This is a genomic window from Pseudovibrio sp. Ad13 (assembly GCF_001623225.1).
GTDB lineage: Bacteria > Pseudomonadota > Alphaproteobacteria > Rhizobiales > Stappiaceae > Pseudovibrio.
On record NZ_LMCC01000017.1, the window covers coordinates 56,309 to 171,651 of the forward strand.

At 51.1% G+C, this 115,343-nt stretch carries 107 protein-coding genes, 5 tRNA genes, 1 pseudogene and 1 riboswitch (1 of these 114 cut by a window edge); of the genes and pseudogenes, 18 read left to right on the forward strand and 95 right to left on the reverse strand.

Translation table 11 applies throughout. The features are described 5' to 3' along the window. A protein-coding gene (locus PsAD13_RS19855) for an HIT family protein (protein ID WP_063289440.1) crosses the window boundary here: on the forward strand, positions 1-113 show its final stretch. The gene continues 325 nt to the left of window position 1, outside the view; 113 of the gene's 438 nt are visible here — the last part of the coding sequence; the start codon falls outside the window, past its left edge; it ends in the stop codon at positions 111-113. 172 nt (positions 114-285) lie between these two features. Here PsAD13_RS19855 and PsAD13_RS19860 read toward each other — a convergent pair whose 3' ends face one another. The 6 genes from PsAD13_RS19860 to PsAD13_RS19890 all read right to left on the reverse strand — a co-directional run bounded on the left by PsAD13_RS19860 (position 286) and on the right by PsAD13_RS19890 (position 6,225). Further along, positions 286-1,080, reverse strand: a complete 795-nt coding sequence (locus tag PsAD13_RS19860) for an N-acetyltransferase (RefSeq protein ID WP_063319271.1) — start codon at positions 1,078-1,080, stop codon at positions 286-288. Between the two features lie 81 nt (positions 1,081-1,161). Continuing rightward, a complete protein-coding gene (locus PsAD13_RS19865) occupies positions 1,162-1,509 on the reverse strand; it encodes an AzlD domain-containing protein (RefSeq protein ID WP_063300649.1) in 348 nt (115 codons plus the stop codon). Continuing rightward, on the reverse strand, positions 1,506-2,270 hold the full coding sequence (locus tag PsAD13_RS19870) for an AzlC family ABC transporter permease (protein ID WP_063319272.1): 765 nt from the start codon (positions 2,268-2,270) through the stop codon (positions 1,506-1,508). Before PsAD13_RS19870 ends, PsAD13_RS19865 begins: the two co-directional genes overlap by 4 nt. A 155-nt stretch (positions 2,271-2,425) precedes the next feature. Beyond that, positions 2,426-4,876 (reverse strand): ATP-dependent Clp protease ATP-binding subunit ClpA, encoded by a 2,451-nt coding sequence (clpA, locus tag PsAD13_RS19875; protein WP_063289444.1) that lies wholly within the window; start codon positions 4,874-4,876, stop codon positions 2,426-2,428. A gap of 12 nt (positions 4,877-4,888) precedes the next feature. Continuing rightward, positions 4,889-5,218: an ATP-dependent Clp protease adapter ClpS gene (clpS, locus tag PsAD13_RS19880; protein ID WP_057463448.1), complete on the reverse strand. Its 330-nt coding sequence runs from the start codon at positions 5,216-5,218 to the stop codon at positions 4,889-4,891. A 674-nt stretch (positions 5,219-5,892) separates the two neighbouring features. After that, entirely contained in the window at positions 5,893-6,225 is a 333-nt protein-coding gene (locus PsAD13_RS19890; RefSeq protein ID WP_057463379.1) for a phasin family protein, read from the reverse strand. Positions 6,226-6,618: 393 nt separating this feature from the next. Here PsAD13_RS19890 and PsAD13_RS19895 point away from each other — a divergent pair, with 393 nt between their 5' ends. Next, on the forward strand, positions 6,619-8,076 hold the full coding sequence (locus PsAD13_RS19895) for a D-alanyl-D-alanine carboxypeptidase (protein WP_063289445.1): 1,458 nt from the start codon (positions 6,619-6,621) through the stop codon (positions 8,074-8,076). Positions 8,077-8,097: 21 nt separating this feature from the next. Here the strand turns inward: PsAD13_RS19895 and PsAD13_RS19900 are convergent, their stop codons facing one another. Next, complete coding sequence (locus tag PsAD13_RS19900; protein ID WP_057463381.1) at positions 8,098-8,829, reverse strand: DnaJ domain-containing protein; 732 nt, start codon at positions 8,827-8,829, stop codon at positions 8,098-8,100. 109 nt (positions 8,830-8,938) lie between these two features. Continuing rightward, positions 8,939-9,661 carry a hypothetical protein gene (locus PsAD13_RS19905; protein WP_063319274.1) on the reverse strand — a complete coding sequence of 241 codons (723 nt, stop codon included), beginning with the start codon at positions 9,659-9,661 and terminating at the stop codon, positions 8,939-8,941. Positions 9,662-9,932: 271 nt separating this feature from the next. On the opposite strand from PsAD13_RS19905, the gene panC reads away from it, so the two are divergent. Beyond that, a complete protein-coding gene (panC, locus tag PsAD13_RS19910) occupies positions 9,933-10,775 on the forward strand; it encodes a pantoate--beta-alanine ligase (RefSeq protein ID WP_063319421.1) in 843 nt (280 codons plus the stop codon). An 80-nt stretch (positions 10,776-10,855) separates the two neighbouring features. Here the strand turns inward: panC and PsAD13_RS19915 are convergent, their stop codons facing one another. Beyond that, positions 10,856-11,227, reverse strand: a complete 372-nt coding sequence (locus PsAD13_RS19915) for a hypothetical protein (protein WP_153040943.1) — start codon at positions 11,225-11,227, stop codon at positions 10,856-10,858. Between the two features lie 84 nt (positions 11,228-11,311). Continuing rightward, complete coding sequence (locus PsAD13_RS19920; RefSeq protein WP_057463384.1) at positions 11,312-11,758, reverse strand: DUF1489 family protein; 447 nt, start codon at positions 11,756-11,758, stop codon at positions 11,312-11,314. Positions 11,759-11,904: 146 nt separating this feature from the next. Here PsAD13_RS19920 and PsAD13_RS19925 point away from each other — a divergent pair, with 146 nt between their 5' ends. The 3 genes from PsAD13_RS19925 (at position 11,905) to PsAD13_RS19940 (ending at position 14,970) form a co-directional block, all read left to right on the forward strand. Next, the gene (locus PsAD13_RS19925) at positions 11,905-12,429 is read left to right on the forward strand and encodes a TetR/AcrR family transcriptional regulator (protein WP_063319276.1); all 525 of its coding nucleotides are present in this window, start codon (positions 11,905-11,907) and stop codon (positions 12,427-12,429) included. After that, entirely contained in the window at positions 12,426-13,517 is a 1,092-nt protein-coding gene (locus tag PsAD13_RS19930) for an alcohol dehydrogenase family protein (protein WP_343228959.1), read from the forward strand. Before PsAD13_RS19925 ends, PsAD13_RS19930 begins: the two co-directional genes overlap by 4 nt. A 736-nt stretch (positions 13,518-14,253) precedes the next feature. Continuing rightward, complete coding sequence (locus PsAD13_RS19940) at positions 14,254-14,970, forward strand: DUF599 family protein (protein WP_057463387.1); 717 nt, start codon at positions 14,254-14,256, stop codon at positions 14,968-14,970. Here the strand turns inward: PsAD13_RS19940 and PsAD13_RS19945 are convergent. After that, the gene (locus tag PsAD13_RS19945; protein WP_193777080.1) at positions 14,895-16,073 is read right to left on the reverse strand and encodes an adenylate/guanylate cyclase domain-containing protein; all 1,179 of its coding nucleotides are present in this window, start codon (positions 16,071-16,073) and stop codon (positions 14,895-14,897) included. The two genes, PsAD13_RS19940 and PsAD13_RS19945, sit on opposite strands and share 76 nt — an antisense overlap. A 379-nt stretch (positions 16,074-16,452) precedes the next feature. Here PsAD13_RS19945 and PsAD13_RS19950 point away from each other — a divergent pair, with 379 nt between their 5' ends. Beyond that, complete coding sequence (locus PsAD13_RS19950; protein WP_063319278.1) at positions 16,453-17,055, forward strand: thiamine phosphate synthase; 603 nt, start codon at positions 16,453-16,455, stop codon at positions 17,053-17,055. A 126-nt stretch (positions 17,056-17,181) separates the two neighbouring features. Here PsAD13_RS19950 and PsAD13_RS19955 read toward each other — a convergent pair whose 3' ends face one another. Next, positions 17,182-17,796 (reverse strand): ATP-dependent Clp protease proteolytic subunit, encoded by a 615-nt coding sequence (locus PsAD13_RS19955; RefSeq protein ID WP_063297898.1) that lies wholly within the window; start codon positions 17,794-17,796, stop codon positions 17,182-17,184. 366 nt (positions 17,797-18,162) lie between these two features. Between PsAD13_RS19955 and PsAD13_RS19960 the strand changes: the two genes are divergently transcribed. Then, positions 18,163-20,244, forward strand: coding sequence for an EAL domain-containing protein (locus PsAD13_RS19960; RefSeq protein ID WP_208980804.1), 2,082 nt, complete (start codon positions 18,163-18,165; stop codon positions 20,242-20,244). On the opposite strand, the gene PsAD13_RS19965 is transcribed toward PsAD13_RS19960, so the two are convergent. The 6 genes from PsAD13_RS19965 to PsAD13_RS19990 all read right to left on the reverse strand — a co-directional run bounded on the left by PsAD13_RS19965 (position 20,236) and on the right by PsAD13_RS19990 (position 24,794). Beyond that, positions 20,236-20,661 carry an ACT domain-containing protein gene (locus tag PsAD13_RS19965; protein WP_063319279.1) on the reverse strand — a complete coding sequence of 142 codons (426 nt, stop codon included), beginning with the start codon at positions 20,659-20,661 and terminating at the stop codon, positions 20,236-20,238. The genes PsAD13_RS19960 and PsAD13_RS19965 overlap by 9 nt on opposite strands. Before the next feature lie 159 nt (positions 20,662-20,820). Next, a complete protein-coding gene (locus PsAD13_RS19970) occupies positions 20,821-21,561 on the reverse strand; it encodes a VCBS domain-containing protein (protein ID WP_063319280.1) in 741 nt (246 codons plus the stop codon). 351 nt (positions 21,562-21,912) lie between these two features. Then, complete coding sequence (locus PsAD13_RS19975; protein ID WP_063319281.1) at positions 21,913-22,338, reverse strand: VOC family protein; 426 nt, start codon at positions 22,336-22,338, stop codon at positions 21,913-21,915. Positions 22,339-22,356: 18 nt separating this feature from the next. Further along, positions 22,357-23,772, reverse strand: a complete 1,416-nt coding sequence (gene mgtE / locus PsAD13_RS19980; protein ID WP_063319282.1) for a magnesium transporter — start codon at positions 23,770-23,772, stop codon at positions 22,357-22,359. A 488-nt stretch (positions 23,773-24,260) separates the two neighbouring features. Beyond that, a tRNA-Leu gene (locus PsAD13_RS19985) sits at positions 24,261-24,347 on the reverse strand. A gap of 180 nt (positions 24,348-24,527) precedes the next feature. After that, positions 24,528-24,794, reverse strand: a complete 267-nt coding sequence (locus tag PsAD13_RS19990) for a FliM/FliN family flagellar motor switch protein (protein ID WP_063289457.1) — start codon at positions 24,792-24,794, stop codon at positions 24,528-24,530. Between the two features lie 143 nt (positions 24,795-24,937). Here PsAD13_RS19990 and lipB point away from each other — a divergent pair, with 143 nt between their 5' ends. Beyond that, a complete protein-coding gene (lipB, locus tag PsAD13_RS19995; RefSeq protein WP_063319283.1) occupies positions 24,938-25,657 on the forward strand; it encodes a lipoyl(octanoyl) transferase LipB in 720 nt (239 codons plus the stop codon). 18 nt (positions 25,658-25,675) lie between these two features. On the opposite strand, the gene PsAD13_RS20000 is transcribed toward lipB, so the two are convergent. Further along, positions 25,676-25,945 carry an acylphosphatase gene (locus PsAD13_RS20000; RefSeq protein ID WP_057463397.1) on the reverse strand — a complete coding sequence of 90 codons (270 nt, stop codon included), beginning with the start codon at positions 25,943-25,945 and terminating at the stop codon, positions 25,676-25,678. Positions 25,946-26,106: 161 nt separating this feature from the next. On the opposite strand from PsAD13_RS20000, the gene PsAD13_RS20005 reads away from it, so the two are divergent. After that, complete coding sequence (locus PsAD13_RS20005; protein WP_057463398.1) at positions 26,107-27,372, forward strand: hypothetical protein; 1,266 nt, start codon at positions 26,107-26,109, stop codon at positions 27,370-27,372. A 45-nt stretch (positions 27,373-27,417) separates the two neighbouring features. Here the strand turns inward: PsAD13_RS20005 and PsAD13_RS20010 are convergent, their stop codons facing one another. From PsAD13_RS20010 to PsAD13_RS20025, 4 genes are all read right to left on the reverse strand, one after another. Continuing rightward, complete coding sequence (locus PsAD13_RS20010; protein ID WP_057463399.1) at positions 27,418-28,317, reverse strand: DMT family transporter; 900 nt, start codon at positions 28,315-28,317, stop codon at positions 27,418-27,420. A gap of 133 nt (positions 28,318-28,450) precedes the next feature. Then, positions 28,451-28,600: riboswitch (FMN riboswitch) on the reverse strand. 133 nt (positions 28,601-28,733) lie between these two features. Continuing rightward, positions 28,734-29,156 (reverse strand): gamma-glutamylcyclotransferase family protein, encoded by a 423-nt coding sequence (locus tag PsAD13_RS20015; protein ID WP_057463400.1) that lies wholly within the window; start codon positions 29,154-29,156, stop codon positions 28,734-28,736. 24 nt (positions 29,157-29,180) lie between these two features. Then, on the reverse strand, positions 29,181-29,837 hold the full coding sequence (locus tag PsAD13_RS20020) for an HAD hydrolase-like protein (RefSeq protein WP_063319284.1): 657 nt from the start codon (positions 29,835-29,837) through the stop codon (positions 29,181-29,183). A gap of 41 nt (positions 29,838-29,878) precedes the next feature. Continuing rightward, on the reverse strand, positions 29,879-31,891 hold the full coding sequence (locus PsAD13_RS20025; protein ID WP_063312020.1) for an acetyl/propionyl/methylcrotonyl-CoA carboxylase subunit alpha: 2,013 nt from the start codon (positions 31,889-31,891) through the stop codon (positions 29,879-29,881). 248 nt (positions 31,892-32,139) lie between these two features. Between PsAD13_RS20025 and folB the strand changes: the two genes are divergently transcribed. The 6 genes from folB to PsAD13_RS20055 all read left to right on the forward strand — a co-directional run bounded on the left by folB (position 32,140) and on the right by PsAD13_RS20055 (position 34,964). After that, the gene (gene folB / locus PsAD13_RS20030) at positions 32,140-32,520 is read left to right on the forward strand and encodes a dihydroneopterin aldolase (protein ID WP_063319285.1); all 381 of its coding nucleotides are present in this window, start codon (positions 32,140-32,142) and stop codon (positions 32,518-32,520) included. 137 nt (positions 32,521-32,657) lie between these two features. Then, positions 32,658-32,960, forward strand: a complete 303-nt coding sequence (locus PsAD13_RS20035; RefSeq protein ID WP_063319423.1) for a hypothetical protein — start codon at positions 32,658-32,660, stop codon at positions 32,958-32,960. 14 nt (positions 32,961-32,974) lie between these two features. Continuing rightward, positions 32,975-33,295, forward strand: coding sequence for a hypothetical protein (locus PsAD13_RS20040; protein ID WP_063289463.1), 321 nt, complete (start codon positions 32,975-32,977; stop codon positions 33,293-33,295). Positions 33,296-33,846: 551 nt separating this feature from the next. Continuing rightward, positions 33,847-34,137: a hypothetical protein gene (locus PsAD13_RS20045; RefSeq protein WP_057463404.1), complete on the forward strand. Its 291-nt coding sequence runs from the start codon at positions 33,847-33,849 to the stop codon at positions 34,135-34,137. Positions 34,138-34,252: 115 nt separating this feature from the next. Next, positions 34,253-34,543, forward strand: coding sequence for a hypothetical protein (locus PsAD13_RS20050; RefSeq protein ID WP_057463405.1), 291 nt, complete (start codon positions 34,253-34,255; stop codon positions 34,541-34,543). Positions 34,544-34,664: 121 nt separating this feature from the next. After that, positions 34,665-34,964 (forward strand): hypothetical protein, encoded by a 300-nt coding sequence (locus PsAD13_RS20055; RefSeq protein ID WP_063292666.1) that lies wholly within the window; start codon positions 34,665-34,667, stop codon positions 34,962-34,964. Positions 34,965-35,063: 99 nt separating this feature from the next. On the opposite strand, the gene PsAD13_RS20060 is transcribed toward PsAD13_RS20055, so the two are convergent. The 56 genes from PsAD13_RS20060 to PsAD13_RS20335 all read right to left on the reverse strand — a co-directional run bounded on the left by PsAD13_RS20060 (position 35,064) and on the right by PsAD13_RS20335 (position 83,736). Continuing rightward, on the reverse strand, positions 35,064-36,596 hold the full coding sequence (locus tag PsAD13_RS20060) for an acyl-CoA carboxylase subunit beta (protein WP_063319286.1): 1,533 nt from the start codon (positions 36,594-36,596) through the stop codon (positions 35,064-35,066). A gap of 174 nt (positions 36,597-36,770) precedes the next feature. Further along, positions 36,771-37,256 carry a bacterioferritin gene (bfr, locus tag PsAD13_RS20065; RefSeq protein ID WP_063297922.1) on the reverse strand — a complete coding sequence of 162 codons (486 nt, stop codon included), beginning with the start codon at positions 37,254-37,256 and terminating at the stop codon, positions 36,771-36,773. Between the two features lie 235 nt (positions 37,257-37,491). Next, positions 37,492-37,977, reverse strand: coding sequence for a bacterioferritin (gene bfr / locus PsAD13_RS20070; protein ID WP_057463409.1), 486 nt, complete (start codon positions 37,975-37,977; stop codon positions 37,492-37,494). A gap of 252 nt (positions 37,978-38,229) precedes the next feature. Further along, positions 38,230-39,024 carry an ATP12 family protein gene (locus tag PsAD13_RS20075; RefSeq protein ID WP_063319287.1) on the reverse strand — a complete coding sequence of 265 codons (795 nt, stop codon included), beginning with the start codon at positions 39,022-39,024 and terminating at the stop codon, positions 38,230-38,232. Then, positions 39,024-39,704: an HAD-IA family hydrolase gene (locus PsAD13_RS20080; RefSeq protein ID WP_063319288.1), complete on the reverse strand. Its 681-nt coding sequence runs from the start codon at positions 39,702-39,704 to the stop codon at positions 39,024-39,026. Before PsAD13_RS20080 ends, PsAD13_RS20075 begins: the two co-directional genes overlap by 1 nt. 28 nt (positions 39,705-39,732) lie before the next feature. Next, complete coding sequence (locus PsAD13_RS20085; RefSeq protein WP_063319289.1) at positions 39,733-40,782, reverse strand: RluA family pseudouridine synthase; 1,050 nt, start codon at positions 40,780-40,782, stop codon at positions 39,733-39,735. 180 nt (positions 40,783-40,962) lie between these two features. Further along, on the reverse strand, positions 40,963-41,343 hold the full coding sequence (gene crcB, locus PsAD13_RS20090; protein ID WP_063289470.1) for a fluoride efflux transporter CrcB: 381 nt from the start codon (positions 41,341-41,343) through the stop codon (positions 40,963-40,965). A 53-nt stretch (positions 41,344-41,396) separates the two neighbouring features. Beyond that, positions 41,397-43,793 (reverse strand): patatin-like protein, encoded by a 2,397-nt coding sequence (locus PsAD13_RS20095; RefSeq protein ID WP_063319290.1) that lies wholly within the window; start codon positions 43,791-43,793, stop codon positions 41,397-41,399. Positions 43,794-44,026: 233 nt separating this feature from the next. After that, positions 44,027-45,337: a replication-associated recombination protein A gene (locus tag PsAD13_RS20100; RefSeq protein WP_063319291.1), complete on the reverse strand. Its 1,311-nt coding sequence runs from the start codon at positions 45,335-45,337 to the stop codon at positions 44,027-44,029. A gap of 55 nt (positions 45,338-45,392) precedes the next feature. Beyond that, positions 45,393-46,838, reverse strand: a complete 1,446-nt coding sequence (locus tag PsAD13_RS20105; protein WP_057463416.1) for a DegQ family serine endoprotease — start codon at positions 46,836-46,838, stop codon at positions 45,393-45,395. A gap of 265 nt (positions 46,839-47,103) precedes the next feature. Continuing rightward, positions 47,104-49,302 (reverse strand): methyl-accepting chemotaxis protein, encoded by a 2,199-nt coding sequence (locus tag PsAD13_RS20110; protein ID WP_063304107.1) that lies wholly within the window; start codon positions 49,300-49,302, stop codon positions 47,104-47,106. Positions 49,303-49,638: 336 nt separating this feature from the next. After that, entirely contained in the window at positions 49,639-50,073 is a 435-nt protein-coding gene (rplQ, locus tag PsAD13_RS20115) for a 50S ribosomal protein L17 (RefSeq protein ID WP_057463418.1), read from the reverse strand. 82 nt (positions 50,074-50,155) lie between these two features. Next, positions 50,156-51,184 (reverse strand): DNA-directed RNA polymerase subunit alpha, encoded by a 1,029-nt coding sequence (locus PsAD13_RS20120; RefSeq protein ID WP_057463419.1) that lies wholly within the window; start codon positions 51,182-51,184, stop codon positions 50,156-50,158. A gap of 74 nt (positions 51,185-51,258) precedes the next feature. Beyond that, positions 51,259-51,648, reverse strand: a complete 390-nt coding sequence (gene rpsK, locus PsAD13_RS20125; RefSeq protein WP_054664941.1) for a 30S ribosomal protein S11 — start codon at positions 51,646-51,648, stop codon at positions 51,259-51,261. Between the two features lie 65 nt (positions 51,649-51,713). After that, positions 51,714-52,082, reverse strand: a complete 369-nt coding sequence (rpsM, locus tag PsAD13_RS20130; RefSeq protein WP_063289475.1) for a 30S ribosomal protein S13 — start codon at positions 52,080-52,082, stop codon at positions 51,714-51,716. Between the two features lie 221 nt (positions 52,083-52,303). Next, positions 52,304-52,876 (reverse strand): adenylate kinase, encoded by a 573-nt coding sequence (locus PsAD13_RS20135; protein ID WP_063300624.1) that lies wholly within the window; start codon positions 52,874-52,876, stop codon positions 52,304-52,306. Beyond that, positions 52,873-54,213, reverse strand: a complete 1,341-nt coding sequence (gene secY, locus PsAD13_RS20140; protein ID WP_063292673.1) for a preprotein translocase subunit SecY — start codon at positions 54,211-54,213, stop codon at positions 52,873-52,875. Before secY ends, PsAD13_RS20135 begins: the two co-directional genes overlap by 4 nt. A 47-nt stretch (positions 54,214-54,260) precedes the next feature. Next, positions 54,261-54,728 carry a 50S ribosomal protein L15 gene (rplO, locus tag PsAD13_RS20145; protein WP_063300623.1) on the reverse strand — a complete coding sequence of 156 codons (468 nt, stop codon included), beginning with the start codon at positions 54,726-54,728 and terminating at the stop codon, positions 54,261-54,263. A gap of 19 nt (positions 54,729-54,747) precedes the next feature. Further along, positions 54,748-54,942 carry a 50S ribosomal protein L30 gene (gene rpmD / locus PsAD13_RS20150; RefSeq protein ID WP_057463423.1) on the reverse strand — a complete coding sequence of 65 codons (195 nt, stop codon included), beginning with the start codon at positions 54,940-54,942 and terminating at the stop codon, positions 54,748-54,750. A gap of 37 nt (positions 54,943-54,979) precedes the next feature. Continuing rightward, positions 54,980-55,543, reverse strand: a complete 564-nt coding sequence (rpsE, locus tag PsAD13_RS20155) for a 30S ribosomal protein S5 (protein ID WP_063292674.1) — start codon at positions 55,541-55,543, stop codon at positions 54,980-54,982. Between the two features lie 41 nt (positions 55,544-55,584). After that, positions 55,585-55,938, reverse strand: a complete 354-nt coding sequence (gene rplR, locus PsAD13_RS20160; RefSeq protein WP_057463424.1) for a 50S ribosomal protein L18 — start codon at positions 55,936-55,938, stop codon at positions 55,585-55,587. 11 nt (positions 55,939-55,949) lie between these two features. Beyond that, positions 55,950-56,483 (reverse strand): 50S ribosomal protein L6, encoded by a 534-nt coding sequence (gene rplF / locus PsAD13_RS20165; protein WP_063297934.1) that lies wholly within the window; start codon positions 56,481-56,483, stop codon positions 55,950-55,952. Positions 56,484-56,527: 44 nt separating this feature from the next. Beyond that, positions 56,528-56,926: a 30S ribosomal protein S8 gene (gene rpsH, locus PsAD13_RS20170; RefSeq protein ID WP_057463426.1), complete on the reverse strand. Its 399-nt coding sequence runs from the start codon at positions 56,924-56,926 to the stop codon at positions 56,528-56,530. A 12-nt stretch (positions 56,927-56,938) separates the two neighbouring features. After that, entirely contained in the window at positions 56,939-57,244 is a 306-nt protein-coding gene (rpsN, locus tag PsAD13_RS20175) for a 30S ribosomal protein S14 (RefSeq protein ID WP_057463427.1), read from the reverse strand. A gap of 33 nt (positions 57,245-57,277) precedes the next feature. Then, entirely contained in the window at positions 57,278-57,835 is a 558-nt protein-coding gene (gene rplE / locus PsAD13_RS20180; protein WP_057463428.1) for a 50S ribosomal protein L5, read from the reverse strand. Next, entirely contained in the window at positions 57,828-58,145 is a 318-nt protein-coding gene (gene rplX / locus PsAD13_RS20185; protein ID WP_057463429.1) for a 50S ribosomal protein L24, read from the reverse strand. The genes rplE and rplX overlap by 8 nt, the downstream gene beginning before the upstream one ends. Next, a complete protein-coding gene (rplN, locus tag PsAD13_RS20190) occupies positions 58,145-58,513 on the reverse strand; it encodes a 50S ribosomal protein L14 (RefSeq protein ID WP_057463430.1) in 369 nt (122 codons plus the stop codon). The genes rplX and rplN overlap by 1 nt, the downstream gene beginning before the upstream one ends. Positions 58,514-58,571: 58 nt before the next feature. Next, positions 58,572-58,814, reverse strand: coding sequence for a 30S ribosomal protein S17 (gene rpsQ / locus PsAD13_RS20195; protein WP_057463454.1), 243 nt, complete (start codon positions 58,812-58,814; stop codon positions 58,572-58,574). 10 nt (positions 58,815-58,824) lie between these two features. Then, positions 58,825-59,025 carry a 50S ribosomal protein L29 gene (gene rpmC / locus PsAD13_RS20200; protein WP_063289479.1) on the reverse strand — a complete coding sequence of 67 codons (201 nt, stop codon included), beginning with the start codon at positions 59,023-59,025 and terminating at the stop codon, positions 58,825-58,827. A gap of 23 nt (positions 59,026-59,048) precedes the next feature. Then, positions 59,049-59,462 carry a 50S ribosomal protein L16 gene (gene rplP, locus PsAD13_RS20205; protein WP_057463432.1) on the reverse strand — a complete coding sequence of 138 codons (414 nt, stop codon included), beginning with the start codon at positions 59,460-59,462 and terminating at the stop codon, positions 59,049-59,051. Between the two features lie 43 nt (positions 59,463-59,505). Further along, positions 59,506-60,222, reverse strand: a complete 717-nt coding sequence (rpsC, locus tag PsAD13_RS20210; protein ID WP_057463433.1) for a 30S ribosomal protein S3 — start codon at positions 60,220-60,222, stop codon at positions 59,506-59,508. Continuing rightward, positions 60,222-60,602 (reverse strand): 50S ribosomal protein L22, encoded by a 381-nt coding sequence (rplV, locus tag PsAD13_RS20215; RefSeq protein ID WP_057463434.1) that lies wholly within the window; start codon positions 60,600-60,602, stop codon positions 60,222-60,224. Before rplV ends, rpsC begins: the two co-directional genes overlap by 1 nt. A gap of 2 nt (positions 60,603-60,604) precedes the next feature. Then, the gene (gene rpsS / locus PsAD13_RS20220) at positions 60,605-60,883 is read right to left on the reverse strand and encodes a 30S ribosomal protein S19 (protein WP_057463435.1); all 279 of its coding nucleotides are present in this window, start codon (positions 60,881-60,883) and stop codon (positions 60,605-60,607) included. A 12-nt stretch (positions 60,884-60,895) separates the two neighbouring features. Further along, a complete protein-coding gene (rplB, locus tag PsAD13_RS20225; RefSeq protein WP_057463436.1) occupies positions 60,896-61,729 on the reverse strand; it encodes a 50S ribosomal protein L2 in 834 nt (277 codons plus the stop codon). A 13-nt stretch (positions 61,730-61,742) separates the two neighbouring features. Continuing rightward, on the reverse strand, positions 61,743-62,036 hold the full coding sequence (locus tag PsAD13_RS20230) for a 50S ribosomal protein L23 (RefSeq protein WP_057463437.1): 294 nt from the start codon (positions 62,034-62,036) through the stop codon (positions 61,743-61,745). Beyond that, positions 62,036-62,653, reverse strand: a complete 618-nt coding sequence (rplD, locus tag PsAD13_RS20235) for a 50S ribosomal protein L4 (protein ID WP_057463438.1) — start codon at positions 62,651-62,653, stop codon at positions 62,036-62,038. The genes PsAD13_RS20230 and rplD overlap by 1 nt, the downstream gene beginning before the upstream one ends. Continuing rightward, positions 62,653-63,369, reverse strand: a complete 717-nt coding sequence (gene rplC / locus PsAD13_RS20240) for a 50S ribosomal protein L3 (RefSeq protein WP_057463439.1) — start codon at positions 63,367-63,369, stop codon at positions 62,653-62,655. Before rplC ends, rplD begins: the two co-directional genes overlap by 1 nt. 21 nt (positions 63,370-63,390) lie before the next feature. Further along, entirely contained in the window at positions 63,391-63,699 is a 309-nt protein-coding gene (rpsJ, locus tag PsAD13_RS20245) for a 30S ribosomal protein S10 (RefSeq protein ID WP_008547405.1), read from the reverse strand. A 69-nt stretch (positions 63,700-63,768) separates the two neighbouring features. Beyond that, positions 63,769-64,944, reverse strand: a complete 1,176-nt coding sequence (tuf, locus tag PsAD13_RS20250) for an elongation factor Tu (RefSeq protein ID WP_063289481.1) — start codon at positions 64,942-64,944, stop codon at positions 63,769-63,771. A 48-nt stretch (positions 64,945-64,992) separates the two neighbouring features. Then, positions 64,993-67,068 (reverse strand): elongation factor G, encoded by a 2,076-nt coding sequence (gene fusA / locus PsAD13_RS20255; RefSeq protein WP_063300622.1) that lies wholly within the window; start codon positions 67,066-67,068, stop codon positions 64,993-64,995. 24 nt (positions 67,069-67,092) lie between these two features. Beyond that, positions 67,093-67,563 carry a 30S ribosomal protein S7 gene (gene rpsG, locus PsAD13_RS20260; protein WP_057464825.1) on the reverse strand — a complete coding sequence of 157 codons (471 nt, stop codon included), beginning with the start codon at positions 67,561-67,563 and terminating at the stop codon, positions 67,093-67,095. Positions 67,564-67,579: 16 nt separating this feature from the next. Further along, positions 67,580-67,951, reverse strand: coding sequence for a 30S ribosomal protein S12 (rpsL, locus tag PsAD13_RS20265; protein WP_057464826.1), 372 nt, complete (start codon positions 67,949-67,951; stop codon positions 67,580-67,582). Positions 67,952-68,531: 580 nt separating this feature from the next. Continuing rightward, entirely contained in the window at positions 68,532-69,296 is a 765-nt protein-coding gene (locus PsAD13_RS20270) for an SDR family oxidoreductase (RefSeq protein ID WP_206599782.1), read from the reverse strand. Between the two features lie 194 nt (positions 69,297-69,490). Continuing rightward, a complete protein-coding gene (locus PsAD13_RS20275) occupies positions 69,491-69,793 on the reverse strand; it encodes a hypothetical protein (RefSeq protein ID WP_057464828.1) in 303 nt (100 codons plus the stop codon). A gap of 222 nt (positions 69,794-70,015) precedes the next feature. Then, complete coding sequence (rpoC, locus tag PsAD13_RS20280) at positions 70,016-74,218, reverse strand: DNA-directed RNA polymerase subunit beta' (RefSeq protein ID WP_063289483.1); 4,203 nt, start codon at positions 74,216-74,218, stop codon at positions 70,016-70,018. Positions 74,219-74,319: 101 nt separating this feature from the next. Next, positions 74,320-78,462, reverse strand: coding sequence for a DNA-directed RNA polymerase subunit beta (gene rpoB / locus PsAD13_RS20285; RefSeq protein ID WP_057464830.1), 4,143 nt, complete (start codon positions 78,460-78,462; stop codon positions 74,320-74,322). Positions 78,463-78,664: 202 nt separating this feature from the next. Beyond that, entirely contained in the window at positions 78,665-79,033 is a 369-nt protein-coding gene (gene rplL / locus PsAD13_RS20290; RefSeq protein ID WP_063319293.1) for a 50S ribosomal protein L7/L12, read from the reverse strand. Positions 79,034-79,093: 60 nt separating this feature from the next. After that, positions 79,094-79,612 carry a 50S ribosomal protein L10 gene (gene rplJ, locus PsAD13_RS20295; protein ID WP_063289485.1) on the reverse strand — a complete coding sequence of 173 codons (519 nt, stop codon included), beginning with the start codon at positions 79,610-79,612 and terminating at the stop codon, positions 79,094-79,096. 341 nt (positions 79,613-79,953) lie between these two features. Continuing rightward, complete coding sequence (gene rplA / locus PsAD13_RS20300; protein ID WP_057464833.1) at positions 79,954-80,649, reverse strand: 50S ribosomal protein L1; 696 nt, start codon at positions 80,647-80,649, stop codon at positions 79,954-79,956. A gap of 6 nt (positions 80,650-80,655) precedes the next feature. After that, on the reverse strand, positions 80,656-81,084 hold the full coding sequence (gene rplK, locus PsAD13_RS20305) for a 50S ribosomal protein L11 (RefSeq protein ID WP_057464834.1): 429 nt from the start codon (positions 81,082-81,084) through the stop codon (positions 80,656-80,658). A gap of 121 nt (positions 81,085-81,205) precedes the next feature. Beyond that, positions 81,206-81,739, reverse strand: coding sequence for a transcription termination/antitermination protein NusG (gene nusG / locus PsAD13_RS20310; protein WP_057464835.1), 534 nt, complete (start codon positions 81,737-81,739; stop codon positions 81,206-81,208). A 39-nt stretch (positions 81,740-81,778) separates the two neighbouring features. After that, positions 81,779-81,970, reverse strand: coding sequence for a preprotein translocase subunit SecE (gene secE / locus PsAD13_RS20315; RefSeq protein WP_057464836.1), 192 nt, complete (start codon positions 81,968-81,970; stop codon positions 81,779-81,781). 119 nt (positions 81,971-82,089) lie between these two features. Continuing rightward, positions 82,090-82,165, reverse strand: a tRNA-Trp gene (locus PsAD13_RS20320). Positions 82,166-82,276: 111 nt separating this feature from the next. Continuing rightward, positions 82,277-83,452: an elongation factor Tu gene (tuf, locus tag PsAD13_RS20325; RefSeq protein WP_063289481.1), complete on the reverse strand. Its 1,176-nt coding sequence runs from the start codon at positions 83,450-83,452 to the stop codon at positions 82,277-82,279. A gap of 106 nt (positions 83,453-83,558) precedes the next feature. Beyond that, a tRNA-Gly gene (locus tag PsAD13_RS20330) sits at positions 83,559-83,632 on the reverse strand. A gap of 19 nt (positions 83,633-83,651) precedes the next feature. Beyond that, a tRNA-Tyr gene (locus PsAD13_RS20335) sits at positions 83,652-83,736 on the reverse strand. Between the two features lie 422 nt (positions 83,737-84,158). Here PsAD13_RS20335 and PsAD13_RS20340 point away from each other — a divergent pair. Continuing rightward, a complete protein-coding gene (locus tag PsAD13_RS20340; protein ID WP_063319294.1) occupies positions 84,159-85,037 on the forward strand; it encodes an RNA methyltransferase in 879 nt (292 codons plus the stop codon). Between the two features lie 220 nt (positions 85,038-85,257). Here the strand turns inward: PsAD13_RS20340 and PsAD13_RS20345 are convergent, their stop codons facing one another. After that, entirely contained in the window at positions 85,258-85,839 is a 582-nt protein-coding gene (locus PsAD13_RS20345; protein WP_153040944.1) for a hypothetical protein, read from the reverse strand. Between the two features lie 121 nt (positions 85,840-85,960). After that, positions 85,961-86,572: a response regulator transcription factor gene (locus PsAD13_RS20350; RefSeq protein ID WP_063319296.1), complete on the reverse strand. Its 612-nt coding sequence runs from the start codon at positions 86,570-86,572 to the stop codon at positions 85,961-85,963. Positions 86,573-87,687: 1,115 nt separating this feature from the next. Between PsAD13_RS20350 and PsAD13_RS20355 the strand changes: the two genes are divergently transcribed. Continuing rightward, positions 87,688-87,763: transfer RNA gene (locus PsAD13_RS20355), tRNA-Thr, on the forward strand. 293 nt (positions 87,764-88,056) lie between these two features. On the opposite strand, the gene PsAD13_RS20360 is transcribed toward PsAD13_RS20355, so the two are convergent. From PsAD13_RS20360 to PsAD13_RS20425, 14 genes and pseudogenes are all read right to left on the reverse strand, one after another. After that, positions 88,057-88,341, reverse strand: a complete 285-nt coding sequence (locus PsAD13_RS20360; protein WP_063319297.1) for a hypothetical protein — start codon at positions 88,339-88,341, stop codon at positions 88,057-88,059. A gap of 50 nt (positions 88,342-88,391) precedes the next feature. Beyond that, on the reverse strand, positions 88,392-88,808 hold the full coding sequence (locus PsAD13_RS20365; RefSeq protein WP_153040945.1) for a hypothetical protein: 417 nt from the start codon (positions 88,806-88,808) through the stop codon (positions 88,392-88,394). Positions 88,809-89,033: 225 nt separating this feature from the next. After that, entirely contained in the window at positions 89,034-89,297 is a 264-nt protein-coding gene (locus tag PsAD13_RS20370; RefSeq protein ID WP_014286557.1) for a hypothetical protein, read from the reverse strand. A gap of 463 nt (positions 89,298-89,760) precedes the next feature. Beyond that, positions 89,761-91,875 (reverse strand): DUF6371 domain-containing protein, encoded by a 2,115-nt coding sequence (locus PsAD13_RS20375; RefSeq protein ID WP_063319299.1) that lies wholly within the window; start codon positions 91,873-91,875, stop codon positions 89,761-89,763. Further along, positions 91,868-92,191 (reverse strand): hypothetical protein, encoded by a 324-nt coding sequence (locus PsAD13_RS20380; RefSeq protein ID WP_063319300.1) that lies wholly within the window; start codon positions 92,189-92,191, stop codon positions 91,868-91,870. The genes PsAD13_RS20375 and PsAD13_RS20380 overlap by 8 nt, the downstream gene beginning before the upstream one ends. Further along, positions 92,188-92,421 (reverse strand): helix-turn-helix domain-containing protein, encoded by a 234-nt coding sequence (locus PsAD13_RS20385; RefSeq protein WP_208986834.1) that lies wholly within the window; start codon positions 92,419-92,421, stop codon positions 92,188-92,190. The genes PsAD13_RS20380 and PsAD13_RS20385 overlap by 4 nt, the downstream gene beginning before the upstream one ends. A 97-nt stretch (positions 92,422-92,518) precedes the next feature. Next, on the reverse strand, positions 92,519-93,199 hold the full coding sequence (locus PsAD13_RS20390) for a hypothetical protein (RefSeq protein WP_153040946.1): 681 nt from the start codon (positions 93,197-93,199) through the stop codon (positions 92,519-92,521). A gap of 566 nt (positions 93,200-93,765) precedes the next feature. Then, positions 93,766-94,521, reverse strand: a complete 756-nt coding sequence (locus tag PsAD13_RS20395) for an HNH endonuclease (RefSeq protein WP_063319302.1) — start codon at positions 94,519-94,521, stop codon at positions 93,766-93,768. Positions 94,522-94,529: 8 nt separating this feature from the next. After that, complete coding sequence (locus PsAD13_RS20400) at positions 94,530-95,609, reverse strand: CBS domain-containing protein (RefSeq protein WP_063319303.1); 1,080 nt, start codon at positions 95,607-95,609, stop codon at positions 94,530-94,532. A gap of 153 nt (positions 95,610-95,762) precedes the next feature. Further along, on the reverse strand, positions 95,763-99,695 hold the full coding sequence (locus PsAD13_RS20405) for an N-6 DNA methylase (protein ID WP_084404788.1): 3,933 nt from the start codon (positions 99,693-99,695) through the stop codon (positions 95,763-95,765). 2 nt (positions 99,696-99,697) lie between these two features. Continuing rightward, a complete protein-coding gene (locus PsAD13_RS20410) occupies positions 99,698-102,436 on the reverse strand; it encodes a DEAD/DEAH box helicase (protein WP_244275199.1) in 2,739 nt (912 codons plus the stop codon). Between the two features lie 34 nt (positions 102,437-102,470). After that, positions 102,471-107,648, reverse strand: coding sequence for a DEAD/DEAH box helicase (locus PsAD13_RS20415; protein WP_063319305.1), 5,178 nt, complete (start codon positions 107,646-107,648; stop codon positions 102,471-102,473). Positions 107,649-108,071: 423 nt separating this feature from the next. Continuing rightward, positions 108,072-109,148 (reverse strand): annotated as a pseudogene (locus tag PsAD13_RS20420) (IS3 family transposase). A gap of 316 nt (positions 109,149-109,464) precedes the next feature. Beyond that, a complete protein-coding gene (locus tag PsAD13_RS20425) occupies positions 109,465-115,014 on the reverse strand; it encodes a DUF3883 domain-containing protein (RefSeq protein ID WP_063319306.1) in 5,550 nt (1,849 codons plus the stop codon). Positions 115,015-115,343: the final 329 nt, after the last annotated feature.

Genomic DNA, 115,343 nt, shown 5'->3' on the forward strand with positions numbered 1-115,343 from the left:
TTCCGCGCACTGAAGGTGTTTCCCTGCGCCCGCACACAGGCGAGATGGAAGACGGCGACAAGCTCAAAGCAAACGCAGAGAAAATCCGCGCAGCTGTTGCAGCTCACTCTTGATCATTTCAAATGAAATAACCTCGCGCACTCACACCAGATTGCGCGAGGAAAATTCGATTCACTTGAAACGACCACCACACCGGCCTGCAATTTTAATTCTGAAATCAACGCACTAGCCCGCACACTTGAATCAGATCCTCAAGGGTTCAAAATTTCGATTCATCTGAAATGATCAAACCAGCTCGATAGACACTTTCTCATTCAATGCCTTTTGCATGATTTTATCGAAGCGTGAATCCATGCAGACACTCAGATCTGTCGTCACAAACTTCCCGCTCCAATACAGCGAGAAAATCGTAGCAGCCGTCGGCGCTGACTGTGCTTTTTCCAGCGTATCAAGATGAACGATCTTGAGCGGCAACCCACGCTTTTGAGCAGTCTCTTTCAGGTTCTGCATCACATGATGATCCGTGAACGGACAGCGATTGGAGTAGTACGCAACCAGCCCCTCCCCCTTTGGCTCAGCTCCTTTTTGAACCGCCTCAGAGAAGCTCACGGAACCAGCCTGTCCATCAACGCCAAGCCGCAACAGCTCAATACCATCCGGCGAGGTATCGCAGACCTCAAAGCCTTGCCGCTTGAACCATTTACCATCTGAGAGAAAAGGCATCTTCTTAGCGCCAGCAATCGTCACCAGACCCGTTGCACCAGCCTGACGCGCCACCTCCATGGCCCTGGCCAACAACGCCTTGCCATGGCCCTGCCCTTTGTACTTGCCAGAAACCCAGAAGCAGTTGATGAGCAGATGTCCGGGAGCAACCACAGGTGCCCAGCCAGCCTCCGCCGGACCAAGTTCAATGAACACCTTTGCGCGCTCATCCAACCGAATAAACTGATAGCCTGAAGAGAACTGTTGGCTCAGCCAGTCCTTCTTCAACTGGTAACCCTGCGCACATTTTTTGTCCGAGATTGCACAGCAGATATGCTCGTCACAAATCGTCTGCTCACTCAATGCAATATAAGTCATCGTCAGCTCCCCAGTCGCTAACTTACGTTAGAGCGAGAAACAATGATCAGCAATGCGTGCGATCAAGCTTAGCAAGATCCGTTAAATCAAAAAGGCCCAGCCACCAATCAGCACAAACTCAGCTGAGATAATCCCGGCCATCAGCCGGTCGTTAAGAAGCTTGTATCCAACAACGCCACTAGCCACCGCAGCAAGACGCAGCCATACAGGCACGTCGCCCAGCACACCTTCGGGAAACAAAACCAATCGCGCGATGATGCCAGCAATCAACGCCGTCGCAACAGCCCGCACCCATGCGAACAAAAGACTGTCCTCTCGCAGCTTGCCGGAGGCAAACACACCAATCCAGCGCCAGCACTCTGTCGCCAGAAAGCCAGCAACAAGGATCATCACATAAGGCCACCACCAGCTGCCATAAACTTCACTCACAGCTCGGCCCTCCGTGTTGCAAACAACCAGCCCACAAAGGCAACTGTGCCACCCACAAATCCGGTCAGCAGCAAATCAGCCCCCGGAAAGAAGTGATAGAAGACAGGCCCAAGAATGAGACCCAAAATGAGCGCGGCCTTATCACCACTCGTACGAGAAGCCTGATACATGGAAAACATGAAGTAGATCGGAGTCAGCAGAACCAGACCAGCTGCAATCGGACCTTCTACCGCTGGAAGTACCATGTAAGACAACGCGGTCGAACACAGCACCACAAAATGCACTGTGGACCCAAACCCGGCAAAGAAGGGCAAACGCGCCGCCCTTGGCATGCTTGGCAGGTTGCGCATGGCAAACACCCACGCCGTCACAGCCACAAAGTGGGACACAATCAGCATGTGCCACGTCTTAGTTCGCTTCCCATCGCGCAGAACAGGCATCAACGCCACGGTCATCGGCATCAAGCGCACAGCGGAAAGAGCCACAGCAATCGCAGCGGGGATCAATCCGGCTCCGGCACTCATAGCGCCCGTCAAAACAACAATGCTCGGCAACGCCCACATAAACAGGCTCATCAAGAGCACTTCAGTGAGCGTGAGCCCGACTTCGCGGGCCAGCGAGGTAAACCCCACAAAGGCCATCATCAAAATAAGTGTCGGGAGGCAAAACGCGCCTTTAGCTCCTTGGCGGAACCAATAGGCACCTCCCTCAAATTCCGAAGGATCCTCTCCTTCGTCAATATCCATGTCTGAACTGGTCATTTAAGAACTCGGAGGCTCGCGAGATAAAAGAGCCTTTGGGGAAGAAGAAACGCAATCTATTGAAGCTGCATAAAGAAGCCTACACAAGACTACGTAGCTCCACCATACAAAAAAGCCGGAGCAGATGCTCCGGCTTTTTCTCAACTATCAGTGCTTTAATCCGCAATCGGAATACCGGGAACATCACCACGCTTGGTGGCATCAGCGCCCCGACCCGTTTTCGGAACAACGGACTTGCCCTTGCCTTTGGCAACCGGCTTTTTCTTGGCAGCCTTCGCCTTAGGTGTCGGACGTTCCTCAACGCTTTCAAGAAGCAGACCTTCAAGATCCTCAGAAACGGAGACCTTAACAGTCCCACCCTTCTGAAGCTTGCCGAACAGAACCTCATCAGCCAGCGGCTTCTTGATGTGCTCCTGAATAACACGGCCCAGCGGACGGGCCCCCATCAGACGGTCGTAGCCTTTCTCAGAAAGCCAGGCCACAGCTTCAGGTGTCAGTTCAAAGGTCACGTTACGCTCCGCAAGCTGAGCTTCCAGCTGCATAACGAACTTCTCAACCACACGATGAATAACGTCACTATCCAGATTTGCGAACGGAATGATCGCATCAAGACGGTTCCGGAACTCCGGAGTGAACATCTTGTTGATCGCATCCATATCATCGCCATCACGGTCGATGCGATTGAAGCCCATAGGAGCTTTCGCCAGATCAGCCGCACCAGCGTTGGTGGTCATGATCAGGATCACATTGCGGAAATCGACAGACTTACCATTGTGGTCCGTCAGCTTACCGTGATCCATAACCTGCAACAAAATGTTGAACAGATCAGGATGAGCCTTCTCGATTTCATCCAGAAGCAGCACACAATGCGGATGCTGATCAACAGCGTCCGTCAGCAAGCCACCCTGATCAAAGCCCACGTAACCTGGAGGTGCACCAATCAGGCGGGAAACCGTATGGCGCTCCATGTACTCGGACATATCAAATCGGGTCAGCTCAACACCCAGTGTCGATGCCAGCTGGCGCGCAACTTCCGTCTTACCAACACCAGTCGGACCAGAGAACAGATAAGAGCCAATTGGCTTATCCGGTTCACGCAGACCGGCACGGGCCAGTTTGATGGACGCAGACAACGCCTCAATCGCCGGGTCCTGACCATAAACAACACGCTTCAGACTATCCTTAAGGTTGGACAGAACCGCTGCATCGTCCTTGGAAACAGACTTCGGAGGAATCCGCGCCATAGTCGCGATGGTTGCTTCAATTTCCTTCAGGCCGATTGTCTTGCGACGTTTGCCCTCTGGCAACAACATTTGCGACGCACCAGACTCATCAATCACATCAATCGCTTTATCCGGAAGCTTCCGGTCAGCAAGGTAGCGAGAGGACAACTCAACTGCTGCCTTGATCGCATCATTGGTGTACTTGATGTTATGGAAGTCCTCAAAGTAAGGCTTCAGCCCTTTCAGGATTTCGATCGCATCTGGAATGGTTGGCTCGTTCACATCCACTTTCTGGAAGCGACGCACCAGCGCACGGTCCTTTTCAAAGAACTGGCGATACTCTTTATATGTGGTGGAACCGATACAACGGATCGTACCGGATGCCAGCGCAGGCTTCAGCAGATTAGATGCATCCATCGCACCACCTGACGTCGCACCCGCACCAATCACGGTGTGGATCTCGTCAATAAACATGATCGCACCCGGATAATCTTCGATTTCCTTGACGACCTGCTTCAGACGTTCCTCAAAATCACCGCGATATCGAGTACCTGCAAGCAGAGACCCCATATCCAGCGCAAAAATCGTCGCGTTTTTCAGTACCTCAGGCACATCACCAACAATGATGCGGCGCGCAAGCCCTTCAGCGATTGCTGTTTTACCAACGCCCGGATCACCCACATAAAGTGGATTGTTCTTGGCACGGCGACACAGGATCTGAATAGTGCGCGAAATTTCCTTCTCACGCCCGATAAGCGGATCAATTTTACCGGAAAACGCTTTGTCATTGAGATTCTGACAATAAGCCTCAAGAGCTTCTGTTTTCCGCTTTGTTTGGTCAGAAGAACCACCAGATGGAGGTTGCGGCATGCTCACATTAGGATCAGCGCCACTATCGGATTCTTCTTCAGCACCACGTACCCGACGTGGTTCAGACAAGCCAGCCCGTTTTGCAATACCATGGGAGATATAATTGACAGCGTCGTACCGTGTCATTTCCTGCTCTTGCAGGAAGTAAGCAGCATGGCTTTCACGCTCAGCAAAAATGGCGACAAGAACGTTGGCACCAGTCACTTCTTCACGCCCGGATGATTGAACATGAATGACAGCACGTTGAATGACACGCTGGAAACCGGCGGTTGGTTTTGAATCATCATCCCCGTCAACAACGAGGTTCTCTAGTTCAGTATCAATATATTCGACAATGCTTTTTCGCAGTTGATCGAGGTCCACATTGCATGCACGCATCACCGCAGCAGCATCCTGATCATCAATCAATGAAAGCAGCAGATGCTCCAGGGTCGCATATTCCTGATGGCGTTCATTAGCAAACGCCAAAGCTTGATGGAGAGCTTTCTCCAGACTGCGAGAAAATGACGGCACAGGCGCCCCCTATTACTTTTTCTCCATTACACATTGCAATGGATGTTGGTGTTTTCGGGCGAAATCCATAACTTGTGTGACCTTTGTCTCGGCCACTTCATAGGTGAAGACTCCACACTCCCCTACGCCATGATGATGGACATGGAGCATAATCTGCGTCGCATCTTCACGATCCTTATGAAAGAACCGCTCCACAACGTGGATCACGAACTCCATCGGCGTAAAATCATCATTGAGCAACAACACGCGATACAAACTGGGCCTTTTTGTTTTTGGCTTAGGTTTGGTAACGGTTATCGTCCCGCCATCATCGTCATTATCCAGGTCGAAATCGCTGCTCATTTGTTCTCTTTGTCCCTCCATGTATAACGCAGAGGACTTTATAGTATTTAAACGTACCCCCTGCGAATTCAAGGGATATGCATTTTCATAGGGCACACCAACAACTCCAGAAAAATCAAACAGCGTTTCATTTTCTGTTTCATTATACACCGTAAGCATAAGATTATCTCCCCTGAGAACACTCATTGCCTGTCGCTGGTCTCTCATTCACACTCTCGCTACAGCATCTGCGCTGTCTTTTCGCTCTGGTTTACAGACTTGCTGGCGCCAACGCCCCGCACCCGGTGGCATCAGCAGCCTCCCGAATGTACCTGCCAGATCAATCAATTGCAGACATTCAGGACACGCGAAGCCTTCTCCTTCATTGTTAGTACTGATTATTCCCCAAGCAAACTGGAAAATGCAAACCAATAAGAAGAGAAAACACTCAGACTATCCGAAGGGTTAAACCCTGCTCCCAACGTAAGATGAGCATATTCGGGCCATTCTGCGGACCCAAACACGCCCGTCAGAATTCAGGATACTGAATCACAATGTTTTGAGAGGGCCTTGAAGAAGAGAGATAGGTTGTCTGAAAATGGAAACAACCAGGGCAATCTATTTAAAACACGCAAAACCAAAAAGCCCGAAGCGCTAACGCACCTCGGGCTTTCAATCTCAATTATGCCAGTAGATTACTTGGCAGCTTTAGACAGCATACCCTCATAGGGCTTGTAAGCGTCCTTAGCGATCTCAGCGTACATTTCGCCGATTTTAGTTGCCTGACCGACCATGCTTTCGTAGCTCACTTTGGCAAAATCTGCCTGAGCTTCCATAGCCTTATCAAGAGACTTCGCGCCAACAACTTTCTCCATTGCTGCGCTGCTCTCTTCCATAGACTTCTTAGAGTAGTCCGCAACCTCAGCAGAGATCGCCTGCATGCCCTTGGAAAACGCGCCGAAGCTTTGCATAGCGACGTCCATGTTATCTTTTCCAAGCTTCTGCATATTCTCAAATCCTGTGACCATGAAAATTACCTCATCAATTGGGCGGCGCCGGTATTTCGATGATTAGGTTTTTGTCTCTTGGGGAGCAAACGCCACATTTCTAAACTTACGCAACGATATTATGCGCTGCACAAATTTTGTCAACTTTTATTTTGCGCTGCAATATCATGAAAAGACAGGGGCGTAGCCACAAACAAAAAACGGATAAAAACAATATTTTTGCAATCTGCCTTATCGTATTTACAGAATTGTAACCGTAATCGCATCATTCTGGGTATGACGCGAACGGGGGGTGTCACCTGCGCCGCATTTTTAGCGGCTGAGGCTTTCTGAACACACCTCCGCTAGCAATGAGAGAATTTATTTAGTACAGAGCGCGTAAACCGCCATTATTGCTCACGGGGCGAAAAGAACATGGGTCTGCGTAATTTTGGGCCATTTGGGCGCCTAAAAAAGGCATTGGGACAAGCTGTCGGCATTCTTGCCGTATCCTTAGCAATCGCTACAGCTCCGTCTGGTGCCCAGGCAAATTCCAAATATGCTGGTATTGTCGTTGATGCAAAAACCGGAAAGGTTTTGTACGCCAACAACGCCAATGCACGACGCTACCCTGCGTCCACCACAAAGATCATGACACTTTATGTGCTCTTTGAGGAACTGGAAGCTGGCCGCGCGACACTAAACACCAAAATGAAGGTCTCCCGCTACGCAGCAGGTCGCCCACCGACAAAGCTTGGCTTGAAGGTTGGCAGCTCTTTGCGCGTTAAGGATGCCATCTATGCACTCGTCACCAAGTCCGCAAACGATGCGTCGACTGTGATTGCAGAGCATATCTCCGGTTCTGAAACAGCCTTTGCGCGCCGCATGACGCAGACCGCCCGTGCAATTGGCATGCGCAACACCACATTCAGAAACCCGCATGGCTTGCCAAATTCCAAGCAGGTGACCACCGCAGCAGACCTTGCTCTGTTGGGCCGCGCGATTCAGGATCGGTTCCCGAAGTATTATAAGTACTTCAACACCCGCTCTTACACATATGCTGGCCGCCGCATGGGCAACCACAACAAGTTGCTCGGCCGTGTCCGTGGTGTTGATGGAATCAAAACCGGTTACACCAACGCCTCCGGCTTCAACCTTGTGACCAACGTTAAACGTGACAATCGCCAGATTGTTGCTGTGGTTCTGGGTGGCCGTACAGGCAAAAGCCGTGATGCACAGATGGTCAAGCTGATCAGCCAGTACCTGCCAAAAGCATCCCGTGGTCGTCGCACCACGCCAATGCTCTACGCAGGAACCACAAAACGCTATCAGTTCCCAAAAGTTGCTCCGGCTGTTCCAGTTGCCAAAGCAGGCACACCAGCTGCAAAGCAGTCGACACTGCTGGCTTATGCCAACGCGACCGGCACAAAACCGAATTCAAAACCATCTGATCCAATCGCAAAAATGCTGGAACATCAGGCCACAGCCCCTGCTCCGGCACCGCGTAAGGACCTTGTTGCCAATTCACTGGCTGCCCCCGCTGTTTCTGCCTCGGCAAAACTGCAGCAGCCAGCGAAAACAGCTGCACCATCTTCCGCTCCAATTCAGCAGAAGATTGCAAGCTTGAAGCCAGAGGACATCGACACCTCCGGCTGGCACATTCAGATTTCTGCGACCGACAGCCAGGATAAAGCAATCAAGATCCTGGAAAATGCGCGCGCTGCGACAGGGGCCACCCTACGTAACAAACGCATTTACACAGAGCCGGTCAAATCTAAGAAACAAACCCTGTACCGCGCGCGGTTCATCGGGTTTGAAACCAAAACAGCAGCCTGGGATGCTTGTGCCAAACTCAAGAAGGCCAAGTACTCCTGCTATGCCGTCTATCAGTAACTCGTATCAGTCACGGTGAGTCTAATGTCTGTTGAGAAGCCGATCCTTCGCCTCGTTGAGTTTGGAAGCCAGGAAAGCAGAACCCCCACTATCGGGGTGCAATCGTTTAATCAGTCTGCGGTGAGCAGCACGGATGTCTTCCACGGAGGCTCCCGGCGCAAGTCCAAGAACCTCGTAGGCCTCCTTCTCAGTCAGAGCGCTCGAGCTAGACGTGTCTCTCTGCCCCGCTGTGGAATCCGCGTGGAAGTCTACACGCCAGTTGGAGAGCCTGCTATCGAGGTAAGCTTCGAGTAGGGCAACGCTGTCGCCGTCCGGCTGCACGTCGCGCCAAAGCTGTTTGAGCTCTGCAACCTGCAAAGAACTCAGCGCGCGGCCAGCAAAGGAACCGGCAAGCACTTTGCCCTCCAGCTTCTTGCTATCATGATCCAGCTCCATATGGAGAAATCTGGAGGAGATGTTGGAAGTCTGACCAGCACTCTTGGAGGCACCACCCAGTCCTCCGAAGGGGAATCCACCGGGAAACTTGAAACTCTGCGCAGACCCCCAACCCAAAAGGGACAGCGCAAAGGCCGCAAGTGGCAGCGCAATAACGTATCTGCCAGTGACGGCAAGAAAAGCGCAAAATGCCAGCAGCAGTCCGCCAATCAGCATTTTCAAAACTTCTTTAAGTTTTGCCGGATTTGACTGCGTCAGCCACTTTGCGAAGAAATAGAGGATGGCAAGCACCAATCCTCCCATGACCAAATAGCCCATTTAGTACCTGACATGTATTAGGCGCATTCCCCAAAAGTGACTCCGGTTTCCGGATCAGAATACGCGTAGACTTAAAGAGCGCGAGCTTGAACCGTGAATGCAGCGTGCTCTAGCTTAGGTGTTCAATCAAGAATTGAGCACCTTTATGCCCCGATTGCTCAAGGCGCTCAAGGGCCTGTCTGCCACCTGCAGAAAATGTTGCAATCGCAGCCAGCAACCCGCGCAAGCTCGCAGCAGATCCCTCATCAAAATTCAGATAGACCCCATTGCTCAAACGAGCAATCTCGCGATACGCCCGCTCTGCCAAGATGTCCTTGCCTTCCTGAAACACAAAAACCGGCACGCCCAACAATCCGAGCTCCCCTGCCTTATCGCAGACCAGATCAGGATTCTCCTCCATACAGTCACCAATATAGACAACCGCCTGCACCCGCTTTTTCCGCGTCTCGGCCAAGGCGTGATCCAGCACCTTACGAATCTGTGTCCGTCCGGCCTGCACGCGAATCTTGCGCATCATTCCGCCCAGCTCTTTGGAATTGCTGACCCAGCGCGAGGATTTACACTCACCATACCCGCGAAAGAACACCAGCTGCACATCAAGCGACCCGACCCGGCCCGCTTCGATGAACATCTCTTCCTGTAGATGACAAGCCTGATCCCACGTGGGCTGCCGACTCATTGTGGCATCCAGCGCAAAGATCAAACGGCCCCGCTCATCCCCGGCAGGCGCTGCAACCGCGTCTTTGGCAGCTTCCAGAAAGTTGGAAAGATCACTCTTGCTGTCTGCAGGACTGTTTAAAGATCCGGATCTTTTGGAGAGCTGGTCTGACATGGGCGTACCTGTATTCACGTCACAAAGGATTACGAAGGCATTTTATTCCAACAACTTAACAATTATTGGGACAGATTGGTTATTTCGCTCGCTAAAGACCAATACCCACTATTGGTGCAATGAGAATAATCACAAAATCTGCTAAAATCAGTTATATCAGTTTCTGCTTGCAATTGGGTTCAACAGTTTCTGGGCAAACCCATTACCAACAACAGATAAAAACGCTGCAAAGCAAAGAAATTAAGGGATGAGGTCCCACATGGAGACGCCTATGAGAAATCTCCCAGACGTATACCGTGGTGTAGACGACCTGCGGGCTGCACTATTACCTCTGAGACGAGAAGGCAAAACAATCGCTCTGGTTCCAACCATGGGGGCGCTGCATGCAGGCCACCTGTCTCTGGTCGAAAAGGCCCGGGAACATGCGGACATCGTGATTGTTTCAATCTTTGTGAATCCAAAGCAGTTCGCGCCGGGCGAAGATTTCGAGAGCTACCCAAGAACGGAAGAGACCGACCTGCAAAAGCTGGCGGGCTACGACGTGTTTGGCGTCTTTGCTCCAAATGCACGGGAAATGTACCCGAACGGCTTTGCCACATCTATTCAGATCGAAGGTCCGGCCCTTGGTCTGGAAACAGATCACAGACCGCACTTCTTCAACGGCGTGGCCACAGTGGTGGCGAAACTGTTGCTGGCTGTTCTGCCAGATGTCGCTGTGTTCGGCGAAAAAGACTATCAGCAGCTGCGCGTCATCAAGCAACTGGCCAGAGACCTGCACCTGCCCACCAAAGTCATCGGCGCTCCAACCGTGCGTGAAGAGGATGGTCTCGCCATGTCTTCCCGCAATGAGTATCTGGATGATAAGGAACGCACGACAGCCAGAACAATTTCTGAAACGCTGCAGACTGCGCGCAATGCACTCCATAACGGTGAAAACTGGATTGAAGTGCGCAAGAAAGCGCTTGTTGTCCTCAAGCTCTCAGGATTTGCGACAGACTACTTCGAACTGCGCCACGGCAAGCATCTGGGCACACCCATCGACGCCAAAGGCGCCCGTATTCTGGTCGCCGCCAAAGTCGGCGAAACCCGTCTGATCGACAATATCGAAGTATAAAACGAATCTCCGGGCAGATGAACGCATTTGCCCGGAACCCTGCTGTGCCTCAGGATTTCACACTGCTCGGCATATGTCCTCTAAAAATACCCGACATAGCTCAGATAAGTACCTATTGCGGTAAAAGCAGTGCCTGTGGCGAGAATTCCCCTCTTCCCCATTTGCTGTGACTTTGTCATGTAATCCGGAATGACAATAAGACTTGCCCCCTTCAGCACGGCAGCAGCTCCAACCAATGTTACGAGAGCGCCGGCCATGCTGGACACGTTGAGATGGTTGGCAAGCACAACCATACCAACCACAAAATGCACAGCACCAGACAGATTGAGCAAGATCGGATTCGCATCTGATTGGGCAGCAATCATCCGCTGGTAAAAACTGCTGGAAATAAAGAAGCCAAGACCTGTCACGAAAAGATACGGCCCGGCAATCGATGCGATAAGCTCGGTCACAGCATAGTTCTCCCGAACAGACAGCCACATGCCGTGTTTATCTCATCCAGCCTTTACAGATGCAAGCCGCAAAAAAGAGACCGCTTAGATCAGGCAAAGCTCCTGCAACTCGCGGCGCATACCCTCTGGCATTTCGGCAAGTTGATCCCCATCCAGCATTGGCCCGCTCACATCCGGCGGTGCATCTGACACTTTCAGATACCGCCAGCCCTGAAAGGCACGGCGCGGCTGCAGCTGTGTCTGGTGGAGGAAAGGCTCCATCACAAGGTCACAGCGCTTCTTGCCGGAATCATCCTTGTGCACGCGGATATCAATCAGTTTCTGGCGAACCTGAACATTGCCTTTGATCACCCAGTACAGCGAACCACCATCCAGCAGCTCGTCAATGCGAGTCGGCACCATACGAGTGGTATGGATCTGCTCGTCACTCAAACCGTGTGACAGCGCCAGAATCTGTCGCTGTTCAATGTAATTCCGCAGCTGGTCAACGCTTTCCACGCCAACACAGAGTTTCACCAGATGTAACGTCATAGCGCTCAAATAGCAGGAAGCTTTGGCTTTTGCCAGTCATAGCAGCCTCCATAGCTAACGCATTGCACAAACATATCGGTGATCGCACAACCGCGCTCTCCATTTTTCAATTTGACTCGGTAGAATGATCGCTCTACCAATTAGTCATGACTGATCTTGAACACTCCATCTGCACAGGCCTGGAAGGCGTCTTCGCAGCACGCGGCTTCACCGCCCCGGGCGTTGCAGAGCTCAAGCGCGGCGCCAATGTAAGCCTGCGCACGCTCTACAAGTACTTCCCCTCTAAAGAACATATGATCATCGGCGCGCTGGAAGTCCGCAATCAGCGTTACCTGTCCTTCCTGAGTGAGGCAGCAATCCAGTCCTCTGATGATCCTCTGGAGGGTATTCTCCACACCATCGAACATTGGATGGCAAACAACGCACCGCACGGCTGCATGGATCAGGCGGCCCTTGCGGCCTATCCCGACAGCGCACTCGTCAGAGAATGCGTCACACGCCACAAGCAGCAAACCAAAGACCAGCTGGCAGCCCTTCTCAACCTTGAGAACAACGCTGGAGAGCTCTTCATGATCCACGAAGGCGTTGTCTCAACCTATCCCCTGCACGGATCCACGGTCTTCACTTGGGCCAAGTCCGCAATTCAATCACTCACTCAGAAAGCAGCATGATGAGCAACCTCCCCACCACAATGACTGCAGTAACGCTCACCGGGCACGGTGGACCGGACATGTTGGAGCTGCACACCGACCTGCCCTTGCCTGCCATCGGCCCTGAGGATGTGCTGATTGAAGTTCTGGCGGCAGGCGTCAACAATACAGACATCAACACACGAAAAGCATGGTACTCGCGCCACGATAATCAGGCAGAAGATGCCACATGGTCCGGCCAGCCGCTCCAGTTCCCCCGCATTCAGGGTATAGACGTGTGCGGACGGGTCGTCGCGGCAGGCGCTAAGGTCGATCAGGCCCTTCTGGGCAAGCGCGTACTGGTAGAGCCATGCCTGCAATATGCCAATGGCAATGAATTGGCGTCACCGTGGTTCATGGGCTCAGAATGCGATGGCGGCTTTGCTGAATTTGTTTCAATCGATCACCGCCACGTCTACCCGATCCAAAGCCAACTGAGTGATCTGGAGCTGGCATCCTTCCCCTGCTCCTACTCAACCGCTGAGAACATGCTGACCCGCGCCAACCTGAAAGCCGGAGAGACCGTTCTGGTGACAGGGGCCTCAGGAGGCGTTGGCTCAGCGGCCCTCCAGCTGGCACGCGCACGCGGCGCAAACGTCATCGCCATCTCCTCCACCTCAAAGGCTCAGATGCTTCAGGAGCTCGGAGCAAGCCGTGTGCTGGATCGCAGTGATGATCTGGTTGAGAGCCTTGGCCCCAACAGCATTGATGTGGTGGTTGATCTGGTCGCCGGTCCGCAATGGCCAGACCTTCTCGCCATTCTCAAGCCTGGGGGACGCTATGCAGTCGCTGGAGCGATGGCTGGCCCTATCGTGGAACTGGATGTGCGTACACTCTACTTGAAAGACCTGAGCTTCTTCGGCTGCACCGTGTTGGAACCTGAAGTCTTCGGGAATCTTGTTGCTCACATTGAATCAGGCGACATACAGCCACTGGTCGCGCAAACCTTCCCGCTTGCTGAAATTGGCAAAGCGCAAGAGGTTTTTGAGCAAAAGAAGTATCTGGGAAAGATTGTGCTGGCAGTTGCAGACAATTGCTCTGGCGAGAAAACCGCACGCAATCTGCCCTAGCGTCCATTGCGTGACAAAAAGCACATTATCGATTTTGAAGATACGCTAGAACCAGCTCAAAGAAAAAGGGATGCAGACGTCACATCTGCATCCCTACCAAAATCCGCGTTTAAGCAGTTATCTTGGGATTAACTGCTGGCACCTGCAAATACATAAAGCAGCGCCATAACGCCGCCGAGGGTTGCGACAGTCCACACAGTGAACCCCCAGCAGGACTTCTGAATTTCGTGATCCATAAAACACCGTTTAATGGTTGATACACGTGCGCCGAGGAGACCCCGTCAGCACAGGGCGCACGGAATATCCCTTCCGTGATCAAAGCGCAACAGCAAAACGGCAAAATTTGGCTTGGCAGACTGCCGCACCTCACTACGTACAAATCACTACTCATTCATCAGTCAGATATACCTACTCCATAAAAACTCATAGCTCCAAAGAGTTAGGGTTCTTTAGAATTGATAAAATTATCGATAACCATAAAAAAATTCACTGAAAATATTTATGCAAAAATTCGTTCAAAACTCGACTTAATTGAGAATTGGCTACCCTATAGGACAACTCAAACTCCATTTTTTGACCATCCTGAGTCTGTTTTCTCGCAATTTTGCCGGGCTCACACAGCCGCATATCATGCGCGCCCTCTAGCCCCTCTCCGCAAATCATGCCAAACATAAGACTGCCCGTTTGCATCAAGACGGGCTCATGTCCGGACTCAGGCTTAAAAACAGAAAGACCAATGCTTCAGATCCCGTTTTCCAACTTCATTGCCATCCTCGTCTTCGTCTCCTCATGGGGCTTGTACAGCTGGTTGGCCTATCGAAGCCCCTGGTCCAAAAACACGCTCTCTCACGCCATGGACGCACACCGTTACCGCTGGATGCGCGCAATGCTCAAACGAGAGGTCCGCATTGCTGACACCAACATCGCGTCCGGCCTGCAGCAAGGCACCGCATTTTTCGCCTCTGCCTCCCTTCTGGCCATCGGCGGCACAGTCACACTGCTCAGCGCGATGGATGAGGTCACCGCCCTCGCCCGCACGCTCGATCTGCCATTTTTGGATGACCCAATACAAAATGAAGCCAAGACCTTCGGTTTGATGATCATTCTGGCGTACGCGTTTTTTAAATTCGGCTGGGCTTACCGCTTGTTCAACTACACAACCATCGTCATGGGCTCTATCCCGGATGATTGTCATGAAGACAATGAAGAGGCTGTTGAAGCATCCCTACGCGCAGCACGGCTGGCAACCCTTGCGGGCCGCCATTTCAGCAGCGGCCAGCAAGCGCTCTTCTTCGCGGTAGGTTATCTGGGATGGTATGCAGGGCCGTTCGTGTTCATCGGAACGACCCTGATGGTGACATTGGTGCTGCTGCGCCGTCAGTTCTTCTCAAAAGCGAGAAAAGCCGTATTGCCGGGTCCAAATACACAAGACCTCGTTAATTCCGGCGCTTGATAAACCTTCACCGGTGTGGGGAAGCCCTTGAGAGGGTATGTCCCCACATAGGTATCCTCACAACAGCTGAGAACTTCTGCAACTGACTGCGAAATCAGCATTTCCTGATTGAGGCGTTTTGAAAGGTCAGCAATCCGTGCGGCCTCATTCACCACAGGTCCAACAACCGTAAAGTCCAGTCGCCGCTGCCCACCAACATTGCCAAAGAACACGCGACCTGAATGCACGCCCATACCAACATGGATGGCAGGCAAATCAGGAAACCCTCGCGCATTCGCAATCGTCAGGTCCGCCATGCTTTCGCGCAGTGCCGACATGGCTTCAAACGCCGCTATTCTGGCGCTTTGATCATCCGTATAGGGAAACACCGCCAGAACTTCATCACCGATAAACTTCAGGATCTCGCCGCCATGTTGCTCAACCCGCGACGTAACAATGCCGAAATACTCGTTAAGCAGCTGCAACAAGGCTTTGTCTGGCAGGTAATTTGAAAACCCGGTGAAGTTGCGAATATCGCAAAACGCTACAATCGCGTTAATATGCTCCCCATCTCCCCGCCGGATCTCACCATTCATCACCCGCCGTCCGGCACGTGTTCCAAGATAGGTATTGAGAATGTTCTCAGAGGCCTGCCGGGAATTAAACAGCTCACAAATCAGCGCCAGAGGAGCAGTGATCTGCTCAAACACGCTGATAAACTCATCCTTGAAACCATCAGCCGCCCGCGAGGCAAAAGCCAGCCCATGGACTTCACCATCCGAGAACACCATGGGGAGTGCAACGTAATCCGTATACCCTTGCTCTTTAAGCTCCTGAATAACCTTGAGCCGGTCATACTCATCATGATGTCCAAACTTATGCCGGATCATATGCCCGGCTTCAGTGGACCGTTTCCAAAGGCTTTGATTGTAGGATTCACTCATCTCAGGTGTGTGCTGGAAATATCGCACACGCGGACCAACGCCCCGCTCCCAGATAAGCCCCTCACCATGATAGTTCGGATCCAGAATAGCGATACCCGTAGAGATCCGGTCCACCTCCACACCAATATTCTGCAAGTGTTCGCCCAATGCCGCGAAGATACGACAGGGACGCCCCAACATTTTTGCGTCCTTGGACAGCCATTCCATTAAATCGCAGAGGGAAAAAGACTCACTACTAGACATTTACACCCCAGAGACGAGCGGAGAAGAAGACCACGTAAAATCACCACACTCGCAAGCAAACACGGTAAAAGTTCCAATATTTCTTATCATTTACTTTTCAACTCAGACATTTACAGGAATCCCTTCAAGAAACTCTCGCCTTTTTTGCTAGACTTTCTCCACAATTCAACACACGCACAACGTGTAAATGCTTCAAATTTTAGAAATTTGTAGCCAACAACCTGATCAACTCCTATTTTTGCCCAAAAATATGAACGCAGCACGCATCTGGTGATTGTCCATCCAATCACAGCGCCCTTAACCGAGAAACCCAGCAATGTTAGATCGCTTTTATCTGATCATCGATGGCACCCAGTGGCTGCCACGTATCCTTCCTCTTGGCGTCAAATGTCTCCAGCTCCGCATCAAAGATAAATCAGAGGATGAAATCCGATCGCAGGTCCGGGAAGCAAAACAGCTTTGCGACAAAGCCGGCGCAGTGCTTATCGTCAACGATCACTGGCAAGCCGCCTACGACGCAAACGTGGGCTATGTGCATTTAGGACAGGAAGACCTGAAAACCGCCGATTTCCGCGCACTCCGTTCCGCAGGAATCTACTACGGTGTTTCCACCCATGATGAAGCCGAGCTGGACACAGCTCTGGCACTAGATCCTGAATATGTGGCCCTTGGTCCAATTTACAATAGCGCAACAAAAGAAATGCACTGGCAACCTCAGGGTCTCGAAACACTCAAAAGATGGCGGGCGCGCACAAGTAAACATCTGGTCGCCATCGGCGGCATCACACTGGACCGCGCTGCCGAAGTCTTCGAAAGCGGCGCCGATTCCATCGCCACCATCTCCGACGTCATCAGCGCCCCCAACCCGGAACACCGCACCACCCAATGGCTCCAAGCCTCCCGAAACTGGCAGCGGTAGAAGCACATCCCATAACGCATCGCCTCTTTATATAAGGAGAGCGAACTTGCTCGTCACTCATCCTGACCCGGGCAGCAAAAAAGGCAGCCAAACGGCTGCCTTTTTCAAATTCCAGCAAGCAAGGTACTAGCCAAGCTCGGAGACGTTGTTGATGACTTTACCAACAAGACCGTACTCGATGCCCTCTTCCGGGCTCATCCAGTAATCACGGTCGGTGTCTTTTTCAATGCGCTCAATCGGCTGACCAGTTGCATCCGCAAAGATCTGGTTCAAACGATCACGCATCTTCAAAATTTCTTTGGCCTGAATTTCGATGTCAGTTGCCATACCGCCGGCACCACCAGATGGTTGGTGAAGCAGGAAACGTGTGTTCTTAGTGCAGGAACGACGTTCTCTAGGCACTGACACATAAATCAGAGCACCAGCGCTCGCGACCCAACCCATACCAAGAATACGAACTTCCGGTTGAATGAACCTGATCATGTCATGGATCATATCACCGGACTCAACGTGTCCACCCGGAGAAGAAACAATAACGGTAATCGGGTCACTGCTAACCTGGGAAAGCGCAAGCAGACGGGAACAGACTTCCTGAGCCATCTCTTGAGTCACAGGTCCTGTAATCAGCACTGTACGCGCATCAAAAAGATGCTTGTCCACCGGGATGGACTTGTCAGGATTCTTTGGCGCGTCTTCATCACCTTCGAGGCGAACTGACGTCGAAGCACAAATGTCCGTCATGCGAATGACATGCTCCCTTATATTAGCTACCGCCCCACGCGGCAGACTGTGATCAAACATAACTAAAAGATACTGCGGCAGACCGCAAACACGCAAAGTCATAGCCTAACAGAAATTCCCTAGGAAAAAGAGGGCGTTCTCCCCTCACTTTTGATAGGCTTTTCGGAAAGCCGCCGTTTCTCCACTTAAAATCAATGCATTATGCACATTTTCAGTTCCTTTGTTCCAACTTAAAGGCAAAGGAATAACGTTTTAATAACCTTGCAACTCACATAATCGGTAAAAATAACGATCTACCTATAGCTGATATAGACATGCAGGGGATGGTGTCTAGTCCTTGGACACAGCACAAAGGGATTTTCGGGTTTGACTGTTTATACTGAAACGCTGGATTCCAACGTCCAATATCATTCGCCTGTCCCGGCGGAAGACCAACGGGCTTTTGCGCGCGTGGACGTTCCCATGTACATTGTTGATGTCAGCCAGACCAAGCTTGTCTGGGCAAATTCTGCGGGCTTGTCCTTCCTGGGCCTCAGCCTGCGCGATTGTATAGACGCCTCCGGAACCTTCCGAATGGACCTGCCTGCGCCGTTCGATGACCTCTCCTATCAGCGCCAGCTTCATTCCTATCTGAGCCGGGTCACGGAAGAAGGCCGCATTACAGAGTGCATCACCGTAATTCCAAACTCCCAGCCGGTCTCTGTGTATTGCTCCATCTCCCCGCAACCATTGATCACAGGAAACCCAGCGCTTTTGGTGCAGGTCATTTCAGAGGTTGGCAACGAGCCTGAGCAAGTCCGCAGCGCACAGGTGCTGCTTTACACCACGTCCATGATCAGCATGTTTGATGAGAACGGCAAACTCATCTTTGAAAACCCCGCAAGCCGCCTCAACCGCCCAGATGGCTGCGAAGACCTGATCAACCGCATGTGCAATCGCCGCGATTTTGATGCGCTGCTGGATGAACTGCGCAAAACGGGCCGAGCGAATCTCGTCGCACTCATGCACTCCTCTCAGGGAGAACGCTGGTTCGACCTCAACGCCCGCAGTGGATACGATCCTTATTCCGGCTCCCGGGCCATCCTGCTCAGCGCCACAGATGTCACCAAACGCCTGAAAGCAGAACATGAAGTCCGCTATCTGGCTCACCACGACACCCTGACAGGATTGGCCAACAGATCCTTTCTTGAGATTGAAGCAGAACGCTATCTGGATGAAACCCGCATCACCGGCAATCCGGGTGCACTCATCTTCATTGATCTTGACCGCTTTAAAACAATCAACGACACCCTCGGCCATCTGGTCGGCGACGACCTGCTCGTCGTCATCGCCAAGCGCCTCAAAGAGGTTGTCGAAGGCATAGGTTTTGTAGCGCGTCTCGGAGGGGATGAGTTCGTGGTCCTCATTGCCAACTTCGCAGATTACGACCTGCTCGACGACATCAGCCGCGAAATCAGAACCGCCCTGTCCAAGCCCTGCAAAGTGCGCGGACATATGCTGCAGGTGACCCCATCCATTGGCGTGTGCACCTATCCCGAACACGGCGTTGATCTGGACACGCTCATGCGTAAAGCCGACCTTGCCATGTATAAGGCAAAGGATCTGGGCCGCGACCGCATCTGCTTCTTTGATGTATCCATGTCCCGCGAAGCGGAAGAGCGGGTCAGTCTGGAAACCGCCCTGCGTCAGGCCCTGCGCAATCACGAGCTCGCCGTCCATTACCAACCGCGAGTCTGCATTGCGACCAACCGCATTGTTGGAGCAGAAGGCCTGCTGCGCTGGCATCATCCAACACGCGGTCTCGTCTCTGCCGCAAGTTTCATTGAGATCGCTGAAGAAGCAGGCATGATTGATGAGATCGGAGACTGGGTCGCCCGCGAAGCCATGCTCCAGCAAAAGCAATGGGCGCTGGCCGGTCACAACATCGCCATCTCAATCAACCTGTCTCCGGCTCAGTTCCGGCGCGGACGCATATCCCAGCGCCTGCACCGCATACTTCTTGAGACGGGCGCCTCAGCCAGCTCAATTCGCCTTGAGATCACCGAAAGCGCTCTTCTCAGTGATGCCAATGAAACGCTAAAAGAACTCAACGCACTCCGAGATCTGGGCTTTACGCTGGAAATTGATGATTTTGGAACCGGTTACTCAAACCTGGGCTATCTCCAGCGGTATCCAGTCACAGCGCTCAAGATCGACCGATCCTTCATCGCAGACACCAAACGCTGGCCAATTGTGCAAATGATTGTGCAGATGGGCCGCCTGCTAAACCTGACACTGGTGGCAGAAGGCATCGAGACACGAGAGCAGCTTCGCCAAATCCAGAAACTGCAGTGCCATGAGTATCAGGGATACCTGTATTCTCCTGCCGTCTCCCCCCACACCTTTGAATGCCTTCTTAAAGGACAGCACACCGTCACCTCCCCGCCAACAGTTGGCGCCTTAGCTTAATGCAGCTTTTGCAGAGCGACTTAGCTCCGTCAAAGCGACCAGTGCCTCCTCAGCCTTTTCTTCTGGTACAAAGATGTGGTCGTGATAATACGCAGCCACAACATTGGCAGAAATGCCCACATCTGCCAACGCGCTGGAAAGAGCTGCCGTAAGTCCCACCGCTTCAAGCGAACTATGAACCGCAAGCGAAATCCGCCGAAAGCACGGCTCAGTATCAACACCAGCCTTGCCTGCATTTTCAATAGATAGAATGGCTGTCAGGCCCTCGTTCTCCCAGAACAACCCGAGCGGTGAGTGCTCAGCCAAACCCCCAACACTGCCATTGGGAAAGCAGCAAAACACGAAGCTCTCTTCAGAAAGAGAAGCTTCCATGGAAGCGAGAAGTTCTTGCAAATCCAGTCCGCCGCGCGATGTCATACCCAATGGCTCCCTCTCTCAACACTCAAAATATCTCTCAATAAGGCCTAGCATATCCCAGTGAACATATAGGGGAACAAGAAAGCACAACTTCCGACAATAAAAAGCCCCACGAAGTGATCCGTCGGGGCTAGTTTGTTTTAGCTTCACATCAATGCCTTACACAAAGGCAAAATCGTCCTCATATAGATTGGAATGGGTAACACCCTCAGCGATAAGCGAGGTGTCAAAACTATCCCGCAATGCACCATCAGAGGCTGTGCTTTCTCCCTGTGTGGTGACTGCTTCGCCCCTACCATTCACGGTCACATTAACTGTTTCTGTAGAGGTCGCCCCAGATTCATCGGTGATCGTATAGGTGAAACTATCGAAACTAAACTCACCCTGATCCAGATCATCAAACTGTCCGTTTGGATCATAGGTAAAGTTGCCATCCTCATTGACAGTCACAGTGCCAAGTGTACCGTCCGTCTCAACGGTAATAGTATGGCTGTCATTGGTATCAGCATCGCTAAAATGAGGTGAGATGACAACAGCACCATCTTCAACGGTACCTGCATACACGGAGGACGCCACCGGTCCGTCATTTTTGCCGGTAATAGTGATACTTACAGTAGAGGTGCCGCTTGCCCCATGTTGGTCGGTGATTGTGTAGGTGAAGCTGGTGGTGGCTGTTTCACCCTCCGCGAGGTAATCAAACTCCGTGCCGGGATCGTATAAAAAAACATCAAACAAACCTTGGTCGGTCAACGTCAACGTCCCTTTCAGACCTTCCGTGTTGAGCGAGGTCGTGTGCGTATCACCCCAATCCTGATCATGAAAGATCGCGCGCCACACACTTGGTTGGTTTTCGTGTCTGGTAAATTCATAAGGGAAAGTAACTGGTGCGTTATTAGCCATACTCTGCACTCCAAGTATACAAAAATTAGAACTACAATCTATGAGTGTAATCTTACCTGAAGCTAACCGCGCCACATCTGTCATTATACATATATCAGAGCAAGTTAGCCGGGTTTGTAAGACCGCGAGCAGGCCCATTATCGTGACTTTACAGATGTGAGCGATCCCACCACCACATGCTCACATCGGAGTTCATCCGGCGATGATCTTAGGTTTTCGGTCTTTGCAGCAATTGCTTACTGAGAAGTCTCGCTAGAGGAAAGTTCTGCAAACTTGAAGACTGGGAGTCATCTGCCAATCCTGAGACTAGAACCACAAAAGGAGGTTACATCACAAAACGCGAGACGTGCTCTAATCCTGATAGTTGGGCCACAGTCCCGGTGTTGCCAGTTCCACCACATTGCCAAACGGGTCATGGAAAAACAGGCTCACACCGCCTTGAGGCCAACGCACCTCACTGCTGAGCGCGACTTTTTTCTCTACAAGATATTCACGCCACTCGATCAGCGCACTTCTGGAGATCGCAAATGCAAAATGAGAAGGTCCGTCAGTGCTGTGCCCCGGCACCATGCCATAAGGGCTTTCAACATCCTCACGGCACACACCGCGCCTGAAGACCAGAAGCATCTGATTGGGGCCAACGTCATACCCATGCATGCGCTCGCCTTCAACAACCCGCCTCAACCCCAAAAACTCACCATAAAAATCATGCGCACTGGCAAAATCATCAACGTAAACGGCAGTTTCGACAATTCCATTAATACCTGGGGCGTCCATTCCTAACCTCCTGATTGGCTAGTATGGCAGACCGAACCACCACGCAGCCAGGAACAAAAATGTAAAGAAGCCAACAACGTCCGTTATGGTGGTCACAAAAACTGAAGAAGCAATGGCAGGATCCGCTCCAATTTTCTCTAAGCCCATAGGAACCAGCAATCCAAACAGACCAGCGCAGATTGAGTTAATCAGAATTGCGCTGCCAATAACCACCCCAAGTTCTGGGTTGAGGAACCATCCCCCCGCGATAGCACCAATCAGGAATCCGAGGCCGACACCGTTGATAAGGCCCACCAACAGCTCACGTCGCAAAACGCGTAGAATGTTACGCCGGTTCAATTCCTGGGTCGCAATTGCGCGCACCGTCACCGCCATGGTCTGCGTACCGGAGTTTCCGCCCATGGACGCCACAATCGGCATCAACACAGCCAAAGCCACCATGCGCTCAATCGTGGCCGTGAAGAGCGATATGACAAAAGCGGCAAAGATTGCGGTAAACACATTCACCGACAACCAGGAGAAACGGGACTTGGCAATCTCAAGCACACTGTCTGAGATCTCCTCATCCCCCACACCAGCCATCGCCAGCATGTCTTCCTCAGCCTCTTCCTGAATGACGTCAACAATGTCATCAACGGTCACAATACCGACCAGACGCTCGGAGACGTCAGTCACCGCCACAGAAACAAGGTTATAGCGTTCAAACAAACGCGCCACATCTTCCTGATCATCGGTGACCAGAACAGAATGACGGGTTTCCTCCATGATCTTGGAGATCTTTTTTGATCGCTTCGTGCGCAACAACCGGTCCAGCGCCACAGCACCCAAAAGATGGAAGCCGGGGTCAACCACGTAAAGCTCATAGAAGCTGTCCGGCAGATCTTTGGAGCTGCGCAGATGGTCAATCACCTGCCCTACAGTCCAGAACGGCGGCACGGCAATAAAATCAGTCTGAACAATACGTCCAGCAGTATCCTCGGGAAACTCCAGCGCACGTTTAATCTGGACCTGATCCACATTGGGCAACTGAGCAAGGATCTTCTCCTGCTCTTCCTGCTCCATGTCTTCAAGCAGATAAACAGCATCATCGGATTCAAGCTCGCCAATCCCCTCAGCAACATCCCCATCCGGCAATGCCTCCAGAACCTGCGCACGCACAGACTCTTCGGTTTCGGTCAAAGCGGCAAAGTCGAATTCTTCACCCAGCAGCTGAATCAGGAGAACGCGATCATCCTCGCGCAGCATCTCCAGCAAGTCACCCATATCCGCATCATGCAGATTACCCGCCAGCTCACGCACAACAGCTGCATCCCGTGTATCAAGGGCTGCTTCAACGTGCGCAACAAAGCCGGTATCAAGGTGTCCGCTTGCATCTCTGACATGTGGTGGAGGGGGCGCGGCATGAAGCGCACCGGGATTTTCCGATTGGGTCATGTGACCTCCACACGTTAGAGCGCGTTCCGTTTGAGTAGATTTAATCAAACGACAAGAATTCGCTCCACCAAAGATGCTAGAATGCGGTGCGTGAATGTAAATGACCGCGACGCGTTCCAGAGTCAAATGCTTGGCGTGAGCATCGTCCTTCGAGATTGCTGAAAATTGAAATGCACGTGGAACCATCGTCCCTATGCACAGTTTTGTGTTTATAGCGACCTGCGCAGACCGTGCAATCCTTTTACGAAGAATTCACGATTTACATCAAAACACATTCTGTTTGAGCGACCGCACTCAGGTTGAGAACGCACGCTCAACCAACGAACGCATCAAAAACGTAAATAACGCAAATTCGCGCAAAAAATCACAAAGCAACGCAAACCAGCGACACTCCCCTTTTTAGGGAATGGCATATGCAAATTTTATGCTGAGAAAAAACAGAGGCTTAGATAGCAAAAAACCCCGGCTCATAAAGAGCTCGGGGCTTTTGGTGCGGCCGAGAAGACTCGAACTTCCACGGGTGTTACCCCACAGCGACCTCAACGCTGCGCGTCTACCAATTCCGCCACGGCCGCAAAACCTTGGCTTGCTTCCGGTTTGTTTGGCTCGTTGGCCTCGCCCCGTCAGCTGGTGAGCGGTGATATAGCCAACCCCTCGAACCTGCGCAAGTACCCTTTTTCAAAAATTCACAGCGCAGAGGAAAAAAATCGAAAAAACCTCTTTTAGACGGGCACTTATCCACTGCACCAGATATTTTAGATGCGATCTTCCATGTTTACAGGTCGCATATCCACAGCGCGCTGCAATACCTTTGTGATGACAATGCCAACTTTATCGCCAACCACAGTCACCTGCCCTTCAGCAACTGGTGTACTGTTTGCCAAAATCGTAACATCATCAGCTTCATGGGTGTCCAGCTCAATCACCGCACCTCGTCCCATGCGCAACAACTGGTGCACTGGCATTTCAGATTTGCCCAGCACCACTGATATGTCGACGGAGATATCATCAAACCTGTTCATCTCTGTCTGCCTCCATCTGAGGGAATAAAATGCACCTGTCTCGTCTCTGTGAGTTGGTGCCCTGTTATTTTTAGTGTAGACGCTTACATCTCATTAGGGCAAACCAACTAACCGAAATCCGCAGATCATTTTGGGATAACAACATGGCCGATCGTCAAACCCTTAAAACAGACTTCTTCCCCTTAGAGGGATCTCCCCCTGTTGAGTGGGTGATCGACGATGATCTTGTACCTTACGAAGTTGCCCAGAAGGAAATGGAAGACCGCGTTGCCGCAATCGCAGCTGGCGAAGCCAACGAACGCGTCTGGCTTTTGGAACATCCGCCCCTCTACACAGCAGGCACAAGCGCCGATCCAGTCGACCTGATCGCCAAAGACCGCTTCCCGGTTTATGAAACAGGTCGCGGAGGGCAGTATACTTATCACGGTCCGGGACAACGTGTTGCTTATGTTATGCTCGATTTGAAGCGCCGTCAGCAAGACGTCCGCGCCTTCGTCGCAGCCTTGGAAAAATGGCTCATCGACACCCTGTGGCAGCATCACGTCCGCGGAGAAAGACGGGAAGATCGCGTTGGTGTCTGGGTTCAACGTCCTAAAAAAGGCAAAGACGTAGAAGACAAGATTGCCGCCATCGGCATTCGCCTGCGCAAGTGGGTAACCTTCCACGGTATCTCACTGAATGTAGACCCGGACCTGGAGCACTTCACCGGCATTGTCCCCTGCGGCGTGCAAAAACATGGTGTCACCAGCTTTGTGGATCTCGGTCTTCCACTCACAATGCCAGAGGTGGATATCATCTTGCGAGAGCAATTCGAAGAGATCTTCGGAGCCACAGAAACCTTTGGTCCGTCCGGCCTCGTTTAAAAGCCTGAGAGTGGATAACTAGTATTCAATGCGGAAAGACCCCTTCTCGTCAGGGGCATCCGCCAGCAGTGTCACCGCTTCAACTTGTGCCCCGACGGGCCCCTGCTGAACAGCCATCAACAGGGCATCCACTTTTTCCGGATCACCGGTGACAACTGCCTCCACTGATCCATCAGCATTGTTCTTGCACCAGCCGGAAACACCGAGCATTCCGGCTTTTTTATAAAGCCACGCACGATATCCAACACCCTGCACCAATCCCGTAATGGAAAAGTGTTTGGTTTTCATTGGTATCTCCCGGTGCGCTTAAAGGCTTCACAGATAAAACTTTTCTCGATTCAGAGGACGAAGTTGGCAACACAGCCCAGTCTCGCCACAGCCTTAGATTGCAAGCCATAAAAAAAACATCAACTCCTATATCTAATAGGTAGCCCTTTAGGAGAGACTTTATGAATTTTCTCAAATCCCGCCTGACTGCTCTTTCATTCTCCGCAGTCATGATTTTTCTACCAGCTCAGAGCTTTGCTCAGATCAATTTCACCAGTCAGTTCAACGAGATCATAGAAATGGCTGATTATGAAACCGGCATCGCTTCTTTTGTAAGCAACACTAAGCAGAATCCGGAAAACAATCAGGCAAAGCTCGCATTGGGCGCCCTGCAGTTTCTCAATGCCCTCCAAGGCATTCAACAAGACCTATACAAATATGGCGCCGGAAACACATCTCCAAACAGAAGCCTGAGGTCGATCCTCCCCGTCTTCAGAATCCCGGTTGCCCCAAACCCAACGCCAGAACCCATTACCTACAACAAGACAAGGGAAATGCTGGAGAACTTCGTGTCTCAGCTGGAACAAGCAAATGAAACTTTGAACGGGATATCAGAGCAACCAGTAAAGCTCACGGTAGACCTTTTGAAGATCAACCTGGATGCAGACAACAATGGAACCGTGGAACCTCACGAGAACCTTGCCGCAATCCTATCTGGCCTTTCCAGAAGAAGTCCGTTTCAGCTTGAGGATGATACAACTGCGTTTCCTATAACCTTTGACAGGGCAGACGCAAAATGGTTACAGGGATATTCTAACCTACTCATGTCAATGGGCAATTTCCTACTCACCTTTGACTATGAGAATACCTACGACCTCACTTTCCATAGTGTCTTTGGCGCATCTGCAACCACCTATGGTCAGCAGTTAGAAGACATGGGAAAAGCAGACAACGAGCGCGGATTTGGCTCCTTCGCCACCCCAATCAACTTCCTGCATTCCATCAATTGGACTGTACAGAACCCTGATCGCCTCAAAGCAACGCGCCAGAACCTTTTGAAGGTGATGCAGCTGAACTACGAGACATGGGATCTCATTCAAAAAGAAACGGATAACGACAACGAATGGTTGCCAAATCCCAATCAGACCAGCCCCTTTCAAGCCCTTCCTGTCACGCAAGAGACCATCGACAGCTGGCTGGAAGCCGTCAAAGCCTCCGAACAGGTGTTGACCGGCGAGCTTCTGATTCCATCCATGGTGTTTGAAGGCGGGATCAACATGAAGACCTTCTTCGAGACCGCAAAGACCTTCGACCTTGTGCTCTTCATCACCGGACCAAACTCCGTTGACTATGTGGAACAAGGCCCTGTTTGGGAGGGCGATTTCATGCGCACCATAACGCGCCCAATGGGCCGAAACTTCGGTTCATTTGCGGTCTGGTTCAACTAACTATTCCCTAAAGAAAAAGCCCGGCAATTAGACCGGGTTTTTCAATTAGTTCTGTTTGCGCTCCACATGCACAGTATAGAGTGATGCGCCAATGATCAGCGCAGCTCCAAGCCACAAGTTGCCCGGTGGTACCCAGCCGAAAATAAGAAATCCACAAAGCACATTAAGCGGCAGCTTGAGATGGTCAAACGGCTGCAAATAAGCTGCATCGACCTTCTCATAGGCCATAGCCAATGAGCCTTGCGCAATCGCCCCCAAAAGCCCCGCCAGAATAATCAACCACCACATGTTCATGCCAACTGGCATTGCCAAACCACCTGGAGCCAAGAAAGCCAGGACGAAATTAACTGGTGTCAGCAGTAGAAGAAGATAGAGCGTAACAGATTGCGGGCTCTCACGTTCTTCCAGCTTCTTCATACAAAGAATAGAAGAACCCCACAGCAGAGCAGCGATAATCGGCAGGAAAGCAACCAGCTGAAAGGCATCATCCCAAGGACTCAGAATAATCATGCCACCCACAAAGCCGACAGCTGTCGCCGCCCAGCGCTGCCTGCTTGCTGTCTCACGCAAGAACAACGCTGCTCCAATGGTCACGAAGAACGGAGAGGTCATCAAAAGCGCAATTGCCTGCCAGATTGGCACACCATTCGCCAAACCAGCCACCCAGAACTGAACGCCCAGCGCTGCCAGAAAGACGCGGAAGATATGCAGCGCCAATTGTTCTGTGTGCAATCCGTCAACACCAATGCGCCAGATCACTGGTAGCATAGCAACAAGCGAGATCAGGTATTGCCAGAAGGTTGCACTGGTAGAACTCAATCCCTGCACCATCGTCAGATACTGCATGGCAGAATTGGTGATAGCAAAAGCAGCACCGGCAAAAACCATCCAGCTTGCGCCCACAACAGCTGCGGACGCACGAGTAGAACTGCGTGATGAACTCATACACGCACCTCAAATTCACGAGATAAAAACGGAATAAACATAAGAAATCTTTCTGATCCAAAGGGCCAACAACAGCCACGTTTCATTGAATCAGGACGCGCAAGCAAACAGTGCGTTTCAAAACACCCCTCACCCACATTCTCTTTCATCCGGACTATAACCGTCGGTTCCGGGTTCTCACCGGATCTGCTGACCCTTCCTGAATATGGAAGGCGCTCGCGGACTTATGGCACGAAGGCCCATCACCACCGGTAGGGAATTACACCCCGCCCTGAGAATTATCTCCCATCATAGGGAGACCTGATTTCTAACAGATTCTCAGGAAATTGCGAGTTGTCTTTCAGTCTAACTGAAAACGCGTTTGTGAACGGACTGTCACCCCAATACTGCCTCACAACTTGATGCCAGGAGAGCTGCTATCGCAGATCCCACTGGCGCAGTTCCTCACGGTATGTCTCGGGGAAATCCCAGTGTTCTGCAGCTTCTAAAACACCTTCCCACGCCTTTACGTGAGGTTTCCCTGTCCGCACAGTGCGGCTCATATACATAATGGCAGACTTATTCTGCCCACCGCTTCGAACCGGAAGAAAGACCTTGTCCAGACCCTTGCGGAAAAGCGCCTCTGCGCCATCCACAATTGTAACTTCCCCGATGCGGCAATCCCACAGAACACCGTGAACACGCTTCCCCGGCGCTTTCACCATGGAAGGAACGCCTTCGGACGTCACGATAAAGCGATAGCCATCCATGGAAGCTGGCCCCAGCGCTTTGGCTTGCGGGCAACGGCTTGCCATGGTCTTCGGGTTCATCAAGCGGCCATAAGCGAAATAAATCGGCATCAATTCAACTCATTACAAAGAAGGTCAGACGACAAGACTGTCAGCAAGGTGAGCGGCAAGCTCTTCACGCGAAGCAACCACGGTATCAGCTCCGCAATCTGCAAGCTCACTTTCAGAGCCGTAGCCCCAGAGCACACCAACGGATCGGACACCATTTTCTTTCGCTGCAATAATATCGTGTTTGCGATCGCCAATCATGAGACACTGAGACGCTTCCAGACCTTCCTGCTCCAACAGATAAGCCAGAAGATCCACCTTATTACCGCGGGTCATGTCCAACTCGCAGCCATAGGTTTTCTCAAAAAAACCATCCATCTCAAAATGCGCGACAATCTTTTCCGCATAAACCCAAGGCTTGGACGTACACACGAACAACCGGTCCCCACGCTCCTTAGCAGCCTGCAGCAGCTCAATGATCCCATCGTAACGCACGTTTTCATAAAGCCCAACAGTGGTGAAGCGCTCGCGATAAAGGCGAATCCCCTCAAGGATCAGCTCTTCATCTTCCGTATTCAGAAGTTGGCGATAGGTTTCTGTGAGGGGCGGCCCGATGACAAAGGCAAGATCTTCAGCAGGAGGAACGTCGCGGCCAAGCTTTTTAAGCGCGTATTGAACGCTCGTTACAATGCCGACAAAAGGGTCTGTCAGCGTTCCATCCAGATCAAAAAGCAGAGTTCGCAAAGCCAAATCCTCAACATAGGAATTGGCTTCGCACCAACTCCTTATTCAAATTCCATGATAACAGCATCCACTGCCAGACTGTCACCCGGTGCAGCCTTGATAGCGCTTACCACACAATCGCGTTCGGCCCGAAGCACATTTTCCATTTTCATGGCTTCAACAATGGCCAGCTGCTCTCCAGCTTTCACTTCCTGCCCCTCTTCTACATGAAGAGAAACAACAAGGCCCGGCATTGGGCAAAGCAACAGGTTGGATGTATCCGGTGCAACTTTCTCAGGCATCAGTGCTGCAAGCTCAGCATTGCGAGGCGTCATCACCTTGGCAACAACAGAATAGCCTTGCCAGTCCAGCTGGTAGCCATTCTCAACAGACCGCACTTGGGCACTTACAGCACGATCACCAACGTGACCTTTCCAAAGCATATCGCCCGGAACCCAGGAGGACGCAACGCGTTCGCGAGCACCACCCTCAACACACACATCAATATCAAGTGGTGTTGCCGCCATGCCTTCAATCAACTCAGCATCCAGCTTCTCACCATTGATCAAAACACCCCACTCACGGCGTACACCGCCATGATGCGGACGCAGGCGACCCGGCAAGTGATCCAGACGCTCACGCTCAATCAGATGCATGGAAAGCGCAACTGACGCCAACACATTACGGGCCTCTGCATCAGGTGTAGCTGGTTCAAACCCATCAGGATACTCATCAGCAATAAAGCCGGTTGCCAACTGACCAGACCGCCAGCGCGGATGCTTCATGAGAGATGCAAGAAACGGCACATTGTGCTGGATGCCATCCACCTGAAACTCATCAAGTGCAGTGCTCATGCCTTCAATCGCTTCAGCTCGTGTCGGCGCATAGGTCACCAATTTTGCGATCATCGGATCGTAGAACATGGAGATTTCAGAGCCTTCCACCACGCCAGTATCATTACGCACCACATAAGCACCGTGATCACCTTCTGCAGGTGGACGATAGCGCGTTAGGCGGCCAATGGACGGCAGGAAGTTGCGGTACGGATCCTCAGCATAGATACGGCTTTCAACAGACCAGCCATTCAGCTTGACCTCATCCTGCTTCAAAGAAAGCTCTTCACCAGCTGCAACACGGATCATCTGCTCAACCAGATCCACACCAGTGATCAGTTCAGTCACTGGATGCTCCACCTGAAGGCGGGTGTTCATCTCAAGAAAGAAGAAGCTCTTGTCCTGTCCAGCAACAAACTCAACAGTACCCGCGCTGTCATAGTCAACAGCCTTGGCAAGCGCGACTGCCTGCTCACCCATCTTGCGGCGAGTTTCTTCGTCCAGCAAAGGAGACGGCGCTTCTTCAATCACCTTCTGGTTACGACGCTGAATGGAACACTCGCGTTCACCCAGATAAACCGCATTGCCGTGTTTATCGCCCAGCACCTGAATTTCGATGTGGCGCGGGTTTTCAATAAACTTCTCGATGAAGATACGATCATCGCCAAAGGAGCTGATAGCTTCAGACTTTGCGCGCTCGAAGCCATCCATGGCCTCTTCATCATTCCAGGCAATACGCATGCCTTTACCGCCGCCACCGGCGGAGGCTTTAATCATCACCGGGTAACCAACCTCAGAGGCAATCCGCTTGGCATCTTCAGGGCTTTCAATCAGCCCCATATATCCAGGTACAGTGGAAACATCAGCTTCAGCCGCAAATCGCTTGGAGGTGATCTTATCTCCCATCACCTCAATCGCTTTTGGATTAGGGCCGATAAAGACAATGCCTTCCTGCTTCAAACGCTCACAGAATTCTGCGCGTTCGGAAAGAAAGCCATAACCTGGATGCACAGCCTCAGCACCGGTCTGCTTACATGCTTCAATAATCTTGTCGATCACAAGGTATGATTTCGCTGCAGCCGGTTCACCAATGTGAACGGCCTCATCAGCCATCTCCACATGAAGCGCATCTCGGTCCGCATCGGAGTAAACAGCAACCGTTTTGATCCCCATCGTTTTTGCCGTTTTGATAACACGGCAAGCGATTTCCCCACGGTTTGCGATCAGAATCTTTGAAAACATGCCCATCCCACATACACACCTTCTTTATTTACAGTGCAGGGTTGTAGGCATCTCTACTCACTTCCGCAACCTCACAATTGGGCGAAGAACCATCGCACTTTCGTAGGGGCAATGGATGCGCAAAGCATCTAAGTTTTGACGGAGTTTCACCCAAATACAGAGCATTATCTCTTAAAATGCGTTGAGTTTCTCTCTCACCTCTGGCAACACAGTTTTCCAACAGTCGGAAAGTCCTCAGGAGCCAAACAATGAATGAAAACAAGATTTTTCTGGAAGGCCTGTCTTTCTATGCATTCCATGGCCTCCATGATGAAGAAGCTAAATTGGGCCAACGCTTTATCATTGATCTGACCTGTTGGGCGGATTTTGAAAAGGCAACGGTTTCAGATGACTACGAAGACACCATCTGCTACGGCACCCTTGCAAAAACTGTCGAGGATGTTGTGACCAACTCCCGTTTCAATCTGTTGGAACGTCTTGCCGGAGCTATTTGTGAGGCCGTTTTCGCGATGGATCAGCGAATCTCCAAGATCACTGTGAAAGTGAATAAACCCTCTGCCCCGGTGCCGGTTCATACGGGCGGGTTTGGCGTAGAAGTCACACGTGCATGCCCTGCTGCAAAAAGTTAAATCAACGGCATCTTCTTAAGAACCGGCTAACCACCGCTCACCTTGACACTCGCACTTTTGGGCTATTGCCTTCAAAACATATGGAACTGCGGCGTTCAAGCCAGCATCAACATCTGCATTGTAAGGCAACTGATCCCATGCGTAGTGCCTCCACCACCATTATTGCCAGTAGTCTCATAACTCTGTTGTGGGTAGCCTCAGCCAATGCTCAGGCACGTCCAGATGCAAGGGCCCTGACATGCGAGCAGGCAAAGCAACTGGTCGACAGTCGTGGAGGCGTCGTCCTGACCACAGGCCCGCGAACCTATGAGCGCTTTGTGAGCAACATCAGATATTGCCTGCACAACGAAGTGCTTCGCAGAGAGTGGGCCCAGACCAAAGACAACAACTCCTGCCAGATCGGTTATCGCTGTTCACCACGCACACGGCAGAACCAGTAATAAGGGAGGAGACTATGCGGATATCAACACTGCTCGTTCTTTCGAGCACTCTGGCTCTCATGGTTTCCACCACAGCGCACGCACGCCCTGATACACGGCAAATGTCCTGTCTTGAAGCCCGCTCCGTCGTACAGCGTGCTGGCGGCATTGTATTAAGCACTGGCGTTCGTACCTACGACCGTTTCGTCGCGGGCCTTCAGTTCTGCCAGCCTTACGAACGCTTGATGAGCCGCTGGGTCCCCACAAAAGACCAGAAGCGCTGCTTCATCGGCTATTCATGTGAGCCGGGTTACAACAGCGGCGAAGGACCATTCGGCTCCGATATCTTCGACTGAGCCCTTTGAAGATCCACGTTTCACGCAAATACACTGCAGTTGCACCATAAAACGCAGCTGCAGTTACCCACATTCGAATCCTTCATCCACATCCTGCGAAACTCACCTTGCCCGTTCGGCATGACCGACAGGCGGTTGAGAACTCCTTTCTGCACCACCATCAAGCAAAAGTGTGAGCTTGATCACAGACAGGCAAGTAATCCCCAAGAACACGAAGACACGAGTTCGTTACCGGCTTAAATTCAAAGTTGCGAAAAGAAAATTTTGTGTTCCAAAACACATCTTACTCAAAAATTTCCAGTAAACATACAATCATCAACGAACAACAACAAACCACAAACATCAAAAAACAAAGCATACAACAAAAATAAGCTCGAAGAAAAACAAGATAACTACAAAACACAAGATATAAGGCGGCACGGAGTTGCCTTGTATCAGTCTAAATTGAAAAGACACGCCGAAGTAACAACCAACATCGGCAAAACCCCATCAGAAAGACTGCTCCTCCCGGTCTTTCGCTCTGAAAATGACTAGAACTGAAAGTAAAACAAATGAAAAAGATCGCTCTGACCCTATCCGTACTTGGCCTCGTATCTGCTGCTTCTATCGCTCAGGCTGCTCTGGTAAACACCGGTGACCTGACTGCCTCCCAGGCAAAATCACTTGTACAGGACAAAGGTGCAATTGTTCTCGCAACTGGCCCAGGTCTTTACGACCGCTACGTTGCAAACGCTTCTTACTGTGCTTCACACGAAGAAACTCAGCGCGCTTACGTCGTAACCAAAGACTCCAATAGCTCCCTCATCGGTTACACCTGCGTCGTCGAAAACAGAGATAACTAAGCCTCTAATCCGCCTCAAGTTAGAGAGCTTCCCCCATCAACCTCTTAGGGAAAGACTGTTCCTCCCCAGCCTTTCCCTCCCCAAATGATACAAATTAAAATTGAAAGTAAGACCAATGAAAAAGATCGCTCTGACCCTATCCGTACTCGGCCTCGTATCTGCTGCTTCCATCGCTCAGGCTGCTCTGGTGAATACCGGTGACCTGACTGCCTCTCAGGCAAAATCACTCGTACAGGACAAAGGTGCAATCGTTCTCGCAACCGGCCCAGGTCTTTACGACCGCTACGTTGCAAACGCTTCCTATTGCGCAACACATGAAGAAACAGAGCGCGCCTATGTCGTGACCAAAGACTCCAACCATTCCCTTATTGGTTACACCTGCGTGGTTGACAACAAAAACAACTAAAATCTAACTCGCCCCAAGTTAGACGCACGTCCCCCATCATCACGTCCCAGGGAAAGGCTTTGCCTCCTAGTCTTTCCCTCCCCCATTTCCCATAAGAATTAAGAAACCGAAAGCTAAACAAATGAAAAAGATCGCTCTGACCCTTTCCGTCCTCAGCCTTGTCTCTGTTGCTTCTGTTGCTCAGGCTATGAACGCTCCACGCACCAATACAACTGACCTCACAGGGTCTCAGGTAAAGTCTCTGGTGCAAGAAAAAGGTGCGATCGTTCTCTCCACAGGTCCTGGCCTTTATGACCGTTACGTAGCAAATGGCTCTTACTGTAGCCCAAGCGAAGAAACACAGCGCGCCTACGTTGTGACAAAAGACTCCAACCACTCCCTCATTGGTTACACCTGCGTGGTCGAAAACGACGAAAGATAAGACCTAACTCGCCCCAAGTTAGTCCCCTTCCCATCAAAAAACCCGGCCTTCGTGTGAAAGCCGGGTTTTTTGATGTTTCGTTCGATCAGACAACAATTCTTAGAGCGGGATGTTGTCGTGTTTGCGCCAAGGCATCTGCTGGTTCTTGGTCCGCAACATCGCAAGTGCTCTCGAAATGCGCATCCGTGTAGACTGCGGCATGATCACCTCATCAATGTAGCCACGCTCCGCGGCAACAAATGGGTTCGCAAACCGATCTTCATAATCCTTGGTGCGCGCAGCAATCTTCTCGGAATCACCCAGCTCGTTGCGATAGAGGATCTCAACAGCACCCTTTGCACCCATCACAGCAATCTCAGCAGATGGCCATGCATAATTCATATCACCACGAATATGCTTGGAGCTCATCACATCATACGCGCCGCCATAAGCTTTACGCGTGATCACTGTGATTTTCGGAACAGTCGCTTCACCATAAGCAAACAGCAGCTTTGCGCCATGCTTGATCAACCCACCATATTCCTGCGCAGTCCCTGGCAAAAAGCCCGGAACATCCACGAAGGTTACCAGCGGAATGTTGAAGCAGTCACAGAAACGAACAAAACGCGCAGCCTTCCGGCTTGCATCACTGTCCAGAACACCCGCAAGAACCATTGGCTGGTTGGCGACAATACCAACTGTGCGCCCTTCGACTCGGCCAAAGCCAGTGATAATGTTTCCGGCAAAGCTTTCCTGAATCTCAAAGAAGTCCTGCTCATCGACAGTCTTCAGGATCAGTTCCCGCATATCATACGGTTTGTTCGGATTATCCGGAACCAGCGTATTGAGGCTCTCATCCAAACGAGATGGATCATCATAAACGGAAAGTTCAGGTAGCGGAGCCTGATTGTTCATCGGCAGGTAATCCACCAAACGACGAATCTGTAGCAACGCTTCCACATCATTGTCAAACGCACCATCGGCGATGGAAGATTTGGTCGTGTGAATGCTCGCGCCGCCCAGTTCCTCAGCCGTCACAGTCTCATTGGTCACTGTTTTCACAACATCAGGACCAGTGACAAACATGTAGGAGGTATCGCGCACCATAAAGATGAAGTCGGTCATGGCAGGTGAATACACATCACCACCAGCACATGGACCCATAATCACAGAAATCTGCGGAATAACACCAGATGCCTGAATGTTACGCCAGAACACTTCACCGTATCCACCGAGCGCAGCAACACCTTCCTGAATACGAGCACCACCTGCATCAAAGATCCCGATGATCGGTGCACGATTCTGCAGCGCCATATCCTGGATCTTCATGATCTTCTCGGCGTGTGTCTCAGACAGCGATCCGCCAAACACAGTGAAGTCTTTCGAGAAGAGGTAAACGGTACGGCCGTTGATGGTTCCCCAACCAGCGACAACACCATCCCCCGGGAAGTGCGTTTCCTCCATACCAAACTCGGTACAGCGGTGCTGCTTGAACATATCGAATTCTTCGAAGGAACCTTCATCTAGCAGAATTTCAATGCGCTCTCGTGCGGTGAGTTTTCCGCGTTTGTGCTGCGCATCAATTCGGCGCTGTCCCCCACCAAGCCGCGCTTCATCACGTCTTTTTTCTAATTCAGCTAGAACTTCCTTCATCAGATATCTCAGCTCCCAATCTAACTGAGTTATCTCCTAGCACGCCCCTACGCACAAAAACTAGTAAGCCGTTGGATTGAGAAGCCTCATGCAATGCAACTGATTACTACCTCAACCCAACAACCAATAACCCTTGGGAAACCAAGCATTATTTGATGCTTTGACAGCTAAAACTCACTCTGCCTCATCAGCACTGCCAGCATTGAGCAATCCATATTTTTCTTCGCCTATTTTCTCAAGAAGCTCCAATTGTGTCTCAAGGAAATCACAATGGCCTTCTTCATCTGCCAGTAAACTGTCAAAGAGAGCCATTGTCACGAAGTCACCTTGCTGCTCACAAAACACACGAGATTCGCTGTAATACACAATTGCTTCACGCTCCCCTGCCAGATCAGCTTCCAGCACTTCCTTCACTGAGGAACCGATGCGTAAGGGCGCGATATGCTGCAGGTTTGGGTGCCCTTCCAAAAAGACAACTCTTTCCACCAACCGATCCGCATGATGCATTTCTTCAATCGATTCAGCCCGCTCTTTCTTTGCAAGTTTGGTGTAACCCCAATCTTCAAGAAGTCTGAAATGCACCCAGTATTGATTGACAGCTCCAAGTTCCATGGAAATGGCTTTGTTCAAACGTTCAATGACACCGTCTTTTGCTCTCATGAGTTCTCAGTGCAAGCACTGCTCCTTAGGGAATGCAGGTGAAACACAACTCGTTTTGAACCGACCCTAAAACGAGCTTTGATCCAGTAAACATAGATCAGCCTAACCCGCCGCCAACCCAAATCCCCTATCGTTCCTAATGAAGCGCTAGTCTGAAACAAACAACTTTAACCCAACAAAAAAGAGCCGCCCAACAGGACAGCTCTTTCTAATCAAAACAAACGGTTAGGCGAACTTATTCGCCAGTATCAGCTGAGTTCGCATTCAATGCGCCGTAGTGCTGTTCACCAATTTTCTCAAGGAGATCCAGCTGAGTTTCAAGGAAGTCAATGTGACCTTCTTCATCAGCCAGCAAATCATCAAACAGCTTCATGGTGACGTAATCACCTTCAGCATCACAAATCTCACGGCTCTTCTTATAAGAGGTGCGAGCTTCATGTTCACCAGCAAGATCCGCTTCCAGAACTTCCTTAAGATTGGTGCCGATCTTCAAAGCGCCAACAGTCTGCAAATTTGGATGACCACCAAGGAAGAGAATGCGCTCAATCAGCTTGTCGGCATGTTGCATCTCTTCAACGGATTCTTCGCGCTCTTTCTGCGCCAACTTTCCAAAACCCCAGTCATCCAGCAGGCGGTAATGCAGCCAGTACTGGTTGACGGCACCAAGCTCCAGTTTCAGAGCTTCGTTAAGCCGCTCAATAACTTTCTCATTATGTTTCATCGGCGGAATTCCTCAATATTCTTGATTAGGGCAGTATTTGGCGATGTTTTCGTTATTACGAAAGCCCTGAACTCATATGTGCAGCAAGAGTGCATAGTTCAACAGATTCGATGGTAACACGGCAAATGAATTTCACTTGCCCACATACTACAAACTATTGATTTCTTTCTACGATATCAGGAGAAGCCACAACACCAACAAAAAAGCGCAGCCAAAAGCCGCGCCTTAAGACAACTTCGCAAAGAATAAGCCTTAGCTTTCTTCTGGTGCTCCAACGAGAATAAGCACTGCTGCGTTGAACTCGTCGTTTTTGAAACGGCGAATACGAGCAGCCTCTTCATCCTGCCCCCACTGCTCAATATTCCAATCTTCATCAACATGAGCTGCAGACCAGACAACATCCGCCTCAAAAGCTTTTTCAGCCAGTGCCAGCGCCAGCAAAGCAGAACCGCTAATGGACGTCACTGTATGGATCGCAGTTAACTGAAGCGCATCATATTTGCCCAGTTGCGCACGATAAGCTGTTGTCACTGCCTCATCTTGCGCGACATGCATAATCCCTTCAACGAGTTTGAAGGGACCAGCAAACAACTTCTCTGCCCAATCCAAGACTGGGTCCCACTGATTTTTCTGACGTGTGACCAGTTCTGCAGGGGAAGCTGCACGGTAACACAAATGATCATTTCCGGCATACCGTGTGATCTCGTCTGCAACTTCCGCAAACTTGTCTTCAACGGCATCAATCGCAGAATGGGCAATGCGCGTCAGCGGCATCGTCGCCGGATCAATCTCTTCTTCCTGCAGCTCCCATTCGGCAGCCACGCCTTCAGCAATCACTTCATCCTTAAACACCAGCGCATTGCGACCGGGTGTTTTTATGGAGCGTCCATCCAACAGAACAGCGAAGACGTCATCTTTCAGCTCAACGCTCACGCGCTCGTAAAAGCGTTTCGGCAAGTTCCGTTTGGTGTGCTCACGTGCAGCCTGAACAGCATCAACAGGCCCTTTTGCAATGTCATCTGCAATCTGCTCAAAAATGTCACGCATTATGCAACTTCCTTATTCCATTTGAAGTGCTCACTAAGCACCGGAATGAGTTCCTTAAACTGATTGATAACATAGGTGGCTCCAGCGCTCTTCACATCTTCAGCGCTGTGATAACCCCATGTAACTCCGACAGATTTCACACCTGCATTGCGCGCCATGTGCATATCAAAAGTCGTATCACCAATCATAATCGTGTTTTCCAGATCAACACCAGTTTCGCTCATCGCCTGAAAAATCATACCTGGATTCGGCTTGGATGGCGCAACATCTGCTGTCTGCATGGTGGTGAAAAGCCCTTCCAGCTCATGCAAGCTGATCAGGTGCTTCATACCGCGGGAGTGCTTGCCTGTTGCGATACCAAGAAGCACATCCTCCCGGCTATCCAACTCTTGCAAAGCATCAATCGCCCCCTCATAAAGGGGATCATAATCACGCCCCTTGGAACGCATTTCCCAGACGATCTGCTGGTATCCCTTGACCATCTGCTCAATCAAGTCCGGGTCATTCCGCCCCAGCAATTGCTCAAACGCCACATCCAGTGTCAGGCCAACCGTTGCAAGAATTTCATCTCGCGATGGCATAGGCAGATCGACAAACCGATACGCTGCAGTAAAACCAATCATGATATTGTCTTGGCTATCCGCAAGCGTGCCGTCGCAATCAAACACAATGAGATACATGTAGATCAGCCCGTAACTTTGCTATTACTTATTCTGGTTCATTGATGTCCGGATCATAGTCCTTCACATCCATACCAAGCAAGTTCCAGGTTTGCTGCATATGCGATGGCAGCGGAGCAGAAACATCAATCACACCATTGCCTGACGGATGGGGGATCATAATCCGGCGCGCCAGCAAGTGCAGCTTGTTTTGGATGCCACCGGGCAGCTCCCAGTTCTTGATATTGAAGTACTTTGGATCACCGACGATAGGGCAACCAATATGCGCGGCATGGGCACGCAGCTGGTGCGTACGGCCTGTTACAGGCTTCAGTGATACCCAGGAAAGCTTCTGACCGGACTGTTCAACCACATTGTAAAGGCTGACTGCGTGCTGTGCTTCATCATCACCATGACGGGCAACACGCATGCGCTCTTCATCTTCATCACGCGCCAGATAGGTCGAGATACGACCCTGACGCGGTTTTGGCACGCCAGCAACCATCGCCCAGTAGATTTTACGCGTGTTGCGATGACGGAATGCCTTTGTCAGCTCCTGAGCTGCACGGCGGGTCTTCGCAACCAGCAAAATACCGGAGGTCTCACGGTCAAGACGGTGCACCAGACGCGGCTTATCGCCCTTCTGGTTGGTGAAGGCATCAAGCATACCATCCACGTGACGCGTCAAGCCTGAACCACCCTGCACAGCAAGGCCAGCAGGCTTATTCAGTACCATCACATGCGCATCTTCAAAGAGCATCATCTGCTCAATGGCTTCACGGTCACTGTCAACCAACTTGCGCGGACGAGGTCTGGCATTCTTGCGGTCATCAGCAGCCAGCTCAACACCGAGCGGTGGAATGCGGACTTCTTGCCCCTTTTCCAATCGGGTGGAGCTTTCGGCACGTTTACCATCTACGCGAACCTGCTTGGTGCGCAGCAGTTTCTGCAAACGGCCAAAGCCAAGTTCCGGGAAGTTTTCTTTAAACCAGCGATCAAGACGCATGCCTGCTTCGTCGGCATCAACGCGGCGCATCTCAATTTTAACTGGGCTGCCACCGTTGTTTTGCGGCGCTGCTTTGTTCTGGGAGCCACTCATGGGTGAAGGTCCTGACTTCTAACGCGGCGGCAGCACGAAGGGTGCGCCAGCCGTTCCTAATAAATCCGTTGGCGCTCATTTGGCAGGTGAAGGCAAAACATGCAAGTCTTTCACGCAAATTCAGCCCCTAAAAACGAAAAACCATCAAGTTTCTATGAGTTTTTGCGGGCAACTTGCAAATTAGGCGAGAACCTGCCGTGTGAGATAAAGACCTGCAAACAAGGCTGAAACGGAAAGAACAAGCGAGACCAACACATAAGCAGCGGTCGCAATAGGTTCTCCGCGTTCCCACAGCACAGCGACATCCAGCGAGAAGGTTGAGAAGGTAGTGAAACCGCCAAGGAAACCCGTCGCGATCAGATAACGCAGCTCAGAAGAAGCGTTCAGTCGCTGAGCAAGAACCTCAACAAAGATCCCCATCAGCAATGAACCAAGAATGTTTACGGTGACAGTGCCCCACGGAAATGAAGGGCCTAGAAGACGAAGTCCGGCCATTGAAACCAGATGTCGACAAACCGCTCCTGCCCCACCACCAAGTGCTATCAGGATGAGATTTTTCATGCATTCTCCCTATCGGATTTTGAATGGCATGTCTTGCACAAATTGCACAGTAACTAACATCCCTTAGAGAAGACCTCATCAACCTTCTCACGGCATGCTTCCACCAACTCTTCATGATCTTCCAGATGCGCTTCTTCCTCATCCAGAATATCAAGGAATATCGCGCGCAGGTTCATATCATCACTAGGAGCAATCCGCTGTGCCGACCCGTGGCACTGATGATAAACATCCCGCAGTAACCGCACCAGCCGCTCTGCAGCGTTGAGCCGCCCCCACAAGTAATCATGCTCGCGCCATCCGCGGTTGAAGAACGCACCAAACATCTGCAATTGCGCGCCTTTTAGATCAACGCCACCGGGACAAAGCAACTGCGCATCCTTTGGACTGATGCGCCCCACCTCAATCTTACGAAGTTCAAAAGCATCGAGCGCCTGCTGAACCGGAAACATACTGGTGTCGAAGAACGGAAAGCCGATATAGCCTTCAAGAATACCTTGCGCCGCCTTCAGATCACCTAGTTTCCCAACTCCCTCAAACACAATGGAATCTGTCAATTTATCAAGGTCGGCAAGCCCCATCCGAAGGCTGAGAACCCCAAGCACTTTGCGCACCGTCTCCAATTGCGGCGATGCTTCCTTCAGCAGTGTCGCAAGGTAGATGGTCTCTGTGCCATAAAACTCCTCGGACCAACGGCTCCGCAAGTTGGTAATCTGCCCATAAAGTTCACGCTTAAACACATCCAGGTGGCGCGCAAACTCAACAGACCCAGCAATCTCTTCATGGTGATAGAACTTGTTGATTTGCTCGATCAAAAACCGCAGCTGACGAATGCGATAGTCAACATCAAGACTCTTCAACTCACGAAGAATCTTAGCCTGATCCCGCTGCGCTTCCCCCTCCTCTTCTTTGGAGAAGGTCAACGCATTCACCACCACTTCTTCCACGCTTTCCCAGGACCAGAGAGCAACCTCCTCGCCCTTTTCAACGCACCCCTCTTGCTGCGTGCCGGAAAGTTCGGAAATCAACAAGACAACCCGGTGGGCCAGATGCCCCAAACGAAGCTGAAGATAACCGGCATTGGCAAAACCAGATTGCTCCATCGCTGCCAGCTCAGACCCTTGCCGCACAACTGAAAAGTCACCCTCGGTCTCCGGCAGACTGCCATGCTTTTCAAGCAACAGCTGCACTTCATGGCGGACCATCGGCAATGCAGCTTCAGCCACTTCCTGAATCCGCCGCACCTTCATGTTGATTTGCTCAATCTCCTGCAGTTCATCACCAATCGGTTCATTACGCGGAATGTGAGCTAACGATGCGAAAATGCTTTTGAAGAAGCCCGGAGGCTCTGGCTCTGCTGGCACATCACGGTGCGAGAAGGGCAACGGATCCAGATAAAGCAGACGACGCACCACTTCGCGAGCAGCAGGTCGTTGTGCAATGGAACCAATAAGCGGTTCGAAGGGCTTGTTCATCACCAACGACCCATCAATGAAGATACGCTCGCCTTCTGCATCGCAATTGGCATGAAGCACGTTGGTTAGGAACGCTTCACGCCCGCTCCACTCAAGACCCTGACGCTCAAGAACGCCATCCATCTCCTCAGCACTCATAGGCGGAAAGGCTCCAGGGAAACTAGAGGTCGCTCTCGCAGCAAAGACCAGATCAGGAATACACTCCGCACTCATCTGGCTATGCAAACCGCTGGACACCCGATGAATGGCATTGAACTTTACAATACGTCGATGATCCAACTCCTCAATAAACTCGGGATCATGCAACGCAATACGCCGCAACACACCATGAAAATCCGTGAGTGTCACGAACAACTCCAACCGCTGTCCGTATGGGATCAGCGTCTCCCCGCGATCCTCTTCATCCATCGCGCGGCACGCATCCACCAGCCATCCTGAGTAGCGCTCGCCTGAGAACGGCGGCGTAAACCAACGGGAACTGATAAAATCTCGCAGCTTGGTGCGTGTTTCCTTGTTTTGGGGAACATCAGTCCCGAGGAAAACCAGCAGCTTATCCAGAATGGGCGCAAGCACCCGCTTGGCATGTTTGCTGACCCCGGATGTTTCATTGGCCAGCTTGTCAACATCAGCAAGCGACAGCCATAAATCGCTATGGTGCTTGAGCGGCAGATCATGCGCTAGTGCCCGCGCCAGCATGATCGCATTCACACCTCCGGCAGACGCGCCAGAGATTGCATCAATCACAACCCGCAGGTCCAGCTGCGGCCCAAAGCTCTCGAGAAGATCGAAGTAAGATTTTGCGGAGCCTTCAAGAGTGACATCGCTCTCAACACCGCGCTCTCGGTCTCTCCGCAACTGATGCAACGCATGGGAGGCACGCTGAAGATTTAGGAGTTCACGGGTGACACCGTGCATATAGATGGCGAGTGAAACCCCGCCATACAGCACCAGTCCCAATCTCAGCTCAAGTTGCCTCATGCATGCACCAGAATTCGCTTAAATAAAGAAGTCAGAGTTTGATGCGCAGATATAAATGAACGCAACAAGCTCATATGTCAGTGTGCGAATTAGGATGCCCGAATGCAATCGGGAAACCCAAACAAAGTTACGTGTAGTTTATGTGTAGTCTTGAAAAGTGACCGCCAGTTTTCAGAAAAGGCGAAACAACGAATTCTGTCGCAACGTCCCAACGAGAACCCAGACAGACAGCTCTAGGCAGTGCCGCGCTCTTTTCTCAAGCGATCCCAATAGCTCAGCCGTTTTTGAACATCACGCTCAAAGCCACGGGCATTCGGCTCATAATACTTTTGCCGGCCCATCTTCTCAGGGAAGTAATCCTGACCAGAAAACGCATCTGGCTCATCATGATCGTATCGATAACTCTCACCATAGCCCATTTTCTTCATGAGCGTGGTCGGTGCATTCAGGATGTGCTTTGGCGGTACAAGTGATCCATGTTCCCGCGCATCCATGCGAGCAGCTTTATAAGCCAGATAGGACGCGTTAGACTTGGGAGCTGTAGCCAGATAGACTGCGGCTTGAGCCAGTGCATACTCCCCTTCTGGTGAACCAACCAACTGAAACGCATGACGTGCAGCATTCACCTGCACCAGCGCATTGGGATCAGCCATGCCAATGTCTTCAGAAGCCATCACTGTCAAACGGCGGATGATGTATAGCGGATCTTCTCCGCCCTCCAGCATCCGGCACATCCAGTAGAGCGCTGCATCCGGGTCCGACCCACGAATGGACTTATGAAGCGCAGAGATAAGATTGTAATGCCCGTCCTTGGTCTTGTCATAGATCGGCGCACGTCGCTGCACCACTTCCGCAAGGCGTTCCGTGTCGAAAATCTCGTCATCGCCAGCCGTACGCCAAACGTCTTCCGCCAAAGTCAATGCAGACCGGCCATCACCATCTGCCATACGCACGAGAGATAGACGCGCATCCTCATCCAGCGGCAAGTCACGCCCCATCACCTCTTCCGCGCGTTTGAGCAAATCAATCAGCGCATCTTCATCGAGTGATTGGAACGTCAACACATGCGAACGGGACAGCAGCGCCGCATTCAGCTCAAAGCTCGGGTTCTCAGTCGTCGCACCTACCAGAGTGATGGTGCCATCTTCCATCACGGGCAAGAAACTATCCAGCTGAGCGCGGTTGAAGCGATGGATCTCGTCAACAAACAGCAAAGTCCGTTTGCCGGAAATCTGACGTCCTCTAGCACGCTCAAAGCACTTTTTGAGATCAGCAACACCGGAGAAAATGGCAGAGATCTGCTCAAATTCCAGTTCCGTAGCATCTGCAAGCAAACGGGCAACCGTGGTCTTACCGGTACCCGGAGGCCCCCAGAAGATGAGAGACCCCAGAGAGCCGGACCGCAGCATGCGGCTTAAAATACCAGCATCACCCAAAAGGTGGCCTTGTCCGACAACATCCTCCAGAACACGAGGCCGCATGCGGTCTGCAAGCGGCCTGTCTTCCAGCTGATCCATCCCATTAGCGGAAAATAGATCACTCATGGTCTCTCAACATTCCTCTAGACTGTTCTGGAGAGTAAAACTCTCAAAAACAGCATTATCGCAAACTTACCTGCCGTAGCTGACCATCACGTTTAAAAGTGATGTTCCAGGTGCGCTGCTTCTTGCCGGTCAGCTTGGAAAGGTCTTTGGTGCTTTGAACTTCAGCGCCATTAATCTCAACCACGATATCACCGGGTTTAAAGCCGACATAGGCAGCAGTACTACGAGCTTTAATATCAGCAATTACAACGCCTGAAAACTCGTTGTACATGCGCAACTCTTCAGCCACAGCAGGAGAAAGATTCATAACCCGTACACCAGTAAATGGCGAGTTCCCTTTGATCTCTCTTTCATCTCTAGCCACAGTTTCCGGCGCACGCTCAAGGCTGATCTCGACAGCAAAGGCTTCACCACCGCGTAACATCTCAAAACGCGTGACACCACCAACTTTCTTTGTAGCAAGACGGTAGCCATAAGCATCAGGATCATCCACCTGAGTGCCTCCAACAGACATGATCAGGTCGCCGACACGAATACCAGCACGGTCAGCTGGGCTTCCTTCCTGAATACGTGTCACCAGAACCCCGCTAGGACGCTCCAGCCCCAGGCTGGCAGCAATATCAGAGCTGACTGGTTGCACACTGGTTCCAACCCACGGGCGGCGCACGATACCGCCGTCATCAGCAGCTGAAGCAACCACTTCCACCATATTGGCAGGGATTGCAAAACCAATACCGTTGGAGCCACCGGAACGCGAGAAGATCGCGGTGTTCACACCAACAAGATGCCCGTTTAGATCAACCAGCGCTCCACCCGAGTTACCCGGATTAATGGCAGCATCTGTCTGAATGAAGAATTGATAGTCCGAGACGCCCACCTGATTTCGAGCAACAGCGGAGACAATACCCTGCGTCACGGTCTGCCCAACACCAAACGGGTTCCCAATCGCCAGCACCAGATCGCCCACTTCAAGTTCATCAGAGTTGGCAAACGGCACAACAGGGAACGCCCCTTCTGCGTTGCGCACCTTCAAAACTGCAAGATCTGTGCGCTCATCCATCAAGATAATATCGGCATCAAACTCACGTCGATCAGAAAGTGCCACACGCACCTCATCAGCGCCCGCGATAACGTGATGGTTGGTAATAATCGTGCCATCAGCAGAAACGATCACACCAGAGCCCAAAGAGCTTTGAACGCGGCTGCGCGAACGAGGTGCGAACCGATCGGATTGCTCACCAAAGAAACGACGGAAGAACGGATCATCAAAGAATGGAGAAACTCTGCGGCGCTCTTGCACGGTACGACTTGCGTACACATTCACCACCGCTGGTGCGACCTTCTTCACAATAGGAGCGAAGGAAAGTGAAATCTCGGCTTGAGATGTTGGAACAGTCTTTTCACTGGCCAGTGCACCAGTGCCTTGCGTTGCAACAACGCCAGTAGTCCCAAGAACTGCACAAAAAAGCAGGTGAGCAGCTGACTTCCTGATTTGACCCATTCTTAAATCCCTTCGGCAAGAGCCCCCAGTTCACAATGATTTTCTTTCAAAAAGTTTGGGAGCAGCAGGTTACAGATAAGTCTGCAATATGGAAATGAAAAGGCCAATCTGTCGGTTTTAAGCAGCGAGCTCGTATCCCCGAAAACTGCATGTGGATTTCAAACTAGTAACAGTTTGAGTGCACTAAAAAAGATCACACCTGCTCAAAACGCAAAACGCCGGGTCTCCCCGGCGCCTCACTCGTCTCGATAAAACCTGACAGAATTTAGGCTGCCCGGATGTTCTCAAGGTATTGTTCAACCATGTTCTTCAGCTCTTCTGACTGGTGTGTCAGCTGGTTTGCAGCGCCAAGAACATTCTCTGCTTCATGACCAGCGTCACTTGCGATCATGCTCACACGGGTAATGGCCTGAGCAACCTCGGAACTACCAGAAGTCACCTGCTGAATATTGCTGGAAATATCTGTTGCGGTTACGGCCTGCTCCTGAACAGCACCTGCAATCGCAGTGGCCGCTTCATTCACGTCACCAATAACTGTGCTGATTTCCTTGATAGCCGCAACAGCCTTCTCGGTCTCAGCCTGAACAGACTGAATCTGAACACTGATCTCGCCAGTTGCCTGACCAGTCTGGTTCGCAAGGCCTTTAACTTCGGATGCAACAACTGCAAAGCCCTTACCAGCTTCGCCAGCACGAGCAGCCTCAATCGTCGCATTCAGTGCCAACAAGTTGGTCTGATCTGCAATATCATTGATGAGAGATACAACTTCACCAATGCGCTGTGCAGCTTCCATAAGACCGTTTACAGACACCTCAGCCGCAGCAGCCTTCTCAGCCGCTTGCTTGGAAACATCAGCAGAACGACGAACCTCACGGTCAATCTCACCAACAGTCGCAGAAAGTTCTTCAGCAGCACCCGCAACAGCCTGAAGGTTCATCAAGGACTGTTCAGAAGCAGAAGACACCGTCTGCGCTTCAGTGTTGGTCTGCTCAGAGATGCTTGCCATACTCTTCGCGGTGGTTTCCAGATTACCGCCTGCATCAGTCACAGTGGTCAGGATGTCTCGAACGCCAACATCAAAGTTCTCGTTCAAAGCATCCACGCGCTTCACACGCTCTTCCTGTTCATGTTGCTCACGCACCTGCTTCTCATCCAGCTCTCTTGCACGGACAAGACCAACTTGGAAAGACTGAACAGCTCGGCCAATATCGCCAATCTCATCCTTACGCTGAGCAGAGATAATCTCCACATCCAGATTGCCGTTCGCAATCTTATTAAGATTGGCTGACAGTCGATTAAGCGGAGTAGACAGACTACGTGCCATGAAGATGCCAATTGCAGCAACAACTGCCAACACGATTAATCCGCTAATGATGATCTCTTTAGCGAGGGCATGAACCACAGCCAGCGCTTCGCTTACATCAGTCTTTGCAACAATAACGGTTGGGAGATTTTCAAAACCAAGTGGCAGGGCCAGAACAAACTGTTCCTTCACTTCCGCAAAACCAACATTGCTTTCCAGGTTCGCCTGCAGGTCTTCGACAACTTTGGCAACAACCTCTGGATCATCTTTCTTCACCAGCGCTGTCGGCACATCAGACAGAACCTGATTGGAAAGGATGGTGCCATCAATGCGTGCCAGATAGGTCTGACCAGTCTCACCCATATTCTCACGATTTTGCAAAACGCTATCGAAGAACTCAGAGCCGAGACGAATGGCGATCACACCCTTAAATGTGACCTGATTGAAGTCTTCAACAAACACAGGAGCCGAAATCAAAAGAGATGCAGAATTTCCATCAGGCGCATATTGAGCGATCTCAGAATAGACCACGTCGCCTTCTGTAGCTTTCGCCGCCTTATTGAATTCCTGACTGAGCAATGTACCGGATAGCTTGCCATCCTTCACGCTCTCAAGAAACTCAGAGGACTTGGTCGCAGAGTAAATCACCAAACCGTTTGCATCCATGATCAGGATGTCCGCATAACCTCCACCGGTTACACTCGCCACAAAGTCTGGATGAACAACAGCATGACGCCAGGAATAAAGCGTCTTGTTACCATTCCCAGTCAGCTGCAGACGATCAGCAACAGAAGAGCCACTCTTTTGGAAGTAGCTAAGGATGTCATCCTTATCTGCACTCAGAGAATCCATAGAGGCCAGCAGGTCAGTCATGGTGACGCGCATGGCGCTACTCTTGACCAGACGCTTGATATCGCTATCAACACGCTCCAGCTTTTCATCGAGAGTATCCCGACGAGCCTGTGCCACGAGTACGAGCTGTGTCTTGCTCGCTTCAGTCAGCGCGCTCTCAGCACGCGTATACCCAAGGAATGCCACAACGGCACTCGCAATAATTGCAAGCCCAACCATAATGAATGGAAGACGAACAGCAATACGATTAAAATAATTTTTGACTCTAGGTGAGGATACAGAGCCGCTCTCATCAGATTTAGAACGCATATTTGCCCCCGAGTAATACGTTGGGAGCATAGTCGGGCTATAGTGTTAATCTCCGCTTAAAACAAATATTTAAAATGCTTTTCAAATCGAAGAAAAATTGAAATACCGATATGATTTAGCTGTGTTTTCTCACAAAACTGGAAGCACGCTGTACTATCATAAGTTGCAGTACCGACCTGACCCGAGCAATCCAGTTCCACCTGCCAAAACTAACGCAACGCGACCTTTTTCATCAGATTCGTTCTGCAAAAAGTAAGAGCTCTTGAGTGAATTTCATTCAGGCAACAAAAAAGGGCACCCGAAGGCACCCTTTTTCAAATCGCTTATGCGAAAAGCTTATGCAGCAGCTTCAGCTGTCTCAGCAGCTTCTTCAGCAGCAGCGCGTGCGCGATCTGCAGCGCCTTTAGCTTCTACGTCGCGCTCAACCAGCTCGATAACAGCCATTGGTGCATTATCACCATGACGGAAACCAGCTTTCAGCACGCGAGAATAACCACCCTGACGGTCCGCATAACGCTCTGCAAGGGTATCAAACAGCTTTGCTACCATTGCAGTGTCACGGATCTGGGAAATTGCTTGACGACGTGCATGCAGGTCGCCGCGCTTGCCCAGAGTGATGAGCTTCTCGATGATTGGACGCATCTCTTTTGCTTTCGGAAGCGTCGTAACAATCTGCTCATGCTGGATGAGCGAAGCTGCCATGTTAGCGAACATCGCTTTACGGTGGCTTGACGTCCGATTGAGCTTGCGGCCGGAATTACCGTGGCGCATGGCCCTCTCCTTTGTTAAGTCAATTACGATCTAGTACATCAGATCGCCGGAACCTCACGCAGCGCGCTCAGTTCCTGTTCCTTTAATATTGGTGGTCTTCGTAGCGCTTAGCGAGCTCATCGATATTTTCAGGCGGCCAGTTTGCCACTTCCATACCGAGATGCAGGCCCATTTGCGCCAGAACTTCTTTGATCTCGTTGAGAGACTTACGACCGAAGTTCGGTGTACGAAGCATTTCTGCTTCTGTCTTCTGAATGAGATCGCCAATATATACGATATTGTCGTTCTTCAGGCAGTTTGCCGAACGTACAGACAACTCAAGCTCATCAACCTTCTTCAGCAGTGCTGGGTTGAACGCAAGTTCCGCGACTGTGTCTTCCTGAACTTCACGCTGTGGCTCTTCGAAGTTCACGAAGATAGACAGCTGATCCTGCAGGATACGAGCAGCAAATGCTACTGCATCTTCAGGGATCACAGATCCGTCAGTTTCAACAGTCAAAGTCAACTTATCATAATCAAGAACCTGACCTTCACGGGTGTTCTCAACCTTATAAGAAACCTTCTTAACCGGAGAATACAGGCTGTCAACCGGAATCAGACCGATTGGAGCGTCTTCTGGGCGGTTAGCGGCAGCTGGAACATAACCCTTGCCGGTGTTTACAGTGAATTCGATGCGAACTTCCGCACCTTCATCAAGGTTACACAGCAGCAGACCTGGGTTAAGAACCTCAACGTCACCTACAGTTTCAATATCGCCAGCGTAGACCGCACCAGGACCCTGCTTACGCAGAACCATACGCTTTGGTCCCTCGCCTTCCATGCGAAGCGCGATTTCCTTGATGTTCAGGATGATGTCAGTCACATCTTCACGAACGCCAGGAATTGATGAGAACTCATGGAGAACGCCATCAATCTGAACCGCAGTCACTGCAGCACCCTGAAGAGAGCTAAGCAGAACGCGGCGCAGAGCGTTACCAAGAGTCAGGCCGTAGCCACGCTCAAGAGGTTCTGCAATCACAGAAGCCTTAAAGCGTGCATCATCGCCAGCACGAATGTCGAGTTTAGTTGGCTTGATAAGCTCTTGCCAATTTTTTTGAATAGTCACGTTCATAAACCCTCTGGCTTTCCCGTTGACCTAAAAGTCAACTAATCCTTGCCTGGGTGGAAAACTAGCCTAACGAACTGTTAGACGCGGCGACGCTTGCGTGGGCGGCAACCATTGTGCGGGATCGGAGTTACATCACGGATAGATGTAATAACGAAACCTGCAGCCTGAAGCGCACGCAGAGCGGATTCACGTCCAGAACCTGGACCACGTACTTCTACTTCGAGAGTACGCATGCCGTGTTCAGCAGCCTTACGACCAGCGTCTTCGGCAGCGACCTGTGCAGCATAAGGGGTAGACTTACGAGAACCCTTAAAGCCAAGCGCGCCGGCAGACGACCAAGAGATCGCATTGCCCTGAGCATCGGTGATGGTGATCATGGTATTGTTGAACGTAGAGTTCACATGCGCGACACCTGAAGAAATGTTCTTCCGTTCGCGACGACGCACGCGCGTCGATTCTTTAGCCATTATATTTCCTAACTTCGATATCTACACCGCCGTATAGCCGGCGGCTCCACCGGATAACCGGCTAGTTATTTCTTCTTACCAGCGATCGCTTTAGCAGGGCCCTTACGGGTGCGAGCGTTGGTATGAGTGCGCTGACCACGGACAGGCAGACCACGACGGTGGCGCAGGCCACGGTAACAGCCAAGGTCCATGAGACGCTTAATGTTCATTGCAGTTTCACGACGAAGATCACCTTCAACGGTGTATTCAGCGTCGATTGCTTCACGGACTTTCAGAACTTCTGCATCAGAAAGTTCGTTGACGCGACGCTCTGCAGCAATACCGACTTTCTCGGTGATTTCCTGCGCGAACTTCGCACCAATGCCATGAATGTACTGCAGCGCGATAACTACGCGCTTATTCGTCGGAAGGTTGACGCCAGCAATACGTGCCACGTTTGTTTTCTCCAATTACGAGGGTACGTTTGTTCCCTCTCCCATTTTTTTGCCGATAACACACCTACAACCAGGCAGGTTGAGGGCGCACCATCACACAGCAAAAAGATCAGCCTCGGTTTCCCAAGGAAAACCGGCGCCAATCGATTATGGTGTCGATGTGCGCCGGCTATACTTTATTATAAAGGCAAGCGCAAGCGCCTGCCTTCAAAAAGCACGGATTAAACCGTGCTCAAAATCGTATCGATCTCTGAAGCAACCTCGTCAACGGACTTCATGCCATCAACGCCCATCAGCATGTTCCGCTCACCATAGTACTTGATAAGCGGGGCTGTCTGCTCGTTGTAAACTGCAAGACGTTTCTTCAAAGACTCTGCATTGTCATCGGATCGAGCTTCCGCGCTTTCACGAGCACGTGTTTCGATACGCTCAAGAAGGATACCTTCATCAACCTTCAGCTGCACAACAGCATCAAGTCTCTGGTCCTTCTTCTCAAGCAGTTCGCCAAGAGCGTCTGCCTGAGCAATGGTGCGTGGGAAACCGTCCAGAATGAAGCCTTTTGCACAATCAGCCTGATCAATACGATCAGAAATGATGGAACAAATCAGGTCATCAGAAACCAGGTCACCACGTGTCAGAACATCTTTGACCTTCAAGCCGACTTCGGTTTCAGCTGCAACAGCTGCACGAAGCATGTCACCAGTCGAAAGCTGGACAATACCATGCACCGCAACAAGTCGACCTGCCTGAGTGCCTTTACCAGCACCAGGAGGGCCAAGAAGAATCAATCTCATCTACGTTTCCCCCTCAACTTCGTTTTCTTCACCAAGCCCTCGTACTGATGAGCAAGAAGGTGCCCCTGGATCTGAGAAACGGTATCCATGGTGACGCTAACAACAATGAGCAGAGACGTACCACCGAAGTAGAACGGAACACCCGTTGCTGAGATCAGGAACTCTGGCAACAAACAAATGAGAGTAATGTATATTGCACCGACAACCGTAATGCGAGTTAGCACATGGTCAATGTACTGCGCAGTACGTTCGCCTGGACGAATTCCTGGAATGAAGCCACCATGCTTCTTGAGGTTGTCTGCTGTCTCCGACGGATTGAAAACAATCGCGGTGTAGAAGAAGCAGAAAAAGATGATTAATGCTGCATAAAGAGCCATGTAGGCTGGTTGACCGTGTCCCAGCAGCGCAGTGATTGTTGTCAACCACGCCATCGAACCAGTGGAATCACCGGTTTGGAAACTGGCTACAGTCGCTGGTACCAGCAACAAGGAGCTCGCAAAAATCGGTGGAATAACACCAGCCGTATTGAGTTTGAGTGGCAGGAACGATGTGTTCCCCTCAAACATCTTATTGCCCTGTTGGCGACGTGGATACTGAATCAGCAAACGTCGCTGTGCACGTTCCATGAAGACGATAACGCCGATAACCACCACAGACAGTATGATAACTGCCAAAATGATTGGAGTTGCGAGCGCGCCCTGACGACCAAGTTCCAAAGTGGAAGCAATCGCAGAAGGAAGCCCGGCAACAATACCGGAGAAAATGATCAAAGAAATGCCGTTACCAATGCCGCGAGAGGTGATTTGCTCACCCAGCCACATCAGGAACATAGTACCACCAACAAGGGTAAGAACTGTTGCAATACGGAAGAACCAGCCCGGATCGATAACAATGTTCGCGCCAGCCTCAAGACCAACGGAAATACCGTAGGCCTGGAAGGTTGCCAGAATCACTGTACCAAAACGTGTGTACTGGTTAATTTTTTTCCGGCCTTGCTCACCCTCTTTCTTCAGCTGTTCCAAAGCAGGAACAACAGAAGTCATAAGCTGGATGATAATCGACGCAGAAATGTAAGGCATGATGCCGAGGGCAAAAATAGCCATACGCTCGACAGCACCACCGGAGAACATGTTAAACAGGCCAACAATGCCAGTTTGTACGTTTCCGAAGGCCTGTGCGAGCGCGTCAGGATTAATTCCAGGCAGAGGGATATAGGTTCCGAATCGATAAACCAAAAGCGCGCCTAGCGTGAACCAGATCCGCTTCTTCAGTTCCTCGGCTTTAGCAAAGGCAGAAAAGTTAAGGTTTGAAGCAAGTTGCTCGGCAGCAGAAGCCATTCCGCGCTCCGGTCAGTTTGGATACACCCCGAAAAAAGACAAGGCTGTTAAGCCTTGCCTTCCTTGATTACGACCTTGCCACCTGCTTTTTCAACTGCTGTAACAGCAGTTTTGGAAGCACCAGCAATTTCGAAAGTTACAGCAGTTTTCAGTTCACCGTCGGACAGAAGGCGTACGCCATCCAGAACGCGGCGAACAACGCCTGCTGCAACAAGTGCTTCAACAGTCACCGTCGCGGAAGCGTCAAGCTTACCAGCGTCGATTGCTGTCTGAACACGACCCAAGGACACAATGTTCAGGTCCTTAGCAAAGATATTGGTGAAGCCGCGCTTTGGAAGACGACGATGCAATGGCATCTGCCCGCCTTCAAAGCCCTTGATAGCAACACCCGAACGGGACTTCTGACCTTTGACACCACGGCCGCCAGTCTTGCCCTTACCGGAACCGATACCGCGTCCTACGCGGGTTCGGTCCGAAACAGCACCCGGGTTATCCCGGAGTTCGTTGAGCTTCATGATAGTTCTCCCGGTCCGCTTATGCTTCGTCTAAAACGCGAACCAGATGCTGAACCTTACGGATCATGCCGCGTACTTCTGGAGTATCCTTCAGAGTACGACGACGGTGCATCTTGTTCAACCCCAGACCAATCAACGTAGCACGCTGACTAGCAGGACGGCGAAGCGGGCTACCGATCTGTTCGACTGTTACAGTCTTTTCAGTATTAGCCATGACACTAACCCTTGTTCTCAGTCAGCAAAAGCGAGGCTTATGCCTCAGCCTTTACTGGCGCCGCATCATCGTTGTCACGACGACGAGCCTGCAAGGAAGATACCTTGAGACCACGACGTGCTGCAACAGAACGCGGGCTGTCTTCTTTTTTCAGTGCATCGAAAGTCGCACGAACCATGTTGTACGGGTTGGAAGTACCAAGGGACTTCGCAACAACGTCCTGGACACCAAGTGTCTCAAACACAGCACGCATTGGACCACCAGCGATGATACCGGTACCGGCAGGTGCTGCACGAAGTACAACTTTACCTGCGCCGTGACGGCCTTCAACATCGTGGTGAAGAGTACGACCTTCACGAAGTGGCACACGAACCATAGTACGCTTAGCAGCTTCCGTTGCTTTGCGGATGGCCTCTGGCACTTCACGAGCCTTACCGTGACCAAAGCCAACGCGGCCTTTCTGATCACCAACTACTACAAGAGCGGCGAAGCCGAAACGACGACCACCCTTTACAACTTTAGCGACGCGGTTGATGTGAACGAGCTTATCGACAAATTCGCTGTCGCGCTCGTCACGATCCCGGTTATCCTGTCTCGCCATAATAATGTTTCCCGTTCTCTAGGAGCACCAAAAGGCGCTGATCAGAAGCTCAGACCGCTATCACGTGCTGCATCTGCCAAGGCCTGAACACGGCCATGATAGATATAACCACCACGATCAAACACGACTTCTTTGATACCAGCAGCAATAGCGCGTTCAGCAATAAGCTTGCCTACAGCAGCAGCAGCATCTTTATTGCCGCCGTTTTCTACTTTTACGTCTTTCTCAATGGTAGACGCGGACGCAAGGGTTACACCCTTGGTATCGTCGATGATCTGAGCGTAAATCTGCTTGGATGAGCGGAAAACGGACAGCCGAGGACGACCGTTCGCTACCTTTTTGATCGAACGGCGCACACGGGCGCGACGACGTTCGAAAGAATTTCCATTCGCCATGGTCCGTACCGTTACTTCTTCTTGCCTTCTTTACGAACGATGAACTCGTCCGCATAACGAATACCCTTGCCTTTGTATGGCTCAGGTGGGCGATATTCACGAATGTTCGCGGCAACCTGCCCTATCTGCTGCTTGTCAATGCCGTTGATGACAATTTCTGTCGGCTTCGGACATTTGATTTCTACACCCTCAGGAATGTCGAACTTGACATCATGAGAGAAACCAAGAGCAAGATTAAGGGTCTTACCTTGAACCTGTGCACGGTAACCAACACCGGTAATCGCCAGCTGCTTTTCGAAGCCGGAGGTCACACCTGTGATAAGGTTAGCGACCATGGTGCGGGACATACCCCACAAAGAACGCGCAGTCTTTGACTGGTTTCGCGGATCAAGACGGATACCATCATCCGCCATATCGACCGAAACGAGATCGTTGACCACGAAGGAGAGTTCCCCCTTCGGGCCTTTAACGATAACATTCTGGCCGTTGATCGTTGCCGTTACCCCGCTTGGCACGGGGACTGGCTTCTTGCCAATTCGAGACATAAGATCAACCTGTCTGTTATTTTAGTTAATCGTGCAATGCCGCGTCAGAAGACGCGACAAAGTACTTCACCACCCACATTTTTCTCACGTGCATCGTGGTCTGCCATTACGCCCTGAGGAGTAGACAGAATAGATACACCCAAGCCGTTTGCAACGTGTGGGATGTTCTTGACCGAAGAATATACGCGACGACCAGGCTTAGATACGCGCTCAATCGTGCGAATCACTGGTTCACCGTCGAAATACTTCAACTCAATTTCAAGCTCAGACTTGCCTGCACCGAAGTCAACAGCGGTATAACCGCGGATGTAACCTTCAGAAATCAGAACGTCCAAGATGTGTGCGCGCAACTTAGAAGCAGGTGTGCTTACTTTAGATTTGCGACGCATCTGCGCATTACGGATGCGCGTGATCATATCCCCGACTGGATCGGAAATCGACATAGCAGTAACTCCTTACCAGCTCGACTTCACGAGACCCGGGATCTTGCCCAGGGAACCCAACTCACGAAGCGCAATACGCGACATCTTAAGTTTGCGGTAGTAACCGCGTGGGCGACCTGTGACTTCACACCGGTTGCGTACCCGTGTAGGCGCGGAATTGCGCGGCAGCTTTGAAAGCTTCAGCCGTGCATTGAAACGCTCCTCCAGGGACAAGCTCTCGTCCTTGGCCATGGCCTTCAGGGCAGCACGCTTGTCAGCATATTTACTAACAAGAGCTACGCGCCGCTTGTTTTTCTCGACCGCGCTTTTCTTCGCCATCGTCTGTCCTCGTTCCTTTCCCGTATACCGCTTCTATTTGCGGAACGGGAAGTTGAACGCGCGCAGCAGTTCACGCGCTTCGTCATCGGTTTTAGCATTGGTACAAACAACAATGTCCATACCCCACATTTGATCTACTTTATCGTAGTCAATTTCAGGGAAAACAATGTGTTCTTTAAGTCCCATAGCGTAGTTGCCACGTCCGTCGAAGCTTTTCGGATTCAAGCCACGAAAGTCACGTACACGCGGAAGCGCGATTGTGATCAAACGATCCATGAATTCGAACATCTGGTTACGACGAAGTGTAACTTTAGTACCCAGCGGCATATCTTCACGAACCTTGAAGGTCGCGATAGATTTTCTAGCACGGGTAATAACCGCCTTTTGACCAGCAATCAAGCTAAGATCTTCAGCAGCGATACGAGCCTTCTTGCTGTCACCAACAGCTTCACCAACACCCATGTTCAAAACGATCTTTTCGACCGAAGGAATCATCATTGGGTTGGTGTAGTTAAACTTCTCCTGAAGCTCACCACGCACTACATCATTGTAGTGCGCCTTGAGCCGTGGAGTGTAAGTAGCGTCAGCCATCAATCACGTCTCCTGAACGCTTAGCGACACGAACAGTGGCGCCTGCATCATTAGTCGTGAAACCGACGCGGGTCGGCTTGCCATCCTTAGGATCAGCAATGGCAATATTGGAAAGCTGAATTGGAGCTTCCTTTGTGATGATACCACCTTCGCTCTGTTGGGTCTGGCGCTGGTGACGTTTCACCAAGTTAACGCCACGCACGACAGCGCGGTTGTCAGATGGGATCATCTGGAGAACTTCCCCAGTCTTTCCTTTGTCACGACCGGCAATTACGACGACTTTGTCGCCCTTTTTGATCTTCGCGGGCATCAGAGCACCTCCGGCGCAAGCGAAATGATCTTCATGTGATTCTTGCCACGCAGTTCACGAGGAACTGGGCCAAAAATACGTGTTCCGATCGGTTCTTTGTTGTTGTTGATCAGGACGGCAGCATTGCTGTCGAACCGGATCACACTGCCGTCAGCACGACGGATGTCTTTAGCCGTGCGTACGACGACCGCTTTCATCACGTCGCCCTTCTTTACACGACCCCGAGGAATTGCTTCTTTGACGGAGACAACAATGATGTCGCCAACGCCAGCATACTTCCGTTTGGAGCCGCCGAGCACTTTGATGCACATGACACGACGTGCGCCGGAATTATCGGCTACGTCGAGGTTAGTTTGCATCTGAATCATGACTCGTCGCCTTGTTCTTTCTCAGCACTCTAAAAGTTAGAAATGCTGGATGCGTTCACTAGCTCGCTGCTTCCGTAGAAACAACGGTCCATTTCTTATTCTTAGAGATTGGAGCACACTCTTCAATTTGAACGGTGTCGCCAACCTTGTAAGAATTATTTTCGTCATGTGCACGATACTTCTTCGTACGGCGCACAACTTTTTTCAGCAAAGGATGGGTAAAGCGACGCTCTACCTTCACCGTTACTGTCTTTTCGTTCGCATCGCTAACAACGACACCCTGCAAAATACGCTTTGGCATCATTAGCTCCTTATGCGTTGTCAGACACGCGCTTGTCGCGCAAGACTGTCTGGATCCGCGCAATGTCCCGGCGAACCTGACGGACACGAGCGGTGTTTTCGAGCTGACCAGTTGCTCTCTGGAAACGCAGGTTGAACTGTTCTTTTTTCAGTTCTTCCAGGTTTGCCTTGAGCTCATCTGAGGTCTTAGCTCTTACGTCGCTAGCCTTCATGGCCTTTTCCTTTCGATGTCCGATTACTCACCAATGCGCTGGACGAACCGGCACTTGATTGGGAGTTTAGCAGCGGCCAGACGCATTGCTTCACGAGCAATATCTTCAGACACACCGTCCATTTCGAACATGATGCGACCAGGTTTCACCCGGCACGCCCAGTACTCAGGAGAACCTTTACCCTTACCCATGCGGACTTCAGCCGGCTTGGAGGACACAGGAACGTCCGGGAAGATTCTGATCCACACGCGACCCGCACGCTTCATGTAACGGGTCATTGCACGACGGGCAGCCTCAATCTGACGAGCGGTGATCCGCTCTGGTTCCATGGCTTTCAGGCCAAAGGCACCAAAATTGAGGTCCGTACCACCCTTGGCATTGCCATGGATGCGGCCCTTGTGCTGCTTGCGGAACTTAGTACGCTTTGGTTGCAGCATCGTTTTCTCTCGCTTTAATAGTTAAGCCGTGTGAAGGCGCTGCTTACGCAGCGCGCTCACGCCGACCGCCACCTTGGCGTTCGCTCTTGCCACCACCTTCAGTCGCACGACGTTCAGAAGCCATTGGGTCATGCTCAAGGATTTCGCCCTTGAAGATCCAGACTTTAACGCCACACGCGCCGTAAGCGGTGTGTGCTGTAGCAGTGCCGTAGTCGATGTCTGCACGAAGAGTGTGCAGAGGCACGCGACCTTCACGGTACCATTCGATACGTGCGATTTCCGCACCACCAAGACGACCACCGCAGTTAATACGGATGCCCTGGGCGCCAAGACGCATTGCAGACTGAACTGCACGCTTCATGGCACGGCGGAAAGCAACACGACGCTCGAGCTGCTGAGCGATAGATGCTGCAACAAGCGCTGCATCGGTCTCCGGCTTGCGCACTTCAACGATATTGAGGTGCACTTCCGAATTTGTCATCTCGGACAGCTTCTTGCGAAGGCGTTCGATGTCTGCACCTTTTTTACCGATAACAACACCTGGACGACCAGAGTGAATAGTTACACGGCACTTTTTGTGCGGACGTTCAATGACGACCTTGGATACAGCAGCCTGCTTAAGTTCTTTAAGCAGATATTCGCGGATGCGAAAATCTTCATGAAGAAGATCGCCGTATTCGTTCTTGCTAGCAAACCAGCGAGAGTCCCAGGTACGGTTGATGCCAAGACGAAAACCGATTGGATTAATCTTCTGACCCATCAGGCAGTCTCCTCAACTTCCCGAACCACGATAGTCAGGTTGGAAAACGGCTTTAGGATCCGTCCAACACGACCACGAGCTCGCGGCTGGAAACGCTTCATGACAAGCGCTTTGCCAACATAAGCCTCGGCGACGACAAGATTGTCGACGTCGAGATCATGGTTGTTTTCCGCATTAGCAATAGCAGACATCAAGGTCTTCTTGACGTCGCCTGAAATGCGCTTACGGGAGAAAGTCAGATCAGCAAGTGCTGTACCAACCTTCTTACCGCGAATGGATGCAGCAACGAGGTTCAACTTCTGCGGGGAAACCCGCAGCATGCGGCAAACCGCCTTTGCCTCGTTGTCTGGGAGCATCCGCTCATGCTTCTGCTTGCCCATCGCTACTTCCTCTTTGACTTTTTGTCAGCGCCATGGCCGTAGTAGGTACGAGAAGGAGCGAATTCGCCCAACTTGTGCCCAACCATGTCTTCACTGATCAAAACAGGAATGTGCTTTTGACCGTTATAGACGCCAAAAGTCAACCCCACAAAGTGCGGCAGAACGGTAGAACGTCGGCTCCAGGTCTTAATGACCTCATTCCGGCCGGATTCACGAACCTTATCCGCTTTCTTCAGGAGGTAACCGTCAATAAACGGCCCTTTCCAGATCGAACGTGCCACGATCCGTTCCTCTTACTTCTTACGCGCGTGACGAGACCGAACGATAAACTTATCGCTGGACTTGTTACTGCGTGTGCGCTTGCCTTTGGTCGGCTTGCCCCAAGGGGTAACCGGATGACGTCCACCGGAGGTGCGACCTTCACCACCACCATGTGGGTGATCGACAGGGTTCATCGCAACACCACGAACGTGTGGGCGACGACCCAGCCAACGGGAACGACCAGCCTTACCAAGGTTGATGTTCGCGTGGTCCTGGTTGGATACCGCACCAACGGTAGCCATACAGGTGCCAAGAACGCGACGCTGTTCACCGGAAAGCAGACGGATGACTGTGTAACCAGCATCACGACCAACGATCTGAGCGTAAGCACCAGCTGAGCGGGCAATCTGCGCGCCTTTGCCTGGCTTCATCTCGATGTTGTGGATGATGGTACCCACTGGAATAGAAGCCAGAGGCATAGCGTTGCCTGGCTTAATATCCACAGCTTCACCAGCTACAACCTTATCGCCAGCAGCAAGACGCTGTGGTGCAAGGATGTATGCCTGCTCGCCATCATCATAAGTGATGAGAGCGATGAAAGCGGTGCGGTTTGGATCGTATTCCAGACGCTCAACAGTACCGACAACGTCGAATTTACGACGCTTGAAGTCGATCAGGCGGTAGGTACGTTTGTGACCACCACCAATGTTGTTCGCAGTCTTACGACCGTGGTTGTTACGACCACCGGACTTGGACAGACCTTCAGTCAATTTCTTGACTGGCTTGCCTTTCCAAAGATCAGAACGGTCTACCTGGACCAGCTGACGACGGCCAGGAGATGTCGGATTAAATGTCTTAAGTGCCATTTTGTCCTACCCCTTACAGACCGGTCGTCACGTCGATGGACTGACCATCTTCCAGAGTGACCACAGCTTTTTTGAAGTCGTTCTGTTTGCCGACAACACCTTTGAAGCGCTTGGTTTTACCCTTGCGAACCAGTGTGTTGACTGCTTTGACTTTTACGCCAAACAGAGCTTCAACAGCTGCTTTGATTTCCGGTTTTGTTGCAGTGAGAGCAACCTTGAAAACAACCTTATTCTCTTCAGAGGCAAAAGTAGCTTTCTCGGTGATCACCGGAGATACGATTTTGTCGTAGTGAACGAGCTTGCTCATTAGAAGCGCTCCTCCAAAGCTGCAACTGCCGCTTTGGTCAGGACCAGCGTATCACGACGAAGAATGTCGTAAACGTTGATACCCTGTACCGGCAGTACATCTACGAGTGGAATGTTACGAGTAGCCAAACCGAAGTTTGCATCTACTTCAGAACCGTCCACGAACAACGCACTGTTCAATCCGAGAGAACCAAGCTGGTCCTTCAGAGCCTTGGTTTTGGCTTCTGCTGATTTCGCGTCTTCAACAACAACAAGGTTGCCGGAAGCTGCTTTTGCAGACAGAGCATGCTTCAGACCCAGAACACGAACTTTTTTAGGAAGCTCATGAGCGTGCTCACGCACAACTGGACCAAATGCCCTACCACCACCACGGAACTGAGGTGCTTTACGGTTACCGTGACGTGCGCCGCCAGAACCTTTCTGGCGTACGAATTTTTTGGTGGTACCATTAACTTCGGAACGACCCAAAGTTTTATGTGTACCAGCCTGGCGCTTTGCAAGCTGCCAGCGAACAACACGCTGGATTAGGTCGATACGTGGCTCGAGACCAAAGATCTCGTCAGACACTGTGATCGAACCCGCTGCGTTACCGCCGAGGGTTTTAACCTCGAGTTCCATCACTCACCTTCCTTCCCGGCTTCAGCCGCTGCAATAGCAGAGTTCTGACGGAATGCACCTGGTACAGGAACGTTCTCTGGCAGAGCCTTCTTAATTGCATCACGAACCAGGATCCAACCGCCTTTAGAGCCAGGTACAGAACCTTCAACCATGATCAGACCACGTTCTACGTCAGTACGTACAACTTTCAGATTCTGAGTGGTTACGCGTTCAGCACCGAGGTGTCCGGCCATTTTCTTGCCTTTAAACACCTTACCTGGATCCTGACACTGACCGGTAGAACCGTGCGCACGGTGTGAAACAGACACACCATGAGAAGCGCGACCACCACCGAAGTTGTGACGCTTCATCGCACCAGCAAAGCCCTTACCGATAGAGGTGCCGGTTACATCCACGAACTGACCGTTAAGGAAGTGGTCAGCTGTAAGCTCAGCACCAACTTCGATCAAGTTCTCTTCAGAAACACGGAACTCAGCGAGTTTGCGCTTAGGCTCAACTTTTGCAACTGCAAAGTGGCCACGCATCGCGCGGTTCGTGTTCTTAACTTTTGCCGCACCTACGCCCAACTGAAGCGCAGTGTAGCCGTTCTTGTCTGCCGTCCGGTGAGCAACAACTTGACAGTTGTCTAGACGCAGTACTGTAACGGGCACGTGTTCGCCTGCCGCGTTATAGATACGGGTCATACCCACCTTCTGTGCGATCACTCCAGAACGCATTACTGTGTCCCCTTGCCGCACTTAGAGCTTGATCTCGACATCAACGCCAGCAGCCAGGTCGAGCTTCATCAAAGCATCTACTGTCTGTGGTGTTGGGTCGACGATGTCCAAAAGACGCTTATGAGTGCGCATTTCGAACTGATCACGGCTCTTTTTATCAACATGCGGTCCGCGAAGTACTGTGTACTTCTCAATCCGCGTCGGCAACGGAACTGGTCCACGCACTTGTGCGCCGGTCCGTTTCGCCGTGTTCACGATTTCCTTAGTGGAAGCGTCAAGAACACGGTGATCAAACGCCTTCAGGCGGATCCGTATATTCTGACCGTTCATGACTAATCCTTAACTGAGCAAGGCAACTGCGGTTTAACACAAGATCAAACCGCAGTTCGAACTCAATTCTTATTCGATGATTTCAGCTACAACACCAGCGCCGACGGTACGACCGCCTTCACGGATAGCGAAGCGCAGACCATCTTCCATAGCGATTGGTACGATAAGTTCAACTGAAACAGCAACGTTATCACCAGGCATCACCATTTCTGTGCCTTCTGGCAGAGAAACAACACCAGTCACGTCAGTCGTACGGAAGTAAAACTGTGGACGGTAGTTGGTGAAGAATGGAGTATGACGTCCACCCTCTTCCTTGGTGAGGATGTATGCCTCAGCCTTAAACTTAGTGTGAGGAGTAACGGAACCTGGTTTACAAAGAACCTGGCCACGCTCAACATCTTCACGACCAACACCACGGATCAATGCACCGATGTTGTCGCCAGCTTCGCCCTGATCGAGCAGCTTGCGGAACATTTCAACACCAGTAACAGTGGTCTTAGATGTGTCTTTAACGCCAACGATCTCAACTTCGTCACCAACGTGAACGATGCCACGCTCTACACGACCGGTTACAACAGTACCACGGCCAGAGATAGAGAACACGTCTTCGATCGGCATCAGGAATGGCAGATCGCGTGGACGGTCAGGAGTTGGGATATAGTCGTCAACTGCAGCCATCAGCTCTACAATTTTGTCTTTGCCGATCGCGTCATCGCGGTCTTCAAGAGCAGCAAGTGCAGAACCAGCAATGATTGGAATATCATCGCCTGGGAATTCGTAGGAAGAAAGAAGTTCACGAACTTCCATTTCTACGAGTTCAAGCAGTTCTTCGTCGTCAACCTGGTCAACTTTGTTCATGAAGACAACCAGAGCAGGCACACCAACCTGACGAGCGAGCAGGATGTGCTCACGCGTCTGAGGCATTGGGCCGTCTGCAGCGTTAACAACGAGGATCGCGCCGTCCATCTGTGCAGCACCAGTGATCATGTTTTTCACATAATCAGCGTGGCCTGGGCAGTCAACGTGTGCGTAGTGACGAGCTTCGGTTTCATATTCAACGTGTGCTGTTGAAATGGTGATACCGCGAGCACGCTCTTCAGGAGCGCCATCGATTTCGTCGTATGCTTTAAAATCACCGAAGGATTTAGTAATCGCTGCGGTCAGTGTAGTTTTACCGTGGTCAACGTGGCCAATTGTGCCGATGTTGACGTGCGGCTTATTACGTTCAAATTTTTCTTTAGCCATCGGATCTCTCCGTTCTCTCTTGAATCCCTTTGACTGGTCTAATGAGGTTTAGGCGTATTTCGCCATAACCTCGTCAGCAACAGCCTGCGGGACTTGGTCGTAATGATCGAACACCATGGAATACTGCGCACGTCCTTGGGACATGGAACGCAAGTTGTTCACGTAACCAAACATGTTGGCCAGCGGAACCATAGCAGTGATAACGGTCACGACACCGCGGTTTTCGGTACCGGCGATTTGTCCACGACGGGAATTCAAATCACCAATCACGTCACCCATATAGTCTTCTGGAGTGACAACCTCAACCTTCATGATAGGTTCCAGAAGCTTTGGACCTGCTTTAGCCACAGCTTCGCGGAAACCAGCACGACCTGCGATCTCAAATGCGAGCACAGACGAGTCAACATCATGGTAAGCACCGTCAGTGAGGGTAGCTTTAATGTCGACCATCGGGAAGCCAGCAAGTGGACCAGAGGACATGACGGATTCGATACCTTTAGATACACCAGGGATGTATTCCTTAGGAACGTTACCGCCAACAATCGTGTTAGCAAACTCAAAACCTTCACCAACAACATTTGGCTCGATAGAGAGTTTGATGCGAGCAAACTGGCCAGTACCACCGGACTGCTTCTTGTGGGTATAATCCACATCAGCAGACTTGGTAATGGTTTCACGGTAAGCAACCTGAGGTGCACCGATGTTTGCTTCAACCTTGAATTCACGCTTCATGCGATCAACAAGGATGTCCAGGTGAAGTTCGCCCATACCAGCAATGATTGTCTGGCCGGACTCTTCATCTGTCTTCACGCGGAAGGACGGATCCTCAGCAGCCAGGCGGTTCAGGGCAAGGCCCATCTTTTCCTGGTCACCTTTGGTTTTAGGCTCAACAGCGATCTCGATAACCGGATCCGGGAACTCCATGCGCTCCAGAATAACAGGCTTCAGAGGATCACAAAGCGTATCACCAGTGGTCGTGTCCTTCAGGCCTGCGATAGCCACAATGTCGCCTGCATAGGCTACATCAATGTCATCGCGGGAATTTGAGTGCATCTGCATCATACGACCAACGCGTTCGCGCTTGCCCTTAACAGTATTTAGCACGGATGAACCTTTAGACAGCACACCAGAGTAAATACGTGCGAAGGTCAAAGAACCAACGAACGGATCGTTCATAATTTTAAATGCGAGCATACCAAGCGGCTCTTCATCAGAAGATTCGCGAGTGGTTTCTTCTTCAGTCTTGGCGTCGATACCTTTAATCGCCGGCACTTCAACCGGGTTAGGAAGGTAATCTACAACAGCGTCAAGAAGAGGCTGAACGCCTTTGTTCTTGAATGCTGTACCGCACAATACTGGAACGAAGTTGCCAGCAATGGTACCCTTACGAATAAGCTCTTGAAGCTTTTCGTTGGATGGCATTTCGCCTTCCAAGTATGCTTCAGTAGCTTCTTCTTCTACTTCTACAGCGATCTCGATCAGTTTTTCGCGGTATTCAGCAGCTTGGTCAGCGAGATCTTCTGGGATATCCAGCTCATCCCAGCTTGCTCCAAGAGCCTCACCATTCCAAACCAATGCTTTCATCTTCAGCAGATCGATAACACCAGCAAATTCGCTTTCAGCACCGATCGGCAGCTGAACACAAGCTGGGGTTGCGCCAAGACGTTTCTCGATCATTTCTACACAGCGGAAGAAATCAGCACCGAGTTTGTCCATCTTGTTGACGAAGATCATGCGTGGAACGTTGTACTTATCAGCCTGACGCCATACGGTCTCAGTCTGAGGTTCAACACCAGCATTCGCATCGAGAAGTGCAACTGCACCATCAAGAACACGCAGGGAACGTTCAACTTCAATCGTGAAGTCAACGTGACCTGGAGTGTCAATGATGTTCAGACGCTTACCGTTCCAGTGGGCAGTCGTAGCAGCTGAAGTAATGGTAATACCACGCTCCTGCTCCTGCTCCATCCAGTCCATGGTAGCTGCACCATCATGAACTTCACCGATTTTATGGGACTTACCAGTGTAATACAGAATACGTTCTGTAGTGGTCGTCTTACCAGCATCGATGTGAGCCATGATACCGAAGTTACGGTAGTCCTCGATTTTGTGCGTACGTGACATAGCGTCAGCCTCTATCCAGGGTGATTACCAACGGTAGTGCGAGAATGCACGGTTAGCTTCAGCCATCCGGTGAGTATCTTCGCGCTTCTTAACGGAGTTACCACGGCCATTCGCAGCATCCAGCAGTTCACCGGACAGACGACCAACCATTGTGGTTTCGTTACGACCGCGAGCTGCAGAAATCAGCCAGCGGATAGCAAGTGCCTGACGACGCTCTGTACGAACTTCGACTGGAACCTGATAAGTTGCACCACCAACACGACGGGAGCGAACTTCAACCTGTGGCATAACGTTTTCGAGCGCCTGATGGAACATCTCGAGTGGGCTAGCCTTAGCCTTAGATTCGATCGCATCGAATGCACCGTATACGATGCGTTCTGCGGTGGATTTTTTACCATCGAGCATTACTGCGTTCATGAACTTAGTAACGACGATATCTCCGAACTTTGGATCCGGAATAACTTGACGCTTTTCAGCGGCGTGACGGCGGGACATATCGGTCTATATCCTATTATTTCGGACGCTTAGCGCCATACTTGGAACGACGCTGTTTACGATCTTTAACACCCTGGGTGTCAAGAACGCCACGGATGATGTGGTAACGAACACCAGGCAAATCCTTTACACGACCACCACGGATCATGACAACGGAGTGCTCTTGGAGGTTATGACCTTCACCCGGGATATAACCAATAACTTCGAAGCCATTGGTCAAACGGATTTTTGCCACTTTACGAAGCGCTGAGTTAGGCTTCTTAGGAGTGGTTGTATATACGCGAGTACACACGCCGCGCTTCTGCGGGCACGCTTCCATCGCTGGAACTTTGTTCCGCTTCGCCGGCACTGTACGCGGCTTACGGATCAACTGGTTGATCGTTGGCATAATTTGCCCTTTAACTACTTTTGCTCTTCGACCGGACGCAGTTTCTGGTAGACATACGCATGCGCACCAAATCCACGAACGATTATTCGTGAAGGGCACCGCGAAACCAGAGGACCACGGACGGATCCGCGGTCTTGCATTCGACTTGTATTCGCCTTTGAACCCGACAACGTTTAAGCTTCAGTACTCCGAGGCGAGGCGCCTCAGGAGAAGGACATTGCTTACTGCTTGCCATAAGGTTGCCGGAACCTACTCATCAGGACACTGTTCGTCAAGTCCCTTCCAAGAGATTCTTGGCCCCAGCCTCTCAGATTCATACGGTGTATCCCAAGATTCGCGTAGATTCAGCAATTTCCTCTCAGAAGACGTCAAAATTTGGAGGCGCTTAAGTGTTCATTGCAGTTTGACTCTGAAGATTAAAAGGAAGTTAAGCACATCCCTACTCTGACTCATCGTCATTTCCGCAGGTCATTTGATTCTTACAGCTTTAACTCAAATTCAATTACGCCCCTTAAGTGCAAATACTGCCACAGGGCGAAGAGAGCTGGCGCCTCAAGTCTCAAGCATCGAACACACCCAGTTAGGGAGCAAGTCCGCCGGCAACCGTCAGAGTAGTCCCACTCACGAATCCTGCCCCGGATGATCCAAGCCAGACAGCAGCCTCTGCAATATCTGAAGGCTCGGCTATACGACCAAGAGGCGTTGCAGCAGCAACAAGGGCCGGACGATCAGGGTTCCCCTCCCGCTGGTGCATGTCGGTCGCGGTTGTTCCCACACGGATCGCATTCACCCGAATACCGAGGGGCCCAAATTCTTTACCCGCACCAACCGTCAATGTTTCCACTGCACCTTTTGAAGCGGCGTAGTGAACATACTCCCCTGGGCTCCCCATCACGGCAGCAATCGAAGACATATTTACAATCGCACCACCAGAACCACCTTGGTCAGTCCTCATGCGTTTAGCTGCTTCTTGCATGCAATAGATCATGCCGAACACATTGGTCTGAAAAGTCGAAACCAACGCCGAGCTATCCAAGTCCACTAAGGAGGACGATCCCCCTATGATGCCAGCATTATTGACAAGGCAAGTAATCGGCCCAAGTCTCTCGTCACAAATGACAAACATCTGACGCACGGCTTCAAGATCAGCCACATCCGCACCAACAGCAATCGCGCGAACGCCAACCTCCTTGCATCGCCGGACAGTCTCTTCCGCTCCGGCCTGATCACAATGATAGTTCACACAGACATCATAACCAGCTTCGGCAAAAGCAACCGCGGTGGCTTGACCAATGCCCTTGCTGGCACCCGTTACCAATACAGTCTTCGAAGTAGCATTCCCCAAGAACGTTCGCTCCATTTAACTCTGGCTTCAACTGCAAAGCCAAATGATCACTGTATTCACAAGTCAGGCAAGATCACTACATTTTTGAAGCCACTCAGCAGAGAGGCATTTACACCTCCCCTCTCCCTAAACGCAAAAAAGGAGAGGTCACCCTCTCCTTTCCAAAATCCGAAATCGGATCACCAATTCAGCTTTTAGAACGTGATCACTGAAACATTGCCTGCCAGTGCATCTTTATAAGGCTGAACGAAGAACTCTTCCTCCGGTGTTTCCGTGATGTATCCCAGCTGATCAAGAGCTGCATCCACGAAACCCTGTTCACCCAACGCTTCAACGGCACGGCGAACTGCACCATCGTCATCAGGCGCGGTCACCATCACATGGAACGGAAGACCATCTTCTTCTTCACCGTCTTCCTCTTTCCAGGCACGGCCCATAATCAGGTAGACAACTGGAGGGGTGTCATCACCATTTTCTTCTTCAATCTGATCAGACATTTTATTTCCTTCATCACGCACCCACTCAGTCCAGCCCGACCGAAAGGATGCGTTTCAATTCAAAACACCAGACGTATCTGCCAAGGAGCCTCAGCTTCCAAAATCAGACACGCGTCTTTCTTGTTAGTGGCAGGTCAGCAGGTCGCCACAAGCAACCATCCGCCATAAACGGAAAAGCCGCCCCGAAGGGCGGCTTGACCTCAATTTAGATTTTGCAGCTCACTAGAACTGACCGTCACGGCTGAAGTCTTCAAGCATGGAGTCCGCAGTTCCAGCAGTAGAAGCTGAACGGCGAGCGTCCTGGATGAGATCATCACGCAGTGTCGCAATCTTACGAGTGCGGTTCATTGCCCCGCCTGTACCCGCTGGGATCAGACGACCAACAATCACGTTCTCTTTCAGACCGTCCAGTGGATCGATCTTGCCGAAGACAGCTGCTTCAGTCAGAACACGCGTTGTTTCCTGGAACGATGCAGCAGAGAAGAACGAACGAGTCTGCAAGCTTGCCTTCGTGATACCCAGAAGAACTGGAACACCTTTGGCAGGATCACGTGCATTATCAATCGCACGCTGGTTAGCTGCATCAAATTCGATCTTATCGACCTGCTCACCAGAGAAGTACTCTGTTTCGCCCGGATCAGTGATCTCAACCTTCTGGAGCATCTGACGAACAATCACTTCGATGTGCTTGTCGTTAATGCCCACGCCCTGCAGACGATAAACTTCCTGGATCTCGTTAACGAGGAAGGCAGCCAGTGCCTCTACGCCCTTAATCGCAAGAATGTCATGCGGTGCCGGGTTACCATCAACAAGGTATTCACCCTTCTCGATAGTGTCCCCTTCCTGCAGGTGGAAGTGCTTGTTCTTCTGGATGAGGTACTCAACAGGCTCCAGGCTCTCATCGGTAGGATCGATGATGATGCGGCGCTTGTTTTTGTAATCTCGGCCAAAGCGGATCGTACCGTCAAGCTCAGCGATAATCGCGTGATCTTTCGGACGACGTGCTTCGAACAGTTCAGCAACACGTGGCAGACCACCGGTGATGTCTTTCGTTTTTGCAGATTCCAGAGGAATACGTGCAAGAACGTCACCAGCAGAAACCATGTCACCTGGCTGCACGGACAGAATAGCGTCAACGGAAAGCAGGGAACGAGCATCGCCACCGCGAGCCAGTTTCTTGATCTTGCCGCTGTCATCCTGAATAACCATCGCAGGCTTCAGATCAGCGCCACGCTGAGAAGAACGCCAATCGATAACAACACGCTTGGTGATACCGGTCGCTTCATCAGCAGTTTCCTGCATGGAAGAACCATCCACCAGATCTTCAAAGCCAACACGACCGGAAAGTTCTGTCAGGATCGGACGAGTGTACGGATCCCATTCAGAAATACGATCACCGCGCTTGATGACGTCACCTTCGTCAACGAAGATTTTACCACCGTAAGTCAGACGATGCGTAGAACGCTCATTACCGTCACTATCTACGATAATGATGGACATGTTACGTGCCATGACAATGTTGTTGCCGTCGGAGTCGCGAACCACATTGCGGTTGCGCATCTTCACGGTGCCTTCAAAGTTGGATTCAATGAAGGAACTATCAACAACCTGTGCCGTACCACCAATGTGGAACGTACGCATGGTCAACTGAGTACCAGGCTCACCAATGGACTGCGCAGCAATAACACCAACAGCCTCACCGATGTTCACCGGAGTACCACGTGCAAGGTCACGGCCATAACAGGTCGCACATACACCAGTCTTGGTTTCACAAGTCAGCACAGAGCGGATCTTGACCATCTGGACCTTGGCAGCTTCAAGAAGCTCCACGTCCTTCTCGTCAATCATACGTCCCTTAGGAACGAGCACTTCGCCAGTCTTGTTGTTGCGGATGTCTTCAGCCGCAGTACGGCCAAGAACACGCATACCAAGGGTCGCGATCACGTTACCAGCATCAACGATTGGCTGAACGGTAATGCCACCGGTGGAACCACAGTCAACTTCAAGAATGATGCTGTCCTGTGCAACGTCCACGAGACGACGTGTCAGGTAACCGGAGTTCGCAGTTTTCAACGCCGTATCGGCAAGACCCTTACGGGCACCGTGGGTGGAGTTGAAGTACTCGAGAACCGACAGACCTTCTTTAAAGTTCGCGATAATCGGGTTTTCGATGATGGAACCATCTGGTTTCGCCATCAGACCGCGCATACCGCCGAGCTGCTTCATCTGCGCTGGAGAACCACGCGCACCGGAGTGAGCCATCATGTAAACAGAGTTCATCTGTTTCTGACGACCTGTGTCCTCTTCGAACTCAGTCGCAGAGATGCGCCCCATCATTTCATCAGCGACTTTGTCAGTACACTTCGCCCACGCGTCAACAACCTTGTTGTACTTCTCGCCCTGAGTGATCAGACCGTCGTTGTACTGCTGTTCGTATTCAGTCACCAAAGTGGTGGTGCTTTCAACGAGTGTCGCCTTGGCATCAGGGATAACCATGTCATCCTTACCGAAGGAGATACCAGCACGACATGCGTTTTTGAAGCCAAGCTGCATAACGCGGTCACAGAAGATAACGGTCTCTTTCTGGCCACAAGCACGATAAACCGTATCGATCATCTTGGAGATGTCTTTTTTGGTCATCAGCTTGTTACAGGCGTCGAACGGTACTTCGAAGTGCTTCGGCAGCAGCTCTGCAATCATCAGACGACCAGGAGTGGTTTCATGGATTTCAGAGGTTGGGTTACCCAGCTCATCAACAGACTTGAAGCGGCCACGGATCTTGGAATGAACAGTGATAACACCGTTTTCCAGCGCGTGATGCAACTCACCCATGTTACCGAAGGCCATGCCTTCACCTGGCTCACCATCTGCCATAATGGACAGGTAGTAGAGGCCAAGAACAATATCCTGGGACGGTACGATGATCGGACCACCGTTCGCCGGGTGCAGAATGTTGTTCGTGGACATCATAAGAGTACGGGCTTCAAGCTGCGCTTCCAGAGAAAGCGGAACGTGAACAGCCATCTGGTCACCATCGAAGTCAGCGTTAAACGCAGAACAAACGAGTGGGTGCAGCTGGATTGCCTTACCTTCAATCAGGGTAGGTTCGAAGGCCTGAATGCCAAGACGGTGAAGCGTAGGCGCACGGTTCAGAAGAACCGGGTGCTCGCGGATCACTTCATCAAGGATATCCCAAACTTCCGGACGCTCTTTTTCAACGAGCTTCTTCGCTTGCTTAACAGTGGAAGAATAACCCTTTGCATCGAGGCGGGAATAGATGAACGGCTTGAACAGCTCAAGCGCCATCTTCTTCGGCAGACCACATTGGTGCAGTTTCAGTTCAGGACCCACAGTAATAACGGAACGACCGGAGTAATCCACGCGCTTACCGAGAAGGTTCTGACGGAAACGACCCTGCTTACCCTTCAGCATATCTGAAAGGGATTTCAGAGGACGCTTGTTAGCACCCTGGATCACACGACCACGACGACCATTATCGAACAGCGCATCTACAGATTCCTGCAGCATACGTTTTTCGTTACGAATAATGATGTCAGGCGCTTTAAGCTCGATCAGACGCTTCAGACGGTTGTTACGGTTGATCACACGACGATAAAGGTCGTTGAGGTCAGACGTCGCAAAACGACCACCATCCAGCGGAACCAGCGGACGCAGATCCGGTGGAATCACAGGAACAACAGTCAGGATCATCCATTCAGGACGGTTTCCGGACTCGATGAACGCTTCAACAACCTTCAGGCGCTTCGCCAGTTTCTTAGGCTTCAGCTCTGTGGTTGCTTCTGCAATTTCCTGACGGATCTTTTCAGATTCACGCTGCAGATCCATGCTGGCAAGGATCTCACGGATCGCTTCAGCACCAATCATAGCAGTGAAGCTGTCTTCACCGTATTCGTCCTGAGCGGCAACAAACTCTTCTTCAGAAAGCAGCTGACGCAGCTTCATAGGAGTAAGGCCCGGCTCAATAACAACGTAGTTCTCAAAGTACAGGATGCGCTCAAGATCCTTAAGCGTCATATCCAACAGCATGCCGATACGGGATGGCAGCGACTTCAGGAACCAGATATGCGCAACAGGAGCTGCAAGCTCAATGTGGCCCATACGTTCACGGCGTACACGGGACAAGGTGACTTCAACGCCACACTTCTCACAGATAACGCCTTTATATTTCATGCGCTTATACTTACCGCACAAGCACTCGTAGTCCTTGATAGGACCGAAAATCCGAGCACAGAACAGCCCGTCGCGCTCTGGCTTGAAAGTTCTGTAGTTGATCGTCTCCGGCTTTTTAATCTCACCGAACGACCAGGACAGAATTTTCTCCGGGCTGGCGATCGAGATGCGGATATGATCGAAGGTCTGTGCGGGAGCCTGTTGATTGAACAGGTTCATGACCTCTTGCGACATCAGCTCTCTCCTAAAATGCGCAGGTCGGGGAGCGTGCTAATAAGCAGGCTCCCCTCTTCCGGCATGAATACATGACTTACAGCGAAATACCTTGAAAGGTCTTATTCCGCGGCATCGATTGCTTCAGCGTCATCATTGGCTTTCTGACGCGGTTCCTTATCCTGCAACTCGACATTGAGGCCCAGGGAACGCATTTCCTTGACGAGAACGTTAAAGCTCTCAGGAATACCCGCCTCAAATGTGTCGTCACCCCGGACGATAGCTTCATAAACCTTGGTACGACCTGCCACGTCATCAGACTTAACAGTGAGCATTTCCTGCAAGGTGTACGCTGCGCCATAAGCTTCAAGCGCCCACACTTCCATCTCACCGAAGCGCTGACCACCGAACTGCGCCTTACCACCCAGCGGCTGCTGAGTAACAAGAGAGTAAGGTCCGATAGAACGCGCGTGGATCTTATCGTCAACCAAGTGGTGAAGCTTGAGCATGTAGATGTAACCCACAGTGACCTGACGGTCGAACTGTTCACCGGTACGTCCGTCATACAATGTAGACTGACCGGATGGTTTCATCTCAGCAATGTTCAGCATGTCAACAACGTCAGGTTCACGTGCACCATCAAAGACCGGAGTCGCGATGGAAACGCCATGACGCAGCTGCTCACCAAGTTTAGCAATGCCTTCGTCGTCGTATTCCTGAACCGGCTCACCCTTGATGTTGTCGCCGTAGATCTCAACGACCTTGCCACGAAGCTGTTCGATCTCGCCAGACTTACGATATTCGTCGTAAAGCTCGCCGATCTTCTGCCCCATGCCGGCACAAGCCCAGCCAAGGTGTGTTTCAAGAATCTGACCAACGTTCATACGGGATGGAACGCCGAGTGGGTTCAGAACGATATCAACGTGTTGACCGTCATCTAGGAATGGCATGTCTTCACATGGGTTGATCTTGGAAACCACACCCTTGTTACCGTGACGACCAGCCATCTTATCACCAGGCTGAATCTTACGCTTAACCGCAACGAAGACTTTAACCATCTTCATAACGCCAGGTGGCAATTCATCACCACGCTGCAGCTTCTCAACCTTGTCGATGAAGCGCTGCTCAAGACGCTTACGGCTCTCATCATAAGAACCACGAAGCGCTTCCAGCTCGCTCATCAGCTGCTCGTCTTCGACAGCAAACTGCCACCACTGAGAACGTGGGAATTCGTTCAGAACGTTTCCGTCGATCTCAACACCCTTGCGGAAGTTCTTCGGACCACCAACAGTCACATGACCCATGATCATCTCAGCCAGACGGCCATAGACGTTACGGTCAAGAATTGCCTGTTCGTCGTCGCGGTCTTTCGCAAGACGTTCAATCTCTTCGCGCTCGATAGCCATCGCGCGTTCATCTTTTTCAACGCCGTGGCGGTTGAATACACGAACTTCAACAACAGTACCGGATACACCTGGAGACAGACGCATGGATGTGTCGCGAACGTCAGAAGCTTTCTCGCCGAAGATCGCACGCAGAAGTTTTTCTTCTGGTGTCATCGGGCTTTCGCCCTTTGGAGTGATCTTACCAACAAGAATGTCGCCTGGTTTCACCTCAGCACCAACATAAACAATGCCGGCTTCATCAAGGTTCTTCAGCGCTTCTTCAGAAACGTTAGGAATATCGCGAGTGATTTCCTCAGGGCCAAGCTTCGTATCACGCGCCATCACTTCGAATTCTTCGAGGTGGATGGAGGTGAACACGTCATCGCGAACGATGCGCTCGGAAAGTAGGATGGAATCCTCGAAGTTGTAGCCGTTCCAAGGCATGAACGCGACCATAACGTTACGGCCAAGCGCCAGATCACCCAGATCAGTCGAAGGACCGTCTGCAATGATATCGCCCTTACGAACCCGGTCACCTACGTTCACCAGCGGACGCTGGTTGATACAGGTATCCTGGTTGGAACGCTGGAACTTCATCAGGCGGTAGATATCTACGCCGGACTTGGAAGGATCCAGATCTTCAGTCGCACGAATAACGATACGTGTTGCGTCAACCTGGTCAACCACACCGCCGCGACGTGCGCCAATAGCAGCGCCAGAGTCACGAGCAACGATTGGTTCCATACCGGTGCCAACAAATGGAGCCTGTGCACGAACGAGCGGCACAGCCTGACGCATCATGTTTGAACCCATCAGTGCGCGGTTCGCATCATCGTTCTCGAGGAACGGAATGAGCGACGCAGCAACGGAAACCAGCTGTTTAGGAGACACATCCATCAGATCAACGCGATCAGAGGTGACCAAGATGTTTTCACCTGCATGACGACACTGAACCAGGTCGTTCACGAAGCTACCATCTTCGTTCATCTCAGCGTTCGCCTGAGAAACGTAGTACTTGCTCTCTTCCATAGCGGAGAGATAGACAACGTCTTTCGTCACAAGACCATCAATAACACGGCGGTATGGGCTTTCAATAAAGCCATACTTGTTCACACGTGCAAAGGTTGCCAGTGAGTTGATCAGACCAATGTTCGGACCTTCCGGTGTTTCAATCGGGCAGATACGACCATAGTGTGTTGGGTGAACGTCACGAACCTCAAAGCCTGCGCGCTCACGGGTCAAACCACCAGGCCCAAGCGCTGAAAGACGACGCTTATGCGTCACTTCAGACAATGGGTTGGTCTGATCCATAAACTGAGACAGCTGGGAAGAACCGAAGAACTCACGTACAGCTGCTGCAGCAGGTTTTGCGTTGATCAGATCCTGAGGCATCACAGTGTCGATCTCAACAGAGCTCATACGCTCCTTGATCGCACGTTCCATGCGCAGCAGGCCAACACGGTACTGGTTTTCCATCAATTCGCCAACGGAGCGAACACGACGGTTACCAAGGTTATCGATGTCATCGATTTCGCCGCGGCCATCACGAAGATTAAGCAGCAGGCTGATCACTGACAGGATATCGTCTTTACGCAGAACACGAACAGTATCTTCACACTCAAGGTCAAGACGCATGTTCATCTTCACGCGGCCAACCGCGGAAAGGTCGTAGCGCTCAGCATCGAAGAACAGAGACTGGAACATAGCCTCTGCAGTCTCAATGGTTGGCGGCTCACCAGGACGCATAACGCGGTAGATGTCAAACAGAGCACCTTCGCGGCCGTCATTCTTGTCAGCAGCCAGCGTGTTGCGGATGAAAGGACCAACGTTAACGTAGTCGATATCCAGAACAGGCAGATCGTGGTAGCCACGCTCGATCAACTCATGAAGAAGCTTTTCAGTCAGCTCTTCACCAGCTTCAGCATATATCTCACCAGTACGCGTATCAACAATGTCTTCGGCAAGGTACTGGCCAAACAGATCATCATCAGTACCCTTAAGAGATTTAACACCCTTTTCGGTCAACTGACGGATTGTACGAGCGGTAATTTTCTTACCAGCTTCAACAACCACTTCACCGCTGGCAGCATCAACCATATCGGCAGTTGCTTTAGTACCCTTAAGACGAGCACCATCGAACGGTACGGACCAGCTGTTTTCGCCGTTACGTACGTAGTCGATACGGTTATAGAAGGTATTGAGAATCTCTTCGCTATCAAGACCAAGCGCCATCAACAAAGATGTCACAGGGATCTTACGACGGCGGTCGATACGTGCGTGGACAATGTCCTTAGCATCGAATTCGATATCGAGCCATGAACCACGGTAAGGGATCACACGTGCAGCAAACAGAAGTTTACCGGAAGAGTGGGTCTTACCTTTGTCATGGTCAAAGAATACACCCGGGGAACGGTGCATCTGAGACACGATAACGCGTTCTGTACCATTGATCACAAAGGTACCGTTATCGGTCATGAACGGAATATCGCCCATGTAGACATCTTGTTCTTTGATGTCTTTAACCGATTTTGCGCCAGTATCTTCATCCACATCAAACACGATGAGGCGAAGCGTAAGCTTCAGTGGCGCAGCGTAAGTCATATCACGCTGGCGGCACTCTTCCACATCATACTTTGGTGCTTCAAATTCGTAATCTACGAATTCAAGAAGGGAATTGCCTGCAAAATCCGAAATGGGGAATACGGACTTAAATACGGCCTCTAGGCCTTCGTCAACGCGGTTATCTTCAACCTTATCAACTTGCAAGAATTGGTCATAAGACGCCTTCTGCACTTCGATAAGGTTTGGCATAGCCGCTACATCGCGGATGGATCCGAAGTATTTACGGACCCGCTTGCGACCGTTGAACGTCTGCGTCATTGTCGCTCCTCGTATCACTCAAGGTGACGGTTCAGAAAAACGACGCCCTGCATGGCAGAAAACGTAGCTTCTCAGAACCGTCCACAATAGGGCGCTGTTCAGGCACCCTCCCCCGTTGGGACGTTTACCCCGGCCGGGAAACCCGCCAGGGTACGGAAAAGGTCCCGGATTACTCCGGGACCAATATCTGAAGAACTCAGGATTACTTGAGTTCTACTTTTGCACCAGCTTCTTCGAGCTTCTTTTTCAGCTCAGCAGCTTCGTCTTTAGAAACTGCTTCTTTAACAGCTTTTGGAGCGCCTTCTACGAGCTCTTTAGCTTCTTTCAGGCCAAGACCCGTGATCGCACGCACTTCTTTGATCACGTTGATTTTCTTCGCGCCAGCATCAACCAGGATCACGTCGAATTCAGTCTGTTCTTCAGCAGCTTCAGCAGCTGGACCAGCAGCAGCAACAGCTACAGGAGCAGCAGCGGAAACGCCCCACTCTTCTTCGAGCAGCTTGGAAAGCTCAGCAGCTTCCATAACGGTCAGTGCGGAGAGTTCTTCTACGATCTTTGAGAGATCAGCCATTTTTCAGTACCTTGTTGTTCGAACCGTTTTCGGTTTTGACAAAAATTATGTGGTTCCGCCTTACGCGGCTTGGTCCTTCTCGGCGTACGCATTGAAGACGCGAGCAAGTTGCCCGGCCGGTGCGCTCGTAACCATGGCCATACGGGTCGCTGGGGTCTGAAGCATACCCACCAGCTTGCCACGAAGCTCGTCCAGAGACGGCATCGCTGCCAGTGCTTTAACACCAGCAGTATCCAGGTTAGTTGAACCAAGAGCACCACCAAGGATTACGAAATTTTCGTTAGCCTTAGCGAAGTTAGCAGCAGCCTTAGGCGCAGCAACTGGATCGTCAGAGTAGACGATGACAGTTGGGCCTGTGAACAGGTCGCTGATATGCTCTAGTTCAGTGCCTTGAAGGGCAAGCTTGACAAGGCGGTTTTTAGCAACCTTTACGGTACCACCAGCTTCACGAGCATCAGCACGCAGCTGAGTCATCTGAGAAACTGAAAGGCCCGCATAGTGCGCAACAACTGCAACGCCAGTGTTCGACAACACTTCGTTGAAATCGCTGACGAACTTTTGCTTATCCGCTCTTTCCACTTGCCTTCTCCAGTTGGCAGCAATTCTCATTGCCGCCGGTTTGCCTTTGCCGCATCAAAGTTGGGCTAACCCAACCTCGACAACGACGATTAGGGTCCTGTCCCCTTACGCGCCGGAGAGACGCAGCAAGGCAATTTGGTTCGAACCGCAAGGTTGAATTGCATTTTGCATATCAACCAAATCAGTTCTTCTCCATCTATGCAGGCCTTTCTTATCAAAAACTTAAACCAACAAACGTTGGCACCTGCAGTCTCGGACAGGGATGCCGAAGGACCATAACAGTCTTTCAGCGGTAAAACCTCCCACATGAAAGCGGGAGGTAACTCTTATAGGCGAGGTGTTTACTCGGTAATAGAACCAAGATCAACCTTCACGCCAGGTCCCATCGTGGATGAAAGGGCTACGCGCTTAACGTACGTACCTTTTGCACCTGATGGCTTAGCTTTGATCACTGCATCAACGAACGCTTTCACGTTCTCTTCCAGCTTGGAAGCTTCAAAAGAAGCTTTGCCAACGCCAGCGTGGATGATACCAGCTTTTTCAACGCGGAACTGTACAGAACCACCTTTGGCGTCTGTAACAGCCTTGGTCACATCAGGGGTCACAGTGCCAACCTTAGGGTTAGGCATCATGCCGCGAGGACCGAGAACTTTACCAAGACGACCAACGAGTGGCATCATGTCAGGAGTTGCGATGACGGTATCGAAGTTGATGGTACCGCCCTGAACTTCTTTAACCAGCTCTTCAGCACCAACAATGTCTGCGCCAGCAGCTTTTGCTTCATCAGCTTTCGCATCACGAGCAAATACAGCAACGCGTACAGTTTTACCGGTACCGTTTGGAAGAACACATGCACCACGAACCATCTGGTCTGCGTGACGTGGGTCAACACCAAGGTTGATTGCAACTTCGATGGTTTCGTCAAACTTGGCAGTGGAGCCAGACTTAACAACACCAAGAGCTTCGCTTACTGCGTACTCTTTGTTACGATCAATACCTTCGCGAGCAGCTTTAATGCGCTTACCTACTTTAGCCATGATACTTTACTCCGTAACTTCCAGACCCATGGAACGGGCGGAGCCTTCGATCATCAGCATTGCTGCTTCGATGTCGTTAGCGTTGAGATCTTTCATCTTAGCTTCTGCGATTTCACGAACCTGAGCTTTAGTCACGGACGCGATGGTACCGCGACCAGCAGTTGCTGAGCCAGATTTGACTTTCGCAGCTTTCTTAAGGAAGAAAGAAGCCGGAGCTGTCTTAACTTCAAAAGTGAAAGACTTATCGGAGTAATAAGTAATGATGGTTGGGCAAGGAGCACCTTTCTCAACATCCTGGGTCTTAGCGTTAAACGCCTTACAGAATTCCATGATGTTCAGACCGCGCTGACCCAGCGCAGGACCAATTGGTGGGGATGGTGTAGCAGAACCTGCTGGCACCTGAAGCTTTAAGTAGCCGTCAATCTTTTTCGCCATAATTCTCTCCAGAATGGATCTGTGAAATCACGCCAAGCGCATTTCACTGGATAAGAGAGCGGGCGGTCTGGCTTCCAGCACACCGACGAAAGTGCGCTTCACCTGCCGCCCCATCCCGGACTTAACCGACTTTGTCGACCTGTCCGTATTCAAGTTCAACCGGGGTAGCCCGGCCGAAGATGGACACTGTCACTTTCAGACGTGCCCGTTCCTCATCGACTTCCTCGACGAGACCAGAGAAGGAAGCAAACGGGCCATCGCTGACGCGAACCTGTTCACCAACTTCAAAGCTGACAGAAGGTTTCGGAGCTTCGACACCTTCCTGAACCTGATTAAGAATACGCTGCGCTTCAGCCTCAGAGATCGGCATCGGCTTCTTGTCGTTACCGAGGAAGCCAGAAACTTTCGGCGTATCGTTGATCAGGTGATAAGCATCGTCGCTCATCTCCATCTTCACCAGAACGTATCCTGGAAAGAACTTACGCTCAGCATCAACTTTGCGACCGCGACGTACCTCTACGAATTTCTCGGTCGGAACCAGAACTTCGTCAAATGAATCTTCAAGACCCTGCTGCTGAGCTCTTTCTTTAATCGCTTCAGCAACTTTACGCTCGAAGTTCGAATAAGCGTGCACAATATACCAGCGCTTAGCCATCTTAAATCCTGTTCCTACTAGAAATGCCTGTAAGGCTATTTAGAAGCCAAGCAGTAAACTGATACCCCAGCTCATCAGCTGGTCAGCAGCAAGAAAGAACATCGCCGCCAGGAAAACCATCACGAAGACCATTAACGTGGTCACGCCAGTTTCCTTACGCGTCGGCCAAGTTACCTTCGCAGTTTCAGAACGAACTTGCTGGATAAATGTAAAAGGATTGGTTTTTGCCATCCGGTCCCGGCCCATTACACGACAGGTGGGCGCGTAGATTCTTCCACGCGCCCTATCCCTGAAAAACTCTTCATATGCCACCAACTTCGATTAATCAAGATTTTTCTCAACCAAAGAGATGGCAGGGGCAGCAGGGCTCGAACCCGCGACCTACGGTTTTGGAGACCGTCGCTCTACCAACTGAGCTATACCCCTACAAAGTCCCAAGCATGGGACAAAACTTTTTTCCGACCAATAATCAACTTACTGGAAGGAACCGTACCGCAATAACCACCGCGGTACGATATGTAAAGACTTTAAAAGTCTTTATTCGATGATTTCTGCTACCACACCAGCGCCGACGGTACGACCGCCTTCACGGATAGCGAAGCGCAGACCATCTTCCATAGCGATCGGAACGATAAGTTCAACTGAAACAGCAACGTTATCACCAGGCATCACCATTTCTGTGCCTTCTGGCAGAGAAACAACACCAGTCACGTCAGTCGTACGGAAGTAGAACTGTGGACGGTAGTTGGTGAAGAATGGAGTGTGACGTCCACCCTCTTCCTTGGTGAGGATGTATGCCTCAGCTTTGAACTTGGTGTGAGGAGTAACGGAACCTGGCTTACAAAGAACCTGGCCACGCTCAACATCTTCACGACCAACACCACGGATCAATGCACCGATGTTGTCGCCAGCTTCGCCCTGATCGAGCAGCTTGCGGAACATTTCAACACCAGTAACAGTGGTCTTAGATGTGTCCTTAACGCCAACGATCTCAACTTCGTCACCAACGTGAACGATGCCACGCTCTACACGACCGGTTACAACAGTACCACGGCCAGAGATAGAGAACACGTCTTCGATCGGCATCAGGAATGGCAGATCGCGTGGACGGTCAGGAGTTGGGATATAGTCGTCAACTGCAGCCATCAGCTCTACAATTTTGTCTTTGCCGATCGCGTCATCGCGGTCTTCAAGAGCAGCAAGTGCAGAACCAGCAATGATTGGAATATCATCGCCTGGGAATTCGTAGGAAGAAAGAAGTTCACGAACTTCCATTTCCACGAGTTCAAGCAGTTCTTCGTCGTCAACCTGGTCAACTTTGTTCATGAAGACAACCAGAGCAGGCACACCAACCTGACGAGCGAGCAGGATGTGCTCACGTGTCTGAGGCATCGGGCCGTCTGCAGCGTTAACAACGAGGATCGCGCCGTCCATCTGTGCAGCACCAGTAATCATGTTTTTCACATAATCGGCGTGGCCTGGGCAGTCAACGTGTGCGTAGTGACGAGCTTCGGTCTCATACTCAACGTGCGCAGTGGAGATAGTGATACCACGTGCGCGCTCTTCAGGAGCACCGTCAATTTCGTCGTATGCTTTAAAATCACCAAAAGATTTAGTAATCGCAGCAGTCAGCGTAGTTTTGCCGTGATCAACGTGGCCGATTGTGCCGATGTTGACGTGCGGCTTATTACGTTCAAATTTTTCCTTCGCCATGGGCGTAGCTCTCTATTTAATCGTAGTTCCGTCGATCAAGGCTTGAAGCCAATAAAAGACCCCAAGGATTCTGTTAGGATACCTTCAGCAAAGAGCGAGAAGAGATTGGAGCGGGTGAAGGGAATCGAACCCTCGTATTCAGCTTGGAAGGCTGCTGCTCTACCATTGAGCTACACCCGCATTACCAATTTCAAGTCGATGGTGGAGGAGGTTGGATTCGAACCAACGTAGGCATAGCCAGCGGATTTACAGTCCGCCCCCTTTAGCCACTCGGGCACTCCTCCGAGATCGACCAAAATTCTCTAAAAGAGAACTTTTTGAAACTCGTTTTGCCGAACACGCCGCTTAACCGCTAAGCAGTTGCGCCGCGTCCTGTGGCGCGGTTTATGCCGCTGAGAACGCCATCTGTCAACGCCTCTTTTGCATGTGCCTGTGCAAAATCAACAAGGCAGTTAGTTTTCCCCCTTTTTTGTCGGAGAACTAACCGACGGAATCTACGTATGACCTTGCTAAATCACAGCTCTTCACACCAAACCCGGCAATTTTGGTGCAAATTCTTTTTTTGGCAAAGTGAAAAGATTCCACACATGAACACCCTCTCAAATTCACTAGACCTGCTCTTTTTATATAAGCAGCAAAAAAGGAATGTTTAGTCTCCCCTCTTTATTCCCTTGAAGCGAAAACATCACCGGAGTATCGAGAGGCTATGAGCAACTTTAAAAAACAAAAGAGCGCAGGCGGCAACCGCTGGAGCCCTGAGCAAAGCCCAGAGCGAAGCAATGATCGCCCCCATAAGAAAAGCCGGCCCGATGGAAAACCGTCTGGTGGATTTTCAAAGGGCAAGCCCTGGCTGAAGAAATCAGCTGCTGAAGACGGCCCTTTCTATATATATGGACTTCACACCATTGAAGCCGCCTTTAGAAATCCAGAACGCACTCGCCACAAGCTCCTCATAACGCAAAACGCATTACGGCGGCTGGAAGAGCGCAATCTGAAGATTGACGTCCCGGTTGAAGAAGCCAGCCCCCGCGACATCGACAAGCTGGTTGGCAAAGATGCCGTCCATCAGGGCGCTGCACTGCTGGTGGATGCCCTTCCTGAATATGGACCGGAAGAACTCCAGGACGGTCAGCTCGTTCTGGCACTCGATCAGGTCACCGATCCGCACAATGTCGGCGCCATCCTCCGCTCCGCTGTCGCTTTGAGTGCTGACGCGGTTGTCACCACCCGCCGCCACGCACCTGAAGAAGGTCCGGTCCTTGCCAAAACAGCAAGTGGCGCACTGGATATGATCAAACACGTCCGCGTCCCGAACATGTCTCGTTTTGTCGATGAAATGAGAGATAAAGGCTATCAGGCAATCGCACTGGACAGCGAAGGCCCGAACTCCGTCGAAAATACAACATTCACGGATAAGACCCTGCTGGTCCTCGGCTCAGAAGGAAAAGGTGTACGTGAAGGCGTCCGCAAAAACTGCGACGCCCTCGCCCGCCTCGACATGCCAGGCGAGATCAAATCCCTAAACGTCTCCAACGCCGCGATCCTGTCCCTCTACGTCGCTCGCATGAAAATGGGGCTGTCCTAACCGACAGCCTCCGGGTCTGCACCTATAGCGTATCCCGAAAAGTAGAAACCGGTTTTCAGATAGAGGCACGCAAAAACAAAGATTAAAGCAGTTCATGCGTTTCAGCTAAAAGCGAACAGCTTTAAACTCAAACAAGGGTCGCGCCTCAAGTAGCAACCACAAACCGCATGAAGCAAAAATTCTATAGCGGGTTATGTACCCATCTTTGTTGGGACCCACCTTATATAGACAGCTTGGACGCAGGCGTAAATTTGAAGCTGTAGCCCCCATCCAGCCAGCGTTGAAGACGATTCTGAGTATAGTGATCACTCACTTCGTAATGCGTAACGCAGCCAACCTTAGGAATGTCTGGGGCATCACCAAGCAAAGCCATATCTAGTGTCATGCAATTAGCATGGTAGATATGAACACTGCCGCCATCCTCTTTTTGCAGATAGGCAGTGTGTACAACCGCACCGACCTGATCATCGATGAAGTTGATGATGCCTGACCCGGTTATCTTTGTATGGTCGAAATACTTCTGCGTGTTTGAAGCAGTGATGCCCATTTTATCAGAGAAGCCAAGCGGGTAACCACCTACTTTTGCTCCGCTCATAAGTTCCTGCTTCAAATGGTTTGGGATTTTCCCTTCAAGCACGCCCACTTTCAGAGCAAAATTATAGCAAACCTGAGGATGCCAGCCTTCTGGCTTCTTAGCGAAGTCAGAAGCAATCTTTTTTTGAAGCTGCGCACTTGTGACAGGATTACTTACTCCCTGGTGAGCTTCGTGCGGTTTGAACAACCTACCAAAACTAATACGCATATTTCACTAACCTTATAAACAAAGCCTATGGCACCAAGCCGATGCAGAGATAGCTTTCCAATACGCTACTGTTCTCGCATCGGGCTGACCATGAAGCTGAAACTTTGCCAGTTAGTTGAGTTTAGCTGAGTAGCACCACCTCCATGATGCGCAGTGTGATAGTCAGATCTTTAAGCATGCGCCTTACACAAATAAGCCCACCACCAGCGACATTATCGTCTTTGGTCACAACGTGCCCACGGCTGCTGATCAAGCTCTCAAGAACCAGCAGTTCATGCCTTAGCAAGGGCAAGGCCACCGCGTTGACCGTGGTTGTTCGAGATTTAAAGTTATAGGAAAGACTGCCGACAGTTTCAGTTTTACCAAACACGGAGCCTGACCGGCGCAACAAAGCCCGCATTCTTGCGACAAGCTCAGACATCGCAAACGGCTTGATCAGATAATCATCCGCTCCAGCCTCCAACCCATCAATACGATCTTCAATTGTATCACGGGCTGTTAGCATAAGAATTGGCAGATCACTGCCTGCCTCCCAAAGGGATGAGACAATTTCAATCGTATCTCCATCCGGCAACATTCGATCAGCAATTAACGCATCAAACATCTCAGAGTTCATGAGCATTTGCGCATCTTCAACACATCCACGCTGATCTACTGAAAACGCAGCAGCCACTAAGTCCTTTTCAATTTGCTGAGCGATACCTCTTTCATCTTCCAGCACCAAAATCCGCATTCAACTCTCTTGTTGAACAAGAACCCTACAAACATATGTGCACAGCTCATCTCAAGCTGAAGCCAAAATTGAGTCTCAAATCCTTGCGTCCTGCGCAAAGCCTTGCTCCCCCCTCAAAAAATAGCCAACCTAGTATTCTCAATCCGCAGATAGGAGTTGTAATGCGTAGTTAAGCCCCATTGCTCCCCTTTCATGCTGCAGGCACAGCTCACTTGACCTGCAAGACCAGCAGCAACCGGATCAGCTCACAAAAAACAGTATTTTACATTGCGGATGTTTCCTGTTGGCCCGGTTCAACATAGGACAGGATCCACTCAGAGGGCATCACTGATCGTTCTCATCACGACACTCAGCTTGTGACCACGACAAACAGCAAGACTATTCCGGCCAGCATAAGCACGGGCAATCCAGAGAGCAGCCATAGTCAGTGCCTATCGTTTTGCACCTGCGGCGCCCTGAGTTTCACTAGAACACCCTTCGGCTCCCCAACGGGACACCTTTCGCGCCAAGCTAAGTCACCCAACAACCAAAGCTTCCACATTAGGGCAGACGCCCCGACTACCGAACAAAGAACGCTGCTCAAAAGCCCTGCAACCCAAAACGTCCACTCACAAGAGCAACCTCATCGCAGGCCCGTAAGCACCACCAATAGCAACAGCTGCCAAGACGCCAACAAAGGCAAAACTGACATTCAGCGAATATGTATGCTTCTCACTTTCAAAACTCACCGAAGCGGAAACTCACCGACACCACTCCCCTTCCATCATCCAGCTATCGCCAAGGGGGAATAAAGAAGCACAACTCACACCCAAACCGACAAAGCCAACGCTCCTTTAATCCGCCAGTGTTTTCCGGCCACCACCCCATAGGAACGCAGAAATTCCCAATACCTTTCAAACGAACGCACAAAACAACGCAGACGCGCAAACCAAGAAATTTTCTATCAATATCAATAGGCTGCATCTTCCGCATGTGGAAAAGAAGCCCCAAAACAACCAGATCAACCCCGAATTCACCCAAAAAATTCGTTCCCCTGTGAATTCTTCCAAATTTTTGCATTTTTGGGATTTACAAACCCCGCCAGCGCCCGTAAATACCCCTCCAACGAAGACGACGCCGGTATAGCTCAGATGGTAGAGCACCTGACTTGTAATCAGGGGGTCGCGGGTTCGATCCCTGCTGCCGGCACCACTCTTCTCCTTGATTTATCAGGGAAATTTCAAAGCCTCCTCCGGGAGGCTTTTTGCTTTTCTGGCTTTTGTCAGCATATGGTAAGCAAATGGGCGTTTTGGTAAGCAGGATTTCGCCCCTCCTACCCCCTCTAAATTCCCTTTCAACTTAATACTGAAAAAGCTGTGAATGCCGTCACTAGCCGTCAGACGCTAGGCATTCTGCGAGGTCTTGAGAAGTGAGAGCTGACAGTTAGTCGCCAACGGTCGTCAGCAGCTGTATTTGAAGCGCCTTGTTTCATCAGCTACTGCATGTCACTCTCTGCGATGGAAAACGAGCACCTCAGCCTCTTCCAAAACAATTTGGTTTGGCGCATCGATCCTGAAACAACGCAATGTCACTTCGCACTCAGGAAAATGCGACAAAACCTCGGTTTCAACAACAGACATTTCATCATATTCAAACGAGGAAATAGCACCGTCAAAAATTGCACGAATACTAACTCTTTTATTATCCCAAGAGCATGCAACAGCCCTAAGGCTACTTCCAATTGCCCCTAGCAATGCAGTCTGTAAACCTAGCAGCACTGTAATCCGCATGCCTCATGCCTCCATAAAATGCTCTCCAAAAGGAAGCTCGCATAATTTAACTATCGAAGAGAGTATCCACCACTCTCTAATGCGTTTTCGAGCATGTATTTAGCGTCATCGACATCGCTACTTTTATCGGAAGCAGCTTCAGAGACACCCTCTTGAATTGCTCTGGTCACGTTTCGAAGATCAGCTTCAGCTTCGTTCTGAATGCAAGCCAGATATGATCGAACTTCTGACACGTAATCATTGTACTCATCTACCGCACTTTCACAGGAATATTCATCATAACAAGAGAAATACGGTGCTGTAGGCTCATAGCAATCAGATGGTTCCCAACTAGTCCATGTCGAAATAGAGGTCATTCCCAGTTGACCTGCAAAGACAAAAGAAACAGACCAAACCAAAGCTAATTTGATCAGGGAAGCCAAAAGCATCAAACGCTTTAAAAATCTCAACATAACAAATGCCTTCATTACAAATCACTCAATGAAACTGGAGTGTAGCTGGACTGCTAGAGTATGCATTCCTCAGTTTCACTTACTCCAACAAATCACGAGATTTTGCCACCACTCCCCCTAAACTCCTTTTGTATTGATTTTCAGCATCCTTCATTTTCCTGCAAAAAAGGCCTGAGAAGCATCACGCTTCCCAAGCCAGAATATTCCGTGAGAGGCAAAGCCCCTCTTCATTCCGTATTTTTAGTCTTTGGAGACTTCCAGCGCGCAAGGTTCAAGCAGCTCGGAAATCTTCTCGCTACTTCCCTGCACATCTTCAATGTGATTGCGCACAGTATCAAACAGCGTCAGTAACGCTTCATATTCCTGTGTGTGCTCCATGCGTTCGCTCAGAACCACACTCATGGAATAAACTAGATTTTTAAGGTGGTTGGCTGTGAGGTGAAGCTGGTCCACTTCATTGCGAAGGGACGTATGGGCACATTTCTCTTTTCCAGTATCAGTCATCTAAAAACCCTCTAAGCAAGTAGTTGAAGAACCACTCAGCAGAAGGCTTCTGATGGCCCACTGGCGAGCGGGAGGTTCAGAACCTGGCTTAGACAGGCGGGTTTATTCCCCCGCAAAGGGTATTGTATTCACCGCCCTCCCGCCCATAAGCGAGAGTTTGCGCTTGAAGACTAACCCCCAAACACAAATAGACCGCGAAGTAACGGTTACGGTGACCGCTAAGCAAACAAGGTTCTGACGCCTCAAGCTGACCATGCGATGAACAACGCAAGGTGTCAATGCAAGGAAACCAAATTCTTCCACAAACCCATAGGATTAGCGGGGCTAAAAAGGGAGAACAACAACAAGAACCTCAACACCAAGCCCTCGCGAAAACCACGTAGCCGCTTGCGCCGTGGTCTCGAACTACCCGTAGTCAAGGGAAAGCCCAGGAAGGACCCATGACGTCTTGAAGGGGAAACAACTAAATCACATCCAGATAAATCAACCGCTTTGAACCCGCCGCCTTCTTCAGCACCTGAATACGCTTCTGCCTCAACAGTGGTGCTGCCCGATCCACCGCATTACCAAACGCATTTACCTTTGCTGGCCAGAAGCGAGAGCCTCTGATCTGGTCACTCACAATCATATTGAGCTCGCCCAAAAGCTCAGTTGCTGTCCCTACCCAGCTCTCACCACCTTGCCGAACCATGAGAAACTCATGGAGAGCCACCGCAACCGGATCACCTTCAAACACAGCTTCCGCCGTACCGCGCCGGTTGCTTTCATAAGCCTCAAGAAACTCACCCTCTTCCCAGCCAAGACCAGAAGAGGCAGCCACCATCAACCGCGCAAAATCCGCCATGCGTGGGTGGCGATCCAGATGCACACTCTCAATGTTGCGAATTGCTGCGCTCAACGCGTCCAGCAAAGCGCCAAGCATTCGCGGTTTGAGCTGCTCCCATTCTTGCCAGAACACCTCTTCCGGCTGACGACCCACCTCATCAATCCGCTTGAGGCGAACAGAAAGCGCCCGCTCTGCCAGATCAGCCCGCTCAGTCAGTGCAGGAATGCCATTAAGCAGCACAGGCCGCGCTCCTTGGAACCAATAGGCATCGCCATCCGTATGCAGCTTGCGAGAGATAAATCCACTCCCTGTCGCCATCCGGCAAATCGCATCAGAGAGCCAGCCTTCCATTTTCGAGACATTGTCGAAGTTTAGTACATGCCCGTTTTGCGCCATCACCATAAGATCTCGCTCATCCTTGGGAAGGGAAGACGCAGCAACCGCACAGGGATCTGTGATGGACCGCAACAGCCGCGCCATAGTGCTCTTGCCGCTGCCTTGCTCCCCACCAAGTGCAAGAACCGGATAGCTGCGGCTACACCCCCACAAAGACGCGACCATCCAGCCAAGAATGAGTTTGCAATCCTCTTCCTCTGCATTGATGAGGTGGTGCATCTCTTCAATTCCATGCCCTTTTTCAGGTACGGGTAAGGGCGACATAGTCTGCTTACGGATGAATTTGACGGGAGGATTTTGTATCACCTCCCACCCGTCACGGGTGATATGGACCGCTCTCCAACTCTCATCTGCCAGATCCAGCCAGCTTTCCCCATCCTGCCAGCCAGTCCGCATATACGGCTCATGGCAAGCACCTTGCTCCAACGCCCGCACCTCAAACACCCGCAAGGCATCGCCTAGATTCTGCGTTGAAGGTGCAAGTCCGGTCTTCTCATAATACCGCCCCACCAACCAACGCTTGAAACTTTGGCTCTCAACCGCCCAATGCTCATAATGATCATTCACAAGCACAGTGGCAAAAGCATCTTTTTGCGGAGAATGCCAAAGCTCCACATCCTGCGCGACTGAAAGCAAACTCACACCACGCGCACGTGGCTTAGCTTCGGGTCTCTGTACGTCCTCTACCTGAGAAGACAAAACGAGGTCCTCAGCTTGTTCTGGTGTCCATTCATCCGCCAAAGCGTCAGCCGCATCCCAGCTTTTGGGAACACCATCAGGCGGCACAAGAACCGTTACAGATGCAGCCCCAACCTTCTCAAGACAGCTGACAACTTCATCAGCAAACTTCAGCCCTGCCTCATCCGCATCAGGCCAGATAATAACCTCACGACCTGCAAGTGCCGACCAATCCGCTTTCCTGGCTGCATTCGATCCACCGGGAGAGCTGATACAAATATGTCTCAGTAACAACTGCCTTGCTGCATCTGCTGCCTTCTCCCCCTCCACAATAACAATGCGTGCATCTGGAGCCTTTGCCAAAAGATCCAAACCATACAGCGGCCTCGGTTGCGGCCACGTCTCCCACCGCCATTTCAATTGCTCACCAACTTGGAACAAGCACAGCGGACGAAAGCTCTTACCTTCATCGGCCTCATCAAACCGGCAGACATACCCAAGCACCTCATCCGCTGCATCCCGATATGTCCAGCGCTGCGAAGGTACTCCTAACTTAGGATGGAAAGCAGGTGGCTCCGGTGCTTCATCTGGCACCGGTACCACAATCGCCTTTTGTGGCTGCGTTCGATTGGATTTGGTTACTTGGTCTGTTTTGATTGGAGCAAACGGATCACTCATAAGCATCCACTCCAATCATATCTGCTAGATTGCATGCAGCTTGCTTTTGCGAGAGCGAAAACAAATAGGCCCCAAGACTAATAAAATCTCGCCCGCCTTCACCGGTCGCAAAGTCACACCACAAGCCTGAAGCTACATTGATCTTGAAGGAACCAGCCCGCCGATCCATCCGGCGCGGGTTCTTCACGGTATACTCGCAGCCACAAAGTCGCCCACCGGGGAGCCATTGCCTGCAGATGGTATCACTATGCAATAAAGCCGCTCTGGCAATGCGCTCAAAAGCTATTCGAGGCCTTCGTTTATTGCGCCACCTCATGACCTCGCCTCCACTTCACTCGTGGAGCTAGTTAGATGAGATTCAATCCAATTCTGAATATCAGAAGGCCGATAGCGTACCGATTTTCCCATCTTCACATAACTTGGCCCGCCGCCACGCACCCGCCACGCCTGTATGGTCCGTATAGAAATTCCAAGATAATCCGCCGCCGCCGCTTCTGTAATCAAAGCGTTCTCAACGCTGTTCAGTTCCGTCCTCATAACCATCATCTCCGCTCATTTACGATGAGGAAATGCTGGTTGGATTCCACCTAAGGAAATAGGCGACACGATTATTCAGTGCAGGTGTTTTAATTTATGTCCCTGACTATTTTGAAGAAATACGACCTGCTTGTTTAAATGACTGAGGCGCGTAATCAGCCCACAGACGATCAAACTGACGCCCACTTACTCCAGGGAAACGCTGCAATACGTCCTTCCTAACATGCGCTTTCTTTGATCGTGACTGGTCCCCGAGCGCCTCCAGAAAACGGATAACTTCAGCCTCAACAAAACGGTCTTTACTATCAGGTTTTGTCTTACTGCTTTGAGCCACAAACATCGTCAAATCTTCGGCCAGCACTTGCCGCTGATCACCGTCAATGCGCAAGAGTTCATTTCGGCGCCATGAGACATATGAAAGCTCAGAACACCAATAAGAGGCAGGAACCACGTGGGCATCCGCTAAGGCTCTATCGCGACCTTTCACTATGAGCTCACCACGCTGTAGTGCAGATATCAGAGCCAAATACGTTTCAAAAATCAGCTGAGTTGCCAGCTTTTCTTCTGTTCTCTTGGGAGCCTTGCCGCTCTCAAGGATTTCCATCAATCCATGATCATCCAGCCACTCGAGAAGAACTGTTTTCTTGTGATGTTGAGTTAAAGTTCGAAGATCAGCAGTTACAGGCCAACAGCTATGCGAGAGATAGGAAAAATAAGAACAAATGCCCTCGAGCGTCCAATCGTAAACTGACGCAACCACGCTTGCATCATAGATTGCTTCACTCACGTCCTCTCGATCAAACAGCAATCTGCCGAAAGCATCTTTGAAGATAAGTCCTTCGACAAGCGTCAGATCACACCCTACTATATCCCCCATCAGATCTCCAAACCTTACAATGACGAAAGCCGCTATAGGCTAGCCCGTATTGAGAAGTAACGCTGCTGAAAAAAAATCGCTTAACACCGTATAAAGCGAACGGGAGCTTATTCTCGAAAAACAGGGGCCGACTGCAGCCATTTGGGCATTTCCATCATGGGTTGAAAAAAGATCCGGAGGTTGATGCAGTAAAGCTTTGTAAGGGCTCGCGTCTCAAACCAGTTCATGTTCGAGGAACGTACGTTCTGCCTAACTGCGGTCATTCATCAGAATACAGGCTCTAGAAGGTGCGGCATGGTGGTTTAGCTGCACTTGCCACAGGGATTACACCGCTAGAACAGTTTCGCTATTTCCGCTTGTGTGCTTTTCCTGTACATCCGAAGAGTGGGACGAAGTTTAACCTTTAGGTGCATGAGGTGTGACCTTCTCATGCCTTTCATCTCCGCTCTGTTTAGTCAACTTCTGAGCATAACTACTCACCCAGAGAAGAGCTTCCGATGATGCTTCATATATTCCTGATGCCGATCTGTTAAGGGCAATCTTATATCGGCCGTTCCAAGACAGGTTTTCGCTTCAGTTGAGATAAGTGCACTGAGCTTCACTTGACCATCCTTATCGAATGTCAATAGTCTATCATCAAAGGCCGCGTCCCACAGAGCTGACAGAAGCAAACCATTGTGCACATCCAGCCGTTCTTCGTCACTGTCGCAGTCCCTCCAAGGCTTAATATGCGAAGCCTTAAGAAGAGATAGATCAGTTATGCCGGTAAGTGGGCACCGGCCTTGCCAGTAGTCGATCAGCCGTTCTCGGAAGATATCCTGTCCTATACGCTGCACAACAAGACGTTCTGCCTCGGTTGTCTTTGGTAGCCCACGAGTTCTGCGCTGATACTCTTGCAGCGGAGCGTCCGGCAGGCTAACGGCCAAGCTATAAATACGCGGCATTACTTCGTAGAGTTCGGCAAGCGTATCAAAGCAGAACCGAGCGAGACCAGGCCCTTCAACATCGCTTGCGTCTAAATCAATTTCGGTGATTACGCCCGCATGGTCCATTGCGATCAACCAACCGCCTGCCGCCTCTAACGCTAACCAGATCGCGCCTTGCGCAGTTGTTGAGGTATAATGATACCAACCTTCGGATTCCCCATGACTTCGGCGAAATCCATTCTGGAATGCGGCTTTATCGCATTCCTGTTGTGATACGAATGACTTAACAACCTCTAACCTAGTCATCTTACATTTCACGATTTTGCAAATTGATCAAGTTGTTCCAATAGTCGTGAGAGCCGATGTAAAGGCGCTAAATCTCCATCATCAACGACGTCAGGATGAAAATGCATTATTTCATTTCGTAACTTTCGGACTTCGTCCAGTTCCTTACAGAACGTCTTTCGGCAAGCAACGAAGTTGAGTTTCTCCCAATTTTCTTCTTTTCCGAAAATTCTCTGATATTCACCGAAGGTCAGCTGAGATACTTTTGTGATACTTGCATTGCGCTCCGCGTCATCTCTGTCACAGGCGGCGCGTACAGTATCTAAGTCAAATACGTTGTCTATTAAGCGGCGGATTTGATGCTCGATACGGCCTAACAGCAGGAAAGGCTCAGACAATCCCTGAAACTGCTCACTCAGATCTGTCGCAGTGACGATACCTATAATCGTGCGGTCGCTCGATGAGCGCACATAAACATACTCTCGCCGTATGATTATCTTCGTCGCCTCAAACAATGAATCCGCATCAGAAACTTCAGAGGCCTGCTCCATCGCGTCTGAAACTTGCTGAAGTTCATTTCTCTGACTCAGCCGACGTCCGATCGACTTCCAGCTGATTGTCCCTTTTAAATCTCGCGAGCCGGTCATCACCGCTAGCTGAGAATAATCATAGGCCAGCATCAAAGTTACAGCTTTTTCAATAGAGTCTTGCGGATTTACATAGATTACGCCAGAGTTTGCAGCTTCGAGCATACGAACCAGATGCGTCATGTCGGAAGGACTAGCTTCCTTCGTTACTTCATCTGTCTTCATGGAGATGCCTTCAGACTTAACCGTGGCGGATTGGCTTGCCTCGTCATCAGGTTCTCTTTGTCGAAAAGTTACAGGCGTATCAATCCATGTTGTTGTAAAATGTGGGTCTGTTCGTAGGCCAGCAGCTGCCAACTCTGCTTCGATACGATCAACAACGCCAGAACCTCGTCGACGGGTTCCAAACCAACGCAACAGTTCACGGACGCTTGCCTTTGGCTCCTTACCTGCATCTACATCCTGCTTGACCTCTTCAAGTTCCAGTATTTTTGATCCATCTATTGGTTTCATTTGATCCATAAGGTCACATCCCCAGCATCGTGAGTTCGCCGTTTGATTCCACTCGGTCCCACGCGGCTAAGACGAGGCGGTCGTTACAATATTTTCCGTGGGTGCGGATTTCCTTTTCCTTCATGACACAGAAGGTCTCCAAGCAGACATGGCCAATCATCACTAGGCCACCCTGGCGGTCGCCCCCGGATGGCAGAGGCTGGGATCTGCGGGGGGTGGGTTCAATGGTGTTTCGTAGGCGATGCCCAACTTCTTGGCGTCGGCCATGGCATCGTATGCTGCCAAGACGAGACGCTTAGTGCGGAACTCCTCGTGATCACGTTCTTCATATTTCCGAAGGACTGTGAACGAGTCGATTACCCATGCAGCTTGTTCCTCGTCCAAGCCATACAAGTGCAGGATCGCCGCATCGATTTCGGCTTGTAGCATTTGACGGCGTAACGGATTCCATCGAAAAGGCGGTAGTTCCATGCCGATGCTTTTCGCGAGGCTTTCGAGCTCCCAATTTGTATAGAAAAGTTCAAGGGCGCGCTCATTAATCCACGCCCCTACCTTCTTTCCAAGCCAGGCTGGTGTCTCGTCAAGCTTCGCGAGCTTGAGCATTGGCAATTGCTCGACAACGAAGAATGTCATCCTGTTAGATTTCTGCCTAATGGCGTAGTCCACTACCAAAGTCGACAAGACCGCAGAGAGGGACAATGAATTCTCCGAGCCTAGCTCCGTCGAGATATATGGTGAGGCGTGGCCCATTGCAGATTTAGGAATGATGGTACCAACAAAGGTCCTTTCAGAGGGGCCCACGTCTCTCCACGAGAAAAACCACTCCTTTCCAGCATCCTCTGCCAAGGTCCGCTCAGTGAGACGAGCATCAACCCAATAACGCGGCTGGATCTGATACTTCTCTGATCCGTGCTGCTCTTGCGAAACTCGGGGCAAAACACCTTTGTTGGCTTGCTGTTCTGTTTGGTTTTCATATGTTCCGTATCGATGATCGAAATGCCAGAACATCTTGCCTTCGTAGAGAGGGTAGACCTTTCTGCCATCACGAAGAATCGCGAGCGCACCAAGTCGCTTAGATTCAAAATGCTCAACCTGGTCATGGTCAATGAAATATCCAGAATCCGTGGCCATATTGAACAAGGTTTTAAACGTCAGTTTCCAGTCGTTACGTTCAATTTTATTGCCCGACTTCTCGATCAAGACGGGTGCCGAAGTATGAATGGCAGCCGTCACTTTCGCATCTTTTGACCAGCGGAACGCAGGAAGGTTCAGAGTGTTAGGATTAATCGCCTGAATTTCGTCAACTGTTAGAGTATACCGTTTTTCAGGATCCAGAATCTCAGCGGGCTGCCGAATGTGAGCAGTGAACCAAGGTCTTTCTATCTTAATGCTCCGACCTGCCATGGTAAGCAGGCCAAATTTGACCTTGTTCGTGATGTGCGGAAAGATCAGGTCTTCATTTTCAAATCCGTAGAAGGAAGCCAGTGACTTATTAGTCAGCAGCTCCGCCAAAAAGTCACGGTACGTGAAGCCGCTGACCAAACCCGTAGGAATAATTAGAGCAGCAAATCCCTGCGGCTTTGAAAGAGCCCAGAATAAATCTGAGAAGACTGCATAGGTGTTAACCTTGCCTGGACTACCCAAAGGAAACCGACCGCTCTCTTTGAGGAAATTCACCTCGGTAGCAGCAGCGCGAAGAGCGTCCTGCCATTTGGCAAAGGCCATCGGTTCGTCAGTTCTGAGCGCCTCAATCATCTTCTTTCGTTTTGAAGCATTTTTCGCAGTTGCTATTTCTGGATGAGAAAGAGCAAATATTTCTTGCTCTTGAACCTCAACGCGCTCCCAAGGCGGGTTGCCGAGGATAATGTCGAACCCACCTCGTTGCATGATATCTGGAAACTCTAGCGGCCAATGAAAGGCGCGTGCGCGACGGGCAGTCTTGGGCGCGTCCACCATCGCCTGACGAATTTTGCCCTGATTGAGCGCCATCCACAGTTCTTCGGTTGTCGGAACAGCTCGCTCGGAAGGCCCAGTCGGCGCGCTACCAGTCTTCGGCAGCAAGAACGCCGCCACGAAGAGGTCACAGGCTGCCTTTGCCCGTACGAACTCCTGTCCCTTGCGCAATTGTTTGAACCGCTTGGACTTTGCCCCGATCTCTTCGAGTGTATCCTCGGGCAAATCGCGGAAGCCTGAGAAATCCAGAGCCAACGGCTTGGTTTCAGGCAGTTTGTTGAGTCCGGACCCAAAGTCGAACCCGCCTTGGCCTTTCACGGTCGCTGCGTTGATTTTCTTGTAGATGCTGGCAATATCCTTGTCGTCGCCGGTCAGCGGCTTGTAGGCGGCATCGGGGATGCCATCCTCCAGCACCTTCAGGTCGAACACCCCGAGCAACGCATCGCCACAGCGGATCTGCGCGTCGAAGAAGCCGAGGGGAAGGCCGGGGTCCACCGTCTCGATCCAGAGCGCGACCTTGGTCAGCTCCACCGCCATCGGGTTGCGGTCCACCCCGTGCAGGCAGGAGCGCGCGACATCCCGCAGGGCATGGCGGAAGTCCGACAGCGCGGGCGTGCCCTCGGCCCTATGGCGGGCAAGGCGCGTGGCAATGCGGCGGGCGGCGGCCAGCAGAAAGTGGCCCGATCCGCATGCAGGGTCGATGACGGTCAGCTTGAGCAGTTTGTCCGGCTCGGTCTTGTCCAGCACCGGGTCGAGCGCTGTGTCGAGCAGCGCCTGAACGAGACTATCGGGCGTGTAGTAGGAGCCGGTCGTCTTGCGCTGGTTACCCTTCTGCTCGGCCGTCTCGGAGGCGAAGAGTAGCGTCTTGCCGTCATCGCCCAGCTGGGGTTGGAGTTCGAGGAGGGACTCGTAAACCGAGCCCAGTTCCTCGGTTTCCATCACCCTCCAATTGACCGGAACCATACCGTTCTTATCCGCGAGCCAGGAGAGGCGGTAGAGCGCCTCCATGAAGGCTTTGTTGCGCAGGCGGGCGGTCTCCAAGTGGGGTAGACGATCTTCTGCAAAGAGACCGCCAAGCGCCGGGAGGCCGAGTGCCTGCTGGCCATGCGCGAGTGCCTTGAAGACGATCTTGACGCCTTCGTAGCGGTCATGGTGCTTGTCCCAAGTCGCAGCGCGGTAGCATTGCTTGCGTAGGGCAGCGAGCGAGTAGCCTTGGGCATAAAGTGCGCGGGCATCAGCCTTGGAGTTGGTGGGGTGAAGGAGGCTCCGATCCTCTGCCACCATGAGGAAGATCAGCCGGTAAACGAGGCGAAGAAGTTCATTGAACCACTCGGTCAGGTTCTCTTCGCCGGATTGTAATTTTGCAGCAAGATCAGGATTGGCCTCAAGAAAACCCGAGCCCAGCACTTTCAGAGCGATTTGCACTTGACCTGCCAGACGATCACGGGCTGCCTCACCTTCCTTCGAGCCAGCTTCACGCCAGCGCTCTAACGCGCAATCCGTGGCAGGCGTATCTGTGGCACCGAACCGGGAACGGTGGATCAAAAGCCATAGCGCGGCGAAGGAGGCGATATCCTCGTTCGTAAATATCTGCGCGAGGTCGGCCTCGATGTAAGCAGGGCGTGTCAGAGAGGCATTGTCGCGCATCAAACGCAGTTGCATTCCGTTGGTCGCAATGCCCCACAATGCCTCGTCTTTATCGTTCAGATAGTCCTGAAGCGCGAATGCTGGGGAGCGAGAGCGGTCCGTTGAAAGCGTAGGGCTACGACGGTCCAGAACTTCTGCGGGTGGGACCACTACGACCGGTACACGGTTGGATGCAATCAAGGTTACCGGTGCATCAACCTCCCTTAAATCGGCATAACCGAAGGTTTCCTTAAAGAACTCTGCGATGTAGCGCGTTGTTGCGGATGCAGACGGGTGCTCCATCTTAGCGAAAGCATCGAAATGCGATTGCCCAACGCGGAATGCTGTGGCTATTTCTTCGCGGATCTGTAGCCCTTTGCGGACCGAGTACTCCTCAGGTGTTTGTTCTGGTGCCTGACGTTGATCGATCTTGGCGATCATCGCTGGAGCAATCAGGTTGCCTTCTAGATTCAAAGAAGGCCAGGCCGACATGTCCGTAATTGTTTTGCGCACCATGTTTATATCTCCCCCGGAACAAGAACGAAGAGACCGATGACGTCTGGGGGAATAATCGGTTCAACACTGACACGCGACGCAGACCCAGCGGCGATACGTAGACGGGCATGGTCTTCAACTAGCTCAGCTGCACGCTTCTGCACAAACTCAGCAATTGGGCCATTGAGTAGTTCTGGAAGGGCAGCCTTTGCTGTATTAATCATTCGATCGCGGGCGACTGGTGCCAGATCGGCGGTTGCAGGGGAAGCGAGCAGCTCGCGCGCTTTGTTGCCAGAAGCAATCACAGTATTGCTGTTGAGAGCAACGAGCGCGGCTTCCTCTGCCAATAGCAGACGCTCGCGTCGGGCATGAACCGTGAGCTTGTAGCGAATGCGTAATAGCGCAACACGCGTCATCTGAGAGACGACGACACTCGGCCAGGCACCAACACGACCGATGCCCAGATCTGGCAGCGCTTCAGTATCAAGAGATGCTTCAAGAAGGCTTTCCGCCAAAGACGACGTGAGCGGGTGCGTTCTGGTCAAAAGAGAAGCCCCTGCGGGTGTCGGTTCTTGAGTCGCAAGTTTGATCGAGCCTTTAAGGCCACGCTGCTCCAGCTTCTCTTTGAGACTGTCTTGGAGGGCGTACACATGGGCAGATAGCAGCGATTTCTTCTTTTCAAGGGGTACCCCAAACCGAGACATTGCTCGCTCTAGAAATTCGAGTGTTTCCACTGGAGAACCCAACAGGGATTTCACCTTGTCCCATTCCGGGGCAACTTCGCTCGGCTTCATAACATTTTGCGCAAATCGAGCCCGTGACCGCTTTTCGTTTTCGCTCGCATCCCGCCAACGAGTATCCATAACTTGCATCCCGTTGTCGAGTTGTAGGTCCAGCGTCAACTGCTTGTAGTTACCACTGCCTTGGCGAAGCATCATCGCGGCCATCAAAGCGTCAGTAACAGGGCCCCGCTCATCGGGAAGCGGAACGGTCACACCGGTCGCTTCGCGGATATCCTCGGCCTTCCGAATAATGACGTCCAGCACAGCACCATCGATCGCGCTATCTGGTGAAAACATCATGATCGAGCGAACGAGTTCGGCGGGTTGTCCGAAACGATCCACGCGACCCTCGCGCTGTTGGTGGCGCGTGGGGTTCCAGGACAGATCATAGTGGATCACGGTATCGAATAGCTGTTGAAGATTTATCCCCTCCGACAAACAGTCAGTCGCGACAAGAATACGTTGATCCTCAGTTTCGCCTTCTCCTCCCGCCATCTCCGCGACGCGGTCACGACGTTCGTCCGGCGTCAACTCACCGGTGACAGCTTGCACCTTCAACTTGGGGAAGGCCTTGCGAAGCCCTTCTTTCACATGTTCCGCAGTCGCTATGTAGCGACAGAATACAACAGGATTCGCTCGTTCCTTGATCAAAGGTTTGAGGGCCCTGATAAGGGCTTTCAGTTTTGGATCATCTGCGGAAAGAAGTGCGCTGGCCTTGTCGAGCAGCCCTTGGAGAGCGTGATCACTGGAAAAGACAGTATTGGGCTCAATGTCGATGGCATCTTCGTCATCGCCATCCTCATCATAAATCTGTGGCTCGAGGCGTTCGTCTTTATTCGATGCCCGATTTCGCAACGCTCTTATCGCTGCTGCGGGAGACGATCCGACACAGCGCATGAGCGCCAGAGTGCCCCAGAAGGCAAGGCGGCGATCCGTTTGCCTATCTCCCGATTGCGATACGATGGAGAAGCAATAATCGAGTGCGGCCTCTTGGAACGCTCTATGTTCGTCGTTCAGACGGTATGAGTATTCGGTAGTTTCGTGCTTAGGGAAGGAACGGTTCTCATCCCAGTCACCATCCACTAGGTCGACGCGCCGCCGCTGTACAAAGTGTTTAACAAGGCGCTCACGGTACTTTTGGTTGTCGAAGTTCACGGCCCCAAACTCTGTGTCTATCAACGATAGAAGCCGAGCAAATGCTGCTTCGTTTCCGGAATGGGGTGTTGCAGTAAGCAGTATCAAGCGTCGCGCCGGATCACGTGCAAGCCCTTGCAGCAAGTCGAAGCGCTGCTGTTTCCCTTTGTGGGTGCCGACGCAGGCATGGGCTTCGTCCACGATGACGAAATCCGGACAGGCTCTGGCAAACCCGTCACGACGCTTTTCAGCTTTGATGTAATCGAGGCTGACCACCGTAAACGGATATGCATCGAAGAGGGTTTGTGCCAAAGGCAGATTCCGCTCTAGTCGAGCGGCGCTCCCAGACGTAACGGCCACTGCATTGATGCCAAATCGATCTTTGAGTTCAATGATCCACTGATCCACAAGGGGTGGAGGGCAAAGAACGGAGAATGCATCGACTTCTCCGCGGTCCATGAACTCACGAAGGATGAGGCCAGCCTCGATCGTCTTCCCGATGCCAACATCATCAGCGATCAGAAGGCGTGGTACCTGCAGACGGAGGGCCATCAAAAGCGGAACAAGTTGATAGCAGCGTGGTTCAAAAGCGAGCTGTGCAGCTGATCGGAAAGGGCCAGCGCCTCTGCGAAGGCTAAGCCGCAGAGCGTCAGCAAGGAGAGTAGCTTTCGACTGCACCGTCGCGCGCGCATCATTGGGCAAGTCAAAGCGAGCAGCTTCAACCGAGGTCAACTCCAGATCTGGCGCAAGAACCACGATGTCTTTTTCATTGCCCGAAAGTGGACGCAGAGCGAGCAAATCTTCTCCGGCTGTAGGCAATGCGACCCATTCTCGGCCGCGCGCCATTACGAGATCTCCAGGTGTAAATTTAACTGTCATATCAGCTTTCGAAATTCTTGATAAAACTATCCGGCAAACCTTCGGAGGGGGTAGAAGGCAAGCTAGATACAACCCAGCCTTTGTTCATGGCATCCGTCTTGGCCTTTGCGGACAGTTTTTTTGTTGTGGCAGCTACAGCGTAAGAACGCCAAACAAACTCAAAATTTTCGCCACCAAAGTTGGCAGGCGTCTTATCGGGTTGCGGTATGCTCGTTGCGCCAAATGCCTCAAGCCAAGGCGAGTTTGTTATTGCAGATGACTGCTTTGTCGCCAAGGAAGTCTGACCGCGTGCGAGGTCGATCAGCAATTGAGCCACTTCCAGACTATCACGCTTTATGAGTTCGTGATCCGGTTGGTTGAAGTAAGACAGAAGGCACCTATAACAGCCGCGGACACAACTCTCGTCCTCCTTCTCCCGCAACAGATCAGCATCTCCAGCAGCAATAGCCACCTCGACGTTTTCAAGATGCATTAGGCTCAGTGCTGCCTTGGCGATCTCATTAATTGCCTTTGGATCGTCGATCAAGCGCGTAAGTACACCGGCCCCACCTTCAGTCGCTTCATATGCAAGGATTGCACGCCGGTTATCTCTGGCCGGCAATGGCTCACCAAGGACTTCGCCTTCTTCGAGCTGGAAGACGACTTCAATCCCGCGCAGCAGCGCATGTTGAACTGTTGCTATCGTCTCGGGTTCGTACTGCTCCGGCTTCTCAAACCTGAATAGCAGTGCATTCTTCCGGTCGCGAACGATTGGAACAATTTTGACTGGCTTAACCACGTCCGGCGCTACGTCAGTATCACTGTCCTCTTCGTCAGATTTCGCCCAATAGCCAGACCTGGGATCGATGTAGAAACCGAAAACTGTTTGGTCTTTACGGCGTTTTAAGCCCTTGTTGAGACGGCTAATTTCTGCACTGTTGGCGTATTGAAGACTCAGAAGAGGAGATTCGCCGCACACGAACTTGGCCTCGGTAACTTGGATCTGACCGTCTTTCTTAGGCCAAGAGAAAACGGTTTGGATATCAAAACCCTGCCGCACCCGTTCTTCATCATTCGCAGTGATGCGTTCTGTCGGTGCTGCCTCGACATTGTCGATGCGCAGGGTTTTTTTGATTGGGACTTCTCCAGCCATGTGGTTGTTGCACCCATGGCAACGTTCGACTTCGCCCTCATGAGCCGCGCCGCAATTGGAGCAAATGTAGATGTCCTTGGTCGCCAGTTCCGATCCATCGCCTTGGCGCACTTCTGGAGGTAACTTGGCTTTCATCACGCGGTAGGCACGGCCTTCATGATAAATCAGGCTGCGTGGCCCAAATTCTGAAATGGCGAGGAACCGCGCTCTGGATAAAAAAGAGCCCGTTTTACCTTCCCCTGGCACAAACGCATAAAGCGGTAGGCGCGGGAAGTTATACCCAGGTAAGAAGCCCTCTGTTGCTAGATACCTATAAGAGTAAAAGTCAGAGCCATTTGATGCTTTACCTTGTTCAAGGATGGCGATCTGGTCCTGGGCTTGCATCTGCGCTGCCTTAATCTTGCCTCGATCTGCTCCTGACAGGCCGGTAATCTCGGAGCGCTTGTTTGCTTCCGCAAGCTGCGTTCTGGCTGAATTGTAGAGTTCACGCCAGCGATCAAATGCTTCGTCAAACTCCTTGGGCGCATTCATAGCCGTGTTAAACACAAAATCGTCTGGATCCTCCATCCAGATTGGTGGCTTTCCTCCATCGGAAGCCAAAATCTGTTGCAGGACACGTGCCATAGGTCCTTTTGCCTTCGAAACGAGTGATGGCTTACTTAGGACCGTTAGGACCTCTTTTTTCAGTGGGAACTTGTCAGCCTGAAGGTCTAGAATCTCTGGAATGTCGGGAGAAAGTGCCAACTTCGCCTCTGCCAACCAAACCGCGTGGAGGTGCGACCGTACCAACTCTTCATTCGTGATATCCAGTGCTGGCGGCCGAACCACACCTGCAATCATATCGTTGCGCCGGTCGAAGAAATACTGGTCGTGGGGCGATCCTGAAGCACAATATGTCACGACAACCGCTGCTTGCCCAGATCGGCCCGCCGGCCCTGCACGTTGCGCGTAGTTTGCAGGTGTAGGTGGTACGTTACGCAAGTAGACGGCGTTCAACGCGGAAATATCGACACCAAGTTCCATGGTTGGAGAACAAAACAGTGCCGGCAAAAAGCGATCAGTTTCACCGGTTGCTCGAACTTCTGTTCCATACTCCGAGGTTACGAGATGCTCCTTGTCATCATCTTCGAACCGGAAGCGCCATTCACGCCATTCCCGTTGTTTTTGTGAAACCTGTGCTGTGTGTTCGCGCCCCTCCAACCCCCAGTAGGAACTTCGTCCTTCACTGAGATCACTTGCAATTGTAGTATAGAGATCATGGAAATACCTGTTGCCGCGCTGGTTTTCGTCATCAAGTGCAGGTCCTGGAATCAAGCGGACTGCCGATGAAGAAAGTCGCCATCCAGTCGTATCTCCATCCAGTTCAACTGGGATGAGAACTCCTTCCTCACACATGAAGGTCAGAATACCCTCCATGAATTCGTAGTACTCATCTTTGCTCAGTCTTATGCCGAGGAATGATTTACGGTTGATGAGCCTCGCGATCCGTGAATTCGGTCCAGCCCGCAGAAGAGTTTGTTCTTCACGCAATGTCACATCGTTCTTGCTACCAGCTCGAAGGACCAGCGAGGATCGCGCTCTTGGGTTCTCCTTCAGATCAATTGCCCACGGTGCCTGAAGTAGATTTCGAGATTTCTGAGCGACACCGTCAAGAACTGTCAGATCCAACGCTTCGGTTTGAACAGCCAGACCTTCGAGCATTGCCGATAGGATCGTCTTGAGTACCAAGCGCCTATGATCAAAGTCTAAGTCACCCAATTTAGGATGGATTGCTATAAAACGCTCAGAATCTTCTGCTAACTCGTCGAGGCCAAGGAAATCGACATCAATCAGATTGAGAACAGACAGGCTTGGATTGGTGAAGCGCCAACCGCGACGCAAATCAGTCCAAACCCTGTGGGAAAGCACTTTTGCAAGGGAACGTTGGGCGTCTTCGCGAATGATAGCGCCTGCATTTGGATCAAGCAGCCAATACTGCCGCGCTTGCTTGTTGGCGGCAATGAAACCCAGCGCTTTCACAACATGTAGTCCGAACTCGTCTTCGGACAGCCCCCCTGAACCCGCTGCGACGACTGCGCGCAGAATAGCACCGCGCAACAAACTCACGAACAGGAAGTCATTGAAATGGCCTGATTGTAGAGCGGCGTCTTGGCGATTATCGGTGAAGCCTAGAAGTTTGCGCTTTGTTTCGGGCACGCCGCTGTCTGGCTTGTTCATCCATTCCAGCGCACTGGCCACAAGCAGGGTAGTTGCAGAACTCCGCCCTTCACCAGAGAGACCAGCAAGCTTACTGCGTTCACGCATCCCTTGCGTTGGCTCATCGTGGCAACACAAACAGAAGGCGAACTTTCCGGGAACAAACCAAAAATCATCCCCGCCAGCTCCGCAGCGGCCATCAGTTCCGATCGCGTAGACCACCGGCATACGCTTTTTGCGATAGCTTCTCAGACGTTCGATGCCATTCTTTTCCTCTCGCCAACTTTCGGGATAGCCCTCAAGATTGCCGGTAAATTGAAAATCGGTATCACTAGGATTAACGGGACAAAGATAACCTGCAACTACGTCTTCATCTGTATCGAGTGGGGTATCATCTATGCTTCGAGGAAGGAAACGGAGGTATCCATCCTCATCGACCTTTGTCACGACATGGTATTCTTGTCCACAGTTTCGGCAGAAACGTGTCGGATAAAGCCGATTGCCAGGAGTCTCGGGGTCCTCGAGCTGTCCTTCAAGCAGAATTCGCCGAGGTTTGGCTGCGAGTGTCGTGAAGATTTCGCCTGCGCCGGAGATGAAGCGGTGGAGCTTAAAGGCTAAAAAGGCACCATCCTTTGTGCCGCCTCGCTCATACTCGGGCAGACTTACCTGAGTCAGAAACCTCTCAAGATAGTCACGGCACGTTTCTGCATCGACTCCACTAGCTAGCGACAGCTTATTGAAAGCTTCTTCGAAAGGGATCGGTTTCCTTCTACGAAGTTCCAAACCATCGTCCAGACCAAGCTCTAGCTCTGACCACACAGACAGAGGATGGCGCTTGAGGGTCTCGTCATCTAGGTCATCTGGAAGCGGCTGTGTTAAGACCTCACTCAAAGCTCCAGTGATGTCCTCAGTCTTCAGTGTATCGACTGTCGCACGCTGTAAAGATTCATCAATTACTGCATCTAGACCAATTTCTGTCCCAAATAATCTCGAAGCAACTTTTGCTACAGAAAGTGCACGGCTCTCTTCAGAACCCTCTGAAGCCATCGTTGCAGAAGTACCAATACAGATTGGCTCATTATTTGGAGAACATCGGTCTTTAAGCCTTCGAACTAGGACGGCTACATCAGCCCCTTGACGGCCCCGGTACGTATGGAGTTCATCGAGAACTATGAATTCAAGACCATTTGCGTTATCTATAACTCGTGTGTCGAGCTCGTCCTGTCTGGTGAGCAACAACTCTGCCATCATATAATTTGTCAATAATATATCTGGCGGGTTATTAGCGATTCTTTGCCGGTCTTCTTGGCTTTCTTGCCCTGTGTACCTTTTAACAATCGGCTTTAAACTATCAGGCAACCCAGATTGACTTATGAACTTTTCAATCTCCTTCATTTGGCTATTTGCAAGGGCGTTCATGGGATAGACGATAATCGCTCGAGTTCTCCGTACCTTACCTGACCTTAGGGCACGAATAACAGCATCGACGATGGGAACAAAGAAACAGAGCGATTTTCCCGAACCTGTTCCAGTCGTAACAACGTAACTACGCCCAGACTTAGCTTTGGCAAGCGCTTCGGCTTGATGTTTGTGAAATCGAAGTGGAGTGTCACCAAACCTGAAAACTTGTTCAGCGGCCTCGTCTAGATCGCCAGACTTGACTAGGTCATTGACGGTTGGACCTGTACGGAACCGTGGGTTTAATGATAACAAAGCAGTCGGCCAAAAACGCTTACTTCTATATATATCATCAATTTGGGAGTTCAGGTCGTCAGCACGAATGCTGCAAAAGGATTTCGAGAAATTTTCATAATTGCGGACAATTACGTTATCGAATTCAAATGCTTTCATTCCGAATAATCCTATGTACCGACGTAATCTGTTAAATAGCAGCAAGTAAAAATAGAATTACCTTGTTCCTTCTCCCACAATTGTAGATATCAACAAAAAACTAATGACTAGACATGTATCAAACTTTTAGCATTTTAAAAGAAGACAAGTTGTCAGGTTATGGGGAAGGATTTGTACCTACGATGTAAAGATTATGAGTCTGAAATCTTGTTTGCTTTTCACTTTTCAGTCAGAGATAACCTCTTAGACGTCCATATTTTCGCATTACAACGAAGGTCGGTTTCCTCCGCATCTACAAGTTTAAGACCTCTACGATAAAGCGCTTCCTATCTTCAACAGTAAGTTAGGCGGGATCCACTTGAAGTTGATAGCATGCTCTGACTAAGGGTGTTCAATGTGACCTGCTCCGTTCAGAGTCCGCGATTATAGGTTAGCTCTGTTCTGGTCTTCCTGAGACTGTTTATGATACTCCCACGGTGTCAGCCCGTCGAGACTGGTGTGTGGACGTTGGTGATTGTAATCGTCGCGCCATTGGATAATCAAGGAACGAGCATGGCTTAAGTTCTCAAACAAGTGCTCGTTCAAACACTCATCCCGAAGGCGACCATTGAAGCTTTCGACAAAGCCGTTGTGCATCGGTTTGCCAGAGGCTATGTAATGCCATCCGACTTTGCTTTCCTCCTGCCATTTCAGGATCGCATTACTTGTGAGTTCGCTTCCATTATCGCTGACCACCATACGATGGTAGCTGCTCATCTCTGCGATCCGGTCCAGCTCACGGCCTACTCTGTGCCCTGACAGGGAGGTATCGACGACTGTAGTCAGACATTCGCGGCTGAAGTCATCAATCACACATAGAATGCGAAACCTGCAACCATCCATAAGAGCATCGGAGACAAAGTCCAGCGACCATCGCTGATTGATACCCTGCAGGATCGCAATAGGGGAACGGGTACCAATAGCACGTTTCCTACCGCCTCGCTTTCGCACACTCAGGCCCTCCTCACAGTAGAAGCGGTAAAGCTTCTTCCAGTTCAACGTCTAGCCTTCCCGTTTAAGCAAGATGTGCAGCCTCCAGTAACCAAAGCGTCGCCGCTCGGCAGATAACTCCCGAAGGCGGACCCGCAACTGTTTATCTTCCCTTTGAGCAGGCACCCGACGATAAACCCGCGGGTCAATGCCAGCCGGGGCACACGCATGGCGCTGCGAATAATTCTTCTTTAGCATTGCTCAGCCCACTGGTACGTCTCCTTGAACCGGGCTTCAGAAGTTCTTTCCGAGCATCTCTTTTAAGGTCGCCACATCAAGCATTTGCTCGACCAGCATCTTCTTGAGCTTGGCGTTCTCAGCCTCTAATGCCTTCAGTCACTTCGCTTCAGACACCTCCATGCCGCCATACTTAGAGCACCACTTGTAAAAAGTGGCGTCGCTTACACCATATTCCCGGCATAAGTCTCTTGCGCTCAAACCAGCCTGATACTCTTTCAGTATCCCGACGATCTACTCTTCACTGAAACGATTTCTCTTCATTGCCTGTCTCTAAAATTTAGGAGCAGACTAACTTCAATCAGAGGACTTTCTAGGGGAGTAGGTCAAGTGGACTTTGTTGCCCGCGAAGAACGAATAAACGGACGTTCAACCCAACTAGTTCGTGGTGCCGCCATCTTTGTGTTCTGGGGCGATTGGTTGGGGTCGTTCGAGCCTTTGGGTTTGCAGTGGTGGTCTGGCCCGGGAAAAGCTGAAATCGAGGCTCTCCACTTTTCCTAAACCAGTCCATTCCTAGGTGGATTAGACCGGAGCTTGACACCTGTACAGACTAAGGCCGATAGCTTACTCGGGCTCCGTCCTCAATAATCGAGAAATACTCCTCGTATTTTGGATCATACGGGTTGGGAAGAAGCGTGAAGGTTGGCGATGCGGAAAGTGCATTACTCACCCTTAAAATCCGAAATACCTGTGTAGCTCTTTTCTTTCTTTTGCTTCGAAGAGTTTCACGGGCTAGACGCACTTCCGATGATCCAAGAGTGAAATCTGTAGTATCTGAATCTGTTGACTTAACTTCTATGAAGTAGGTGCAACCGTCATGGGTGAAGCTGATATCGCATCCAAGTCCCTCATCTACATTGGGAGCGTTGTCCGGGTATGCTTTCTCGCTATATGCGGAAGCCCAATTCGAAGGGGATACAACAGTTGCGCCATATCTTCTTTGTAGCCATCTGAAAGCGTGAATCTCTCCTGCAGCTCCAATCAGGTCTTCCATGTTTTTGCTTTGCCGTTTCGGCGCACGCGTCGGTTTTCCTTTGTCGCGATGATTCCGAGGTTTATTCTTGTCAAGTTTTTTGGGAATCAGAGGGACTTGTAAATCAAAGCCTTGAAGGGCTGTGAGGCGCTCCTCATCGATCTGCTGGGCAATATGATCAAAAAGAGTAGAGAGGTTTAATTGGGAATTATCGAACTCCGCTCCACAGACCTCAACCAAGTGCTTACGGCGGTCGACGTCTTGCTTGGCTTTTTCCAACTCCCCAGCCGCACTATCCAGTTGTTTAGAGGAAACGCCAAGAAACTCTGAAAGCACTGCTGAAGACTGGGCCGCTTTCAAAGCTTTGTGCAAATCATGCGGCGCAGTATTAGGTAGGGAGTGCGCGACTAATTCGAGAGCCGTGTTTTCAGTCCAGTGATATGTGTACAAACTTCGGTCTGTAGTCAGCACGTGGGCTAAATCATCATGGCTGAAACCGACTAGCCAGTCCGCAGAATATTCACCGCCCTTGTCCGCATGCCATGCCATCGCGATTAGACGAAATTCTTCCAAGATAGTCGTCAGGAGCTTCCGGTTCGTCTTTGACAGATCCAAGGGGTCTTTGCCCACCACATGGCTCGAGCTGTTAATTTTTCGCTCTAACTCATCCGGGGAAGCTACCTCTTCAAAAACTGCGCAGATGTCATTGGAAAATCCAACTTTCCTGATCTCGTGAGCTATACTCTTGAGAAACTCAGGAAATGGCACCTGCCAAAAAGCACATGCCAAAGTGTCAGGACAGTTGATGCTATCTATATGCGACATCAACTCGGGATAGGTCGGCCCCTTGTTGTCACTTGCTGCCAAGGTCGCAGCAATCCGCCTGAGATGAGTAGCGGATGCTTCCCGATGCCTGGTAAATTCCTCTGTAGCAGCAGGATTGGCTAGTTCCATTTTCCCAGTTTTTGCTAGTTCCCTGTTCCATGCCTGAAGCTCAACACTACTTCCCAACAAGTCCCGCACAGCGCGTCCAAATTCGAACACGTCCTGCGCCCCCAACGCAGCATCAAAGACACATTCGGCTTGCGCATTACTGTCGAATACTTCACAAAGCAGCATAAGGATCAAATCTCGTTGATCGAGCTTATGCAATCGCGCGGATTGCTCCGGAAACGACAACACCCACATCAGGTGAGACAACCGTTCAATAGCAGGCCCTAGATCCCCGCGCCAGAGTTCAAACACTTCTCTATAATGCCCAAGCGACAAGTCCATTTTCCCAAGGAGGTGTGCAATGGCATTATCATCCAGACCCGGCCAGACTTCCCCCAAACCCATGCGGATCTGAAACTTTAGGTCTTCGCGTTTAATCATCTGGGTGAACGCATCTGCTACAGCTTCGACACTCTTCTCCCACCCGCTGTCTAGCAATAACCGATTCTCAACCTCCAGCCAGACGGCTTTCTGCAATTCAGGCGCTGCGACTTCCTTATCTTCAACCTCCGGCACCAAGCCTAGGTCTGGTACGACCGATACTTTGGCACTCCGAAAACAATCCAAATAGCTGTTGAAACCGGTTGCAGAAGTGCCTCGAGCATTAATGCCGTGAAACGCTGCAATTGTTAGGATAAACGGAATTGCCTCGCTGAGGTCCGGGAACTCTGTCAACAATACGCCGTCAGTGATGGCCCATCGACTTCTCCCTGAAAGTGGAGTCATTTGGATCTGCGCGGCATTGAGGACTCCAGAGGCGAAGGCTTCGGCAAACTCACCTGCCAAACGATTTGCGTCCGTAGTCTCGATAGTGACTGCAGGAAGAGCAAAATTGCGCAGTGTTGAAACTGTAGTTCGCGCATTGGGTAAATATACCGGTTCGTCTCCTGTTGGTGTCACTGCCTCAAGTGTACCGTCCGGTTGTTGAACAATGATCCTGTCAGGAAAATCGCCGACAGCAGTCGGCTGGAATGCTTTCCATGCGGTTCTGATTTGCCCGATGAACACATCCCTGTTTTGATATGCTCCTTTCTCAGCTGTCTCCGCCAAACAGGTCAGTAGCCGCGGATCGTTAGATGGTTGGTCCGGATTATATACTGGCATACCCAGAGCACTCAAAAAGGCCACAAGATCCTCATTCCGGTCCAACTGCTCCGCCATTATTGGAGGAAGTGGCGAAAGGTGTTCGAGGGTCCAAGCCCGCCCTCGACCGAGATGATGACTCGGCACATACCACCGCTCCGAAGCTGCACTCCAAGTCCAAGTTCCCTCGACACTGCGCTCCGCAACCCACTCAAGGTTCGCCAATTCTAATTGCAGTGGGGACGGGATCCTAATGTAGTCTCCTAAGCCTTCTACACGATGAATGGTGAGGGTTTTCCAGTTGTCTTGCCATCCTTTGGCGCTGACCATCACCGCATCAAAAAAGGCAGCACGAGATGCAGCATCAAATTCCGAATAACCTTCCAGCCCGGGAATCCAGCGTAAATCACCAACTTCATAATGGCCGTAGTTATAGCGAACATGGGCGTCTTTCAGGGCGACCTCGCAGACCTTGCTCCATGCAGACTTGCTAACATCCGATGGCGGTTCTTTTGGAAGTGTAAAATCTTGTTTGCTCGCGGAAAATTTTGCGCTCCATTCTTCTGGGCTGATCCACAAGAGTCTCAACCCGTCGTGAACACCGGCGTCACGCAAGAGATCTAAGATATTGTGACCCAGCCCAGCCCAGTCAGTATGCTCAGGGGAGCGCAAGATTCGATCGCGTGCGGCACGGGCGCTATTTGTCTTACATAGCTTAAGGTAACGCTCAACTGTATTGCCATGGGTTCCAGCCCAACCGTCACCAAAACTTGCAGTCTCGAGCCGGTGCCACCCTCCCCTGCAAGGGGCGGCCAGCTTTGCCAAAGCCCGAACAGCTCCTTGTCCTTCACCCCTAACCTGCATCGACTGCACCAGCCGAATCCCGTATGATAGAGCATCGCGGCAAAAATCGGCATTTGGGCCCAACGACCTGATCGGTAGCGAGGGAAGATTCGGAATTAATACCTGGGACAGCACGCTTTCGCGCCGGAACACCTCGACCAGACCTGCTTTGCTCAACTCACTATGTAGATTGGTGTTGTGCCACCGTCCTTGTCGCTGCTCGCTAACTGGAACTGCAGGATCAAGAATTGCAATCATCTGCCGCAGCGCATTCGGGATCTGATCGATATCGAGATCGCTGGGTTCGTCTTCCTCTTCCGGTCCCGCATGTCTTGGTTTGAAATAAATTGCAGCTCCAGATACCCCACCAGCGTGCAGCTGGCCATCGGAGCATAAAAGCAACTTACGCTCCTTAAGTGGCGACAGACCGTCCTCGAAGATATTCTGAACGTCCTCCCAGAATCCGGACCAATCAACAGAACCTGATGCATGTAGCTCAAAGGCGACACTTTCCACTGTTGCCGCTTGGTCAACCAGTGATGGCCTCCAACCTATTTCGTGGGCATCCGACAAGGACTCAATAGCGCTTGAGCGACCGACCAAACCGGCTGCATAAGCGGGGAAAACAGCATGTTGTCGCAACACTTTCGCTGTTAGGACCTTTGGTTCAGGTGGTAGCGGTATGAGCGAAGCATCACTAAGCGCCTTCCAGCCCTTGTCGCTTAGAAACCACGGAGCATCTTTGATTTCTAGATTTCTTGCCTCTGCCGCATGGCATAGATGCACTTGCCAGCGCTTTGCCGCGAGGTCGTCGGACGCATTCGGAGCCAAAAGATCTACGATATCTGCGGCTTCATTCTCAAACTTGCCCTGCAGATCGGCTTCGATTGCCTCAATGGCGAGATCAGCCGCTTGAGAAAGCAGGAAGTCGTTGTAGACTGCATCGCTCTCTGTTTTCTCAAGCGCATCACCGAAGTTGATCAACGTACGACTCATGTCACCAAAGAACGGCGCATTGACATTCACTGATGCGCCAGACTGGACTTTCGTGGGGAGGAAGATGCAGAGTTGGCCAGGCGTTGGCGACAGGCAACTCCCAACAGCCAAAGTGACGTCTACCTTTTTCAGTGTAGGCCACTGACCTGGTAATCTTGATATCGCGACACGGACATCTTTGGGCATGTCAGACACCATGATCTCGCGCCGCCAGGTACGAAACCGTCGTGATTTGCCTAAACAACCAATCTTGATTTCTGAGTACCGGCGCGGTCCTGCAGCGCCGCGTGCTGCGCTTCTTGAGAAGACATGGGTCTCCCCTGGGACAGAAAGTGTCAGCTCCGTCAATCTATCGAGGAACAACAGTGAGTTCGCATCAATCTCTTTCAGCCGCCGAGCAACTAGTTGTTCCGACTCTAAGGACTTCAAAGGTAGTGCAACGATGGTCGCAAATCCCTTAGCTTCAAGATCATTGATTGCACACGTCTTGTCTTGATCCTCAAGAGGCCAAGGCAAAAGGTAAGGGGACAAGAACGCAAGTTGAGAGCGTACCCAATCCTCTATTGAAGTTCCGGCCTCATCTGCTTGCCGATGAATGCTCAAATGCAACTTAGTCAGCAGTCCGTCATCCCAGTCAACGATATCTCGCAACCGACTTACACTCGTTTTTTTTCTCTCGATCAAACTCATGATCGGCTCAAACAGTTGCTGTACATACTCCGGACTGAATCCAAAACAATAACCATCAAAGCGCTCACTTGATTGCGAGCACCTCGACCAGATTTGCGGCTGTTTGCAGATTTCCAGAACACTGCGAAACCCGATACCTTTGTTGCCAATCGAGTTTTCCGGGCTCTTATCACTTTGACCAAGCTGCGATATGCTGACAAAATTACTTTCAGAGAACGGCAATCCATCATTGGCGACATAGAGCGTGCTAAAATCGCTATCTTTGACAAGGCGCAGTACGATGCGACCCGTGCCGTCATCAGCTAGTGGATCCCGCGCAATTGCGTCATAGGCATTTTGGATCAACTCTATCGCAAAACGCCCATGGTACTGATGCTGGACCTGCTCCGTCAGGCTGTGCACTGTTCGGTAGTTCGTTACTCCTTCGGCTAATTCATAGAGGAAGCTGCGCAGCTTGCTTTCCGTTACGTTGCGGACAGATTTAGCCAGATCAGGTAAGGTGCTTTCAACTTTGCAGTTCATGAAATCATTCCAAAGTAGACTGGGCTTATTTCATAAGCCCCTAAATGAAGTGCTTTAAATTCGGTTCAAAAAACTTTTGACTTAATCGAAGGCTTTCGTGTTCCAAAAAAACGATAGCGTTAAATGGCATTGCCCCTATCGTTCCTATAAAATTAGCTGCCACAAAGGGTTGTGATATTCAAGTGAGTGAGCTTCCTTCTACGTGAGCATTCGACGACAGGTTGATGCCGCTGAGCCCACACGGCTCCATGAAGAGGGTAACCACCTCCAGGAGCAAAATGAGATCCTTCAGACAGCCTCGGCTTATCGCAGCTAGGGTGGGGGAAGCC

What these genes read in the sequence shown, in the direction of transcription:
- PsAD13_RS19860 (WP_063319271.1), bottom strand. Translation starts at nt 1,080, where the DNA reads ATGACTTATATTGCATTGAGTGAGCAGACGATTTGTGACGAGCATATC.
- PsAD13_RS19870 (WP_063319272.1), bottom strand. Translation starts at nt 2,270, where the DNA reads ATGACCAGTTCAGACATGGATATTGACGAAGGAGAGGATCCTTCGGAA.
- clpS (WP_057463448.1), bottom strand. Translation starts at nt 5,218, where the DNA reads ATGAGCAGCGATTTCGACCTGGATAATGACGATGATGGCGGGACGATA.
- PsAD13_RS19890 (WP_057463379.1), bottom strand. Translation starts at nt 6,225, where the DNA reads ATGGTCACAGGATTTGAGAATATGCAGAAGCTTGGAAAAGATAACATG.
- PsAD13_RS19895 (WP_063289445.1), top strand. Translation starts at nt 6,619, where the DNA reads ATGGGTCTGCGTAATTTTGGGCCATTTGGGCGCCTAAAAAAGGCATTG.
- PsAD13_RS19900 (WP_057463381.1), bottom strand. Translation starts at nt 8,829, where the DNA reads ATGGGCTATTTGGTCATGGGAGGATTGGTGCTTGCCATCCTCTATTTC.
- PsAD13_RS19905 (WP_063319274.1), bottom strand. Translation starts at nt 9,661, where the DNA reads ATGTCAGACCAGCTCTCCAAAAGATCCGGATCTTTAAACAGTCCTGCA.
- panC (WP_063319421.1), top strand. Translation starts at nt 9,933, where the DNA reads ATGAGAAATCTCCCAGACGTATACCGTGGTGTAGACGACCTGCGGGCT.
- PsAD13_RS19920 (WP_057463384.1), bottom strand. Translation starts at nt 11,758, where the DNA reads ATGACGTTACATCTGGTGAAACTCTGTGTTGGCGTGGAAAGCGTTGAC.
- PsAD13_RS19925 (WP_063319276.1), top strand. Translation starts at nt 11,905, where the DNA reads ATGACTGATCTTGAACACTCCATCTGCACAGGCCTGGAAGGCGTCTTC.
- PsAD13_RS19930 (WP_343228959.1), top strand. Translation starts at nt 12,426, where the DNA reads ATGATGAGCAACCTCCCCACCACAATGACTGCAGTAACGCTCACCGGG.
- PsAD13_RS19940 (WP_057463387.1), top strand. Translation starts at nt 14,254, where the DNA reads ATGCTTCAGATCCCGTTTTCCAACTTCATTGCCATCCTCGTCTTCGTC.
- PsAD13_RS19945 (WP_193777080.1), bottom strand. Translation starts at nt 16,073, where the DNA reads ATGTTGGGGCGTCCCTGTCGTATCTTCGCGGCATTGGGCGAACACTTG.
- PsAD13_RS19950 (WP_063319278.1), top strand. Translation starts at nt 16,453, where the DNA reads ATGTTAGATCGCTTTTATCTGATCATCGATGGCACCCAGTGGCTGCCA.
- PsAD13_RS19955 (WP_063297898.1), bottom strand. Translation starts at nt 17,796, where the DNA reads ATGACGGACATTTGTGCTTCGACGTCAGTTCGCCTCGAAGGTGATGAA.
- PsAD13_RS19965 (WP_063319279.1), bottom strand. Translation starts at nt 20,661, where the DNA reads ATGACATCGCGCGGCGGACTGGATTTGCAAGAACTTCTCGCTTCCATG.
- PsAD13_RS19970 (WP_063319280.1), bottom strand. Translation starts at nt 21,561, where the DNA reads ATGGCTAATAACGCACCAGTTACTTTCCCTTATGAATTTACCAGACAC.
- PsAD13_RS19975 (WP_063319281.1), bottom strand. Translation starts at nt 22,338, where the DNA reads ATGGACGCCCCAGGTATTAATGGAATTGTCGAAACTGCCGTTTACGTT.
- mgtE (WP_063319282.1), bottom strand. Translation starts at nt 23,772, where the DNA reads ATGACCCAATCGGAAAATCCCGGTGCGCTTCATGCCGCGCCCCCTCCA.
- PsAD13_RS19990 (WP_063289457.1), bottom strand. Translation starts at nt 24,794, where the DNA reads ATGAACAGGTTTGATGATATCTCCGTCGACATATCAGTGGTGCTGGGC.
- lipB (WP_063319283.1), top strand. Translation starts at nt 24,938, where the DNA reads ATGGCCGATCGTCAAACCCTTAAAACAGACTTCTTCCCCTTAGAGGGA.
- PsAD13_RS20000 (WP_057463397.1), bottom strand. Translation starts at nt 25,945, where the DNA reads ATGAAAACCAAACACTTTTCCATTACGGGATTGGTGCAGGGTGTTGGA.
- PsAD13_RS20005 (WP_057463398.1), top strand. Translation starts at nt 26,107, where the DNA reads ATGAATTTTCTCAAATCCCGCCTGACTGCTCTTTCATTCTCCGCAGTC.
- PsAD13_RS20010 (WP_057463399.1), bottom strand. Translation starts at nt 28,317, where the DNA reads ATGAGTTCATCACGCAGTTCTACTCGTGCGTCCGCAGCTGTTGTGGGC.
- PsAD13_RS20015 (WP_057463400.1), bottom strand. Translation starts at nt 29,156, where the DNA reads ATGCCGATTTATTTCGCTTATGGCCGCTTGATGAACCCGAAGACCATG.
- PsAD13_RS20025 (WP_063312020.1), bottom strand. Translation starts at nt 31,891, where the DNA reads ATGTTTTCAAAGATTCTGATCGCAAACCGTGGGGAAATCGCTTGCCGT.
- folB (WP_063319285.1), top strand. Translation starts at nt 32,140, where the DNA reads ATGAATGAAAACAAGATTTTTCTGGAAGGCCTGTCTTTCTATGCATTC.
- PsAD13_RS20035 (WP_063319423.1), top strand. Translation starts at nt 32,658, where the DNA reads ATGCGTAGTGCCTCCACCACCATTATTGCCAGTAGTCTCATAACTCTG.
- PsAD13_RS20040 (WP_063289463.1), top strand. Translation starts at nt 32,975, where the DNA reads ATGCGGATATCAACACTGCTCGTTCTTTCGAGCACTCTGGCTCTCATG.
- PsAD13_RS20045 (WP_057463404.1), top strand. Translation starts at nt 33,847, where the DNA reads ATGAAAAAGATCGCTCTGACCCTATCCGTACTTGGCCTCGTATCTGCT.
- PsAD13_RS20050 (WP_057463405.1), top strand. Translation starts at nt 34,253, where the DNA reads ATGAAAAAGATCGCTCTGACCCTATCCGTACTCGGCCTCGTATCTGCT.
- PsAD13_RS20055 (WP_063292666.1), top strand. Translation starts at nt 34,665, where the DNA reads ATGAAAAAGATCGCTCTGACCCTTTCCGTCCTCAGCCTTGTCTCTGTT.
- PsAD13_RS20060 (WP_063319286.1), bottom strand. Translation starts at nt 36,596, where the DNA reads ATGAAGGAAGTTCTAGCTGAATTAGAAAAAAGACGTGATGAAGCGCGG.
- bfr (WP_063297922.1), bottom strand. Translation starts at nt 37,256, where the DNA reads ATGAGAGCAAAAGACGGTGTCATTGAACGTTTGAACAAAGCCATTTCC.
- bfr (WP_057463409.1), bottom strand. Translation starts at nt 37,977, where the DNA reads ATGAAACATAATGAGAAAGTTATTGAGCGGCTTAACGAAGCTCTGAAA.
- PsAD13_RS20075 (WP_063319287.1), bottom strand. Translation starts at nt 39,024, where the DNA reads ATGCGTGACATTTTTGAGCAGATTGCAGATGACATTGCAAAAGGGCCT.
- PsAD13_RS20080 (WP_063319288.1), bottom strand. Translation starts at nt 39,704, where the DNA reads ATGTATCTCATTGTGTTTGATTGCGACGGCACGCTTGCGGATAGCCAA.
- PsAD13_RS20085 (WP_063319289.1), bottom strand. Translation starts at nt 40,782, where the DNA reads ATGAGTGGCTCCCAGAACAAAGCAGCGCCGCAAAACAACGGTGGCAGC.
- crcB (WP_063289470.1), bottom strand. Translation starts at nt 41,343, where the DNA reads ATGAAAAATCTCATCCTGATAGCACTTGGTGGTGGGGCAGGAGCGGTT.
- PsAD13_RS20095 (WP_063319290.1), bottom strand. Translation starts at nt 43,793, where the DNA reads ATGAGGCAACTTGAGCTGAGATTGGGACTGGTGCTGTATGGCGGGGTT.
- PsAD13_RS20100 (WP_063319291.1), bottom strand. Translation starts at nt 45,337, where the DNA reads ATGAGTGATCTATTTTCCGCTAATGGGATGGATCAGCTGGAAGACAGG.
- PsAD13_RS20105 (WP_057463416.1), bottom strand. Translation starts at nt 46,838, where the DNA reads ATGGGTCAAATCAGGAAGTCAGCTGCTCACCTGCTTTTTTGTGCAGTT.
- PsAD13_RS20110 (WP_063304107.1), bottom strand. Translation starts at nt 49,302, where the DNA reads ATGCGTTCTAAATCTGATGAGAGCGGCTCTGTATCCTCACCTAGAGTC.
- rplQ (WP_057463418.1), bottom strand. Translation starts at nt 50,073, where the DNA reads ATGCGCCACGGTAATTCCGGCCGCAAGCTCAATCGGACGTCAAGCCAC.
- PsAD13_RS20120 (WP_057463419.1), bottom strand. Translation starts at nt 51,184, where the DNA reads ATGAACGTGACTATTCAAAAAAATTGGCAAGAGCTTATCAAGCCAACT.
- rpsK (WP_054664941.1), bottom strand. Translation starts at nt 51,648, where the DNA reads ATGGCTAAAGAATCGACGCGCGTGCGTCGTCGCGAACGGAAGAACATT.
- PsAD13_RS20135 (WP_063300624.1), bottom strand. Translation starts at nt 52,876, where the DNA reads ATGAGATTGATTCTTCTTGGCCCTCCTGGTGCTGGTAAAGGCACTCAG.
- secY (WP_063292673.1), bottom strand. Translation starts at nt 54,213, where the DNA reads ATGGCTTCTGCTGCCGAGCAACTTGCTTCAAACCTTAACTTTTCTGCC.
- rplO (WP_063300623.1), bottom strand. Translation starts at nt 54,728, where the DNA reads ATGAAGCTCAACGAACTCCGGGATAACCCGGGTGCTGTTTCGGACCGA.
- rpmD (WP_057463423.1), bottom strand. Translation starts at nt 54,942, where the DNA reads ATGGCTAATACTGAAAAGACTGTAACAGTCGAACAGATCGGTAGCCCG.
- rpsE (WP_063292674.1), bottom strand. Translation starts at nt 55,543, where the DNA reads ATGGCGAGACAGGATAACCGGGATCGTGACGAGCGCGACAGCGAATTT.
- rplR (WP_057463424.1), bottom strand. Translation starts at nt 55,938, where the DNA reads ATGGCGAATGGAAATTCTTTCGAACGTCGTCGCGCCCGTGTGCGCCGT.
- rplF (WP_063297934.1), bottom strand. Translation starts at nt 56,483, where the DNA reads ATGTCTCGAATTGGCAAGAAGCCAGTCCCCGTGCCAAGCGGGGTAACG.
- rpsH (WP_057463426.1), bottom strand. Translation starts at nt 56,926, where the DNA reads ATGTCGATTTCCGATCCAGTCGGGGATATGATCACGCGCATCCGTAAT.
- rpsN (WP_057463427.1), bottom strand. Translation starts at nt 57,244, where the DNA reads ATGGCGAAGAAAAGCGCGGTCGAGAAAAACAAGCGGCGCGTAGCTCTT.
- rplE (WP_057463428.1), bottom strand. Translation starts at nt 57,835, where the DNA reads ATGGCTGACGCTACTTACACTCCACGGCTCAAGGCGCACTACAATGAT.
- rplX (WP_057463429.1), bottom strand. Translation starts at nt 58,145, where the DNA reads ATGCCCGCGAAGATCAAAAAGGGCGACAAAGTCGTCGTAATTGCCGGT.
- rplN (WP_057463430.1), bottom strand. Translation starts at nt 58,513, where the DNA reads ATGATTCAGATGCAAACTAACCTCGACGTAGCCGATAATTCCGGCGCA.
- rpsQ (WP_057463454.1), bottom strand. Translation starts at nt 58,814, where the DNA reads ATGCCAAAGCGTATTTTGCAGGGTGTCGTTGTTAGCGATGCGAACGAA.
- rpmC (WP_063289479.1), bottom strand. Translation starts at nt 59,025, where the DNA reads ATGAAGGCTAGCGACGTAAGAGCTAAGACCTCAGATGAGCTCAAGGCA.
- rplP (WP_057463432.1), bottom strand. Translation starts at nt 59,462, where the DNA reads ATGCTGCAACCAAAGCGTACTAAGTTCCGCAAGCAGCACAAGGGCCGC.
- rpsC (WP_057463433.1), bottom strand. Translation starts at nt 60,222, where the DNA reads ATGGGTCAGAAGATTAATCCAATCGGTTTTCGTCTTGGCATCAACCGT.
- rplV (WP_057463434.1), bottom strand. Translation starts at nt 60,602, where the DNA reads ATGGGCAAGCAGAAGCATGAGCGGATGCTCCCAGACAACGAGGCAAAG.
- rplB (WP_057463436.1), bottom strand. Translation starts at nt 61,729, where the DNA reads ATGGCACTTAAGACATTTAATCCGACATCTCCTGGCCGTCGTCAGCTG.
- PsAD13_RS20230 (WP_057463437.1), bottom strand. Translation starts at nt 62,036, where the DNA reads ATGAGCAAGCTCGTTCACTACGACAAAATCGTATCTCCGGTGATCACC.
- rplD (WP_057463438.1), bottom strand. Translation starts at nt 62,653, where the DNA reads ATGGAACTCGAGGTTAAAACCCTCGGCGGTAACGCAGCGGGTTCGATC.
- rplC (WP_057463439.1), bottom strand. Translation starts at nt 63,369, where the DNA reads ATGCGTTCTGGAGTGATCGCACAGAAGGTGGGTATGACCCGTATCTAT.
- rpsJ (WP_008547405.1), bottom strand. Translation starts at nt 63,699, where the DNA reads ATGAACGGTCAGAATATACGGATCCGCCTGAAGGCGTTTGATCACCGT.
- tuf (WP_063289481.1), bottom strand. Translation starts at nt 64,944, where the DNA reads ATGGCTAAAGAAAAATTTGAACGTAATAAGCCGCACGTCAACATCGGC.
- fusA (WP_063300622.1), bottom strand. Translation starts at nt 67,068, where the DNA reads ATGTCACGTACGCACAAAATCGAGGACTACCGTAACTTCGGTATCATG.
- rpsG (WP_057464825.1), bottom strand. Translation starts at nt 67,563, where the DNA reads ATGTCCCGCCGTCACGCCGCTGAAAAGCGTCAAGTTATTCCGGATCCA.
- rpsL (WP_057464826.1), bottom strand. Translation starts at nt 67,951, where the DNA reads ATGCCAACGATCAACCAGTTGATCCGTAAGCCGCGTACAGTGCCGGCG.
- PsAD13_RS20275 (WP_057464828.1), bottom strand. Translation starts at nt 69,793, where the DNA reads ATGTCTGATCAGATTGAAGAAGAAAATGGTGATGACACCCCTCCAGTT.
- rpoC (WP_063289483.1), bottom strand. Translation starts at nt 74,218, where the DNA reads ATGTCGCAAGAGGTCATGAACCTGTTCAATCAACAGGCTCCCGCACAG.
- rpoB (WP_057464830.1), bottom strand. Translation starts at nt 78,462, where the DNA reads ATGACGCAGACGTTCAACGGTCGCAAGCGGGTCCGTAAATACTTCGGA.
- rplL (WP_063319293.1), bottom strand. Translation starts at nt 79,033, where the DNA reads ATGGCTGATCTCTCAAAGATCGTAGAAGAACTCTCCGCACTGACCGTT.
- rplA (WP_057464833.1), bottom strand. Translation starts at nt 80,649, where the DNA reads ATGGCTAAAGTAGGTAAGCGCATTAAAGCTGCTCGCGAAGGTATTGAT.
- rplK (WP_057464834.1), bottom strand. Translation starts at nt 81,084, where the DNA reads ATGGCGAAAAAGATTGACGGCTACTTAAAGCTTCAGGTGCCAGCAGGT.
- nusG (WP_057464835.1), bottom strand. Translation starts at nt 81,739, where the DNA reads ATGGCTAAGCGCTGGTATATTGTGCACGCTTATTCGAACTTCGAGCGT.
- secE (WP_057464836.1), bottom strand. Translation starts at nt 81,970, where the DNA reads ATGGCAAAAACCAATCCTTTTACATTTATCCAGCAAGTTCGTTCTGAA.
- tuf (WP_063289481.1), bottom strand. Translation starts at nt 83,452, where the DNA reads ATGGCGAAGGAAAAATTTGAACGTAATAAGCCGCACGTCAACATCGGC.
- PsAD13_RS20340 (WP_063319294.1), top strand. Translation starts at nt 84,159, where the DNA reads ATGAGCAACTTTAAAAAACAAAAGAGCGCAGGCGGCAACCGCTGGAGC.
- PsAD13_RS20345 (WP_153040944.1), bottom strand. Translation starts at nt 85,839, where the DNA reads ATGCGTATTAGTTTTGGTAGGTTGTTCAAACCGCACGAAGCTCACCAG.
- PsAD13_RS20350 (WP_063319296.1), bottom strand. Translation starts at nt 86,572, where the DNA reads ATGCGGATTTTGGTGCTGGAAGATGAAAGAGGTATCGCTCAGCAAATT.
- PsAD13_RS20360 (WP_063319297.1), bottom strand. Translation starts at nt 88,341, where the DNA reads ATGCGGATTACAGTGCTGCTAGGTTTACAGACTGCATTGCTAGGGGCA.
- PsAD13_RS20365 (WP_153040945.1), bottom strand. Translation starts at nt 88,808, where the DNA reads ATGAAGGCATTTGTTATGTTGAGATTTTTAAAGCGTTTGATGCTTTTG.
- PsAD13_RS20370 (WP_014286557.1), bottom strand. Translation starts at nt 89,297, where the DNA reads ATGACTGATACTGGAAAAGAGAAATGTGCCCATACGTCCCTTCGCAAT.
- PsAD13_RS20375 (WP_063319299.1), bottom strand. Translation starts at nt 91,875, where the DNA reads ATGAGTGATCCGTTTGCTCCAATCAAAACAGACCAAGTAACCAAATCC.
- PsAD13_RS20380 (WP_063319300.1), bottom strand. Translation starts at nt 92,191, where the DNA reads ATGAGGTGGCGCAATAAACGAAGGCCTCGAATAGCTTTTGAGCGCATT.
- PsAD13_RS20385 (WP_208986834.1), bottom strand. Translation starts at nt 92,421, where the DNA reads ATGATGGTTATGAGGACGGAACTGAACAGCGTTGAGAACGCTTTGATT.
- PsAD13_RS20395 (WP_063319302.1), bottom strand. Translation starts at nt 94,521, where the DNA reads ATGACTAGGTTAGAGGTTGTTAAGTCATTCGTATCACAACAGGAATGC.
- PsAD13_RS20400 (WP_063319303.1), bottom strand. Translation starts at nt 95,609, where the DNA reads ATGGATCAAATGAAACCAATAGATGGATCAAAAATACTGGAACTTGAA.
- PsAD13_RS20405 (WP_084404788.1), bottom strand. Translation starts at nt 99,695, where the DNA reads ATGGTGCGCAAAACAATTACGGACATGTCGGCCTGGCCTTCTTTGAAT.
- PsAD13_RS20410 (WP_244275199.1), bottom strand. Translation starts at nt 102,436, where the DNA reads ATGGCGCGCGGCCGAGAATGGGTCGCATTGCCTACAGCCGGAGAAGAT.
- PsAD13_RS20415 (WP_063319305.1), bottom strand. Translation starts at nt 107,648, where the DNA reads ATGAAAGCATTTGAATTCGATAACGTAATTGTCCGCAATTATGAAAAT.
- PsAD13_RS20425 (WP_063319306.1), bottom strand. Translation starts at nt 115,014, where the DNA reads ATGAACTGCAAAGTTGAAAGCACCTTACCTGATCTGGCTAAATCTGTC.